110 protein-coding genes, 4 tRNA genes and 3 pseudogenes (1 of these 117 cut by a window edge) are annotated in these 111,679 nt (G+C 69.6%); 48 read left to right on the forward strand and 69 right to left on the reverse strand.

The window, feature by feature from the left end:
* Positions 1–75 precede the first annotated feature (75 nt).
* The 3 genes from ACRSBM_RS32130 to ACRSBM_RS32140 all read left to right on the forward strand — a co-directional run bounded on the left by ACRSBM_RS32130 (position 76) and on the right by ACRSBM_RS32140 (position 2,314).
* A complete protein-coding gene (locus ACRSBM_RS32130) occupies positions 76–1,458 on the forward strand; it encodes a carbohydrate-binding protein (protein ID WP_434449124.1) in 1,383 nt (460 codons plus the stop codon).
* 55 nt (positions 1,459–1,513) lie between these two features.
* Positions 1,514–1,585, forward strand: a tRNA-Val gene (locus ACRSBM_RS32135).
* 78 nt (positions 1,586–1,663) lie between these two features.
* Positions 1,664–2,314: a helix-turn-helix domain-containing protein gene (locus ACRSBM_RS32140; RefSeq protein ID WP_434449126.1), complete on the forward strand. Its 651-nt coding sequence runs from the start codon at positions 1,664–1,666 to the stop codon at positions 2,312–2,314.
* Here the strand turns inward: ACRSBM_RS32140 and ACRSBM_RS32145 are convergent.
* Positions 2,296–3,123 carry a hypothetical protein gene (locus ACRSBM_RS32145; protein ID WP_434449128.1) on the reverse strand — a complete coding sequence of 276 codons (828 nt, stop codon included), beginning with the start codon at positions 3,121–3,123 and terminating at the stop codon, positions 2,296–2,298. The genes ACRSBM_RS32140 and ACRSBM_RS32145 overlap by 19 nt on opposite strands.
* 147 nt (positions 3,124–3,270) lie before the next feature.
* On the opposite strand from ACRSBM_RS32145, the gene ACRSBM_RS32150 reads away from it, so the two are divergent.
* The 4 genes from ACRSBM_RS32150 to ACRSBM_RS32165 are packed head-to-tail and all read left to right on the forward strand — an operon-like array spanning position 3,271 to position 6,367.
* Positions 3,271–3,675, forward strand: a complete 405-nt coding sequence (locus tag ACRSBM_RS32150) for a hypothetical protein (protein WP_434449129.1) — start codon at positions 3,271–3,273, stop codon at positions 3,673–3,675.
* 15 nt (positions 3,676–3,690) lie between these two features.
* Positions 3,691–4,266, forward strand: a complete 576-nt coding sequence (locus ACRSBM_RS32155; RefSeq protein ID WP_434449131.1) for a DUF3558 domain-containing protein — start codon at positions 3,691–3,693, stop codon at positions 4,264–4,266.
* 4 nt (positions 4,267–4,270) lie between these two features.
* Complete coding sequence (locus ACRSBM_RS32160; protein WP_434449133.1) at positions 4,271–5,578, forward strand: PPE domain-containing protein; 1,308 nt, start codon at positions 4,271–4,273, stop codon at positions 5,576–5,578.
* A 9-nt stretch (positions 5,579–5,587) separates the two neighbouring features.
* Positions 5,588–6,367 (forward strand): ESX secretion-associated protein EspG, encoded by a 780-nt coding sequence (locus ACRSBM_RS32165; protein ID WP_434449135.1) that lies wholly within the window; start codon positions 5,588–5,590, stop codon positions 6,365–6,367.
* Positions 6,368–6,373: 6 nt separating this feature from the next.
* Here the strand turns inward: ACRSBM_RS32165 and ACRSBM_RS32170 are convergent, their stop codons facing one another.
* The 7 genes from ACRSBM_RS32170 to ACRSBM_RS32200 form a co-directional block, all read right to left on the reverse strand.
* Positions 6,374–7,534, reverse strand: a complete 1,161-nt coding sequence (locus ACRSBM_RS32170) for a lactate 2-monooxygenase (RefSeq protein WP_434449137.1) — start codon at positions 7,532–7,534, stop codon at positions 6,374–6,376.
* A 4-nt stretch (positions 7,535–7,538) separates the two neighbouring features.
* The gene (secD, locus tag ACRSBM_RS32175; RefSeq protein WP_434449139.1) at positions 7,539–9,671 is read right to left on the reverse strand and encodes a protein translocase subunit SecD; all 2,133 of its coding nucleotides are present in this window, start codon (positions 9,669–9,671) and stop codon (positions 7,539–7,541) included.
* Positions 9,672–9,751: 80 nt separating this feature from the next.
* Positions 9,752–10,078, reverse strand: a complete 327-nt coding sequence (locus tag ACRSBM_RS32180; RefSeq protein ID WP_434449142.1) for a hypothetical protein — start codon at positions 10,076–10,078, stop codon at positions 9,752–9,754.
* Entirely contained in the window at positions 10,078–11,028 is a 951-nt protein-coding gene (locus tag ACRSBM_RS32185; RefSeq protein WP_434449144.1) for a tetratricopeptide repeat protein, read from the reverse strand. The genes ACRSBM_RS32180 and ACRSBM_RS32185 overlap by 1 nt, the downstream gene beginning before the upstream one ends.
* A 45-nt stretch (positions 11,029–11,073) precedes the next feature.
* Entirely contained in the window at positions 11,074–12,501 is a 1,428-nt protein-coding gene (gene rox, locus ACRSBM_RS32190; RefSeq protein ID WP_434449147.1) for a rifampin monooxygenase, read from the reverse strand.
* A gap of 141 nt (positions 12,502–12,642) precedes the next feature.
* Positions 12,643–13,035: an NUDIX hydrolase gene (locus ACRSBM_RS32195; RefSeq protein ID WP_434449149.1), complete on the reverse strand. Its 393-nt coding sequence runs from the start codon at positions 13,033–13,035 to the stop codon at positions 12,643–12,645.
* A gap of 10 nt (positions 13,036–13,045) precedes the next feature.
* Entirely contained in the window at positions 13,046–13,627 is a 582-nt protein-coding gene (locus ACRSBM_RS32200) for an FMN-dependent NADH-azoreductase (RefSeq protein ID WP_434449152.1), read from the reverse strand.
* An 82-nt stretch (positions 13,628–13,709) separates the two neighbouring features.
* Between ACRSBM_RS32200 and ACRSBM_RS32205 the strand changes: the two genes are divergently transcribed.
* Positions 13,710–14,183: a MarR family winged helix-turn-helix transcriptional regulator gene (locus ACRSBM_RS32205; RefSeq protein WP_434449155.1), complete on the forward strand. Its 474-nt coding sequence runs from the start codon at positions 13,710–13,712 to the stop codon at positions 14,181–14,183.
* On the opposite strand, the gene ACRSBM_RS32210 is transcribed toward ACRSBM_RS32205, so the two are convergent.
* Positions 14,180–15,367, reverse strand: coding sequence for an NAD(P)/FAD-dependent oxidoreductase (locus ACRSBM_RS32210; RefSeq protein WP_434449157.1), 1,188 nt, complete (start codon positions 15,365–15,367; stop codon positions 14,180–14,182). The two genes, ACRSBM_RS32205 and ACRSBM_RS32210, sit on opposite strands and share 4 nt — an antisense overlap.
* 177 nt (positions 15,368–15,544) lie before the next feature.
* Between ACRSBM_RS32210 and ACRSBM_RS32215 the strand changes: the two genes are divergently transcribed.
* From ACRSBM_RS32215 to ACRSBM_RS32225, 3 genes are all read left to right on the forward strand, one after another.
* Complete coding sequence (locus ACRSBM_RS32215) at positions 15,545–15,745, forward strand: hypothetical protein (RefSeq protein WP_382446094.1); 201 nt, start codon at positions 15,545–15,547, stop codon at positions 15,743–15,745.
* A 53-nt stretch (positions 15,746–15,798) separates the two neighbouring features.
* Complete coding sequence (locus ACRSBM_RS32220) at positions 15,799–17,298, forward strand: AMP-binding protein (protein WP_434449160.1); 1,500 nt, start codon at positions 15,799–15,801, stop codon at positions 17,296–17,298.
* Between the two features lie 132 nt (positions 17,299–17,430).
* The gene (locus ACRSBM_RS32225) at positions 17,431–18,741 is read left to right on the forward strand and encodes a response regulator transcription factor (protein WP_434449163.1); all 1,311 of its coding nucleotides are present in this window, start codon (positions 17,431–17,433) and stop codon (positions 18,739–18,741) included.
* A 231-nt stretch (positions 18,742–18,972) separates the two neighbouring features.
* Here the strand turns inward: ACRSBM_RS32225 and ACRSBM_RS32230 are convergent, their stop codons facing one another.
* Complete coding sequence (locus ACRSBM_RS32230; protein ID WP_434449166.1) at positions 18,973–20,220, reverse strand: helix-turn-helix domain-containing protein; 1,248 nt, start codon at positions 20,218–20,220, stop codon at positions 18,973–18,975.
* Between the two features lie 20 nt (positions 20,221–20,240).
* On the opposite strand from ACRSBM_RS32230, the gene ACRSBM_RS32235 reads away from it, so the two are divergent.
* From ACRSBM_RS32235 to ACRSBM_RS32245, 3 genes are all read left to right on the forward strand, one after another.
* A complete protein-coding gene (locus ACRSBM_RS32235) occupies positions 20,241–20,375 on the forward strand; it encodes a hypothetical protein (RefSeq protein ID WP_434449169.1) in 135 nt (44 codons plus the stop codon).
* A 124-nt stretch (positions 20,376–20,499) separates the two neighbouring features.
* Positions 20,500–20,982, forward strand: a complete 483-nt coding sequence (locus tag ACRSBM_RS32240; RefSeq protein ID WP_434453302.1) for a PH domain-containing protein — start codon at positions 20,500–20,502, stop codon at positions 20,980–20,982.
* Entirely contained in the window at positions 20,979–22,520 is a 1,542-nt protein-coding gene (locus ACRSBM_RS32245) for a PH domain-containing protein (protein WP_434449171.1), read from the forward strand. The genes ACRSBM_RS32240 and ACRSBM_RS32245 overlap by 4 nt, the downstream gene beginning before the upstream one ends.
* Here the strand turns inward: ACRSBM_RS32245 and ACRSBM_RS32250 are convergent, their stop codons facing one another.
* Positions 22,521–23,456: a GlxA family transcriptional regulator gene (locus ACRSBM_RS32250; RefSeq protein WP_434449174.1), complete on the reverse strand. Its 936-nt coding sequence runs from the start codon at positions 23,454–23,456 to the stop codon at positions 22,521–22,523. It abuts the gene before it with no gap.
* Positions 23,457–23,527: 71 nt separating this feature from the next.
* On the opposite strand from ACRSBM_RS32250, the gene ACRSBM_RS32255 reads away from it, so the two are divergent.
* Positions 23,528–24,793, forward strand: a complete 1,266-nt coding sequence (locus tag ACRSBM_RS32255) for an MFS transporter (protein WP_434449176.1) — start codon at positions 23,528–23,530, stop codon at positions 24,791–24,793.
* On the opposite strand, the gene ACRSBM_RS32260 is transcribed toward ACRSBM_RS32255, so the two are convergent.
* Positions 24,725–26,242 carry a helicase HerA-like domain-containing protein gene (locus tag ACRSBM_RS32260; protein WP_434449179.1) on the reverse strand — a complete coding sequence of 506 codons (1,518 nt, stop codon included), beginning with the start codon at positions 26,240–26,242 and terminating at the stop codon, positions 24,725–24,727. The genes ACRSBM_RS32255 and ACRSBM_RS32260 overlap by 69 nt on opposite strands.
* Before the next feature lie 72 nt (positions 26,243–26,314).
* Between ACRSBM_RS32260 and orn the strand changes: the two genes are divergently transcribed.
* The 3 genes from orn to ACRSBM_RS32275 all read left to right on the forward strand — a co-directional run bounded on the left by orn (position 26,315) and on the right by ACRSBM_RS32275 (position 28,844).
* Positions 26,315–26,920 carry an oligoribonuclease gene (gene orn / locus ACRSBM_RS32265; RefSeq protein ID WP_434449182.1) on the forward strand — a complete coding sequence of 202 codons (606 nt, stop codon included), beginning with the start codon at positions 26,315–26,317 and terminating at the stop codon, positions 26,918–26,920.
* Positions 26,921–26,985: 65 nt separating this feature from the next.
* Positions 26,986–27,058 (forward strand) — tRNA-His (locus tag ACRSBM_RS32270).
* A gap of 160 nt (positions 27,059–27,218) precedes the next feature.
* On the forward strand, positions 27,219–28,844 hold the full coding sequence (locus ACRSBM_RS32275; protein WP_434449185.1) for an ABC-F family ATP-binding cassette domain-containing protein: 1,626 nt from the start codon (positions 27,219–27,221) through the stop codon (positions 28,842–28,844).
* A 4-nt stretch (positions 28,845–28,848) separates the two neighbouring features.
* Here ACRSBM_RS32275 and ACRSBM_RS32280 read toward each other — a convergent pair whose 3' ends face one another.
* Complete coding sequence (locus ACRSBM_RS32280; RefSeq protein ID WP_434449188.1) at positions 28,849–29,985, reverse strand: L,D-transpeptidase; 1,137 nt, start codon at positions 29,983–29,985, stop codon at positions 28,849–28,851.
* A 285-nt stretch (positions 29,986–30,270) separates the two neighbouring features.
* Between ACRSBM_RS32280 and ACRSBM_RS32285 the strand changes: the two genes are divergently transcribed.
* Positions 30,271–30,344, forward strand: a tRNA-Lys gene (locus ACRSBM_RS32285).
* Positions 30,345–30,724: 380 nt separating this feature from the next.
* Here ACRSBM_RS32285 and ACRSBM_RS32290 read toward each other — a convergent pair.
* The 3 genes from ACRSBM_RS32290 to ACRSBM_RS32300 all read right to left on the reverse strand — a co-directional run bounded on the left by ACRSBM_RS32290 (position 30,725) and on the right by ACRSBM_RS32300 (position 34,410).
* Complete coding sequence (locus ACRSBM_RS32290; protein WP_434449191.1) at positions 30,725–31,642, reverse strand: hypothetical protein; 918 nt, start codon at positions 31,640–31,642, stop codon at positions 30,725–30,727.
* A gap of 180 nt (positions 31,643–31,822) precedes the next feature.
* Positions 31,823–33,061 (reverse strand): MFS transporter, encoded by a 1,239-nt coding sequence (locus ACRSBM_RS32295; RefSeq protein WP_434449193.1) that lies wholly within the window; start codon positions 33,059–33,061, stop codon positions 31,823–31,825.
* Positions 33,058–34,410 (reverse strand): MBL fold metallo-hydrolase, encoded by a 1,353-nt coding sequence (locus ACRSBM_RS32300; RefSeq protein ID WP_434449196.1) that lies wholly within the window; start codon positions 34,408–34,410, stop codon positions 33,058–33,060. Before ACRSBM_RS32300 ends, ACRSBM_RS32295 begins: the two co-directional genes overlap by 4 nt.
* A 54-nt stretch (positions 34,411–34,464) precedes the next feature.
* Between ACRSBM_RS32300 and ACRSBM_RS32305 the strand changes: the two genes are divergently transcribed.
* The gene (locus tag ACRSBM_RS32305) at positions 34,465–35,118 is read left to right on the forward strand and encodes an ArsR/SmtB family transcription factor (RefSeq protein WP_434449199.1); all 654 of its coding nucleotides are present in this window, start codon (positions 34,465–34,467) and stop codon (positions 35,116–35,118) included.
* Positions 35,119–35,150: 32 nt separating this feature from the next.
* Entirely contained in the window at positions 35,151–36,371 is a 1,221-nt protein-coding gene (locus ACRSBM_RS32310; protein ID WP_434449202.1) for an MFS transporter, read from the forward strand.
* Here the strand turns inward: ACRSBM_RS32310 and ACRSBM_RS32315 are convergent.
* The 5 genes from ACRSBM_RS32315 to ACRSBM_RS32335 all read right to left on the reverse strand — a co-directional run bounded on the left by ACRSBM_RS32315 (position 36,361) and on the right by ACRSBM_RS32335 (position 43,414).
* Positions 36,361–36,984, reverse strand: a complete 624-nt coding sequence (locus tag ACRSBM_RS32315; RefSeq protein WP_434449205.1) for a class I SAM-dependent methyltransferase — start codon at positions 36,982–36,984, stop codon at positions 36,361–36,363. The two genes, ACRSBM_RS32310 and ACRSBM_RS32315, sit on opposite strands and share 11 nt — an antisense overlap.
* 121 nt (positions 36,985–37,105) lie before the next feature.
* Positions 37,106–38,191, reverse strand: a complete 1,086-nt coding sequence (locus tag ACRSBM_RS32320; RefSeq protein ID WP_434449208.1) for an NAD/NADP octopine/nopaline dehydrogenase family protein — start codon at positions 38,189–38,191, stop codon at positions 37,106–37,108.
* A 35-nt stretch (positions 38,192–38,226) separates the two neighbouring features.
* A complete protein-coding gene (locus ACRSBM_RS32325; protein ID WP_434449211.1) occupies positions 38,227–39,807 on the reverse strand; it encodes an AbgT family transporter in 1,581 nt (526 codons plus the stop codon).
* A 254-nt stretch (positions 39,808–40,061) separates the two neighbouring features.
* Positions 40,062–40,784, reverse strand: a complete 723-nt coding sequence (locus tag ACRSBM_RS32330; RefSeq protein WP_434449214.1) for a GntR family transcriptional regulator — start codon at positions 40,782–40,784, stop codon at positions 40,062–40,064.
* A 128-nt stretch (positions 40,785–40,912) separates the two neighbouring features.
* Positions 40,913–43,414: a tetratricopeptide repeat protein gene (locus tag ACRSBM_RS32335; RefSeq protein ID WP_434449216.1), complete on the reverse strand. Its 2,502-nt coding sequence runs from the start codon at positions 43,412–43,414 to the stop codon at positions 40,913–40,915.
* A 138-nt stretch (positions 43,415–43,552) separates the two neighbouring features.
* Between ACRSBM_RS32335 and ACRSBM_RS32340 the strand changes: the two genes are divergently transcribed.
* The 4 genes from ACRSBM_RS32340 to ACRSBM_RS32355 all read left to right on the forward strand — a co-directional run bounded on the left by ACRSBM_RS32340 (position 43,553) and on the right by ACRSBM_RS32355 (position 46,351).
* Complete coding sequence (locus tag ACRSBM_RS32340) at positions 43,553–43,993, forward strand: hypothetical protein (protein WP_434449218.1); 441 nt, start codon at positions 43,553–43,555, stop codon at positions 43,991–43,993.
* Positions 43,994–44,049: 56 nt separating this feature from the next.
* Positions 44,050–44,931, forward strand: a complete 882-nt coding sequence (locus ACRSBM_RS32345) for a hypothetical protein (protein ID WP_434449220.1) — start codon at positions 44,050–44,052, stop codon at positions 44,929–44,931.
* A gap of 29 nt (positions 44,932–44,960) precedes the next feature.
* Positions 44,961–46,151, forward strand: coding sequence for an amidohydrolase (locus ACRSBM_RS32350; protein WP_434449222.1), 1,191 nt, complete (start codon positions 44,961–44,963; stop codon positions 46,149–46,151).
* A gap of 126 nt (positions 46,152–46,277) precedes the next feature.
* A tRNA-Lys gene (locus tag ACRSBM_RS32355) sits at positions 46,278–46,351 on the forward strand.
* A 127-nt stretch (positions 46,352–46,478) separates the two neighbouring features.
* On the opposite strand, the gene ACRSBM_RS32360 is transcribed toward ACRSBM_RS32355, so the two are convergent.
* The 6 genes from ACRSBM_RS32360 to ACRSBM_RS32385 all read right to left on the reverse strand — a co-directional run bounded on the left by ACRSBM_RS32360 (position 46,479) and on the right by ACRSBM_RS32385 (position 54,883).
* A complete protein-coding gene (locus ACRSBM_RS32360) occupies positions 46,479–48,182 on the reverse strand; it encodes an IS110 family transposase (RefSeq protein WP_434449225.1) in 1,704 nt (567 codons plus the stop codon).
* A gap of 6 nt (positions 48,183–48,188) precedes the next feature.
* A complete protein-coding gene (locus ACRSBM_RS32365; protein ID WP_434449228.1) occupies positions 48,189–48,386 on the reverse strand; it encodes a hypothetical protein in 198 nt (65 codons plus the stop codon).
* A gap of 358 nt (positions 48,387–48,744) precedes the next feature.
* Positions 48,745–52,248: a S8 family serine peptidase gene (locus tag ACRSBM_RS32370; RefSeq protein ID WP_434449231.1), complete on the reverse strand. Its 3,504-nt coding sequence runs from the start codon at positions 52,246–52,248 to the stop codon at positions 48,745–48,747.
* Positions 52,249–52,418: 170 nt separating this feature from the next.
* Positions 52,419–53,618, reverse strand: coding sequence for a SpoIIE family protein phosphatase (locus tag ACRSBM_RS32375; RefSeq protein WP_434449234.1), 1,200 nt, complete (start codon positions 53,616–53,618; stop codon positions 52,419–52,421).
* Positions 53,615–54,367, reverse strand: coding sequence for an alpha/beta fold hydrolase (locus ACRSBM_RS32380; protein WP_434453305.1), 753 nt, complete (start codon positions 54,365–54,367; stop codon positions 53,615–53,617). Before ACRSBM_RS32380 ends, ACRSBM_RS32375 begins: the two co-directional genes overlap by 4 nt.
* Positions 54,368–54,733: 366 nt before the next feature.
* Entirely contained in the window at positions 54,734–54,883 is a 150-nt protein-coding gene (locus tag ACRSBM_RS32385; RefSeq protein WP_434449236.1) for a hypothetical protein, read from the reverse strand.
* Between the two features lie 780 nt (positions 54,884–55,663).
* Between ACRSBM_RS32385 and ACRSBM_RS32390 the strand changes: the two genes are divergently transcribed.
* The 3 genes and pseudogenes from ACRSBM_RS32390 to ACRSBM_RS32400 all read left to right on the forward strand — a co-directional run.
* Positions 55,664–56,521 carry a thermonuclease family protein gene (locus tag ACRSBM_RS32390; protein ID WP_434449238.1) on the forward strand — a complete coding sequence of 286 codons (858 nt, stop codon included), beginning with the start codon at positions 55,664–55,666 and terminating at the stop codon, positions 56,519–56,521.
* Positions 56,506–57,012 (forward strand): hypothetical protein, encoded by a 507-nt coding sequence (locus ACRSBM_RS32395; protein WP_434449240.1) that lies wholly within the window; start codon positions 56,506–56,508, stop codon positions 57,010–57,012. The genes ACRSBM_RS32390 and ACRSBM_RS32395 overlap by 16 nt, the downstream gene beginning before the upstream one ends.
* A gap of 38 nt (positions 57,013–57,050) precedes the next feature.
* Positions 57,051–57,524 (forward strand): annotated as a pseudogene (locus ACRSBM_RS32400) (ATP-binding protein); the annotation flags it as partial.
* On the opposite strand, the gene ACRSBM_RS32405 reads toward ACRSBM_RS32400, so the two are convergent.
* A complete protein-coding gene (locus ACRSBM_RS32405; RefSeq protein WP_434453542.1) occupies positions 57,423–58,202 on the reverse strand; it encodes a hypothetical protein in 780 nt (259 codons plus the stop codon). The pseudogene ACRSBM_RS32400 and the gene ACRSBM_RS32405 overlap by 102 nt on opposite strands.
* A gap of 34 nt (positions 58,203–58,236) precedes the next feature.
* On the opposite strand from ACRSBM_RS32405, the gene ACRSBM_RS32410 reads away from it, so the two are divergent.
* Positions 58,237–58,497, forward strand: a complete 261-nt coding sequence (locus ACRSBM_RS32410; protein ID WP_434453544.1) for a hypothetical protein — start codon at positions 58,237–58,239, stop codon at positions 58,495–58,497.
* Between the two features lie 268 nt (positions 58,498–58,765).
* Here the strand turns inward: ACRSBM_RS32410 and ACRSBM_RS32415 are convergent, their stop codons facing one another.
* The 4 genes from ACRSBM_RS32415 to ACRSBM_RS32430 form a co-directional block, all read right to left on the reverse strand.
* On the reverse strand, positions 58,766–58,981 hold the full coding sequence (locus ACRSBM_RS32415; RefSeq protein WP_434449243.1) for a hypothetical protein: 216 nt from the start codon (positions 58,979–58,981) through the stop codon (positions 58,766–58,768).
* Positions 58,982–59,250: 269 nt separating this feature from the next.
* On the reverse strand, positions 59,251–59,715 hold the full coding sequence (locus ACRSBM_RS32420) for an SRPBCC family protein (protein WP_434449245.1): 465 nt from the start codon (positions 59,713–59,715) through the stop codon (positions 59,251–59,253).
* A 198-nt stretch (positions 59,716–59,913) separates the two neighbouring features.
* Positions 59,914–60,405, reverse strand: coding sequence for an MSMEG_6728 family protein (locus tag ACRSBM_RS32425; protein WP_434449248.1), 492 nt, complete (start codon positions 60,403–60,405; stop codon positions 59,914–59,916).
* Positions 60,406–60,581: 176 nt separating this feature from the next.
* Complete coding sequence (locus tag ACRSBM_RS32430; protein ID WP_434449250.1) at positions 60,582–61,025, reverse strand: DUF4383 domain-containing protein; 444 nt, start codon at positions 61,023–61,025, stop codon at positions 60,582–60,584.
* 126 nt (positions 61,026–61,151) lie between these two features.
* On the opposite strand from ACRSBM_RS32430, the gene ACRSBM_RS32435 reads away from it, so the two are divergent.
* Complete coding sequence (locus ACRSBM_RS32435; protein ID WP_434449253.1) at positions 61,152–61,352, forward strand: hypothetical protein; 201 nt, start codon at positions 61,152–61,154, stop codon at positions 61,350–61,352.
* 87 nt (positions 61,353–61,439) lie between these two features.
* On the forward strand, positions 61,440–62,165 hold the full coding sequence (locus ACRSBM_RS32440; RefSeq protein ID WP_434449254.1) for a hypothetical protein: 726 nt from the start codon (positions 61,440–61,442) through the stop codon (positions 62,163–62,165).
* 161 nt (positions 62,166–62,326) lie between these two features.
* On the opposite strand, the gene ACRSBM_RS32445 is transcribed toward ACRSBM_RS32440, so the two are convergent.
* A complete protein-coding gene (locus tag ACRSBM_RS32445; RefSeq protein ID WP_434449257.1) occupies positions 62,327–62,596 on the reverse strand; it encodes a hypothetical protein in 270 nt (89 codons plus the stop codon).
* A gap of 143 nt (positions 62,597–62,739) precedes the next feature.
* Complete coding sequence (locus tag ACRSBM_RS32450; RefSeq protein WP_434449259.1) at positions 62,740–63,171, reverse strand: hypothetical protein; 432 nt, start codon at positions 63,169–63,171, stop codon at positions 62,740–62,742.
* Positions 63,172–64,241: 1,070 nt separating this feature from the next.
* Between ACRSBM_RS32450 and ACRSBM_RS32455 the strand changes: the two genes are divergently transcribed.
* Entirely contained in the window at positions 64,242–65,012 is a 771-nt protein-coding gene (locus ACRSBM_RS32455) for a twin-arginine translocation pathway signal protein (protein ID WP_434449260.1), read from the forward strand.
* A gap of 567 nt (positions 65,013–65,579) precedes the next feature.
* Here ACRSBM_RS32455 and ACRSBM_RS32460 read toward each other — a convergent pair.
* From ACRSBM_RS32460 to ACRSBM_RS32485, 6 genes are all read right to left on the reverse strand, one after another.
* Positions 65,580–65,939 (reverse strand): peptidase inhibitor family I36 protein, encoded by a 360-nt coding sequence (locus ACRSBM_RS32460; RefSeq protein WP_434449262.1) that lies wholly within the window; start codon positions 65,937–65,939, stop codon positions 65,580–65,582.
* Positions 65,940–66,027: 88 nt separating this feature from the next.
* Complete coding sequence (locus tag ACRSBM_RS32465; protein ID WP_434449264.1) at positions 66,028–66,834, reverse strand: SAM-dependent methyltransferase; 807 nt, start codon at positions 66,832–66,834, stop codon at positions 66,028–66,030.
* A 111-nt stretch (positions 66,835–66,945) separates the two neighbouring features.
* Entirely contained in the window at positions 66,946–68,151 is a 1,206-nt protein-coding gene (locus ACRSBM_RS32470; RefSeq protein WP_434453307.1) for an ABC transporter permease, read from the reverse strand.
* Positions 68,144–68,818 carry an ABC transporter ATP-binding protein gene (locus ACRSBM_RS32475; RefSeq protein ID WP_434449267.1) on the reverse strand — a complete coding sequence of 225 codons (675 nt, stop codon included), beginning with the start codon at positions 68,816–68,818 and terminating at the stop codon, positions 68,144–68,146. The genes ACRSBM_RS32470 and ACRSBM_RS32475 overlap by 8 nt, the downstream gene beginning before the upstream one ends.
* Positions 68,815–69,873, reverse strand: coding sequence for a peptidoglycan-binding protein (locus tag ACRSBM_RS32480; protein ID WP_434449270.1), 1,059 nt, complete (start codon positions 69,871–69,873; stop codon positions 68,815–68,817). The genes ACRSBM_RS32475 and ACRSBM_RS32480 overlap by 4 nt, the downstream gene beginning before the upstream one ends.
* Positions 69,870–70,391: a hypothetical protein gene (locus tag ACRSBM_RS32485; protein WP_434449272.1), complete on the reverse strand. Its 522-nt coding sequence runs from the start codon at positions 70,389–70,391 to the stop codon at positions 69,870–69,872. Before ACRSBM_RS32485 ends, ACRSBM_RS32480 begins: the two co-directional genes overlap by 4 nt.
* Before the next feature lie 120 nt (positions 70,392–70,511).
* Between ACRSBM_RS32485 and ACRSBM_RS32490 the strand changes: the two genes are divergently transcribed.
* Both ACRSBM_RS32490 and ACRSBM_RS32495 read left to right on the forward strand, forming a co-directional pair.
* Positions 70,512–71,162 carry a response regulator transcription factor gene (locus ACRSBM_RS32490; protein ID WP_434449275.1) on the forward strand — a complete coding sequence of 217 codons (651 nt, stop codon included), beginning with the start codon at positions 70,512–70,514 and terminating at the stop codon, positions 71,160–71,162.
* Complete coding sequence (locus tag ACRSBM_RS32495) at positions 71,159–72,370, forward strand: sensor histidine kinase (RefSeq protein ID WP_434449278.1); 1,212 nt, start codon at positions 71,159–71,161, stop codon at positions 72,368–72,370. Before ACRSBM_RS32490 ends, ACRSBM_RS32495 begins: the two co-directional genes overlap by 4 nt.
* A gap of 98 nt (positions 72,371–72,468) precedes the next feature.
* On the opposite strand, the gene ACRSBM_RS32500 is transcribed toward ACRSBM_RS32495, so the two are convergent.
* Positions 72,469–73,122, reverse strand: coding sequence for a fasciclin domain-containing protein (locus ACRSBM_RS32500; protein ID WP_434449281.1), 654 nt, complete (start codon positions 73,120–73,122; stop codon positions 72,469–72,471).
* Between the two features lie 188 nt (positions 73,123–73,310).
* Here ACRSBM_RS32500 and ACRSBM_RS32505 point away from each other — a divergent pair, with 188 nt between their 5' ends.
* The 5 genes from ACRSBM_RS32505 (at position 73,311) to ACRSBM_RS32525 (ending at position 78,479) form a co-directional block, all read left to right on the forward strand.
* Complete coding sequence (locus tag ACRSBM_RS32505; RefSeq protein ID WP_434449284.1) at positions 73,311–73,913, forward strand: sigma-70 family RNA polymerase sigma factor; 603 nt, start codon at positions 73,311–73,313, stop codon at positions 73,911–73,913.
* A complete protein-coding gene (locus ACRSBM_RS32510; RefSeq protein WP_434449287.1) occupies positions 73,910–74,632 on the forward strand; it encodes an anti-sigma factor in 723 nt (240 codons plus the stop codon). The genes ACRSBM_RS32505 and ACRSBM_RS32510 overlap by 4 nt, the downstream gene beginning before the upstream one ends.
* Positions 74,633–74,763: 131 nt before the next feature.
* A complete protein-coding gene (locus ACRSBM_RS32515) occupies positions 74,764–75,747 on the forward strand; it encodes a fatty acid desaturase family protein (protein WP_434449290.1) in 984 nt (327 codons plus the stop codon).
* A gap of 110 nt (positions 75,748–75,857) precedes the next feature.
* On the forward strand, positions 75,858–77,726 hold the full coding sequence (locus tag ACRSBM_RS32520) for a hypothetical protein (RefSeq protein ID WP_434449293.1): 1,869 nt from the start codon (positions 75,858–75,860) through the stop codon (positions 77,724–77,726).
* Between the two features lie 51 nt (positions 77,727–77,777).
* Positions 77,778–78,479, forward strand: coding sequence for an SDR family NAD(P)-dependent oxidoreductase (locus tag ACRSBM_RS32525; RefSeq protein WP_434449297.1), 702 nt, complete (start codon positions 77,778–77,780; stop codon positions 78,477–78,479).
* Positions 78,480–78,486: 7 nt separating this feature from the next.
* On the opposite strand, the gene ACRSBM_RS32530 is transcribed toward ACRSBM_RS32525, so the two are convergent.
* From ACRSBM_RS32530 to ACRSBM_RS32575, 10 genes and pseudogenes are all read right to left on the reverse strand, one after another.
* Complete coding sequence (locus ACRSBM_RS32530) at positions 78,487–79,683, reverse strand: cytochrome P450 (protein WP_434449300.1); 1,197 nt, start codon at positions 79,681–79,683, stop codon at positions 78,487–78,489.
* Positions 79,684–79,697: 14 nt separating this feature from the next.
* On the reverse strand, positions 79,698–80,480 hold the full coding sequence (locus ACRSBM_RS32535) for an ABC transporter permease (RefSeq protein WP_434449303.1): 783 nt from the start codon (positions 80,478–80,480) through the stop codon (positions 79,698–79,700).
* Complete coding sequence (locus ACRSBM_RS32540) at positions 80,477–81,412, reverse strand: ATP-binding cassette domain-containing protein (RefSeq protein WP_434449306.1); 936 nt, start codon at positions 81,410–81,412, stop codon at positions 80,477–80,479. Before ACRSBM_RS32540 ends, ACRSBM_RS32535 begins: the two co-directional genes overlap by 4 nt.
* A 10-nt stretch (positions 81,413–81,422) precedes the next feature.
* Positions 81,423–82,265 (reverse strand): DUF4097 family beta strand repeat-containing protein, encoded by an 843-nt coding sequence (locus ACRSBM_RS32545; RefSeq protein WP_434449309.1) that lies wholly within the window; start codon positions 82,263–82,265, stop codon positions 81,423–81,425.
* 69 nt (positions 82,266–82,334) lie between these two features.
* Positions 82,335–82,856 (reverse strand): ribbon-helix-helix protein, CopG family, encoded by a 522-nt coding sequence (locus ACRSBM_RS32550; protein ID WP_434449312.1) that lies wholly within the window; start codon positions 82,854–82,856, stop codon positions 82,335–82,337.
* Between the two features lie 101 nt (positions 82,857–82,957).
* Positions 82,958–83,743, reverse strand: a complete 786-nt coding sequence (locus ACRSBM_RS32555; protein ID WP_434449315.1) for a TIGR02452 family protein — start codon at positions 83,741–83,743, stop codon at positions 82,958–82,960.
* Positions 83,744–83,787: 44 nt separating this feature from the next.
* A complete protein-coding gene (locus tag ACRSBM_RS32560) occupies positions 83,788–84,774 on the reverse strand; it encodes a hypothetical protein (RefSeq protein ID WP_434449318.1) in 987 nt (328 codons plus the stop codon).
* Between the two features lie 55 nt (positions 84,775–84,829).
* Positions 84,830–85,285, reverse strand: a complete 456-nt coding sequence (locus ACRSBM_RS32565; protein WP_434449321.1) for a (2Fe-2S)-binding protein — start codon at positions 85,283–85,285, stop codon at positions 84,830–84,832.
* A 13-nt stretch (positions 85,286–85,298) separates the two neighbouring features.
* Entirely contained in the window at positions 85,299–87,512 is a 2,214-nt protein-coding gene (locus tag ACRSBM_RS32570) for a molybdopterin cofactor-binding domain-containing protein (protein WP_434449324.1), read from the reverse strand.
* Positions 87,513–87,583: 71 nt separating this feature from the next.
* Positions 87,584–89,175, reverse strand: a pseudogene (locus ACRSBM_RS32575) (ABC-F family ATP-binding cassette domain-containing protein).
* A gap of 246 nt (positions 89,176–89,421) precedes the next feature.
* Between ACRSBM_RS32575 and ACRSBM_RS32580 the strand changes: the two are divergent.
* Positions 89,422–90,486, forward strand: coding sequence for a sensor histidine kinase (locus ACRSBM_RS32580; protein ID WP_434449327.1), 1,065 nt, complete (start codon positions 89,422–89,424; stop codon positions 90,484–90,486).
* Between the two features lie 143 nt (positions 90,487–90,629).
* On the opposite strand, the gene ACRSBM_RS32585 is transcribed toward ACRSBM_RS32580, so the two are convergent.
* Genes ACRSBM_RS32585 through ACRSBM_RS32600 form a run of 4 tightly spaced genes read right to left on the reverse strand, consistent with a single transcriptional unit; the run spans position 90,630 to position 92,985 of the window.
* Positions 90,630–91,604: a LysR family transcriptional regulator gene (locus ACRSBM_RS32585; RefSeq protein ID WP_434449330.1), complete on the reverse strand. Its 975-nt coding sequence runs from the start codon at positions 91,602–91,604 to the stop codon at positions 90,630–90,632.
* Positions 91,605–91,634: 30 nt separating this feature from the next.
* Positions 91,635–92,414, reverse strand: coding sequence for a sensor domain-containing protein (locus ACRSBM_RS32590; RefSeq protein ID WP_434449333.1), 780 nt, complete (start codon positions 92,412–92,414; stop codon positions 91,635–91,637).
* The gene (locus ACRSBM_RS32595; RefSeq protein ID WP_434449336.1) at positions 92,411–92,644 is read right to left on the reverse strand and encodes a hypothetical protein; all 234 of its coding nucleotides are present in this window, start codon (positions 92,642–92,644) and stop codon (positions 92,411–92,413) included. Before ACRSBM_RS32595 ends, ACRSBM_RS32590 begins: the two co-directional genes overlap by 4 nt.
* Positions 92,641–92,985 carry an ArsR/SmtB family transcription factor gene (locus ACRSBM_RS32600; RefSeq protein ID WP_434449338.1) on the reverse strand — a complete coding sequence of 115 codons (345 nt, stop codon included), beginning with the start codon at positions 92,983–92,985 and terminating at the stop codon, positions 92,641–92,643. Before ACRSBM_RS32600 ends, ACRSBM_RS32595 begins: the two co-directional genes overlap by 4 nt.
* A gap of 89 nt (positions 92,986–93,074) precedes the next feature.
* Here ACRSBM_RS32600 and ACRSBM_RS32605 point away from each other — a divergent pair, with 89 nt between their 5' ends.
* From ACRSBM_RS32605 to sbnA, 4 genes are read left to right on the forward strand one after another with little or no spacing between them, the layout of a single operon-like run.
* Positions 93,075–94,448: an amidase family protein gene (locus ACRSBM_RS32605; RefSeq protein ID WP_434449341.1), complete on the forward strand. Its 1,374-nt coding sequence runs from the start codon at positions 93,075–93,077 to the stop codon at positions 94,446–94,448.
* Complete coding sequence (locus tag ACRSBM_RS32610; RefSeq protein ID WP_434449344.1) at positions 94,442–95,368, forward strand: TauD/TfdA family dioxygenase; 927 nt, start codon at positions 94,442–94,444, stop codon at positions 95,366–95,368. The genes ACRSBM_RS32605 and ACRSBM_RS32610 overlap by 7 nt, the downstream gene beginning before the upstream one ends.
* 18 nt (positions 95,369–95,386) lie before the next feature.
* Positions 95,387–96,406 (forward strand): 2,3-diaminopropionate biosynthesis protein SbnB, encoded by a 1,020-nt coding sequence (sbnB, locus tag ACRSBM_RS32615; RefSeq protein ID WP_434449347.1) that lies wholly within the window; start codon positions 95,387–95,389, stop codon positions 96,404–96,406.
* A gap of 7 nt (positions 96,407–96,413) precedes the next feature.
* Positions 96,414–97,349: a 2,3-diaminopropionate biosynthesis protein SbnA gene (sbnA, locus tag ACRSBM_RS32620; protein WP_434449350.1), complete on the forward strand. Its 936-nt coding sequence runs from the start codon at positions 96,414–96,416 to the stop codon at positions 97,347–97,349.
* A 56-nt stretch (positions 97,350–97,405) separates the two neighbouring features.
* Here the strand turns inward: sbnA and ACRSBM_RS32625 are convergent, their stop codons facing one another.
* Positions 97,406–98,881 carry an amino acid adenylation domain-containing protein gene (locus ACRSBM_RS32625; RefSeq protein ID WP_434449353.1) on the reverse strand — a complete coding sequence of 492 codons (1,476 nt, stop codon included), beginning with the start codon at positions 98,879–98,881 and terminating at the stop codon, positions 97,406–97,408.
* 109 nt (positions 98,882–98,990) lie between these two features.
* Between ACRSBM_RS32625 and ACRSBM_RS32630 the strand changes: the two genes are divergently transcribed.
* The 4 genes and pseudogenes from ACRSBM_RS32630 (at position 98,991) to ACRSBM_RS32645 (ending at position 101,493) form a co-directional block, all read left to right on the forward strand.
* Positions 98,991–99,896 carry a tryptophan 2,3-dioxygenase gene (locus ACRSBM_RS32630; RefSeq protein ID WP_434449356.1) on the forward strand — a complete coding sequence of 302 codons (906 nt, stop codon included), beginning with the start codon at positions 98,991–98,993 and terminating at the stop codon, positions 99,894–99,896.
* 14 nt (positions 99,897–99,910) lie between these two features.
* Positions 99,911–100,804, forward strand: a complete 894-nt coding sequence (locus ACRSBM_RS32635; RefSeq protein WP_434449359.1) for an alpha/beta hydrolase — start codon at positions 99,911–99,913, stop codon at positions 100,802–100,804.
* 88 nt (positions 100,805–100,892) lie between these two features.
* Positions 100,893–101,237, forward strand: a pseudogene (locus ACRSBM_RS32640) (FkbM family methyltransferase); the annotation flags it as partial.
* A gap of 37 nt (positions 101,238–101,274) precedes the next feature.
* Positions 101,275–101,493, forward strand: coding sequence for a hypothetical protein (locus ACRSBM_RS32645; RefSeq protein WP_434449362.1), 219 nt, complete (start codon positions 101,275–101,277; stop codon positions 101,491–101,493).
* A 4-nt stretch (positions 101,494–101,497) separates the two neighbouring features.
* Here ACRSBM_RS32645 and ACRSBM_RS32650 read toward each other — a convergent pair whose 3' ends face one another.
* From ACRSBM_RS32650 to ACRSBM_RS32710, 13 genes are all read right to left on the reverse strand, one after another.
* The gene (locus ACRSBM_RS32650; RefSeq protein WP_434449365.1) at positions 101,498–102,061 is read right to left on the reverse strand and encodes an AfsR/SARP family transcriptional regulator; all 564 of its coding nucleotides are present in this window, start codon (positions 102,059–102,061) and stop codon (positions 101,498–101,500) included.
* A 225-nt stretch (positions 102,062–102,286) separates the two neighbouring features.
* Positions 102,287–103,045 (reverse strand): AfsR/SARP family transcriptional regulator, encoded by a 759-nt coding sequence (locus ACRSBM_RS32655; protein ID WP_434449368.1) that lies wholly within the window; start codon positions 103,043–103,045, stop codon positions 102,287–102,289.
* 323 nt (positions 103,046–103,368) lie between these two features.
* Positions 103,369–104,529: an acyl-CoA dehydrogenase family protein gene (locus tag ACRSBM_RS32660; protein ID WP_434449371.1), complete on the reverse strand. Its 1,161-nt coding sequence runs from the start codon at positions 104,527–104,529 to the stop codon at positions 103,369–103,371.
* Positions 104,526–105,230, reverse strand: a complete 705-nt coding sequence (locus ACRSBM_RS32665; RefSeq protein WP_434449373.1) for a 2-hydroxychromene-2-carboxylate isomerase — start codon at positions 105,228–105,230, stop codon at positions 104,526–104,528. Before ACRSBM_RS32665 ends, ACRSBM_RS32660 begins: the two co-directional genes overlap by 4 nt.
* Positions 105,231–105,250: 20 nt before the next feature.
* Complete coding sequence (fabG, locus tag ACRSBM_RS32670; RefSeq protein WP_434449376.1) at positions 105,251–105,991, reverse strand: 3-oxoacyl-ACP reductase FabG; 741 nt, start codon at positions 105,989–105,991, stop codon at positions 105,251–105,253.
* Positions 105,988–106,485, reverse strand: a complete 498-nt coding sequence (locus ACRSBM_RS32675; RefSeq protein WP_434449379.1) for a 3-hydroxyacyl-ACP dehydratase FabZ family protein — start codon at positions 106,483–106,485, stop codon at positions 105,988–105,990. Before ACRSBM_RS32675 ends, fabG begins: the two co-directional genes overlap by 4 nt.
* Entirely contained in the window at positions 106,482–106,838 is a 357-nt protein-coding gene (locus ACRSBM_RS32680; protein WP_434449382.1) for a 3-hydroxyacyl-ACP dehydratase FabZ family protein, read from the reverse strand. The genes ACRSBM_RS32675 and ACRSBM_RS32680 overlap by 4 nt, the downstream gene beginning before the upstream one ends.
* Complete coding sequence (locus ACRSBM_RS32685; protein WP_434449385.1) at positions 106,835–107,971, reverse strand: beta-ketoacyl synthase N-terminal-like domain-containing protein; 1,137 nt, start codon at positions 107,969–107,971, stop codon at positions 106,835–106,837. The genes ACRSBM_RS32680 and ACRSBM_RS32685 overlap by 4 nt, the downstream gene beginning before the upstream one ends.
* Positions 107,968–108,924 carry a thioesterase family protein gene (locus tag ACRSBM_RS32690; RefSeq protein ID WP_434449388.1) on the reverse strand — a complete coding sequence of 319 codons (957 nt, stop codon included), beginning with the start codon at positions 108,922–108,924 and terminating at the stop codon, positions 107,968–107,970. Before ACRSBM_RS32690 ends, ACRSBM_RS32685 begins: the two co-directional genes overlap by 4 nt.
* A 1-nt stretch (position 108,925) precedes the next feature.
* On the reverse strand, positions 108,926–109,696 hold the full coding sequence (locus tag ACRSBM_RS32695) for an alpha/beta fold hydrolase (protein WP_434449391.1): 771 nt from the start codon (positions 109,694–109,696) through the stop codon (positions 108,926–108,928).
* The gene (locus ACRSBM_RS32700) at positions 109,696–110,922 is read right to left on the reverse strand and encodes a beta-ketoacyl-[acyl-carrier-protein] synthase family protein (protein WP_434449394.1); all 1,227 of its coding nucleotides are present in this window, start codon (positions 110,920–110,922) and stop codon (positions 109,696–109,698) included. Before ACRSBM_RS32700 ends, ACRSBM_RS32695 begins: the two co-directional genes overlap by 1 nt.
* Before the next feature lie 30 nt (positions 110,923–110,952).
* A complete protein-coding gene (locus ACRSBM_RS32705) occupies positions 110,953–111,225 on the reverse strand; it encodes an acyl carrier protein (protein WP_090008231.1) in 273 nt (90 codons plus the stop codon).
* A 163-nt stretch (positions 111,226–111,388) separates the two neighbouring features.
* Positions 111,389–111,679: the final stretch of an MMPL family transporter gene (locus ACRSBM_RS32710; RefSeq protein ID WP_434449398.1), read on the reverse strand. The gene runs 1,911 nt beyond the window's last position; the window shows 291 of its 2,202 coding nt (coding positions 1,912–2,202); its start codon lies off the right edge, out of view — the gene reads right to left on this strand; it ends in the stop codon at positions 111,389–111,391.

Here is a 111,679-nt window from a genome sequence, read left to right on the forward strand (position 1 = left end):
AACGGGCGCTTGTTCTTGCACCGTGAGAGCGCTCTCATAAATGGACTGCACCCGTGACGAGGAGGTCACTCGCGCATGAGGCAACGCCGCCGCATCCTCGCGGCCACGACAGCTCTTATTGCCGCGGTACCCCTGGCGATCGCCGCCATGTCCGCCAACGCTTCGATCCCACCCCCTGCCGCGGGATGGACGCAGGTGTGGGGTGACGACTTCAACGGCCCGAACGGATCGCTGCCGTCGAGCTCCAACTGGATCTTCGACCTCGGCCACGGCTACCCCGGTGGACCTGCCAACTGGGGAACGGGCGAGATCCAGAACTACACGAACAGCACGAACAACATCAAGCTCGACGGCTCCGGCAACCTGCGCATCACCGCGCTGAAGGACAGCGCGGGCAACTGGACGTCGTCGCGCATCGAGACGCAGCGCGCGAACTTCAAGCCGGCGCCGGGCGGCAAGCTCGCCATGGAAGGCCGCATCCAGATGCCGAACGTCACCGGTCAGGCGGCGTTGGGCTACTGGCCCGCGTTCTGGGCTCTGGGGTCGCCGTACCGCGGCAACTACTGGAACTGGCCGGGCATCGGCGAGTTCGACGTGATGGAGAACGTCAACGGCATCAACTCCGTGTGGGGCGTGCTGCACTGCGACGTCGCCCCCGGCGGTGCCTGCAACGAGTTCAGCGGCATCGGCAACTCGCGGGTGTGCCCTGGTGCGTCCTGCCAGTCCGCGTTCCACACCTACCGCTTCGAGTGGGACGACGCCGCGAAGACGTTCACCTGGTTCGTCGACGGCCAGTCGTACCACCGGGTCACGCAGGCACAGCTCGGCGCGGACGTCTGGAACCGCATGACCTCGCACGCCGGGTACTTCATGCTGCTCAACCTCGCGATCGGCGGCGCGTTCCCGAACGCGTTGAACAACAACCAGCCGACCCCTGTCGCGGCCACTCAGTCCGGGCACTCGATGGTCGTGGACTACGTGGCCGTCTACTCGACTGGCGGTGGCACCACCACTCCCCCGACGACCACCACGACGACGTCGAACCCCGGCGGTGGGGGTTCCGCGTACAACGAGATGCAGGCGGAGAGCGCTTCCGAGCGTTCCGGCGGCTCGGTCGGTTCCGGTGACGGCGGGTCCGGTGTGCACCAGATCGCGAACGGCGGCTACTTGAAGTTCTCCGGTGTCAACTTCGGCACCGGTCCGGCACGGCAGTTCTACGCCCGCGTGGCCTCCGGGGCCGGTGGCGGGGTGAGCGGGTTGGTCGAGGTGCGGCTCGGGTCGCGCACGGCGGCTCCCGTGGGCTCGTTCGCGGTGGGCAACACCGGGGGCTGGGACGCGTGGAGAACGATTCCGGCCAACATCTCGAACATCTCGGGCACCCACGACGTCTACATCACCTTCACGAGCGGGCAACCTGCGCCGTACGTGAGCGTGAACTGGGTGAAGTTCGGAACCTGACCCCCGCCCGAACGCCGGGGCCGGTGCGTCCGCTAAGATGTCATCCGCACGACACGGATGATTAGCTCAGCGGGAGAGCACTACCTTGACACGGTAGGGGTCACTGGTTCAATCCCAGTATCGTCCATGTGAAACGGGCCCGTCAGCGCTGCTGACGGGCCCGTTTCGTCGTCCTGGCCAGTTTGGCCGGGCGCGGGCTGGGACAATGGGCGCCGTGTACGCCGAACGTCCCGCTCCCGCGGGTCTGGCCTGTCTGTGGACGCGCACGGTGTCTTCCGAGACCGTGCAGCGCGTGGTGCCGGACGGCTGCACCGATCTGATGTGGACTCCCGCGACCGGCGCGTTGTCCGTCGCCGGGCCGGATGCTCAGGCCCAGCTCGCCGTCGTCGCTCCCGGGACCCTGTACGGCGTGCGGCTGCCGCCGGGGGCGTTCCCGTCGGTGTTCGGGGTGCCCGCGCACGCCGTGCGGGACCAGCGGGTGCCGTTGGCGGAGTTGGTGCCGTCCGCGCGGCTGACGTCGTTCTCGGAGATGGTGACGTTCTGCGCCTCGCGGGTGGTGGTCGATCCGGCGCTGGCGGCGACGGCGACGTTGCTGCGCACCGGTGACGTGGCGTCGGCGGCGTGGGAGATCGGGCTGAGCTCACGTCAGCTGCGGCGGCGGTGCCTCGACGCGTTCGGGTACCCGCCCAAGGTGCTGCAGCGGGTGCTGCGGTTCGACGCGGCGCTGCGCCTGGCGTGGGACGGGCTGCCGTTCGCTTCCGTCGCCTTCGAGGCCGGCTATGCGGACCAGGCGCACCTGGCCCGCGAGGTGCGGGCGCTGGCGGGCGTGCCGCTCGGTCAGCTGATCCGGCCGTAGCGGCGCAGGGTCAGCAGTGCGTCGACCGTGGCGATCGAGCGCCACTCGAAGGTGACGACCGGGGTGAAGGCGGGAAAGCCGAAGTTCCAGCCGCCGTCGTCCTGCTGGCCGCGTTCGAGTTCGTCGAGGTCTTCGGTGAGTTCGTCGTCGGTGAACCAACCGCGGGCGAGGCTGGTGGGTTTCTGCGCGTACAGGTGCGGTTCCAGGCCTTCACCCTCGGCGTAGCCCTCGGTGCTGGGCTTGAGGTGCTTGAGCTTCTCGGCGGCCAGTTCGGCGCGGGCCCGGTCGGGGACCTCGTCGAGGAACATCACCGCGCCTCGCAGCTCGTACGGGTGGGTTTCCTCCAGCTTCTCGATCTCCCGCCAGCAGTAGTCGGTGGCCTTGTCGAGCCACGGGTGGGTGACGTCGAGGGCGTGGAGTGCGGCGGCGATCTGGGAGGTCAGGAGGAGCCCGCCCTGGTCGTCGGCGGCGACCCACGGCGCCTTGGGGTGGTCCTTCGAGGTGGACAGGCCGAACGGCACCGAGCCGTCCGGGCAGGTGGTCTCGAGCCAGATCAGGATTGATTCGGCGGGTTCCGGGGCGTTGACCTCGCCGAACATCTGAAGGGCGCGCAGGGCGTGCAGCGGCTGGCTGGTGGGACCGCGGTGGTCGGGTTCGAGGCCGTAGCCGTAGCCGCCGTCGTCGTTGCGGTAGGCCAGCACTGCCCGGACCACCGCCTGGGCGCTGCCACCGTCGAAAGCGTGCTCGAACCAGCGTTGTTCCACCGTGCGGGCGTTGTGCCAGAGGAAGTTCCTCGCGCGATCGATCATGTGCCGAACCTATGCCGGTCGTCGGGCAAGGTCTTGAACGAATCGGCCATGTGACCTGATCAGCTGATTGGATCGGCTCCTAGGGGAACCGGTCCTATGCAAAAATCCTCTAACCGGGGTGTGGAGTTCTGAGGGGAGCTGGCTGAGATGCTGATGTTCGACGCACTCGTGCCCGTGAAGGCTGTCGGTGCGGCCATCGGAGCGGCAGGTGGAGCCGCGGCAGGTGCTGGCGCTGGCGGAGTCGCGAAGTTCAGCGTCGACCCCGACCAGGCGCAGAAGATGATCGACGGCCTCAAGCTGGCCATCGAGAAGCTGCTCGAGCTGCGGGAGAAAGGCGGCGAGATCGAGTTCGCGGGTGCCCCGGGGCCTGATCCGTACAGCGGCTTCGCGACCCTCGCCATGCGTAAGACCGCAGGTGGTGAGCCCGGCGGTTACCTGTGGGCGAACGAACAGGCCCAGAAGGCGCTGGAGCAGACCATCAAGAACATCGAGAAGGCCCTGGCCGAGTACAAGACGACCGACGAAGCGGCGCAGACCGCGATGAGGGGCTGACAGACCTTGAAGCGCATGACCGCTCTGCTGACCGCCGTGCTCGCCTTCGGTGCGCTGGCTGGGTGCACGAGCACCCAGACCGGCGGAAACCCCACGACGGCTCCTACGGCGGGCAGTGAACAGACGAGCAGCGAGCCCACCTCTGGCGAGTCGCCTTCAGGCCTCAGCATCGCGAAGTACGTGAGCAAGCCGTGCGACGTCCTCAAGCCCGATCAGGTGGCGACGCTCGGATCTGTCCGCGAAGGCGCGGTGAGCACCGGTGAACTCGGCCAGAAGTGCACCTATCGGGGTCAGGACTCGATCAAGAACTCGAGTTACATCATCCACGTGACCGAAGGCAAGGATTTCGAAGCCCAGGTCGAGGGTGTCAAGAAGAACAACGTCTTCATCGACAAGGAGATCGACGGTGTGCGGGTCATCTCCACCGATGGAACAAACGGAGAAATGTACTGCCTGACCTCGCTCCAGGTCTCGAAGACCGATTCGGTCACTGTGCAGTTCAGCAGCGCCGCGGACGAACGAGCGACCAAGAAGCCGTGCCCGGAAGCCGAGCGGGTCGCACAGCTGATCATCACAAACCTGAAGGGGTAGCGAGATGGCTGGGGATGAGCCAAACGTCGCGGGTTTCGCCTTTCTTCCCTTCGCGGGCGGCGAAACGATCTACAAGTGGTTCGAGAACGGCAGCGGACCGAGCCAGAGCACCGCGATCACAGCGCAGGCTTGGCGTGACCTCTCGAGCGGCCACGGCGACGTCGCCCGGCTGATCGAGAAGGCAGTGGCCGACTCCGGTGCCGCCTGGGAGGGTTCCGCGGCTGACGCTGCCCGCGGCGGGACGTCGCCGCTCGCGACCTGGGCCACCGTCACCGGCGAGTCGGCGACCCAGGCGGGCACGACCGCGGACACGGTCGGCGCCGCGTACGTCGACGCCAGGAACTCGATGTCCAAGCCGCCGACCGTTCCCGACAAGCCGTTCCTGAACGACTTCCGGCCGTGGGACACCGACTACGACAAGGCGCTCGAGCAGAACCAGCAGGTCAGCGAGCAGAACATCCGGGCGTTCAACCAGTACGCGGGCGCCGTCAACGCGAGCATGGACAACCAGCCGACGTTCATCGCGCCGACCGCGAACGAAGGGTCCATCGAGCAGCAGGGCGGCGACAAGCCCGGCATCGGCACCGTCGGGATGCAGAGCCAGCCGCCACCCAGCGTCGGCACGCCTCCCGGCAGTGGCGACCGCATCGGTGGCAGCGACGACACGAACACGTCCGGCTGGAAGCCGCCGACGGACAGCACGAACCCGTCCGGCGTCGACCCCAGGTTCCCGCCGCCGCCTCCCAACGACGACTGGCGCAACCGCGTGCCGCCGCCCGGAGGCGACCCGACCGTCCCGCCGGGCGGCAGGTGGGATCCCAACGACCCGCGCCGCCCCGGTGGTCCGCTCGACCCCAACAACCCGCGCAACCGTCCTGGCGGTCCCGGAAACCCCAACGGTCCCAACGGCCCCGGTCGTGGCATCGGCGGGCCCGGTGGTCCCGGCGGCGGTCGTGGTGGCGGCGGCGGTGGCATCGGTGGCGGCCCCGGTGGCGGTGGCCTCGGTGGTGCCGCGGCGGCTCGTGGCATCGGTGGTCCCGGTGGCATGGGCAGCAACTTCGGTGGCGCGGCCGGTGTCGGCGGTGACCAGGGCCGTGGCGGTGCCGGTGGCTTCGGGCCGGCTGGTGCCGGTGCGGCGGGTGCCGCGGGCCGTGGTGGTGCGGCGGGCATGGGTGCCGCCGGTATGGGTGCCGGTGCCGGCCGTGGTCAGGGCGAGGAGGACGCGGAGCACAAGGCCGCCTCGTACCTGCAGGAGACCGAGGACATCTTCGGCGACGGAACGATGGTTGCTCCGCCGGTCATCGGCGGATAAGGGGGAATCGTGCTGCGGAGCAGGGTCGCAATCCCTGTCACGGCGCTCTACCAGGCTTGGCAGGCCGCGGGTCTGCCGACGATGCACCGTGCGCTGCTCACTCAGGTCGAGTTCGACGAGGAACTTCTCGAGTCGGGCGACGTGAGCGAGCTCGAACGGCTGCAACGTGCGGCGTGGGCGCAGCTCGAGCAGTACGGGCTCGCGCGTGGCGGCCAGATCCACCAGGATCTGACCAACGCGCTGCGGCTCGTGGTCGAGGCCGGCGTGGAGTACTGGGCGTTCTTCAGCTTGAAGGACGGCCCTCAGCAGAGCGTGCTGGTCGTGACGAACGGCCAGGACGCGCTGAGGATCACGCTCACGCCGGACCAGCAGTTCGTGCTTGAACCGGTGCGCCCGGACGAGGCACCGCAGGCACTGGTCGGCGCGCTGCCGCCCACGCCGGCGGGCAAGGGCAGCCCGATCACGCTGCCCGAGGACGCGCTGCAGCAGAAACGGCAACCGTCCTATGAGGACACCGGCTCGTTCATGCAGCAGAGCAGGCCGACGAGCACTCCGAACGACCAGCTCGTCACACAGCTCAACGAGATCATGAGCCAGCCGCGGACCGGCGGTGGTCAGGTCTTCTCGGCCAGGCGCGACCATCTGGGCCGCAAGCAGCGCTGCCTCAACCCGCTGACGTTCATCGACACGCCGAGCGGGCGGTACCTCGCGGCCAAGAGCGAGGGCTGGCTGCGGGTGCAGCCGGCCGATTTCGGCACGCTGACGAGGATGACGGCGACGATGCCGTAGGAAATGTCAGGTGAACCGCAGCGCGTCCGGCCCCAGGTCGGCCGGGCTGCGGTGACCCGACAGCCCGAGCGTCAGGTCGAAGTCCGCGAGCAGGCTCCGCAGCACGTGCTTCACCCCGACCTGCCCGCCGTGTGCCAGCCCGTACGCGAAGGGCCGTCCCACCATCACGGCCTTCGCTCCCAGCGCCAGCGCCTTCACGATGTCCGCGCCGGTGCGGATGCCGGAGTCGAACAGCACGTCGACCTGCTCCCCCACCGCCTCGACGACGGACGGCAGCGCGTCCAGCGACCCCACCGCGCCGTCGACCTGCCGCCCGCCGTGGTTCGAGACGACGACACCGTCCATTCCGGACTCGACGGCCTTGCGCGCGTCGTCCGGGTGCTGGATTCCTTTGAGGACGATCGGACCGTCCCAGTGCTCGCGCAGGAACGCCAGCTGGTCCCACGACTTGTCGGTGCCGGTGAACAGCTGCACCCACCGCAGGATCGCCATCGGCAGGTCCTCCTCGGGCGACTTCTGCAGCCCAGCGCGGAAAACCGGGTCGCTGAACGGAATCGCCGTGCCCACGCCACGCAGGAACGGCAGGTACGCCTGGTCCAGGTCGTGCGGACGCCATGCCAAAGTCCACGTGTCGAGCGTGACGACCAGCGCCGTGTACCCGGCTTTCTTCGCCCGCTCCAGCAGCGACGCGCACACGTCGGGATCGTTCGGCCAGTAGAGCTGGTACCAGCGCGGCCCGTCGCCGGACGCCTCGGCGACCTCCTCGATGGTGTGCGAGGACGCCGTCGACAACACCATCGGCACCCCGAGCTCGGCCGCCGCCCGCGCGGTCGCCAGCTCGCCGTCCGGGTGCAGGATCGACTGCACACCGACGGGTGCGAGCATCACCGGCGCCGGCAGTTCCGTGCCCAGGACCGAAACCCCCAGATGCCGCTCGGTCGCGTCGGTCAGCATCCGCGGCACGATCCGCACGCGCTCGAACGCCTCCCGGTTCGCCCGCACGGTGGCGCCCGAGCCCGCGCCTCCCGCCACGTACCAGAACGGCCCCGGTCCGATCCTGTCGCGCGCGGACTGCTCCAGCGCGTCCGGATCGGTGGTGAACGGCGGCACGGCGCCGCCGAGCCCCTGCAGGTAGATCTCGTTCTGGTACGCGGCGAAGGAGGTCATGCGCCTACTTTGCTACGGATCGAGCGTCCCGAGGAAGAGCGCTTCGCGAAACCGCTCGGCGTGGCCAGCGCGACTCCAGCCAGATCGCGATCGGGGCGGCGGTGACCACTGTGGAGGCGGTACCGGCGACCAGGCCGATCAGCAGTGCCGTGGCGAAGTCGGCCAGCGAACCGTCGCCGAGCACGAGCAGTGCCGCCAGCACGAAGAGCACGCCGATGCCTGTGTTCACGGTGCGCGGCACGGTCTGCACGACCGCGTCCGACACGACGTCCGGGTAGGGCGCCTTGAACCGGGATCCGCGCAGCTCGCGCAGCCGGTCGAAGACGACGACCGAGTCGTTGACCGAGTAACCGATCACGGTCAGCAGGGCCGCGAGGAACACGCCGTCGGCCGTCTTGCCCATCCACGCGAACACGCCCACCAGCACCACCACGTCGCTGATCAGCGCGGCCACCGTGGCGAGGCCGAGCCTCCAGTCGAAGCGGATGGCCAGGTAGCCGAGCTGGGCGGCGACCGCGATCGCCAGGCCGATCACCGCGTTGCGGCGCAGTTCGGACGACAGCGACGGGCCGATCAGCTCGTTGCTCGACTGGCGGGCGCCGCCGTCCACGGCCGAGGAGACGACCTCGCCGATGCGGGACGACGTCGCGTCGTCGATCGGGCCGGTGCGCAGCGAGACCTCGTTGCCCGACGACGAGACGACCACGTCGGAGAAGCCGGCATCGGTGAGCGCGGTCCGAACACGTCCGGCGTCGACGGAACCGCCCGCGGTGAAGTCGAGCATCCGGCCGCCGGTGAACTCGACGCCGAGGTTCAGGCCGCGCACGAACAGCCCCGTGATCGCCACCAGCACCACCGCGGCGGCGGCGAGCAGCCAGCGGGACGGGCGGCGGTAGAGCACGGCGGACAGGCGCTGCCGCACCCAGCCCAGCGTGTGCAGGCCGCTCAGCCGGGGTCGCCGAGCGACGAACCGCGTGCCGAGGATCCACACCACGAGCACCCGCGAGAGCACCAGAGCGCTGAACATAGACGCCAGCACACCGATGGTCAGCGTGACGCCGAAGCCCCGCACCGGGCCGGTGGCCAGCCAGAACAGCAGGCCGGCGGCGAGCAACGTCGTCACGTTCGAGTCGGCGATCGCGCTCAACGCGCCGCGGAAGCCGCTCTCGGACGCGCGCCGCAGGTTGGGTTTGCGGGCGTACTCCTCGCGCGCTCGTTCGAAGATCAGGACGTTCGCGTCGACCGCCATGCCGATCGCCAGCACGAAGCCGGCCAGGCCCGGCAAGGTCAACGTCGCTCCCACCGCCAGCAACCCGGCGTAGGCGACACCCGCGTAGCCGACCAGTCCGACGACGGCCAGGAACCCGGCCAGCCGGTAGGTGAAGATCAGGAACAACGACGTCAGGGCGATGCCGATGATCGCCGCCATGGCGCTGGCCTCGATGGCCTCGGCACCGAGCGTCGCGCCGACGGTGCGCTGTTCGATCACCTCGACCGGCACGGGCAGCGCGCCGGAGCGGATGACCAGGGCGAGCTCCTTGGCCTCTGGCTGGGAGAACCGGCCGGTGATCGTGGTGGCACCGCCTGCCTGACCGGCGCCGCACGGCGTGTCGAGGCTGACCTCCGGCGACGAGATGGTCTCGCCGTCCAGCACGAACGCGATCTGGCGGCCGGGGGTACCGGACGGCTCGCAGGCCGCCTCGCCGGTGACCTTCTGCCACTTGCCGGGGGCGTCGCCCTGGAACTGGATGTTGACCACGAAACCCGTGCCCTGCGGGTTGCGCTGGGCGGTGGCGTCGGAGATGCCTTCGCCGGTCATCACGGTCTGGCCGTTGCGCTGCACGGTCAGCTGCGCGGTCCGGCCGAGGACCTTCACGGCCTCTTCCGGGTCCTGGACGCCGGGCAGTTCGACGACGATGCGGTTCTCGCCGGAGCGGGCGATCACCGGTTCGGCGACGCCGAGCTCGTCGACGCGGCGGCGCAGGATCTCCATGGACCGGTCGGCGGCGTCGGAGTCGCCCTTGGCCTCGAGGACGATCTGGGTTCCGCCCCGCAGGTCGAGGCCGAGGCGGGGATCGGAGGTGAGCAGCAGGAAAGCGGAGGCGACGAGGACCCCGAGCGCTATGAGACCGCGCACGAGGAGACCCCGTCGCGCGGTGTCGCGCGACATGGGTGAATAGGCCTTCCGGGAAGAAAGTGGTTGCTGAGAAACGGGTTTCAGCGACCGGAAGGCGGCGAGCGGTCCCGCTGCGGCGTCCAGCGGATGACGTCGGGCGTGCGGTGCGAGCGCTGGGCGAGGGCGACGGCGAACTGCGCCGGCAGCGCGGGTTTCGCGACCGGCGGCACGTCCATCGGCACCTGGGCCTGCGGCACCTGGGCTGCCTGGAGGTTGTGCGGTTTGGGCGCGGCGCCCGGCAGGTTCGCGACGTCGTGGCCGTGCCGGACGACGGACTCACCGGCGGGCGCGGCCGAGACGGGCGCGGCGACGACGAACAGCTGGCCGAGGAACAGCAGGAACGCGAGTGCGACCGCGTTGCGACGCATCACCGCCTCCTGCCTCCCCCGACGTAGACGAGCGCTCCCCCCACGACAGCGCACAACCAGGAAAGCACAAGTGGCTGCATCGTCGTAGCCCCGAGGAGCAACGCGACGGTCCACCCGGTCAGGATCAGCGCCGACGCGCCGAGCAGGGACACCGTCACGGCTAGCTTACGCAGGCTGAACAGCGGCTTGAGCGGTCGCAGCCGCAGCGCCACGACCAGGCAGCACAGCACCAGCGCGCCGGTGAAGAACGCCAGGTAGGGCGTCGGCCGCGGCATGCCGGCGATGAGGGCGAGTAAACCGCCGCCTACCAGCAGCAACGAGATGGTGCGCAACGCACGCCACACCTGCGCCTTGTTCAACCGCGGCGGCGCGGGCCTCGCGGAACGGCGCCGTTGCACGGTCGCGAGGTTCGCCCTGGAGTCCGCGTCGGACGGGTCGAGCTTGATCGCCGACCGGTAGGCGTGCTCGGCGGTGCCCCAGTCGCGCAGGCGCAGCGCCGCGTCGCCGAGCACCTGGAACGCCCGCGCCTCGGTCGGTGCGAGCTGGGAGGCGTGCAGAGCCGAGTCGAACGCCTCCACGGCGCCGTCCGGGGAGTCCGCGAGCACCTCGGCGAGCACGACGTAGCAGCGCCAGTCGCCGGGTTTGCGCCGCACGGACTCCCGCGCCGCGACCGCCGCCTCCTGGTGCCGGCCGAGGTCGCTCAGGGCGAGCGCCGCCAGCCGTTGCGGCCAGGCTGGCTCGCCGTCGAGCACCATCGCCCGCTTGGCCGAGTCGAGCGCCTGGTCCGCCTCACCGAGGTCGAGGTGGGCGGCGGCGAGCCGGCACCACGCCTCGGCGTGCCGGGGGTTCGCCGCCACGAGGGGCCGCAGCAGGTCGATGGCCTGCCGCGGTTTCCCCGAGGCGGTGAGCTCGGCTGCGCGGAGCAGCACGGCTGTCGTCGGCTCGGACACACAGCACAGTGTGACAAAGCGCTGCCGACCCTCGAATGGGTGACCTCAGCCGGAGGTGCCGAACCAGCGGGTCAGCTCCCGTTCCAGCTCCTGCTGGTCCTCGCCGGCCCACGCCACGTGCCCGTCCGGCCGCAGCAGCACCGCGGGCGCGTCCAGGTCCTCGCTGACGTCGACGACGTGGTCGACCCGGTCCGTCCAGCCGGCGGCCGACAACGACCCGGACTGGTCGAGCAGGATCCCGCGACCGGCGTGCATCTGCTCGTAGAGCCCGCCCCGCTTCAGGGCCAGGTCGCCGATCCGGCGTCCGACCAGGTCGTTCCCGGAACCGAGGTCGTACCGGATCGCCACCGCGATGATCTTCTCGATCAGGTACCGGTTGACCTCCTCGAACTGCACGAGCTCGGTGAGCAGCCGCCGCACCGACTGCGGTCCCGGCTCGACCTTCATCAGCTCGATCTGCGCGCGGGTGTTGTTGAGCACCTCCTCGGCCACCGGGTGGCGTTCGGCCTCATAGGTGTCGAGCAACCCCTCGGGCGCCCACCCGTGCACGGCCGCGGCGAGCTTCCAGCCCAGGTTGAACGCGTCCTGCACGCCGAGGTTGAGCCCCTGACCGCCGGTGGGCGGATGGATGTGCGCCGCGTCGCCCGCGAGGAACACCCGGCCGGACCGGTAGCGCTCCGCCTGCCGGGTGGCGTCGCCGAAGCGGGACATCCACCGCGGCGAGTGCACGCCGAAGTCGGTGCCGGCGATCTTGACGAGCTGCTCCTTGAAGTCGTCCAAGGACGGCATGACCGCCCGGTCCTCGTTCACGCCCTCCGCGGGCACGATGACGCGGTACGTCGCGGTGCCGCCGATCGGGCCGATGCCGAACCGCTTCTGGGTCTTGCGGACCTCCAGCATCAACGGCATCGCCTCCTCCCACGGGATGCCGATCTCCATCTCGCCCAGCAGCGTCTCCACCCGCGACGGCTCGCCGGGGAAGTCGATGCCGGCGAGCTTGCGCACGGTGCTGCGGCCGCCGTCGCACCCGACGAGGTAGCGCGTCCGCAACGAGGTGCCGCCGGCCAGGTCGACGGTCACGCCCTCCTCGTCCTGGCTGAAGGCGGTGACCGTGCTGCCGCGCCGGATCTCGGCACCGGCCGCGGCGGCGTGTTCAGTGAGCAGGCGCTCGATGTCCGGCTGCGGCAGGCCGAGGACGACCGGGTACTTCGTGTCCAGCCGCTCGGGCGCGGGCTTCTCGATCCCGGCGAAGAACCCGGAGAGCGGGTACGTCTGGCCCGCCTCCAGGAACCGGTCCGCGATGCCGCGCTGGTCGAGGACCTCGATGCTGCGCGCGTGCAGGCCGAGCGCACGAACGACCTTGGTCGGCTCCGTGTCCCGTTCCAGCACCACCACGCCCAGGCCGTGCAGCCGCAGTTCGCCGGCCAGCATCATGCCGGTCGGTCCGCCGCCGGCGATGATGACGTCGATCATGGAGTGGTCCCCGTTTCCCCAGGTGAATGACGTTGGCTGGGGAATGATGAAGCACACCCGGGGTCTTGTGGCAAGGCCCCGGGTGCGCTATATGTTGAAGTGGGAGGAGAGCAGCGCTCTCCTCTTCGTCGTTTCCGAGGGTCAGCGAAGAAGCCCTGCCTCGTTCAGGTGGGCGAAGATGATCCGGTCGACCGGGGAGATCCGGTCCGCGTCGGCGGTGGTGAGCCAGGCGAGCTCCTCGATCTCGGCCGACGCCACCGGTTCCCCGGCGAACGACGCGGTGTAGCAGGTCATCCGCACGGTCACCCCCGACGTGTGGCCGTGCGCCTGCGCCTCGAACGTCCCTGCGTACCGCGCCGAGGCCGCGTCGATCTCGACGGACAGCTCCTCGCGGATCTCGCGCACGAGCGTCTCGACGTCGGACTCTCCCGGCTCGCGCTTACCGCCGGGCAGGTAGTACGTGTCCTTGCCCGCCGACCGGGTGCCGAGCACACGGCCGTCCTTCAGATAGAGCCAAGCCACCTTGTCGATCACGCGACCGACATTAGGCGGAGGCGAGTTCCTTGACCACGCGGTGGGCGTCGGCCAGCGACTCGACCGCCAGCTCGCGGAACTGGTGCATCTGCGGCACCACGTCCGCCAGGGTCAGCTCGGCGTGCACGAACTCCAGGTTGTGGTCGAGCCCGACCATCGACAGCACGGCACGCAGGTACGGCTCCTGGAAGTCGAAGCCCTCGCGTGGCGTGCCCGGCTTGTACGAGCCGCCGCGCGCGGTCACGACGACGACGCGCTTGCCGCCCCAGGCGAACGTGCCGTCCTCGCGGGCGAAGTGCTCGGACGTCGCGACCTGGTCGATCCAGGCCTTCAACGTCGACGGGATCGAGAAGTTGTACATCGGCGCACCGATGAGGATCACGTCGGCGGCGTCGACCTCGGCGATCAGGTCGGCGGAAATGCCCTGGTCGGTGCCGTCCTTGTGCGGGATCGGCGCGGCATGCAGGTCCCGGTGGGCGTAGCCGCCGCCGGGGTTCGCGGCACGCCAGCTCTCGGCGAACGCGCCCGTGATCTCGCGGGTCACGGAGCCCTCGTAACGGATGCTCGAGTCGATGTGGAGCAGATTGGTCATACTCGGAACATACGAGCCCAGAACTTCCGAGTCAATATGTTCCGAGCCGAGAACATCTCGCACGGGATGTAGGATGGAACACATGGAGGAGCAGCCCGGTCTCATCGAGGCGTGCGTGGAGAAGTGGGACCTCAACTGGCTGCTGCACCGCGCCACCCAGCGGGTCGGCGCGGCATTCGCCGAGGAGATCGCGAAGTTCGGGATCTCGCTGCGCGGTCAGCTGGTGCTGCAGGCGCTCACGAACGAGGAGGCCCAGCGCACCCAGCTCAAGCTCGGCGCGATGCTCGGCCTGGACAAGACCACGCTGACCAGCGAGCTCGACAAGCTGGAGCGACTCGGCCTGGTCCTGCGCGTCCCCGACCCGAACGACCGGCGCGTGCGCACACCGGTGATCACCGACAAGGGCCGGGAGCTGCAGAAAGAGGCGGGTGACGCGCTCGCCGAGGTCGAACGCGCCTTCCACTCCCGCTTCACCGCCGATGAGATGGCGATCATCCTCAGGGCTTTGCAGGACCTCTCGCGCGGCGACGGTCCGATGCACGGCTCCTGCATCTAGGCGAGATCGCCCAGGTCCGCTTCCCTCAACTGTTCGGGCGTCACGGTCGCCTGCGCGTCGACCAGTGCCTTCAGCGCCGTGCCGTGCTCCCACACGTTGACGTTCATGGCCGCCCGAACCCGTCCGTCGCGCAGCCAGAACGCGATGAACCGCCGCGAGGCCACGTCACCGCGCACGACCAGTTCGTCGTCCGGGCCCGCCAAGCCGCGGTACTCCATGCCCAGGTCGTACTGGTCGGTGAAGAAGTACGGCGACTTCACGTACGGCTCGTCCAGCCCGATCAGCGCACCCGCCACGTGCGTGCCCTGGTCCTTCGCGTTCGCCCAGTGCTCGACGCGGACCCGGCGGCCGTAGCGCGGGTGCTCCTGCGCCGCGATGTCACCGGCGGCGAACACGTCCGGCGCGGACGTGCGCAACGTGGCGTCGACCGCCACGCCACCCCCGGCCAGGTCCAGCCCGGCGGCCTCGGCCAGTTCGAGCCGCGGCGACGCCCCCACGGCGAGCACCGTGACGTCCGGCAGCAGTTCGGTGCCGTCGTCCAGCCGCACGCCGGACGGCGAGAAGCCCGCCACGCCGGTGCCGAGCTTGAACTCGACGCCGTGCTCCTCGTGCAGGCCGCGGAACATGGCCCCCATCTCGCTGCCCAGCACGCGCACCAGCGGTTCGGCCAGCGGGTCGACCACCGTGACGCGGCAGCCGTGCGCGCGGGCGGCGGACGCCACCTCGCAGCCGATCCAGCCCGCGCCGACGATCACGACATGCCGGCCCTCGCGCAACGCCGACTTCAGCGCGATCGAGTCATCGAGCGTGCGCAGCACATGCCCTTGCGCGCCAGGCAGAACCCGCGGCCGCGATCCCGTCGCGAGCAACAACCGGTCGTAGGCGCGCACCGCCCCGTCGGAGTCCACGACCGAGTGATCGCCGGGCCGCAGCTCCAGCACGGACACCCCGAGCTGGAGATCGATCTCGTTGTCGGCGTAGAAGCCCGGTTCGTGCACCCACGCCGGTTCGGCGGCCTTGCCGAGCAGCACGTCCTTGGACAGCGCGGGAAGTTCGTACGGGCGGTGGCGTTCGGTGCCGAACATGATGATCTTGCCGCCGTAGCCGCGGTCGCGGAGCGCCGCCGCCGCGGAGGCACCGGCAAGACCGGTGCCCACGATCACGATCCGTTGCGGTTCCGCCATATTCACCCCTCCAGGTGACTTAATCTCGTCCCCACGTGCGACGCTAACCGCAGCCCGACACGGTCGCGCGACGAAGAAGCCCGATCCGCCGTAATGACTTTCGGCGACACGCGTCTCACGGATGCGAGCGCCGGAACCGCCGAGCCGGCGCGCCGAGTGAGCTGGAGGAACGAACCCGTGGGAGCAACAGAGGAGTGGCAGGTGAGCTGCCGCGACATCGCGTCGCGCCGACGGGACATGACGGTGTTCGTCAGCCAGGGGCACATCGTGATCACCGTGCCGCCGGGCGAAGCCGCCGTTCTGACACCACTGGAAGTCGGCCGGCTGCGAGCCGCACTGCGCGACGCCGTGGTGAGCGCCTCCAACACCGACATGTGACGGCCATCACAGCGTTACCTACTCACTAGTAGGTTGATGGCAGAGTGGGCCGCATGGTGACCCGCGTGCTGCTGACCCTGGTCAAAGCCGGAGTGATCCGGCCGCTGGGCCCGCGCGGGCTCGCCGGCACCGTGAGCGGGTACCTGCAGTGGGACATCACGCTCGCCTGGGGATACCAGACGGGCGCGGGACGGCACCCGGACCGCGCGGCGATCATCGACGACGACGGCGTGCTCACGTACGCGGAGGTGCACGAACGCACCAGCCGGCTCGCGCACGCCTTCCGCGCCAGGGAACGCGTCGGCCTGCTGTGCCGCAACAGCCGCGCCTTCGTCGAGACGATGACCGCGTGCACGAAGATCGGCGCCGACGCCGTCCTGCTCAACACCGGCCTCAGCGCGGGCCAGCTGGCCCAGGTCGCACAGGACCAGAAGATCGACCGGATCGTCGCCGACCGCGAGTTCGCCGGCGTGCTGCCCGACCTGCCCACGTTCTTCACCGACGAGCTGGAATCGCTCATCGCCAACGGCTCCTCGGCGGCACTCCCCCGCCGGCCCCCGCGCGGCCGGCTGATCATCCTCACCTCCGGCACCACCGGCACCCCGAAGGGCGCCCGGCGACCGGAACCCGCGAGCCTCGCCCCCGCCGCGGCACTGCTGTCGCGGATCCCGCTCCGGCACGGCGACGTCATCTCCATCACCTCCCCGCTCTTCCACGCCTGGGGCCTCGCCGCGTTCCAGCTCGGGCTCGTGCTCGGCGCGACCCTGGTGCTGCGCCGCAGGTTCGACCCCGCGCAGGCGTTGCAGGACGCCGGGAAGTGCACCGCGATGTTCGTGGTTCCCGTGATGCTGCAACGCATGCTGGAGCTCCCGCACCGGCCGAAGCTGCGGATCATCGCCTCCAGCGGCTCGTCCCTGCCGCCCCGCGTCGCCACCCGCACGCTCGAGGAGTTCGGCCCGGTCCTCTACAACCTCTACGGCTCAACGGAAGTGAGCTGGGCGAGCATCGCCACCCCCGAGGAGATGCGGCGAGAGCCAGGCACGGCGGGAAAGCCACCGCTCGGCACCCGTCTGGCCATTGTGGACGATCGCGGCGAACCGGTGGCGCCGGGCGAGACCGGACGGATCTTCGTCGGCAACGAGATGCTGTTCGACGGCTACACCAACGGCACCAGCAAGGAGTCGGTGAACGGCCTGATGTCGACCGGCGACCTCGGCTACCTCAAGGACGGCCTGCTGTTCGTGGCCGGGCGCGACGACGAGATGATCGTGTCGGGCGGCGAGAACGTCTACCCGCACGACGTCGAGGACCTCCTCTCGACCCTGGACGGCGTCACCGAGGTCGCGGTGCTCGGCGTGCCGGACGACGACTGGGGCCAGCGGCTCGCGGCCTACGTCGTCGGCTCCGAAACCCTGACGGCCGAACACGTCCGCGATCACGTGAAGGCGCATCTCGCGCGGTATTCCGTTCCCCGGGATGTTTTCTTCGTGAAGGAACTACCGCGCAACGCGGCCGGAAAAGTGTTGAAACGTCAATTGCGCGACCAGCGCTAGTGCTGCGTCAGTCAGCCTTTGCCCCGTATTCGGCGTTCAGACTGCCGCGAGGCGACCTGCTGAGCATCGAAGACGCGGCGAAGGCTGGCTGACGCAGCGCTAGTCTCGCCCTCGAGCTGAGGGGGCTTGACCATGACGGTTCCCGGCAGGACCGCGGATCCGCGGTCCAACGCCGTGCACAACCTGCGCGAGGCACGCATCGCCCTGGACGAGGGCAGGCCGGGCGAGGCGCTGGAGTTCGCGGAGAAGGCCGTGGCCGCGTTCACGTGGCTGGACGACGCGGAGGGCGTCGCCGAGGGCGTGCTGGCGCAGTCGGTGGCGCTCGGCAAGCGCGGCTTGTGGCCCAGTGCGCTCGACACCATCGACCGGGTGCAGGAGATCGCGGCGGCGAACCGCCACATCGGACTGCAGGCGCGGTGCAGCTTCTCCCGTGCCGTGGTGGAACTGCGGCTCGACTCGCGGGAGCGGAGCTTCAACTCCTTCGCGCGCGCGCTCGGCCTGGCGGAGCTCACCGGTGACAACGAGCTGATCGGCTCGGTGGTGTTCGAGCAGGCACGGGTGATGCGGACGCAGTACCACGAGCACTGCATGATCCGCACCGAGCAGAGCCGTTGCAGCCTCGACGGCGAGCCGTGCGTGCGCAAGCTCCGGCGCGCGGAAGCGTTGTGCGCGCAGGTGCGCGACCGGTGGAAGCAGGTCGGCGACCCGGTGCGGATGGCGATGGTGAACGTCCTGCTGACACACGTGCGCATCGATCTGGGTGAACTTGACCGCGCGCACCGCAGCTGGCAGCGCGCTGACCAGTTGCTTGCCGGAAGGAACCGCCCGGTGGCGCGGGCGGAGGCGTTGCTGGCGCGGGCGCGGCTGAGCGGGGCACGCGGGCGGTACGCCGACCAGATCGCCCAGCTGACCCAGGCCGCCGAACTGGCGATGAGCTGCCTGGCCCGGGAAGTCGCGGTGCACGCGCACCAGCAGTTGAGCGAGGCGCACGAACGGTCCGGCGATCTCGGACTGGCGTTGCGGCACGCGCGGCTGCAGTTGGAGCAATACCGGTTATGGGAACTGCAGGAGGGACGCGACCTTCTGCGGATGCGGGAGCACGACCTGTCGTCGCGACTCGTGGAACAGTTGGCGCACAGGCGTTTCGAACCCAAACGCGAGGACGCCGTAGTGCGTCTCCCGCAGCACGGCCGGCTGCACGAGACCGGCACCGCGGAGCACACGAACACCCGGATCGCCCGGGCCCTGCGCGCGGGGCTCACCAAACGCGGCATCGAGGTGCTGCGGCTCGTGGCGGCCGGAGCGAGCACGACGATGATCGCGGAGTCGCTCGGCCTGTCGCCCAAGACCGTGCAGAACCACCTCCAGCGGATCTACACGACCCTCGACGTCAACGGACGCGCCGCCGCCGTCGTCTGGTGGATGAACCTGACCGCGCGATAGGCATCTGCTGTCAAGCCGTTGACAACTGCGCCATCCAGACACGTTTCCCGTCGCCCGTTCGGCCGCTCACCGCTCACCGGGAACTGCCGGTTATCGGGTGTTCTACCCAGGTCCGCGAGGTGGAATTGGGTGATGTGACAGGTAACCGGTGTGTGTCATGCTCCGTTAACAAGGTGTCCGGTTCACGCGCGAGGGGCGGTCATGACGGGGCGACGCCGCCTGGTGCCGACGTTAGTGCTTGCGCAGCGCGATGCGGGCCACGTCGCGCCACAGCAGCGGGTCGACGCCCTCGGGGTTGATGTGCTCCAGCACCGCGGCCAGCGCCGCGCGCGCGTCGATGCCGCCGGCGGTGTCGACCTCGTCGGCCGCCCGCACGAGCAACAGGTGGCACCGCAGCTGTTGCTCGGCGTCGAGCTGTCCGGTCGCGAGCGCGTCCTCCGCGAGCTCGCGGGCCCGGTCGACTTCGCCGTGGCGCAACGCCAGTTCCGCCCGCAGCGCGCGGGCGTGCGCGGCCAGGCGGTCCTGCCGGCGCATCCCCGCGACCGTCTGCTCCACCGCGTCCAGCAACGCCGCCACGTCGTCGAGGTTCGCTCCCGGCGTGCGCAGCGCGATGACCGCGGCGGCCAGGCGGACGCGGCACCGGTACTCGGGATCGCCGTCGAAGTCGTCGAGCATCGCGACGGCCTCGCGGATACAGTGCGCGGCCTCCGTCCGGTCTCCCAGCCGATCCGCGACCTTGGCGCGCACCCACCACGTCGAGATGGCGAGCCGGTCCCGCCCGAGTTCGGGCAGCCGCACGGAAAGCTGGTCCACGATCTGCTCGGCGTCGGCCAGCCGCCCGGCTGCGGTCAGCTCCGCGCACAACGAGATGAGCGCGCGGGTGTGCACGCGACGCACCCGTTCGCCGTCACCGAGGGCCAGCTCGACGGCCTCGCTCGCGGCCTTCACGGATTCGGCCGTCCGGCCGAGGCGCCGCAACGAGGATGCGCGCAGGATCTCCACGAGCGCGTCCACCGCCGGACCGGGAGACCACGACTTGCGCAGCCTCGACCCCGCCAGCAGCACACCCTCGTGGTCGTGCTGCCGCGCGAGCATGGCGAGGCGCGTCCACCGCACGCACCAGCCGAACATCTCCTCGTCGGACCGCTTTCCCAGCGTTTCCAGCAGATCGACGGCCGTCACCAGGTCGCCGTCGTGGTAGGCGAGCAACGCCTCGCACCACGCCAGCGCCTCGTCCTGCATCGCGGTGCTGTCCTCGTCGACGACCAGCTCGGACTCCTCGACGCCGAGCACCTCGGCGAGCCTGCGCACGACGGCGGGGGAAGGGACCCGTTCGCCGGACTCGAGCCGCGACACGTAGCTCATGGAGACTCCGGGGCACGCGAGGTCCTTTTGCGACAAACCGCGTTGAAGGCGAACCGCCCGCAGCCGCGCCCCGAACCTCGTCAACGACTTCCTGCCCTCATCCACGGCCGCCACCTATCGAACGGAGCACCTCAATGAAGTTGAACACTATCGCCAGGACCATCGCCGCGGTGATCCTCAGTTTGGGGACACTCATGACGATGACCGGCGCGGCGTCGGCCGACGACAGGGACTCCACGTTCCTGCCGCCGTACTGCGTCCGGCCCTGATCGGTGTGACGGACCGGGGTGGTCCTGCCTCCCTCGCAAGCACGACCACCCCGCCCACCGACACACCAATTGACCTACCTGGCCCCACCGCCGGGTGCCCGTGAGGCACCCTTGAGGGGTGACTCTGCAACTGCGCACGCCTCGTCACCAGGTGAGTCGGAAGTCCGTCCTGCTGTGGACGATGCAGGCCGCCGTGTTCTGGCTCGTGCTCTTCGTGCCCCAGCTCGTCGTGTTCCTGCTGGTGGACGAGCCGCCGACGTGGGAGCTGGCGCTCATGATCGCCACGCTGGTCGTCGGGGTCGTGCACACCGCGGTCGAACCGAGCTGGCGCTACCGCGTCCACCGGTGGGAGACCACGCCGGACGCCGTGTACACGCTCTCCGGCTGGCTGAGCCAGGAGTGGAGGGTCGCACCGGTGTCGCGGATCCAGACGATCGACACCAAACGGGGGCCGTTCCAGCAGTTGCTCGGCCTGTCGACGGTCACGGTGACGACCGCGTCGGCCGCCGGTCCGGTGGAGATCGAGGGCCTGGAGCACGAGGTGGCGCAGCGGCTCGTGGTGGAGCTGACGAACACCACGCAGGCCACGCCGGGTGATGCCACGTGACCACCCCCGCGGGAGTACCGGCCGACCTGCCGGCCGCGCCCGAGTTCACCGAGCCCCTGGCGGAGTGGCACCGGCTGCACGTGCGCATGCTGGTCGTGCGGCCGCTCAACGAGGGCCTCGCGATGCTGGTGCCGATCCTCGTCCTGCTGTTCACCGGCAACGGCGAGAAGTGGCGGTTCATCGCCAGTGGCGTCACCGCCGCGGCGATCCTCGCGTTCAGCTACCTCATCTGGCGCACCACGAGGTACCGCATCACCGACGACCAGGTCGAGCTGCACACCGGGTTGCTGACGCGCAAGCAGTTGGCGGTGCCGCGCGATCGCATCAGGACGGTCGACCTCACCTCCAAGCCGGGGCACCGGATCTTCGGGCTCTCGGCGGTGCGGATCGGCACCGGGCAGCAGGACGTTCCCGGCACGGACGGCCTCACGCTCGACGCGGTGACGCAGCAGGAGGCCGAACGGCTGCGGGTCTTGTTGCTGCAGAAGGGAGTCGTGCCCAAGGCCGCTTCGGTCGAGGGCGAGCCCGACGCGGAACCGGTTGCGCTGCCGGAGTCCGAGGTCATCTCGCAGCTCGACCTGAAGTGGCTGAAGTTCGCGCCGCTGTCGTTGTCGGGCCTGGTCGCGATCGGTGCCGCGTTCGGCGTGCTGTCGAACTACGCCGACGACCTCGGCCTGCACCCGGTGCAGGACCTGTGGGAGTGGCTGTTCGAGAGCCCGAGTCTCACGCTGTTCGTGGTGTTTCTGGTCGTGCTGGCCGTGGTCGGCCTGGTGCTGTCGATCCCGCTCTACATCATCCAGTTCTGGAACTACCGGCTGACCCGCGAGCCGGACGGAACCCTGCGCGTGCAACGAGGTCTGCTCACCACCCGCTCGGTGTCGGTGGAGGAGCAACGTCTTCGCGGCGTCGACATCCAGGAACCACTGCTGGTGCGCGCGGGCAGGGGCGCCAAAGCCGTTGCGGTGACGACGGGTCTGGGGTCGAAGGGCGAGAGCAACCTGCTGCTGCCGCCCGCGCCGCTCTCAGTGGCGCACCAGGTTTCGCGGGACGTGCTGAAGGTCGACAGCGACCCGACCACGCGACAGCTCCGCAGGCACCCGTTCGCCGCGCTGCGCCGCAGCATGGTCCGGCACGTGGCGCCGTGGGTCGTCATCGCGGCCGGCCTCGCGATCTGGGCGCCGTCGTGGGCGTGGCCGATCCCGGTGGCGATCACCCCGTTCGCCGCGCTGGTCGGCTGGGACAACTACCGCTCGCTCGGCAACGCCCTCGACGACCGCTACCTGGTGACGCGCAACAACTCCCTGGTGCGCAGCACGGTGGCGTTGCAGCGCACCGGCATCATCGGCTGGCGCATCCGGCGGTCGTTCTTCCAGCGCCGCAGCGGGTTGATGACGATCGGCGCGACCACCGCGGCGGGCGCGGGCATCTACCACGTGACGGACGTCGGCGAGTCCGACGGGCTGGCGCTCGCCGACGAGGCGGTCCCGGACCTGCTGCGGCCGTTCCTGACCGGGGCGGAAGAGTCCACTGTGGAGTGATCAAGCCGAGCGGAACGTCTGGCGGTAGGCGCTCGGCGAGACGCCGATCGACGCCGCCATCTGCTGCCGCAGCGCCGCTCCCGTCCCGAACCCGGCGTGGTTCGCGACCTGGTCGATCGGCAGGTCGGTGGACTCCAGCAGGTGCCGGGCGCGGTCGACCCGCTGCCCGGTGAGCCACTGGCCGGGCGACATGCCGGTCTCGGCGCGGAACCGGCGGGTGAACGTGCGCACGCTCATCCGCACCTGTCCGGCCATCGCGGCGAGGTCGAGCGGCTCCTGGAGGCGTTCCAGGGCCCACTCGCGGGCGAGTGCGGTGGAGGTGCCTGGGTAGCTCGGCATGGGACGCTCTACGAACTGGGACTGGCCGCCCTGCCGCCACGCCGGGACGACGCAGTAGCGGGCGATCCAGTTCGCCACCTCGCTGCCGTGGTCGGACCTGATGACGTGCAGGCACAGGTCGATGCCCGCGGCGACGCCCGCCGACGTGAGGATGTCGCCGTCGTCGATGAACAGCACGTCCGGGTTCAGCCGCACCTCCGGGTAGAGCGCCCGGAACTGGTCGGTGGTGCCCCAGTGCGTGGTCGCGGGCCTGCCGTCGAGCAGCCCGGCGGCGGCGAGCACGAACGCGCCGGTGCAGATCGACATGATCCGCCGCGCCTTCGTCGTCGTGAGCGCCTCCCGCACGGCGGGTTCGAGCCGGCCTTCCCGCGCCGGCTGGTAGTGGGTGCCCGGCACGAGCACCGTGTCCGCGTCTTGGAGGACCTCCAAGCCGTGCTCGGGCGCGATGGTGAAGCCGCCGGTGGTGGGGATCGGGCGGCGGTCCGGCGAGCAGACGACGACCTCGTAGCGGTCCGCGAGCCGGGCGAACATGTGCGTCGCGGTGCCGATGTCGAACGCGACGGACTGTTCGAGCGCGAGAACGGCGATCCGGTGCATGGCCTGATTCTTTCACATGTTGGCCATCGGGCCACTGTTCGCTCGGTCGGCGATCACCGAACCTTGTCGGCGTGAGACTGCATTGGGCCTGGGTTGTCGCAGGTGTGTCGTTCATCGCCCTGGTGGGAGCCGCGTCGTTCCGCGCGGCGCCGAGCGCGTTGATCGAGCCGTTGCGGGCGGAGTTCGGCTGGACGACCGGCACGATCTCCCTCGCCATCTCGATCAACCTGTTGCTGTACGGGTTGACCGCGCCGTTCGCCGCCGCGCTGATGGACAGGTTCGGCGTCCGGGTCGTGGTGACCTGGGCGTTGACCATGGTCGCGATCGGCAGCGGCCTGACGGTGTTCATGACGGCGTCGTGGCAGCTCGTCCTGCTGTGGGGCGTCGTGGTCGGTCTCGGTACCGGCTCGATGGCGCTGGCGTTCGTCGCGACGATCACCGGCCGGTGGTTCGTCAAGCACCGCGGCCTGGTCACGGGCGTGCTGACGGCGGGTGGCGCGGCCGGTCAGCTGGTGTTCCTGCCGACGGTGGCGTGGCTGTCCGAGAGCTACGGCTGGCGGCCCGCGTCGCTGGTGATCTGCATCGCCGCGCTGGCCGTCGTGCCGCTGGCGGCGTTCTTCCTGCGCGAGTACCCGCGCGACGTCGGGCTGCTGCCGCTCGGCGCCTCCGAGGACACTCCCCCGCCACCGTCCGGAGGGGCTGCTCGTCGCGCCCTGAGCGCGTTGACCGCCGCGGCGAAGACTCGGCCGTTCTGGTTGCTGGCCGGTGGTTTCGCGATCTGCGGTGCGTCGACGAACGGTCTGGTGGGCACGCACTTCATCCCCGCCGCGCACGACCACGGCATGCCGACGACGACCGCCGCGGGGTTGCTGGCGCTGGTCGGCGTGTTCGACATCGTCGGCACGATCGCGTCCGGCTGGCTGACCGACCGCGTGGACTCGCGGTTGCTGCTGGCTGCCTACTACGCGCTGCGCGGACTCTCGCTGATGCTGCTGCCGCAACTGTTCGGCGCGTCGGCGCACCCGTCGATGCTGGTGTTCATCATCTTCTACGGCCTGGACTGGGTCGCGACCGTGCCGCCGACCGTGGCGTTGTGCCGCCAGTACTTCGGCATGTCCGGTCCCGTGGTGTTCGGCTGGGTGTTCGCCTCGCACCAGCTGGGCGCGGCGATCGCGGCGTCCGCGGCCGGGCTCACCCGCGACCACCTGGGCAGCTACGACCTCGCCTGGTACGTCGCGGGCGCCCTCTGCCTCGGCGCGGCCGTGCTGTCAGCGTCGCTTGCGCGAAGTCCCGAAGATGCCCCGCGTGATCTCGCGCGCCAGGGCACTGCCGGCTGACCGCAGGAACGACTTCACGGCGCTGTTGCCGAGCACCTTCTCGGCGAGCCCCGGTTCCTCCTTCTCCTGCCGCCGGGGAGGGGCTTCCGGGGCTTGTTCCTGTTGTGGTGGCGCGACTTTCCGCATCAGCTGCTCGTAGGCCGACTCGCGGTCGACGCTCTCGGCGTACTTGCCGTGGAGGTCGGAGCCTTGTGCCGCCTGCCTGATCGCGTCGTCGCCGATGGTGTCCATCAGCGACCGCGGTGCCCGCAGCCTGGTCCACGCGACCGGCGTCGGCGCGCCCTTCTCGCTCAGCACGGTGATGACCGCCTCGCCGATGCCGAGCGACGTGAGCGCCTTCTCCAGGTCGTAGTGCGGCGTGTTCGGATACGTCTTCACCGTGCGCGCCAACGCTTTCTGGTCGTCCGGCGTGAACGCGCGCAGTGCGTGCTGGACGCGCGCGCCGAGCTGCGACAGCACGTCGTTCGGGATGTCGGTCGGCAGCTGGGTGCAGAAGAAGACGCCGATCCCCTTGGACCGGATGAGCTTCACGGTCTGGGTGATCTGGTCGAGGAACGCCTTGGAGGCGTTCGAGAACAGCAGATGCGCCTCGTCGAAGAAGAAGACGAGCTTCGGCTTCTCGACGTCACCTTCCTCCGGCAGCGTTTCGAACAGCTCCGCGAGCAGCCACATCAGGAACGTGGAGAACAGCGCGGGGTTGCCCTGCAGCTCGGCCAGTTCCAGCAGGCTCACGACGCCCTTGCCGTCGCGCTGCCGCATCAGGTCGGCCGGGTCGAGCTCCGGTTCGCCGAAGAACCGGTCGCCGCCCTGCGCCTCCAGGTTCACCAGGGCCCGCAGGATGACGCCCGCGGTGGAGCTCGAGACGCCGCCGATGCCCTTGAGGTCCGCCTTGCCCTCGTCGCTGGTGAGGTGCTGGATGACGCTGCGCAGGTCCTTGGTGTCGAGCAGCGGGAGGCCCTTCGAGTCCGCCCAGTGGAAGATCAGTCCCAGGGTCGACTCCTGGGTGTCGTTCAGGCCCAGCACCTTCGCCAGCAGGATCGGCCCGAAGCTCGTGACCGTTGCCCGCAGGGGCACACCGATGCCGCCGGTGCCGATCGACAGGAACTGCGTCGGGTACGACCGCGGCCGCCAGTCGTCACCCGTGTCCTTGGCGCGGGCGTCGATCCGGTCGCCGTGCTCACCTTCTCGCGACAGACCGGACAAGTCGCCCTTCACGTCGGCCATCAGCACCGGCACGCCGTTGTCCGACAGCTGTTCGGCGAGCAGCTGCAACGTCTTCGTCTTGCCGGTTCCCGTCGCGCCCGCGACAAGTCCGTGCCGGTTGATCATGGACAACGGGATGCGGACGTGTGCGGCCGGCTCGACGGTCCCGCCGGCCAGCACGGCACCGAGTTCGATGGCCGCGCTCTCGGACGCGTACCCGGCGGCGATCTCAGCTTGAGCCGTCATGCACGAGGAGCGTAACCAGGTTGCTGCACGCCGCCACTCGAAGTTGACGCCCCGCGCAGTAATGTTCGGGGCGTGATGGATCGTCTGGTGTGGATCGACTGCGAGATGACCGGACTCGACCTGGGCAAGGACGCTCTGATCGAGATCGCGGCACTGGTCACGGACGCCGAGCTGAACGTGCTCGGCGACGGTGTGGACATTGTGATCCACGCGGATGACGAAGTGCTCGCCTCGATGCCGGAAGTCGTCATGCAGATGCACGCCAAGTCGGGCCTGACCGAGGAGGTGCGCGCGTCCGCGGTCACCCTGGAAGAGGCCGAGGCCGCCGTACTGGCCTACATCAAACAGTGGGTGCCCGACCCCCGCACGGCTCCCCTGGCGGGCAACTCGATCGCCACCGACCGCGGGTTCATCGCCCGTGACATGCCGGCGCTGGACGCCCACCTGCACTACCGCATGGTCGACGTGTCGTCGATCAAGGAGCTGTGCCGGCGCTGGTACCCGCGCATCTACTACGCGCAGCCGGGCAAGGGCCTCGCGCACCGGGCGCTCGCCGACATCGTCGAGTCGATCCGGGAGCTCGCGTACTACCGGCGCACGGCGTTCGTGCCGCAGCCGGGCCCGTCGACCGAACAGGCCCAGGCCGTGGCCGCTGACCTGCTGAAGAACGTCGACTGACCCCCGATTTCAATATCGGTAGCTCTCGTTGCTATGCTTTCCACGCCGGTCACGGACCGGTGATGGTGGGTGTAGCTCAGTCGGTAGAGCACTGGGTTGTGATCCCAGGTGTCGCGGGTTCAAGTCCCGTCACTCACCCGAGTAGCCGAGCTATATCTGCGGAAAGCGCAGATATGGCTCGGCTTCGGTGTTTTCTGGGGGCCGAGCCCCCAGACCCCGCGCCGGGGGCAAGCCCCGGACCCCCAGCCGGTGGCGCTCCGCGCCTACCTGCCTGTCCCCTGTGTCGCCGGAGATGGTCATGACCACGCTTGTTGCCAAGGATCTCGCCGCCGGTCATGGTGACCGCGTCCTCTTCTCCGGGCTGGACCTCGTGGTCGCTCCCGGTGACGTGATCGGCCTCGTCGGGGTGAACGGTGCCGGCAAGTCGACGCTGCTTCGGACGCTGGCGGGGCTCATCTCGCCCGAGCAGGGCAAGGTGTCATTGAACCCGCCGTCGGCGAACGTGGGGTTCCTGTCGCAGGAGCCCGAACGTCTGGAGGGTGAGACGGTCCGTGACTTCCTGGCCCGCCGGACCGGTGTCGCGGCCGCCCAGGCGGAGCTGGATCTCGCCACCGAGGCGTTGACCGCCGGCAACGACGAGGGCTACTCGGACGCGCTGGACCGCTGGCTCGCGCTGGGTGGCGCGGACCTGGAGGAACGGTCACTGGAGGTCGTCGCGGACATCGGGCTCACCGTGGGCCTCGACGCGTTGATGACCTCGCTGTCCGGTGGCCAGGCGGCACGGACGGGCATGGCGTCGTTGCTGCTGAGCCGCTACGACGTCTTCCTGCTCGACGAGCCGACCAACGACCTCGACCTCGACGGCCTGGAGCGGCTGGAGAAGTTCGTCACAGGGCTGCGCGCCGCCACTGTGCTCGTGTCGCACGACCGCGAGTTCCTGGCCCGCACGGTGACCAGCGTGCTGGAGCTCGACCTGCACCAGAACGCCGTGCGCCTGTTCGGCGGCGGCTACGAGTCGTACCTCGAAGAACGTGCCCGTGCCCGCCAGCACGCCCGTGAGGACTACGAGGAGTTCGCGGACACCAAGGCGTCGCTGGAGGCCCGTGGGCGCATGCAGCGCGCGTGGATGGAGAAGGGCGTGAAGAACGCCCGGCGCAAGGCGGGCGACAACGACAAGAACGCCCGCAAGTTCCGCGCCGACGCCACCGAGAAGCAGGCCTCGAAGGCCAGGCAGACCGACCGCATGATCGAACGGCTCGACGTCGTCGAGGAGCCCCGCAAGGAGTGGGAGCTGCGGTTGGAGATCGCCGCGGCCCCGCGTTCCGGTGCGGTCGTGGCGTCCTTGCGTGCGGCCGTGGTGCAGCGCGGTGGTTTCCGGCTCGGCCCGGTGGACCTGCAGATCGACTGGGCGGACCGGGTCGCGATCACCGGCGCGAACGGCGCGGGCAAGTCGACGTTGCTCGCGGCACTGCTCGGCAGGGCGGATCTGGCGTCCGGCTACGCGACCCTGGGCTCCGGCGTCGTGGTCGGCGAGGTGGACCAGGCACGCGGGTTGTTCCTGGGCGACCTGCCGCTGGTGGACGCGTTCCAGGAGGCCGTGCCGGAGATGAACCCGGCGGACGTGCGGACGTTGCTCGCGAAGTTCGGCCTGAAGGCGGCGCACGTGATGCGTCCGGCGGGATCGTTGTCACCGGGCGAGCGGACGCGGGCCGCCCTGGCCCTGCTGCAGGGACGCGGGGTCAACCTGCTGGTGCTCGACGAGCCGACGAACCACCTCGACCTGGCCGCGATCGAGCAGCTGGAGTCGGCGCTCGAGAACTACCCCGGCACGTTGCTCCTCGTGACGCACGACCGGCGGATGCTGGAGGCGGTGCGGGTGAACCGTCACCTGACCGTCGAGGCCGGTCAGGTGACGGTGTCCTGAGCCGTTAGCGGTTGCCCTGGACCCAGGTCGCCCACGGCACCTGCCAGTCACCGAAGCCGTCCCACGACTCGAGCGGCGGGCCACCGGAGTTGGTGACGATGACGACGTCGCCCTGCTTGCTGTTGTCGAACACCCATTTGGCGTTCTCGGGCGAGAGGTTGAGGCAGCCGTGGCTCACGTTGCGGCGGCCCTGGTCACCGATCGACCACGGCGCGCCGTGGAAGAAGATGCCGCTGTTGGACATGCGGTACGCCCAGTCGACCGGGGTCCGGTAGCCGCCGTTCTCCAGCGCGAGGCCGTACGTGGTCGAGTCCATGATCATGTGGGCGTGCTTCTCCATCAGCACGTACGTGCCGGTGGGCGTGGCGTCGGCCGGCTTGCCCATGGAGGTCGGCATGGTGCGCACGACCTGGCCGTTGACCTTGGTGATCACCTGGTGCGTCTGGCCGTCGGCCTCGTGGATGACCTCGTCACCCACCGTGGTGGTGATGACGCGGTCCTCCTGGCCGTAGATGCCGTTACCGACGTGCTTGCCGTAGACCTTGATGTTCATCGTGATCTTGGTGCCCGACTTCCAGAACTTCTCCGGACGCCAGTGCACCTCCTTCTTGTTGAACCAGTAGAAGGCACCCTCGACCTTGGGCTCGGTGGTGATCTCGAGCATCTTCTCGGCCGCGACCTTGTCGGCCACCGGCTCGTCGAAGTAGAAGGCGAGCGGCTGCCCGACACCGATCGTGGTGCCGTCCTGCGGGTTCGTCGACACGTAGGTGAGCGTGCGCGGCTTCACCGTGGTGAACGACGACTCCTTGGTCTGCGGCTTGCCGTCCTCACCGGTCGCCGTGGCGACCAGCTTGTAGGTCTTGGAGTAGCCGAGCGGCTCCGTGTTCGTCCACTGGGTCGACTCGGCGTTCATCTTGCCCTCGACGACCTTGCCCTCGGGGTTGGTCAGCTTGACGTCGGTCAGCTTCCCGTCCGCCGCCGTGGCGATGACCGGCAGACCGGGCGACACGTCGACCGCGCCGTTGTTCAGCGCCAGCGTCAGCGTGACGGGTTTCGGAGGCGGAGGAGGAGCACTGGACGACTCACCGCCGGCCCCACTCGCGCTGTCGCCGCCACCCCCCGCACAGCCTGCGATCAGCATCACAGCGATTCCCGCTGCGACCACCCCTCGACCGCGCCTGCCCCACATCCCCATCGACGCACTTCCGATCTGCTTGTCGCCACTACCGAGACTGCCTGCACGTACACGATTCGGCGTCCCCCGACTAGGTGACGACAGGTGGTGCCCCGAAGTTGCCCAAGTGGCCGGATCGTTACGTGGCCGATGCACCTCGAAACCCGTACTGACCAGCCGATTGGGAGCGCGCAGAGGCGCTGTGCTAACGTTCTTCCCGTCGGAATGAGCACGGCTCCGGCACACAAACAAGCGCCGCTAGCTCAGTTGGTTAGAGCAGCTGACTCTTAATCAGCGGGTCCGGGGTTCGAGTCCCTGGCGGCGTACTCCAGAGAAGCAGGTCAACTTTCGAGTTGACCTGCTTCTCTGCTTTTCGGGTACTCATCCGAATTTCTGCCTTTCATCGTTCTGGATCATCGGTTTGCGCGCCCGAGACATCCCTGGAAGTTGGGGAGCTCGCTCGGCCTGGTGAGCCCCAGGCGGTGGCTTCGTCGTAGGCGGTGCTGGTGGCGAGGAAGCTGTGAGATGCCCCTAAACCGATTGGCGACGTGCCTGCTTCGGAGTTCGACGCCTCAGCGCACCATGGCCTCCGGATCGGCGACCACAGAGTTCGGCGATCTGGGGACAACGACGCAAAGATCCATGTCAGGACGCACACCCGCACCCTGCCAAGGAACTCGCCGCGTGCCGCCCGGTTTACGGCCGGCTACCGAGCCTCCTGAGGGATCACCGTTCCTCGACTGCGGCGTTCTTCCAGTTCTCCTGCGAGCTGTGCGCTCACCGCGTCGGAGGTCGAACGAACGATCTCCAGTCCTTCACGCCAGGCGGGAGTATCACCGGCGAGGCGCAACAGATGGACCAGCGCACGTCTCCGGACCGATCGCTTGGAGTCGCGCAGCGCTGCGCGAAAAACCTTCCACGACCACAACTCCAGCTCACCCAGCAGCTCGATCGCCTGATATCGCACACTTGAACTCAAGTCCTGCACTGCGACTCGCTGTACGAGTTCAACGGTCGCGTCCGTGACGGCCGGAAGCGCTCCCAGTTCGTACAACGCCCGTGCTCGCTCGCTCTCTGCCAAAGAGTCGAGCAGTGTGCTCACAAGAACGGCTTCACCGCGAGGCGAACCGACTTGCAGGCTGCTGCCATCTTCCGTCAGCCAGGTCAGGTACCACTCGAGGAAGCCCGGCTCGCGCCTCATCCGGGGCGGCATTCCTACCGTCCGCTCGACCAGTCGCCCCGTCTCTGGACCGCTCAGCAACAGGGCCGTTTCGTCCGTGCCACCGTGGTCGGCGACACGGAGACCCTGATGCGTCCCATCGGGCAGCTCCACGCTGACCAGATTCGCGGGCAGCTCGACTGTTCGCCAGGTGCTGAGGCTGCAAAGACCGTAGCCCGGACCCATACCCCCATCGCCGACGCACATCAGGAACTGTTGGTACTCCACCGGCAGTTTCACACCGTTGACCTGCTCGAAGACCGCGAGGCGCGCCTCACTGAGCGGCTTGCCCAGACGCTCTCCTCGTGGGGCCCGGAGGAAGCTCGCGGGACGAAGAAGCGGTTCGGCGAGCAGCCGGCCGAGCGTCTTGTTGATTTCGTCGACAACGCTCGTGTTCTGGCTCACGCCTAACCGCCTTCCTCACGAAGAGCTTCTGGTAAGACGGGCACATCGCCCGCAGCGCATTCCAGATGGAGCCGCCCTGGGGCTCGATGTGACACAAATTTACCAACCACCGTGGTGGCCGGTTTCTTCAACAGTTGTAGTCGACATGGACCGGTCCATCGAGGAGTCCATTGGGGACGGTCACGTGCTGACCTTCCCGTTCGGGTGCGTTTCGTACATGCGCACGGCCACAACGAGTCCGGACAGAGCGGTGAGTGCGGCTACCACCCAGACCGCGGCGCGCAGGCCCCAGACGTCGGCGACGATGCCGCCGAGGAGCGCACCTACCGCGAAGCCGCCGTCGCGCCAGAGCCGGTAGACGCCGACGGCTCGCGCGCGCCAGGCCGGGTGTGCCACGTCGCCGATCACCGCGAGCAGGGTCGGGTAGACCATCGCGGTACCCGCGCCCAGCAGCACCGCCGCGGCGAGCCAGATCGTGAAGGTGTCCGCGAGCGCGACGAGGGCGAGTGCCGCGGCCTGGACGAGCATTCCGGCGGTGATGAGGTGTTTGCGGCCCCAGCGGTCCGAGAGTGGTCCGGTGATCAGCTGGCCCAGGCCCCACACGGCCGGGTAGACGGCGGCCAGGACGCCGATCCTGGCGATCGAGAGGCCGGCGGTGGCGAACAGGATCGGGAACAGGCCCCACGCCAGGCCGTCGTTGAGGTTGTTCACCATTCCGGCCTGGCTGGCCGCCGACAGCGCGGGTTCGCGCAGGCTGGTGCGCGTGAAGATCTCCCGGTCACGCGGTACCTGGTCGACGGGGGCCGGGTGTTGTGCCGCTTCGAGTCGTGCGTGGTCGCGGGTCTCCCGCACGGCGAACACCGTCAGGCCGAGGCCTATGACCACATAGGACAGTCCGAGGAGGAACGGTGCCGGGCGCAACCCGTGGCGGGCGGCCAGGTAGCCGGTGGCGAGCGCGGTGACCGCGACGGCGAGGTAACCGGCGGCTTCGTTGAGGCCCATCGCGAGGCCGCGGCAGGACGGGCCGGCCAGGTCGATCTTCATGATCACGGTGGTGGACCAGGTGAGGCCCTGGTTGATGCCGAGCAGCACGTTGGCCGCGACCACCCAGCCCCACGACGGTGCCCAGATCAGCATCAACGGCACCGGGATCGCGGCCAGCCAGCCTGCCAGCAGCACCGGGCGCCGGCCGAAGCGGTCGGACCAGGTGCCGGCGACGTAGTTGGTGGCGGCCTTGGTCAGGCCGAAGGCGACGACGTAGGTGAGCACGACGGTGTAGCCGGTCAGGCCGAACTCGTCCTCGGCCAGCAGCGGCAGCACCGCGCGTTCCTGCCCGAGCACGCCGCCGACCAGGGCGTTGACCGCGACGAGCAGGCTGAACTGGGCGAGGTTGGCGCGCAGGCCGAGCCGGTGGCTCATCCACCGCTCACCAGGCGTCCGCCGGTGGCGCCGGCCCAGTCGCCGGGGCCGCCCGTGTGCACGGCGACGTCGCGGTGTCCCGCCTGTTCGAGCAGGCTGGCGGCGCCCATGGCTCGTTCGCCGTGTCCGCACATGACCACGAGCGGCTCCCGCGGCACCTCGTCGAGGCGGCCGGGCAGGTCGCCGAGCTCGATGTGCTGTGCTCTCGGCAGGTGCCCGGAGGCGAACTCCGCGTCCTGCCGGACGTCCAGGACCGCTCCCCTCACCTGGTCCGGGCCCACCAACCTGGTTGCGGCGGCAGGGAGTTCCGCGGCGACCCAGGCGGTCATCCCGCCGGCGACCTCTCCCGCGAGGTCGAAGTAGCCGATCTTGGCGGCCTGCCAGGCGATCTCCGCCGGATCCTGATCGGCACCGCGCACCACGATCAGCGGCCGGTCGTGTGGCGCCAGCCAGCCGAGCCACGACGCGAACGCCGGCCGTAGCGGAAGCGAGAGCGCACCGGGCACGTGCGCGGCCGCGAAGTCGGCGAGCGGCCGTACGTCGATCAGACGCGCGCCGTCGGCCAGAAGCCGCCGGACCGCGGCGACCTCCAGCGACGGCAAGCCCGGTGTCCCCGCCACGACGCCCTGGCGGTTGATCTCAGCGAGGCGGCCGAAGTACGGCGGATAGCTGCCGAGCGACCCGAGCAGCTCCCTCACGAAGCTGTCCTCGTCGGGCGCGTGCAGCAACGGGTTCGTGGCCTTCTCCCGGCCGATCGTGCTGGTCCGGTCCGCGCCTGGCGGGGCGGAGCAGAACGATCCGGCGCCGTGCGTGGGCCAGACGGCCACGTCGTCGGGCAGCTCGGCGAGGCGTCGCAGTGACGCGTACTGGGCGCGGGCGAGTTCCTCGGTCCGCTCGGGCGCGACGAGGTCCGTGCGGGCGGCGGCACCGACGATCAGCGAGCCACCGGTGAACACCCCTAGCGGCCGATCGCCGTCGAGCAGCAGGAACGACAGGTGCTCGTCGGTGTGGCCAGGGGTGCCCAACGCGCGCAGACGCAGGCCACCGAGGTCGACCTCGTCGCCGTCGCGTAGCCCGCTGTGCGCGAACTCGCGGTGCCCGGCCGCGGACGCGAGCACGCGCGTACCCGCCGTCACGGACAGGCGGCGTGCGCCGGACAGGAAGTCGGCGTGCAGGTGGGTGTCGGCGGCGAACGCCACGCTCAGGCCGCGGCGCCGAACGGCCTGGTCGGTCGCCCTCAGATCGAGACTCACGTCCACCACCAGCGCCCGGCCGTCCCCCAGGTCGACCAGATACGCGGAGTTCCCCAGTCCCACGTCAACGAGCGGAAGCACCTCAGGCACAGTCATCGTCTCCTCTCACCGATCCATGTTCTACACTATTCCAAGGATGATTGGAGAACCATGGGTGACCGGGACGCGAAGACCGCGTTGTTCGACCAGTTCGCTCGCGTCGGCAAGGCACTGGCGAGCGGCAAGCGGCTGGAACTGCTCGATCTGCTCGCCCAGGGTGAGCGCACGGTCGACGCGCTCGCGAAGTCGGCGGAACTCGGGCTGACCACCGCGTCGGCGCATCTGCAGACCCTCAAGCAGGCCAACCTCGTGGCGACCCGCCGCGAGGGCACGAAGATCTTCTACCGGCTGGCGGGTGACGACGTCGCCGGGCTGTTCTCGTTGCTGCGCACCGTCGCGGACCACCGGCTGCCGGACGTGCGGACCGCGCGGGAGGCCTACCTCGGCGAGGACACGGAGGCGGTGAGCCGGGAGGACCTCCTCGAGCGCGTCCGATCGGGCCGCGCGACCGTGATCGACGTCCGTCCCGCCGAGGAGTTCGCCGCCGGCCACATCCCCGGCGCCGTGTCCATCCCGCTGGACGAGCTGGCGGACCGGCTGGCCGAACTCCCGGCCGACCAGGAGATCGTGGCGTACTGCCGCGGTTGCTACTGCGTGCTCGCCCACGAGGCCATCCGCCTGCTCACCGCGCAGCGACGAACCGCCCGGCGGCTCGCCGGCGGGATGCTCGAATGGCGGCTCGCCGAACTCCCCGTCGCGTTCTGAGATCCGGAACGGACCCCGGAACGGACCCCGGAATGGACACTGTGGACACCCTGATCACCCGTCATCCTGCCCAGCGACGCGTCCTGACCGTGCTCGTCGCCGCCCAGGTCCTCAGCGGCGCCGGGCTCTCGGCGGGCATCACCGTCGGCGCGCTGCTCGCCCAGGACATGCTCGGTGCCACCAGCGCGGCCGGCTTACCCGCGGCACTGTTCACCATCGGCTCCGCGCTCGCGGCCCTGCTGATCGCCCGCGTCTCCGGTCTGCGGGGTAGACGCGCCGGTCTCGCCGGTGGCTACCTCACCGGAGCGGTGGGCGCGCTCGGTGTCGTCATCGCCGCCGCCACCGGCAACGTCGTGCTGCTGTTCGTCGCGTTGTTCGTCTACGGCGCGGGCAGTTCCACCAACCTCCAGGCGCGCTACGCCGGTGCCGATCTGGCCGCCCCGCAACGCCGCGGCAGCGCGGTGAGCACGGTGCTCGTCGCCACGACCGCCGGCGCGGTGCTGGGCCCCAACCTCGTCACCCTGACCGGTGAGCTGGCGACCGGCTGGGGCATTCCCGCGCTCGCCGGACCGTTCATCCTCGCGGTGTTCGCGTACACGGCCGCCGCCATCGTGCTGTGGCTGATGTTGCGGCCCGATCCGCTCCTCACCGCCCACGCTCTGCCCGTGGACTCCGTGGCGAGCGGTGCTTCCCGCCACGACTCACGGCTGTTGCTGATCGGCACGACCACCATGGTCGTCATCCAACTGGTGATGATCGCGATCATGACCATGACCCCGGTGCACATGCGCCACCACGGTCACGACCTCGCGGCCACCGGGTTCGTCATCGCCGTGCACGTGGCCGGGATGTACCTGCCCTCCCCGATCAGCGGCTGGCTCGTCGACCGCGTCGGCAGGCTGCCCATGGTCGCCGCGTCCGGCGTCACCCTGCTCGCGGCCGGGCTGGTCGCCGGGTTCGCGCCCGCCGAGTCCACGTCGCTGCTCACCCTCGCGCTGGGACTGCTCGGGCTGGGCTGGAACCTCGGCCTGGTCAGCGGTACCGCGCTCATCACCGACGCCGTGCCGCTCGAAACCCGCGCCGCGACGCAGGGCCGCATCGACACCGCCATCGCCGTGGCCGGTGCCACCGGTGGCATGGCGTCGGGCTTCGTCGTCGCGTCCAGCAGCTATCCCGCGTTGTCGTTCGCGGGTGGCATCATCGCGCTCCTGCTGGTGCCACTGGTCGTCGTCCGGCCACGCGTCAGGGCTTGACGGCCGCCACCCGTTCGACCATGCCGAGCTTGAGCCTTTCCTGCCGCTGCACCACAAACCCGGCCTGTTCCACCAACGGCAACGGGCGACGCGTCTGGTAGTCACCGCACATCCGGACGCTCAGCTTCTCCAGCAGCGACTGTCCGAAGTGGACGATGCGGTGGTGGCTGCCGACGTGGTCGAGCAACAGCAGTTTCCCGCCAGGCTTGAGCACGCGGTGCATCTCCGCGATCGCCGCGCGCTCGTCGGGAACCCCGCACAGCCCGAGAGTGCACACCACCGTGTCGAACGAGGCGTCGGAAAACGGCAACGCCTGCGCGTCTCCCTCGCACAGCTCGACCTCACGGCCCAGCTCGGTGGCGCGGGCGCGGGCGATGGCCAGCATGGCCGGGCTGAGGTCGAGGCCGGTGAGCGTGACGCCCGCCGGGTAGTGCGGGAGGTTGAGGCCGGTGCCGACGGCGACCTCCAGGACCTTGCCGGTGGCCTGCGGGCACACCCATTCCCGGCCGCCCGCGAACTGGACGCGTTCGAAGAAGCCGATGTCGCGGTCGTAGCGCGGCGCGTAGCGGTTCCACACCTCGCGGAGACCGTCGGTGGTGAGTTTCTCGCTCATGGCGTCGTCCCTTCAGGCAGAAGTCCACGCGCGAGCCATCCTGCCAGCGTGACCGGCACGGCGGCGGGAACCCGGCGGCTCGGCTGGGATGTCCCGGCCGAGCGTCCGCCGGATCAGCCGGTCAGCCCACCACACCGTCGACGAAGGCCGCCCGGATCGAGTCGACGCCGGCGCCGGCCAGTCCCAGCGACTCCGCCGTCCTGCCGCCGGCGACGAAGTCCCGCCCGCACAGGATGCCGCTCAGGGCGATGAACGAGTCAGTCAACGGCATGGCCAGACCGATCTGGGCAGCGAGCGAACTCCAGGTGACCAGGCCGAACGGGACGTCCTCGGTGAAGTAGCGGTGCTCGACCGAGTCCGGCTCGGGAAAGGCCTGCCGCCCGTACGCCTGCGTGATCCGTTCGGCGAAGGTGCCCTCGGTGACGCCGTACGCGGTGGTGAGGACGTCCCAGAAGCTGGTGGGCCGCACGCCGAGTGCGTTCGCCAGGCTCAGGCGTTCGCGGTCGAGCGCGTCGATGACGCCGGCGATGCGGGGCGTGACCAGGGAGTGCAACGGGTGGAGGTCGGCGTCCTCGACCGTCTTGAAGTTCAGCACCGCCGGGGGCACGTGGTAGATGGGGTTGCAGTTGAGGAGCCCGACGGCCAGCGTGTCCCCTCCCGGCACGTACCGCTCGCCGAAGAAGTCCCGGAGGATCTCCAGGGCCTGGGGGGTGTCCGCACTGGGGACGACGGCCACGGGCACCGAGTGCTTGATCGCTCCGATGTAGACGTTGGCGGGCTCGCGCAGGCGGCAGGTGTAGAGGCTGGTCGGCGTTTCCGCGATGAGGCACGGCTTGCGGCCGGCGAGCGCGAACATGCGGGCGAGTTCGACCCCGCTGCCCAGCACCGCGGGCTGGAAGAGCGCGAGCTGGGAGGGTTCCAGCACGGCCGCCAGTTCCTCCGAGAGGTACGCGTGCGCGAACGCCGGTGCGGCGACGATGACCACCTGCGCGCCGTCGACGGCCTGCGACAGGTCGGTGGTGAGCAGCGACGGCTTGCCGTGGCCCACGACGTCACCGACCAGGTCGATGCCGCCGCCGTTGGCCCTGATCGGTTCGAGGTCGTGGCCCCACCTGTCGTAGAGCCGCGCGTCGTGGCCCTGCAGCGACAGGTGACCCGCGATGGCCTGGCCGACGTTGCCCGCGCCGATGATGGCGATACTACCCATGGGAAGAGCTCTCTTTTCTGTTCGTACGAACGGGATCACCTGACGGGCACGCCCGGTCCCAGCGGGATTCCGAGCGCGTACCACAGGGAGAAGAAGGCCGACCACGAGACGAGCACGGTGAGTCCGACGGGAACCGTGAAGGACAGCAGCGTGCCGACGCCGGCTCCCTTGCGGAACTGCTGGACGAATCCCAGTGCCAGCACGAAGTACGCGTTCATCGGCGTCGTGTTGGTGACCGAGTCGCCGATCGCGAAGGCGACCATCGCGGCCTGCGGGGCGAGCCCGACGTACATCGCCAGCGGCACCATCACGGGCGCGAGGATGGACCACATGGCCGAGCCACTGCTGATCATCATGTTGAGGCAGCTGATGGCCACGACGATCACGAGCAGGATGACGAGGTGGGGCGCGTCAAGGGACTTCAGGAGCTCGGCGCCCTCGACGGTGATCACGGAACCGATGCCGGTCCAGGTGAAGTAGGCGAGGAACTGCGCGACCACGAAGAAGAGAACGATCACCGGGGCGATGGACCGGACGCCGTCCGCCATCGCGGCCGGAACGGACGCCAGGGTGGGAATCGTGCCCACCTGCCTGCCGTACACGATTCCGAGGATGGTGAACAGCAGCGCGATGAACACGGCGATGTTCACGACGACCACGGACTTGACGATGCTGCCGCCCTCGCCGCGGAACGGCGATCCCGGCCACAGCAACGCGACCATCCCCAGGACGTAGACCACGAACACCGCGGCGGTCACCGCCAAAGCCCGCTTCTCGACGGCGGTCAGCGTGATCGCGTGCGGGGCGCCGACGTGCTCGCCCGCGTCACCGGTCCTGGCGTTGAAGACCCGGTCGGCGGCCGCGTCGTCCTCGGGATTCGGCGCGAACTCCGGTCGCTTCGCCAGGAACAGGTCGACGACGAGAGCGATGACGGCGGCGAGGACCACCGAGGACGCCGCGGTGAAGAAGTAGGTGGCGACCGGGGTGATGACGTACCCCGGATCGACGATGCGGGCGGCCGCCGTCGCGAGCGACGACCGGATGGCGTCGCTCGGTGTCACGAGCGGGCTGGCGTTGAACCCGATCGCCGTCGACGCGTACGCGACCATCAGGCCCAGCAACGGGTTCCGCCCGGCACTCCGGTAGGCCAGCGCGCCCAGCGGGATCATCACGATGTAGGCCGAGTCGCTCATGACGTGCGCGGTCATGGCGCTCAGGGCGATGGAGAAGGTCAGCCAGCGGGTCGGCAGACGACCGATGGTGACGCGCAGCAGAGCGGTGAGCAGACCGCTGCGCTCGGCGATGATGACGCCGAGCAGGACCACCACGACGACCGCCATGGGCGGGAACTTGGAGAAGTTGCCGAGCGCGGACGACACCGCGAACTCGGCTCCGGCCCAGGAGAACAGGTTCCGCACCGCCACGGAGTCGCCTGACGAGGGCAGCGTGACGGACACCTGGGCGTGGGCCAGCACGGCGCTCGTCACGCCGAGGACGGCGGCCAAGATCCAGAACAGCCAGAACGGGTGCGGCAGCTTGTTGCCCACTCGTTCGATGATGCTGAGCGCCCGGAACAACCGATTCATGGAGCCGTCGGCGACCGGTCTGCTGCTCACGGGTTGCGTCATCTCAGTGGCCTTTCGGGTCGATGCGCAGGAGCGGATCGGGAAATGGGCGAAGATCTGTTTCGAATCGGTCTTCGGCACGCCTGCATGACCCCGCGTGGATCGGGGTCGGGATCCGTTCTGGGAAACGAGTCCGGAAACTCGTCGAAATGATCGGCCGAGGCCGCGTACGCCTCGGAGCCCACGTCGTGGCGTCACGAGAGGCGGTGCGTCACCGTTTCGGTCGCACCGCGTGTGGGCGGGCCTTAGGAGCCCGGTGCGGGCTCGATGGTGTGCTCGAGGAAGAACTCGACGAGGTCGGGGCGCATGATGTCCCACTGCGCCTCGGCGAGCCTGCCGTCGGCCAGCCAGGTCAGCCGGCGCAGGCGGATCACCGCCTGCCCCTCGGGGACGCGCAGCCGTGCCGCGGTGGCGGCGTCGAGCGCGATCGGGTCGATGTAGATTCGGGACTTGGCCGCTGGAATGCCGATGCGGGCGAAGTAGTCGTGTGCCGTCAGGTGGCTGAGGTCCTCCTCTTGCAGTCGTGGTGCCAGGGCGAACGGGATGACGGAGTGCTCGACGGCGATCACCTGGTCGTCGACGTCGAACTTCAACCGCCGCAGTTGGTGCACGGGCGCGTCGTCGGCCACGCCCGGCATCTCCAGACCCGCGTCGCGGGCCTGGACCACCGTCGCCGACTCGACCACGTGCCTGCCCTGGATCTTGGGCCCTGGCAGCGCCGTGTTGACCAGGCGCAGCAGGTTCTCCTGCCGCGCTCCCTCGGTGACGAAGGTGCCCCGCCGCCGGTGCCGCTCCGCCAGCCCGGCCTGCGCCAGCTCGGTCAGCACGCGCTGCGCGGTCGCGCGACCGACCGAGTACAGCTGCTGGAGCTCGGCCTCGGTCGGAAGCCGGCTGCCGGAGGGAAGTGCGCCAGAACGGATCCGCTGCTCGAATTCGTTGCGGATTCGCAGGTACGCCGGGACTGCCATGCCGGGAAATGTAGCTCCGGCCAATTGACCGGTCAATAACCGTTTTTTGCGGTCAATTGACCACGTAACCGTGCGGTCTCCGACGGTCACCGCGCACTGACGTTCAAGAAATGGCGTCCGGCGGCGGGCTACCGGAGTTCGGCGAGGACCGAGCGGATCTCCTCCGCCTCGGGCGCCCCCAGGCTCGCGTAAAGCTCCGCCGCCTGCTCGTAGTGCTCGCGGGACCGCAGTGCCCGGCCCAGTCCCGCGTGGGCGCGCGCCTGCTGTTCGACGTCGCCGAGCTCGGTCGCGAGGCTCAGCGCCGCGGTGTGGTGGACGGCGGCGCCCGCGTCCGGGGTGGCCTCGCCCAGGCCGTTGAGCACGTACAGCTCGCCGGTCCGCTCGCCGGTGTCCCGGAACAGCGACAGCGCTCGGGTGTACTCCCGCACCGCGCGGTCGTGGTCGCCCTGACGCGTGAACAGCAGGCCGAGTCCCTGCACGCACCACGCCTCGCCGGCGACGCTGCCGCTGTGCCGGTAGAAGCCCAGGGTCCGGCTCAGGTGGCCGAGCGCGGAGTCGTAGCGGCCGAGCTCGATCTCGACCGACGCGAGGCCGTCGATCGCCCAGGCCTCGCCGTCGGCGTCACCCAGGCCGGCGAACAGCTTCTGGGCGAGCTGCAGGTGTTCGGCGGCCTCCAGGTTGAGGCCGAGGCGTTCCTCCACCGCGCCGAGGTTGACCAGGGTCGTCGCCTCCATCACCCGGTCGTCGACGTTCCGGCTCAGCTCCAGCGCCTCGCGGTAGCGGTCGGCGGCGTCGCGGAAGCGGCCGAGCCTCGTGTCGGTCACGCCGAGGTTGATCAACGTGCGCAGCTCGCTGTCGCGGTCGCCGGTGGTGTGCAGCAGGTCCGCGGCCTCCTTGAGGGCCTGGGCGGCCTCCTCCGCTCTGCCCAGCTCCAGCGAGGCCGCCGCCACGTTGTTGAGCACGCCCGCCAGCGACGCCGGATCGCCCAGTTCTCGTGCGGCGGTGAGCGCGTGGGTGTTCATCACCAGTGCGGTCCTCGAACGGCCGCTGTTGAGGTACCGGAACACCGTCATCGCCAGCCGCACGGCGTGCAGCGGATCGCCGACGGCGGCGGACGTGACGAGCACCGGGTGTTCCACGTCGAGCCACGCGAGCGCCGCGTCCGGGTCGGCGAACGCGGGCATCGGGGTCGTGACGGCGCCGACGCGCGGCCGGCGATGGGCGTCCGCCGGGTAGCGCAGGTCCATGGCGCGCGCGGCCGTCGCCAGGAGGTACTCGGACAACCGGGTGCGCGCGGCCTGCCGTGCCGACGGCGGGTCCTCGTCGGCCGCGCGTTCGGCGGCGTAGTCGCGCACCAGATCGTGGCTCGAGTACCGTCCCGCCGCGCGCTGCAGGAGGTGGTCGCGGCGCAGGTCCTCCAGCACCGCGCGGGTCGTCTCGAGGTCGAGGCCGGCCAGCGCCGCCGCGCCGTGCTCGTCGAACTCGCCGGTCGGGTGCAACGCCACCCGCCGCAGCATCCGGCGCCGGTCGTCGGGCAGGCGCTGGTAGGAGGCGTCGAGGGCGAGCAGGACGCCGTTGTCGAGCCGGTGCGACCGTTGCCGGTCGTCGAGGCGGTCGGCGTGGTCGGTGAGCGTCCAGCCGTCCACCGCCCGGATGTGACCGACGATGAGGCTCAGCGCGAGCGGCAGGAAACCGCAGCTCCTGGCGATGCGCGCGACCGCGTCCCGGTCGCTGCCCAGCGGCAGGTCACCGACCGCGTCCCGCACGAACGCCACCGCCTCCGCCGCGGTGAACACGGCGACCTCGATCCTGGTGGCCGGCAACCGGGTCAGGCTGCGTCTGCTCGTGATGATCGCGACGCTGCCCGGCGCCTCGGGCAGCAGCGGACGCACCTGCTCCTCGTCGGCGGCGTTGTCGAGCACCACCAGCGCGCCCGCGGCCCGTTCGCGGTAGGCGGCGACCAGTGCGGGCAGGTCGTGCGGCATCTCGGTGCCGGGCACGCCGAGCAGCCGCAGGAACCCGTCCAGCACCGCGCCCGGCGCCGCGGGGGGCTGGTCGGGGTCGAACCCGCGCAGGTCCACGAACAGGACCTGCGAATACGTGCCTTCCCGCGCCAGCAGCGCCGCCGCGCGCAGGGCGAGCCGGGTCTTGCCCACCCCGGCCATGCCTTCTAGGGCGGAGATCACGACCGCGCCGCCGGACGACGCCTCGCGCAGCACGGCGAGCTCGGCCTCCCGCCCGACAAAACCCGGTCCCTCGTCCGGCAGTTCGTCGTGCACCCGCACCTGGGCGGCCATCACGGTCTCGCCGGTCACCGCCCGCAGCGCCTGCCGCCACTGCGCCACGTAGCCCTGGTCGGCGTGCAGCGCCTGCACGATCCCGATGACCAGGTCCGCGTTGAGGCGCTTGCGGCCGGACCGGAAGCAGTCGACGACCGTCGTCTTGCGCGCCATCTCGGACTCGGGCCGCCCGCCGCGCGCCCAGTCGGCGTTGATCCTCGCCGTGATCCGCTCGTAGGAGGGGCCACCGGCCCACACCTTCAGCAGTCGCAGCCGTTCCACCAGGTCGTCGAGGGTGACGGCCTGACCGGGGTCCGGCAGCCCGGCCGGTGCGGAAGTGGAACGTGCCATGGGCCTCCAACCTAGCGGGGAGCGCGTACGGCCGTTCGGATTCGGTCGGATTCCACTCCGCGGCGCGGCCGGCCCGGCAGCGTCTGTCCCGCCGGAGGGGCGCGGGTCGCCTCTCCAGACCAAGAGGGGACGCAACACATGAAGAAGATCGCATCGGTGCTGGCCGCGGTGGGGGTCGCCGCGGTGACGCTCGTGGTGTCGGAGGGCGCGGCGAACGCGGCCTGTACGTACGACAACGCCTGTATGTACTCCGCCGCGAACTACACGGGCCTCAAGCGCGACGACGGCTCCAGCAGGCCGAACTGGGGCGCGGTCACGTATGCCGGCTCGAGCATCGCGCTGTACCGGGGTGACGGCTCCCAGCAGAACGTCAGCTCCATGGAGAACCGGGACGAGAACTCGTACATCGCCGTCCACTACAACTCGAACTACCGCGGCCCGTGCTTCCGCATCCGGCCGAACGGACGCGTGGCGAACTTCCAGAACATCCCGCTGTCCGGCGGTGGCGACGCCAACGACCGGATGAACTCGCACAAGTTCAACCCGACCACCTGCCAGACCGGCACCATCTACGGCTGACCGGCAGCGGCGGCCCCGTCACCGGCGGGGCCGCCGCCTCATCTCGGGGGACTTCCGTGAAACGAGCACACGCACTCTTGCTGGTCGCCGCCGCCGTGGCCGGGGTGGCCGGCACCATCGCCCTGACCGGCGAGGACCACCCGTCCAGCGCGGCACCTCAGGTGGCCGAGGTGCGGCCGGTGCGCTCGGCGAAGGACATCGTCCTGCCGCTCGACCGCTACCAGCACTCGCCCGCCGACCTGACCACGATCGACCGGGCGGCCGCCGAGCTGGCACGGCGGTGCCTGCGCGAGTTCGGCCAGACGTGGGCGGCGCCCGACCCGGTCCCGGTCCCGGAGAGCACGGGCTCCACCCGCTACGGCGTCATGGACCTCGCCGAGGTGTCCCGGCTGGGCTACCACCCGCCCGAGAGCGACGAACCGGAGCCCCAGGAGGGCCCGGAGCCGTCACCCGAAGCGAAGATGATCTACACGGGCAAGGGCATGACGTCCATCGGCGGCAAGCAGATCCCGGACGGCGGCTGCCTCGGCAAGGCGCGCCGCGAACTGGAACGGGGCGTGCCCGCGGCGATCCCCGCCGCCGAACTCGTCCAGCTCGACCAGACGACGTTCGAACAGGCGCAACAGGACGACCGGATGCGGCAGGCGATGGCGAGCTGGCGCGGGTGCATGGCCGAGTCCGGCTTCGACTACACCGACGTCTGGGCCGCGAACAACGACGTCCGGTGGGAGTCCGACACCCCGGCCCAGGTCGAGATCGACACGGCCAAGGCCGACGTCACCTGCCGCGAGCGCACCAGGCTGGCCGACACCTGGCTGGCGGTGGAGACGGCGTACCAGCGCCGGGCGATCGAGGAGCGGGCCGCGGGGTTCGAGGCGCTCGACCGGGGCAAGAAGATCCGCCTGGACAACGCGGCCAAGGTGCTCGCGTCCGGCTGACCTTCTGGCGGTGGTGGCAGGATCGGGCCATGACCGACCTGCACGCGCTCTACCGCGACCTGCACCAGCACCCCGAACTGTCCCTGCGGGAGTTCCGCACGGCCGGAGTGCTGGCGGAAGCGTTGCGGCCGTTGGGCTACGAGGTCACGACCGAGGTCGGCGGCACCGGCGTGGTGGGCGTGCTGCGCAACGGCGACGGCCCGGTCGTGATGCTCCGGGCCGACATCGACGCGCTGCCCGTGCGGGAGGCGACGGGCCTGCCGTACGAGTCGACCGCCCGCGCCACCAACGCCCAGGGCGAGGAGGTGCCGGTCGCCCACGCGTGCGGGCACGACATGCACGCCACGTGCCTGATCGGGGCGGCTGCTCGGCTGACGCAGACCCGCGAGGAGTGGAAGGGCACACTCCTCGTGGTCTTCCAGCCCGCCGAGGAACTGGGCTGTGGCGCGCGCAACATGATCTCCGACGGTTTGTTCGACCGGTTCGGCAAACCGGAGGTCGTGCTGGCCCAGCACGTCACGCCGCTGCCCGCCGGGATGATCGCGCACGGCAGCGGTCCGGTGATGGCGGCGTCCGACTCGGTGCACGTCACGTTGTTCGGGCGGGGCGGGCACGGGTCCTCGCCGGAGACCGCCATCGACCCGGTGCTGATGGCGGCACATGTCGTCGTGCGGCTGCAGGGCATCGTCGCGCGCGAGATAGCGCCCAGCGAACGTGCGGTTGTCACGGTGGGACGGTTGCAGGCCGGCACCAAGGAGAACGTCATCCCCGAGACCGCCGAGCTCGGAATCAACATCCGGGCGTTCGACGACCACATCCGCGGCATCCTCCGCGGCTCCATCGAACGGATCGTCCGCGCGGAGGCGCAGGCGTCCGGAGCTCCGCGCGAGCCCGAGTTCGACTGTTACGACGGCATGCCGGTGCTGGTGTCCGATCCGGACGCGACCACGAGGACGATGGCCGCGTTCGCCGGGCACTTCGGACAGGAGAACCTGATTCCCGGCGCGGTGGTCAACGCCAGCGAGGACGTGGGCGACTTCGGCGCGGCGGCCGGGATCCCGACGGTGTTCTGGTTCCTCGGCGGCACCGACTTCAGCGCCCGCGCACCCGGCGCGGCCGTGGCGATGAACCACTCCCCCGAGTTCGCGCCGGACATCGAGCCGACGCTGACGACCGGAGTGGACGCGCTGGTCGTCGCCGCACGGACGTGGCTCGGCTGACGGGTGGCTTGGGCCTGCGGCGTGCGCCGTGACGAGTCCATCGGGTGACCCCGCGTGGAAACCCGTTGGAACCCCTGTGCTAACGTTCTTCACGTCGGAACGAGCACTGCTCCGGCACACAAACAGGCGCCGCTAGCTCAGTTGGTTAGAGCAGCTGACTCTTAATCAGCGGGTCCGGGGTTCGAGTCCCTGGCGGCGTACTCCAGAGAAGCAGGTAGAGATTCGTCTCTACCTGCTTCTTTGCTTTTCCCGTGTCCATCCGAATTCTCCGTTTCATCGTTGTGGATCATGGTTTGCGAGCCCGAGGACATCCCTGGGATTAAGGGATCACGCCGCAGCGGCGTGGTGGGCCCAGGCAGTGGTCTCGTCGTAGATGGTTCGGCTGGCGAGGCAGCCGTGGAGAATGCCGACGAGGCGGTTGGCGAGGTGGCGCAGGGCGGCGTCGTGTGGCACGCCGCGGGCGCGTTGACGGTGGTAGCAGGCACGTGCGCCGGGTGAGGTACTCAGTGCGCTCATCGCTTGGCGCATGAGTGAGTCGACCAGTCTGGTGTTGCGCACGTACCGGCAGTTGACGGTGGTTTTGCGGCCGGAGGCGATGGTGACCGGGCTGGTGCCGGCGTAGTCATTGCGGGCTTTCGCGCCGGCATAGCGGGTGCGGTCGTCGCCGAACTCGCCGAGCGCCCTGGCGCTCAGGGTCTCGCCCATGCCTGGCTGGGACAGGTAGATCTCCGCGTCCGCGTGCTTGCGCAAGCGTTTGACCATCTCGTTCTCGACGGTGGTGATCTCCGCGACGAGCACGGCGATCACCGCCACCAGCGACTTCACCGTCACGGCGTACGCGCGCTGCAGAGCCGCTGGCACGCGCAACTGCTCGGAGTGCAGAGCCTCGTGAATCGTCTCCGCTCGCTCTTCGATCTTTCGCCTGCCTGCACGCTGGAGCGCCGCGACAATCTGCTCCCGCGGAAGCTTGGCCGCGGCGTCTGGGTCCGAAGCGCGCTTGAGCAACTCGAGCACGTCGGCGGCGGCAAGGTCCTCGCCGAACGCGACCAGCGCGGCCGGGTAGAAATCCCGCAGTTGCGCCCGCAGCCGGGCGACCTGGCGCTGACGATCCCAGATCAACGTCTGATGCGTGCGAGCAAGCGACTTGATCGCCTCAGACAAGTCGCTGTCACCTGCTACAGGACGTAACTGGTGGGAGCCGGTCCGCACCATGTCCGCCAACGCATGCGCGTCCGCAGCATCGCTCTTCGCACCCGGCAAGACAAACCACTCGCGAAACCGGCCGGTTTGACGCGGGTTGACCGCGAACACCCGATACTCCGCCGCGACGAGCGCTGTCACCCACGGGCCTCGATCAGCCTCGATGTCGAATCCGGATCGGCGCTGCGAGATCGCAGCGGTGAAATCGGACAGCGGCGACTTCATGACCCCGCACTCCTCGTAGTGCACGGGCACGGTGGTGCGCGGCGCGAGCGTCTCGATCAGGTCAGCGCCCTGTCCGCCGTCCATGGTGAGCAGCACACCGAGCACCTTGGTGCCGCCGGGGTGCACGACCGCGAGGTCGATGCCGTCGAAGCGGTCGCGGATCTGGCGCAGCGCGGGATGCACCAGGGTGTCGCCGCTGAGGTAGATCCGGAGCGGCGACACCCGCCGCCTCGCGGTACTCGAGCATCGTGCCCATGACGGGAGGAGCCAGGCGCTCAGCGGCCCGAGCGCGTGCTTGCCCGGCAGCGAGGTGACCGTCAGCTTCGCCGCCCCGCTGGACAACGTCACGGTCTCCCACGTGCGCAACGGCGCGGCTTCGCGGAACCCCCCTGCGGTGCGGGCGCTGGCCGCGTGCGGAGTGGTGAGCACCGGCAGGTCGCGCGCGAGCTCCCGGCTCGCCACCCGGTCGAAGTGGTCGCCGTGCAGGTGGGACAGCAGCACGGCGTCCAGCTCGGGCAGATCGGTGATCTCGATCGGACTACGCTCAGCTGCTACGGGGCTGCTGCGACACCCCGGCGGGAAGGACTTCCACCTCCCTTGGTTCACGCCGCTTCACGGCGCACCAGCACCTCGTGGCGCACCCCCACTTCCGGCCCAGCCGATCGACAACACCGGCCCGACCGCAGCAAACGCAGCCTTCCCGTAGTCACCTGCCAGCAGCGGCTTCACAACGTTGAGCGCCAACGTCACGACGCTCACGAAGAGCGTGAACCGCGCCAGCCACCAGCCCTGCATCTGCTCTGCCGACAAGAGACTGAACTCCCGGACCGGCTGGGAACTGACCTCGACAGGACGCGGTCCGTGTGTCCTCGGTGGACACTTATGCAGGCGACAGCGTGGATGCGGCGGGTCTCACCGGGGCGCAGGACTGCACTGCGGGAAGAGCCCACAATACCGGTGTTGTTACTGGACCGGAGATTGGTCACGTGGCCCGACCGCGGGTGATACCGACGGCGGACAGCTGATCGGTCTGCGATCGGCGCGAGTCGCTTGCCTTGGCGTCAGCCAGTTGCGCAGCGGACGACTACGGCCGCCACCGGTGTCCGTTGGTGCAGCGGCGAACCGCGGCGGGCGAAGTCGTTGGTACGCCCGCCCGCCGCGGAACTGCTCAGCGGAACTGCGCCCGCACCGAATTCCTCGCCACCTCGAGATCGCTGTCGACGAGGCGGGCGACGATCGTCCGGCTTCCTCGGCCGTAGGCGGAGGTGTCGAACGTGAACCGCCAGTCGGTCAGGCCCTCCGCACGATTCCACCTGTCCGGCGCAGGTGTCTGGTTGCGCTCGACGACCTGCCACTCCACGCGCGCTCTGGCGGTCACGATGAACTCGCTGACAGCCACCGCGGACGCGGTGCGGTCCATCGCGGCCCGCGCGTACACGGTGTGCTTGCCCGGTGCCAGGGCGCCGAGCGGCGCGGTCCACGTGCCCGACTGGCCGTCCAGCGTCGCCGTGACCGGCGAGCTGAAGTCCGGGTCGTCCACCGAGATCTCGACGCGCCGCTGGACCGGATGGTCACCAGCGCCGGTGGGATTGGTGTCCGGGGCGGGGAAGGCGTAGCCGCCGCCGGCGACCACCTTCGTCCCTTCGGTCACCGACGAGCCTGCCGCGGGCTCGGTGATCGTCACGCCGAACTCCATACCGGTGGGCGGGAGTGCGGCTGGGCTGACACGGATCTTCGACGCGTGCGCGCCTTCGAAGCCGAACGCCCACGATCGCGCACCCAGCAACTGGACCTGGACCGTGAGCTGTTCCCCGGTGAAAGCATGCCTTGTTGTCTGGAACGAGAACACGTACTTCGTCCAGCACGCCTCCCCAAGTGCGGCGCACACCGCTCCGCCCGGTCCGCTGCCCACCACCGGCTGGATCGGTCCGACGCCGGAGCCGATCTCGCGGTCGGTCGCCATCAGCACACCGGTCGGCCGGATCGCGGACGGGGTCTCACCCGCCAGGTGCAGTTCGACCTCCACCCTGGAACCCTTCGGCAACGGTGCCGCCAACGGACCGGTCGACGGGAAGATTCCCAGCGGCCGGTAGGCTGCGGCCACGCTGGTCACCCTGGACTCGAAACACGGTTCCAGGTCGCCGGGCCGATCCACGTCGTCCAGGTACTGCTCGTTGTCGGTGGTGCCACATGCCGGGCCCGGCTCCGCGACGTTGTCCCTGCGGTGCAGGAAGAACGTCAGCGGATTGTCGTTGCCCAACGCCTGCACGGGCGCCGAGGGTGCCACCTTCCGCAGCGCGGCCAACGCGCCCTCCACAGTGGACACCTCGGCCTTGGTGATCGCGGTGCCGGTCGCGGCCGTGTCGGACTTGCCGTCACCGTCGCGGTCATAACCGCCGTACACCGAGTCCCGCACGGCTCGATCGAGCGCGAAGAACTCGTCCTCGAACGAGCGCTCCGGCATGGTGGACCGGCCCAGCAGCACCTCCACCGCGCGCCGCGCGCTTTCCGGCGTGGCCGCGCCGTAGCCCTCGAACAGGACGTTCGACTCCCCCGCGTACGGCGCGGTGAGCGGGTACGGGAACGCCGACGGCGCGTTCTTGGTGTTGAGCGGGAAGGCGTTCTTCAGCACCGCCTCGCGCAACTCCGCGCGGGTCAGTTTGCCGTCGGAGAGCTGGTCGCTGTTCGCCACGGGCAAGCCCTGTGCGACGACCTGGCCCGGCTTCTGGCCGGCCTGGCCGTCTCCGACGGCGCGCCGAACCTCGGTCAGCACGGTGCCGAAAACGCCCGCGGTGTACGGGGTCGCGGCGGATGTGCCGCCGAAGGCGCACTGTCCGACGGTGCCGGTGCGGCACGCCGACGGCAGGTTGCCGTCACCCCACGACGACAGGTGTACGGGAATGCCGTCGCCGACGACTGCGCGCTGGTTGTCCCGGCGCAGGGCGCCCACCGTGATGTTCCAGTCCGGGCCGGACTGGTCCGAGCCGTAGGTGCTGACCGGCACGTCGAAGGCGTTGCCGACACCGTTGCCCGCGGCGAACAGCGTGGTCTGCCCGCGCTCGGCCGCCGCCTTGGTCTCCTGGTTCGGCCCGACGACCGGGCCCAGGGGCAGACCGCCGACGTAGCCGAAGCTGTTGGAGCTGACGTCCACCCATGGCAGCGCCGCGGCGGGCGCCTCGTCCAGCGCTTCCACCACCACGAGCAGACACGTCGGGCAGTAGCCGTAGCGGTTGCCGACCGAGACCGACGCGGAGCCGCTGCCGTGGCCGTTGTCGTCGAGGATCGGATGCGGGTCGTCGCCGGAGGTGACCCCCGTCGAGCCGCCCGCGTCCAGCGCGCCGATGATCTTGGTTCCGGGGATCCAGTGCATCTTGCCCGGTTTGACCGTGGTGTTGCCGTCCCACAGCGGCTTGTCCTCGGCCGGAAGGTATCCCTTGCCGTGGGTGATCGGGAGACTCGTGGCGTCGGCCGGATAGCCGGGGATGTACTCGGCGGGGTGCCGGGTGAAGTTCCTGGTCAGCGCCAGCACGTCCGGATCGGGATAGGTGTCCGCGGAGAACTCCAGGTGGTAGGGGTTGATGCCGGTGTCGTTGATCGCGACGACGGTGATCGGGGTGGTCTGCTGCGGCAGCCGTGCCGGGTCGGCGACGACGACCGACGTGGTCTGCCTGCGCTCCAGTCCTGCCCCGTCGACGGCCTTGACCGTGACCAGGCGCCTCCCTTCGGGGAGCGTGAGCTTCGGCTCAACGCCCTGGACGTCCAGCACGCCGTCGGAGTCGGTGTCCCATCCGGTCGTCACCGGTTGGGTGCCACCGGAGACCGTGGCGCGGACCTGCTGCTCCTGACCGATCGAGAACATGTACGGACCACCCGCCGACACCGCGGGCCGCGGGTCGCGCTGCTGCGCACCGGTCACCACCACGGTCACCGTGTCGGCGACGGAGGCGAACTTGTCGACGACGACCGTCCATTGGCCGGCGTCGATCCGGCCTGCCACGCCCGTGCTCTCGCTCGTTCCGGGCACACCGCCACCGCTGCCGGCCCGCTGGCTGCCATCGGGACCGAGCAGGCGGAGGTCGTAGTCGTTGACGCCAGCCGTCCACGACACGGTGACCTGAAGATCGGTGAGGTCTACCGGCGCTGCGAAGGGGAACTCGAGCGAGTCACTGCTGAGCGCGCCAGGAGTGACATCCTCCGCAGTCGTGTCGAGCAGCGTGAGGCTCTTGGTCGACCGGATCGCGACCTTGACGGTGTCGGTGGCGGTGACACCGTTCGAATCGGAGACCTTCAGCGACACCTCGTGGTCACCCTCGGGCAGGCCGGTGGTGTCGAGCTGGGCGGTCGGCGCGTCACCACCCTCCACGGTCCCGGAGGCCGCGGCCCACTGGAACGTGTACGGAGCCGCGCCGCCGTAGCCGGAACCGAGAAGCGTCGCCTTCTCCCCAGGAGCGACCAGCGGTGTGTCACCGGCGTCGGCCACCAACCCACGCGGCTGGGGCGTGCCGCCGCCGAGCGACGCCCTGCCCGCGACCTCGACGCGGCCGGACAACGGCCCGTCGACTACACCGTCCCACACCCCTTGGCCGTTCACGGTCGTGATCGTGAGTGAGCCGGCAGCCGCTGCCGCCGGCACGCCTGAGGCCACCAACGCCATCAGGACCAGAGGGACCATCACAGCCGATCTCGATCTCAAAGCCGCCTCCTCCGCATCATGTGCGGACCTGTAACGACTGACACGGAGTAGCGGTTACGCCCGATAGGCTTATGACTATTTAGTGTGAAAAGCGGGGCGTCGGAAACTCACAGTCAGAGGTAGGCAGAAACCTCACCCATTCGGGTCGCTCAACGGGGCCCGAAAGCGAGTACGGCTATGTCATCCGACTGCCCGTCGCTCCACTCGCGGACCACCGCGGTCGCTGTGGCGACGACCGTCGCCGCATCGGAGCCGGTCGACGTCGCCACGGTTTCGATTAGCTGTTCCTCACCGAACTGTGTCCCGTCCGCGCGACGTGCCTCGGTCAGACCGTCCGTGTAGAGCATCAGGACATCGCCCTTGCCCAGAACCGTGGTCGCGGCGACGAACCGCGCACGCGGCAGGATGCCGACGAGTTGCCCTCCTGGCGTCCGCACCTGCTCGACCTCTCCGGTGGCGCGGATCACCAGCGGGGGCGGGTGCCCGCCGCTCGCGAGGATGATCCGGAACCCGTCTGCTTCACGCTCGAGCAGTCCGAAGACAACCGTGCAGAACCGCGTGGTCGGCTGGTACTCCTGCAACAGCACTTCGTTCAAGGTGGTGAGCACGCCGAGCACGTCGGTGTCGTGGACGGCGGCGGCGCGGATGGTGTAGCGGGTGAGCGACGTCAGCACCGCAGCCTCGGGTCCCTTGCCGCACACGTCACCGAGGAAGAACCCCCACCGCTGGGTCCCGATCGGGAACAGATCGTAGAAGTCACCGCCGATCTCGTCGCGCGAAGCGGCGTGGTAGGCCGCTGCGACGTCCAGGCCCCGCACCTTCGGCAGCACCGGTGGCAACAACGTGCGTTGCAGTGTCGTGTTCAGTCGCTGCAGGCGTTCCCGGTCGCGCTCGGCCTCCCTGCGTGCGCGAAGAAGTTCTTGTTCGTAAGCACGACGTTCCTGCGCGTCGAACACCGTGACCCGGACGAACGCGGGACGCCCCTCCGACGTCGTCTTGACCGTCGCGGTCACGAGTACCGGCAGACGCCGGCCGTCCGCTGCGACCACGTCGAAGGCGATTTCGCGCGCGCAGCCGTGCATCCGCAGCATCGGGGCGTAGTGCGTCTCGTGATAGAGCTTTCCACCCGCGGTGAGCAGATCGGTGAAGTGCTTGCTTCCGACGAGTTCTTCGCGTTTGTACCCCAACCAGCTCGACAGCGTGGCGTTGACTCGAATGATCCGACCGTCCACCAAGGTCGACAGGTAGCCGCACGGCGCGTCGTCGTAGAGGTCTTCGACGCTGTCCTCCGGAAACGCGTCGAAGTACGCGGTCGCCTCCCCCGAATCGTCGTGGCCGGTCACCGTCATGGCCTCTGCGACTGTGCCGCCAGAAAGCCGTCGATCGCCGCGACGGTCGCCTCCGGCGCGCTCAGGTGCGGGCAGTGCCCCGTCGCGTCCAGGACCATCAGTTCGCTGTCCGGGATCGCACGGTGCACGAACTCTCCCACCTCCTGAGCGGCGATGACATCGTCGCGGCACTGCAGCACGAGGGTCGGAACGGTGATGTTCGGAAGGTCGGCACGGTTGTCGGACAGGAAGGTGACACGTGCGAAGTGCCGCGCGATGTCGGGATCGGTGCGGCAGAAGCTCTCCACGAGCTCGTTCCCGAGCTCCGGCCGGTCCGGGTTGCCCATGATCGCCGGAGCCATCGCGGCCGACCAGCCGAGGTAGTTGCTGTCGAGCGAGTCCAGCAGCTCATCGATGTCGGCTGCGCTGAACCCGCCGCGGTAGCCGTCGTCGTCGACGTACCGCGGCGACGGTCCCACCATGACAAGACTCGAGAACCGCTCCGGTTCCTCGAGCACAGCGAGCGCGCCGATCATCGCGCTCACCGAATGCCCGACGAACACCACGTCCCGCAGGTCCAGGTCGGCGCAGATCTCCAGGACGTCGGCGGCGTATCCACGCAGCGTGGCGTACCGGTCCGGCCGCCACGCCGTCAGGTCCGAACGCCCAGCTCCGACGTGGTCGAACAGCACGATCATGTGGCTGTCCGCGAACGCGGGGACCACCGTCCGCCACATGTTCTGATCACAGCCGAAGCCGTGCGCGAACATTATCGGGCGGCCGTCGCGTCGACCGGTGACCACCACGTGGTTCCTGCTGCGTACATCCACAACTACGGAGTATCACATCGGCAACGCGCAGGCTCATACCCGCACGAAGCGGACGCCTGTCAGCCGAACCCCAACCCTTGCGAAAGAACTGGGACCACATCGCAGTGCCTCCGTCATCGCCCAGCAGTCCTGTGCCGAGCAGTCCGGTGTCGCACGCCTCGACAGACGGCTCCCCGGTCGGCACCGACGGGGTCGGCCATCGCCGGGGCTGCGGCAAGGCACACGACCGCGGCAACAGCGAGGAAGGTGACGATGCGATGACGCACGAGACCTGATCATGAAGTGGAGGAAGAGGTGCAATCGTCGTCATCGAGTCCATTCCGATTGGAATTTCCCCTGGAAGACCTCCTCCTCCAGTCCGGAAGCCGCCTTGGCCACGAGCTGCATCCCGCTGCGATCCACCAGCAGGACGGTGGCGGTGTCGACCGCGAGCAGCTGACGGGCGCGTTCGACCAATACCTCCAGAAGTTTGTCGAGGTCGAGCCCATGAGCGTCCCGTCCGTCACGGCGCCGAGGACACGCATGCGGATTGACGAACCCCGGGCCTCACCCGTCCAGCTCCGTCCGCGCCAACCACGTCCATAACATTACTTCGCGCAACCGTCAAGCACTACGAATGGCGCCAACCGATACTGAGCCGGCCTTGGTCAGACCGGCTTCAACGAGCCCCGAATGCCTGCCTCGCGGCGACGCCCGCCTGCCCACGGCGCGCAGCGCAATGCCGATGCGATGCTTCACCGGCCCAGGGGTGATGACGACGTTGTCCGCCGCCAGTGGTCGGTCAGGTGGCCATGGCCAGGTTGCGCATCTGGGCGACGCCTCAGGTGGCGTTGCAGACGCCGCCGTGTTCGAGGCAGTGCTCCAAGTCCCTCGGTCATTCGTTCACCTCGTTGCCGACATCGATCCCAGATGGATTCTGAAGTGTGGACGAAAGCAACCGGCAGAAGGCCGAGTGAACTACGAGATGGTGAACGCGGAATGCACATCCGGTGCACAGTGGCCCTGGCCACGGTGCCACCTGCAGCAGTGGCGGCCTCAGTGAAGTCCGGCAGCTTTCGCTCGACGCGCTCAAAACCCACACACCCGGACGAGGCATCGTCGTTCGCTTGGAGCAGCGAGTTGATCCGATCGGCGGGTGAGGGCTGAGGCGGTTTGCTGCCAAACTGCCAGCGGCCGAGCACACCAAGATCGACGCGTCGCCGCCGGACCGTTGATCGACAGTTTGAGGAAGAAAGAGTGCCCCAACTCAACGATCCGGGAGCGTTGCGGCGCTTCTGGTGGCAGAGCACACCCGGCGGGCGTGTGGGCATCGCGTGTTCGAGCGTGGTGCTGAGCCTGGTCGTGACAGGTTTCGCAGTAGCAGACACGACGACGTCCACACAGCAGAAAGTCGTCCGGTCCACGCCGAGCGCCACGCCGAGACCCGGTGATTCTCAGGTCGTCGTGCAGGCGGTGTCCGCGGTGGATCTCTTCAACGGTCTCGACGCGACAACCAGCGAGCTTGTCCGGGTGCGTGTCACGGGCATCCGGTCGACCGGGCCCTGCTGGGCGCATGACGAGCTCGCCTTCGCGCGCACCACGCTCGACGGCAAGCAGGTCCGGCTCCTCGTGGACGGCGGCGGCGCACGCGATCCGGAGGGACGGCTGCTGGTGAAGGTGCAGCTGCCGGCCGGACAGGACTACGCGGAGACTGCCGTGGCAGCCGGAGCGGCTGTGCCGGACTCCGGATCGGACACGCTCCTCACCGCGGCCCAGTCCGAGGCCCGGCAGCACCGGCGCGGCGTGTGGGAGAGCACGTGCGTGCCCAGCACGCCCAGCGCTTCCGATAGCAGCCAACCATCACCACCGCCGTCCTCCGCCGGCGAGAAGACAACGGAGTCCGGCACGACCACGACGCAGCCCGCGCCACCGGTCGAGGTACCGCCACAGCCGACGGTCACCACGACACCCCAGCAGCAGCCACCGGACGATGTCCAGCGAGGCGTGGAGATGGGCGCGCCGTGTTCGCCTGAAGGGGCGCGCGGACTCACGGCCAAGGGACAGGACGTCACGTGCCAGCGCAAGGGAGAGGACCTGCGATGGATGAAGCCGTGAACGTCGACCTGTTCGGCAACCCGAAGCCGGCCGAGGTCGTGGAGAAACCCTCTGCGCGGGGACTGCTCGACGACGGACTCGTCCGCACCACGGGCTGGCTTCAGCTCGGTACGCACGCGGTCAGTTCCGAGGCCTTTTGCGCGCTGGTTTTCTTGTTGCACGGCCTGGTGATCGCGATCGCGCTGGTGCCGGCGAACCCGGTCCTCGCCGGGCTGATCGTGCTGGCCGCGCCGCCGTGCGGCTGGGCGTTGTGGCGCCTCGTCACCACACGGCTGCTGCCCGCGTCGAGAACACGCGGCACCGGCACGGTCGAAGCGCGCCTGCTGGTCCCAGGTGGCTGGGTGCGTGTCCACGGATCGATCGGACCGGCCGGGAAAGTCACCTCGACCACGTCCGGCGGTGACGAAGAGGTGACCGTCTGGTTCGCCGGTGGACTGTGGAGAGTCTGGCCCGTCGATCACCAGGTGCACGTCGTCGAAGTGGTCGACTGAGCTCGGTGCCGCGTGCACACCAGCAGGGAGGCTGAAAGGTGCGTTCGTCGTGGCGGAGTCGCACGACGCTGGTCGGCAGGGAACAGGAGCTGAGCGAACTCTGCGCCGGGCTGCGGGCGGTCGAAGCCGGTGGCGGCGACGCGGTGCTGGTGGAGGGGCCGGCGGGCATCGGGAAATCGCGGTTGCTCGTCGAGCTCTGCGATCTGGCGCGGCGCGACGGTTTCCACGTTCTCATCGCGCGTGCTTCCGCGGCGGAGCGCACCTTCGCCTTCGGCGTGGCGAGCCAGCTTCTCGAACCGCCGCTGTTGTCCTTGCCACCTGCACGGCGCGACGAGTTGCTCGCCGGATCCGCCGCGCTCGCATCCCAGGTGCTGAACCTGACCGCGCTCGGCGAGGAACGTGCCGGACAGTCACTGGACACGTACGCGGCACTGCACGCGCTGTACCGGCTGGTGGCCGCACTTTCTGGGGGTCAGCCGGTGCTCGTCGCCGTGGACGACGTCGAGCAGGCCGACGCGCCGTCGCTGCGCTGGCTGGCGTATCTGTTGCGGCGGCCCGGTTCTGTCCGGGTCACGATGGTGATGACGCGGTGCGCGGGCACCGAGTCGGCTCATCCGGAGCTGCTGGCCGAGGTGACCACTGCGCTGCGGCGCATGTCGCTGCGCGGCCTCGGCCCGGGCGACTGCGCGCGACTGATCGGCGACACGTTCTCCGGCGAGGTCAGCGAGGAGTTCGTCGCGGCCTGCCGGACGGCGACGGGAGGCAATCCCTTCCTGTTGAACGAGTTGGTCCGCGAGCTTGTGGCACTGGACATCTCGCCGACCGGCGCTGCGACAGCGGAGGTGCGCTCCTTCGGGCCCAGGGAGGTCGCGACGGCGGTGCTCACGCGGCTGCGCGAACAAGGGGTGTCTCTCGTGCCGTTGGCCGGTGTGGTCGCCGCACTCGGTCAGGCAGAACCCGAACTGGCCGCCGCGGCATCCGGACTGGAACTGTCCGAAGTGGTCGCGGGCGCGGACGTGTTGGTGCGGATCGGCGTCTTCCGCCCCGGACCGCAGCTGGCCTTCGCTCACTCCATCGTCCGGTCCGCCGTCGAACAGGACCCCGGTGCCGTTGATCACGAGAGGGTGCACGCCCGTGCCGCTCAGTTCCGGCACCGAAGACGGGCGCCCGCGGAACAGGTCGCCTCCCATGTCCTGCGCAGTCCCGCTCTCGCCGACGGGGTGGGTGATCGACGTGCTCGCCGAAGCCGCCCGCTGCGCGGTGACACGCGACGCACCGGAGATCGCGGTGAGCTATCTGCAGCGAGCGCTGCGCCACCAGTTGCCAGAGGCGACGCACGTCCAGCTGCTCCTTCAGCTGGGCATGACCGAAATGCAGGTCGACTCCCGAGCGGCGGTCGACCACCTCGGAGAGGCTCACCGGCGCGCCGCAGACCCGGCGACCGAGGCGCACATCGCCATGGTGCTGGCACAAGAACTCGGCTAACAGGAACGGTACGGCGAAGCGCTGCACATCCTGGACCGCGCCGCCGCCGCGGTCGCGCCGGTCGACCCGGAGCTCGCCCAACGGGTCGAGCTGCACGTCCTGTGCCTGACGATCGACGAGCGCTACACCGAGGCGAACGTCTCCACCCGGCTCGCCGCCCTGCGCAGACGAGATGGCCTCTCACCTTCAACCACGCGGTTCATCGCGGCGATAACGGCGTTCGCGAGTGTCCTGGGCGACCGGACGATCGAGGAGGCCCGTGAACCGGTCATGTTGGTTCTGGCAGTTGCGCACCCACGCCGAGTCGATTCCTGCCGTACTCGACCACGCGGAACCCGCCCGCGTCGTACGCGATGTACGCGATCTTGCTGTCGCCGGTGTCCATCGCGACCTCGTGCACCGACAGGTCATCGAGCCCGCGCGCACAAGCCGGACCCTGCGCCTCCGGGATCGTGCAGGTGTCGGCAGAACCTGCCCCGCCCATGCCTCGGGCACTACTCCCGCCCGGTCACCGGCCTGCTTCTGGGTGCAGGCCGGGCTGGCCACCACGGCACCGACCCCGCCGAGTTCGTCGGCGCCGCGGTGGCGCTCTACTTGCTGTCCAACATCCCGCCACGGGCCGGCCGCGGTGATCCCGGCCGTCATCCCGTTGGGTTTCTGCTGCGGGTTCGACCGTCGAAGACCGGGCAGTGAAGGCGTACCAAACGCACCCCACAGCCGGCCGCCTGTGGCCCGGCGGCCGGTCGGAGACTTTCAGGAGCCGGGGCGGTCGACCTCTCCGCGCCACGCGCCGGTCTCGTGACCACCGCGTGACTCGATGAACTCCTTGAACCTGTTCATGTCACCTTTGACGCGCTGGTCCAGCAAACCGAACTTGTCGGCGACGTTCTCGGCGAACCCGCTGGGGTCGATGTCCATCTGCGCCGTGACCCGGGTGCGGGTGTCGTCCAAGCGGTGGAAGGTGATGACCCCGGCGTGCTGAGGCCCGTCCTCCGATCGCCAGGCGATGCGCTCGTCGGGGTTCTGCTCGGTGATCCTGGCGTCGAACTCGCGTGTCGTACCCGCAACCTTGATCTTCCAATGGACGTGGGTGTCGTCGAGCTGCCGGATTTCTTCGACACCTTCCATGAATTTCGGGAAGGACTCGAACTGGGTCCACTGGTTGTAGGCCGTCGTCACGTCCACGTCCACGTCCACGGACTCGGTAATCGTGCTCATGGTCGTCGGGCTCCTTCTGCCGGGGTGGGCGGTACACCATCTCCCACGGATTACCCGGCGAATCGAGAGAAAAACAGGAAGGATCGAGTGCGGCTTCGTGAACCTGCCAGTGGTCGACCCCGAACGGTGACGTTCGGGTCCCGCGCAACTCGAGAGTTCACGCGAAGTGGGACTCGCCTAAGACTTGGGGTACCGCAGTCAGCGGACCCAGACGATCGGTTCTCTGCGTGGACGATCCGAGGACGGCCAGACGTAGGGCAGATCATCGGGCACATCCGGGAAGTGTGGGCGGTAGTGCTCGGGGGCCTTGCGCACGAGCGCAGACTGGTGACTGCGGTGGAAGTCGCGGTCACCGAGCCACGGTGGAAGATCACCCGCATCGGCCAGCTCGAGCTGGGTGTGTACGAGTTCGAGTCCTGTCGCCTGCCGGAGGTCCTGCCGCAGGGTGGACCGGCAGGTGTCCTTCCGGCCCCTCGCACTCCAGACCGCACAGATCTCCAGTCCGTAACGGACGAGCGCCTCCTCGTAGCCCGCCCACATCGCCGCCGCCGGGTGATGACGCCACCCGTACCCGAACACCGTGAGCGCCCGGAGCACCTGGATCGCCTCTACCCGCTGCTTGCCGAGCCGCAGCGGGTCCAAGACCGTGGCCGTCTCACGGAAGTCGGGGTGGGGAAGGAAGGTCTGCACGGTCTTCCCCGCCACATCCGGCTGACGGGCGGACAGCGGTCGGTGAGGGGCGACCGGCCACACCGGACCGAACGGCCCGTGCTGTACCGGAGAGCGAGCGTCGCCGTGACTCTGGCGGCCTCCTGCTGGCGCGTACGCTTGAGCTCGTCATTCGCAGGTTCCGCGCTGACACCCTGTCACGCCGTCGTCGCTCGCCGCTGAGCACGTCGCAGTGCCACCCCAAGGCCTGTCATCACGACGGCCAAGAACAGGTGAAGCCAGTTGTCCGCAGCGTTCAGCGGTACGAAGTTCGCGGCGCTGTCGTGGTCGACCAGCAGGCCGTAAAGCCACAGGACCGCGTAGACCACTCCGCCGCCGATGAGGAACGCGCTCGCGCCCGCCACTGTGCGCGCCATCATCAAGCCGACGATGCCGAACAGCAGGTGCACGATGTTGTGGAGGATCGACACGTGGAACACTCCGAGCAACATGGCCGTCGACTCGTGGCCGGCGAAGGTCATGCCGTCGTAGTTCGTCGTCAGGCCTGGAATGAAACCGGCGATCCCCACCACCAGGAACACCACCGCCACCACCATGGCCGCGGTCTGGACGGGCTGCCTATGAGCCACCGTCTTTGCCATCGACTCTCCTTAAGATCGGCCGGGCGTCGGGTTCGCCTGCCGTGTAAGGCGGACTACCCCACCGCCCAGGCGTTCATTCCGCCGTATTCCTCCGGATGAACGAGCCGTCGCGGGGCACCCGTCGGTATGACCGTGGATCGGGGACGCACCGAACACCCGGAGGAACCCGCCGAGGGCGGCCGTGAGAAAGGTGAGGAGACCGAGGTGCGCGTACGGGAGGAGCAGCAGAACGAGCGGCCGGAACAGCGACGGTGCACCGCGGACGGATCCGTCGCGAGGTTCGGCTTCCACGCACCGGGTACGCCGAAAGCCATGCGGGAGGACTGAGTCGCCGGCGCGCTCGGCCGCCGACTTGCGATGCGGTTCGGCTCATCCTGTTGGGAAACCTGGTGCTGTCCGACGGAAGGAGTTCGTGTGACCGGTCTAGCACGCGCTGTCGCCAAGCTGGTGGGGCTGGGCGCCACCATGCGAGGCAACCGGCTGTTCCATCCGCGAGGCGTCGTGTTCCGTGCCGCGTTCACCGTCACCGAGACCCAGCGCCACGGGGTGCCGCTGCTGGACGAACCGGGCGACCACTCGGCACTGGTGCGCCTGTCCAAGGCGACCTCGACACCTTGTGGACTTCCAGATGTGCTCGGTCTGGCCATCCGGATCGACGACGCCGGCGGCGAAGGCATCCCCTTGGACCTAGCGCTGGCCACGACCGGCAGCCGACCCGGCCTCCGCCACCTCCTGACGCCCCGCGCCGATTTCGCGACGACCTACACGTCACTGCTGCCCTACCTGGTCGGTGCCCGGCGTCGCCTGGTGGCCGCCGTCTGCGCTGACCCCGCCCGCCACATCGGGGCCGATCTGGCCGAGCTGCCCGGCGCGGTCGCCGCCGCGCCGCTGGATTTCCGGATCATGGTGGCTGAGCTGACCGGACCTTGGCAGCAAGTCGCCACCCTGCGTGTCACCGGCCCTTGCCTTGACGACCACGACCCTCGCTTCGACGTCACCACTCACCGGCTCGACCGCTTCCAGCCACACGGCTGGCTCAACCAGCTCCGTGGCCCGGCTTACCGCGCCTCCCAACGCGCTTCGCGGAAATCGGGCAGGGCAGCCGGACACGAGAGGAGCGGTACCGATGCGGAGGCGTGAACGCCGGCCAGTAAGCGGAACCGGCCTTGCCAACCTCACGACTCGACCACTCGAACATCGAGCGCGAAGCCGGCATGGACGTCGGTGACGCAGGTACCCCCACGTCCTCGTATGCGGCCCGCTCCAGGAGGTTGTCCTGACAGGCGACGACGTGGGTGTACCTATCGCCGAAAGGTCCCCTCCAACACCTTCAGGTAGAAGGCCGAAAGGCTCGGGCGCCCGGTGCACACGGTGACCTTGGATGAACCTGCGCCGGCGAGCTCAGCCCGAAGCACGGTGACCAACTCTCGAGCGCGTTCCATGCTGATCTTGAGTTCCGTGCGCAGCGTGTCCGCCGCGATCGGCCGCTTGTGCACTGCCCAGTGCCGAGCGTCAGCCAGCCGGGCGAGACCAAGCACTTCGTGTCCTCGCTCGGCCGCGTCCTCCTTCACGTCCAACACATCGAGCGCGGGACATCGGCCTCAGCTCCTGCCGTGCGAGCGACTTGCGCGACCGACTGCAGCATGCCCGGCCCACCTCCGCCCAGCCGATCAGCAACACCGGCTCGGCCGCGTCGATCGCCGCCTTCCCGTAGTCACCAGACAGCAGCGGCTCCGCGATGTTGAGCGCCAACGTCACGACGCTCACGAAGAGCGTGAACCGTCGTAGTGGCCGCAGTCCCCTCCTCGGGCGCGCCGTGCAGCGCGGGGTACCTCGTCGCGAGCAGCGAGCCCAGGATCGACAAGTCGGCGGCCGGCGCGGTCAGCGGAGCGACCCAGACAGGAACACCAAGCCGCAGAGCGAGGCTGAGCACGTTGCCGAAGCCGAACAGGAACGTCAGGCCGACCACCGCGGCCATGATCACCGTGACCGCCCGCTCGACATCGTGAACGACCCCGGAAGCGGTGCCCGCGGGGCCCGAGCCGCGCCCGAGATCCCCGACCTGCAACGACTCGGGGTGACACGACGCGACAGGAGTACCCGATGCATTCTGACTCTTACGTGCAGAAACGGCACTCACCGACATCACCCGACACCACCGTCGAGGGCAACCCGAGGACTCTTGATCAGCGGGTCGGGGTTCGAGTCCCTGGCGGCGTACTCCGGAGAAGCAGGTAGAGATTCGTCTCTACCTGTTTCTTTGCTTTTCGGGTGCTCATCCGAATCGTTCCTTTCTGCGCTGTGGATCATGGTTGGTGCGCCCGAGATGAGCCCGAGACGCGGATGATCTTCGATCGCCGGACGTTGTCTCGCGGGCGACCTGCGGCAGCACGCCGGCGTTGGTGTCCGCGGTGATGGTGAGGAGTGCCGCAGCATGCTGGGCACGACCTTCATGTTCGCTCCCGAGGCAAGCGCGAAGGTCGCGGCGGGGTGCAGGGGTGAGCCGTCCAGCTCGGTGAACATGAGGCCGAGATCGACCCACGCGTCTCCGGCTGCCTCTCGTTCGCGCCGCTGCCTGGACCGGTGAGCGAACAGCTCCAGGACGGTCCCGCAGTCGAGCCTCGGTCCACACGAGCGGCTTGGGTCGCACCTCAGGAGGAAGCTCGACCTGATGTGCGCGGGGTCGTGCTCATCCACCCCAACCGGGAGGGCACCGCCAACGTCCTCCAGGGCCGATGGCGTGGGTGCGCGGTCCGGGGCCCGCACGCCCGACGCGGTGGAACTGCACCGCCGGCTGCCGAGGTGGTAGAGGCGTCCGACCAGGTCCAGGTTCGCGAACCCGGTCAGCTACTCGTCGACAGCCGCGTACTGCCCGGAGACGCCGATCTGCGCGCGCAACCCGCGGGTGTCCCGCGACCACGCCGGACCCCGCGACAGTCGCCGTGCCGCCGTCCGGAGGTAATAGCGTGATGAAGACAAGAACTGGGAACGGCCCGGACCACGTGAATTGCCTCATGCGCAACGCTTACGGGTTCCGGTAATCGGCCCATCAGTTCCACGAATAGTGATTCGTGATGGCAGCAGACGGGTGAATCTTCTCGACAGCGAATCTGGCGGTCTTGGACAGTTCCTTTGTGCGAGGTTCCCCTGCAGCCACTCACCACGTGCATTCCGTTCCCACCACGCACAGCGAACGGTATGCCCGAAAGGAACTCCATGCACGACGACGATGAGCCGGTAGGCCGTGTACTCGGCCGGCGGCAGGCGCTGATTCTGCTCGGCGCCGCAGGCGCGACGCTCACGGTCGCGGGATCTCCCGCGGCCGGCGCCACCCAAACCGCCGGCGGCCCCGAGGTCTGCGCACCGGCGCTGAACTGCGTGGTCAAGCCGGAGCAGATGGAAGGTCCTTACTTCGTCGACAGGATGCTCAACCGGTCCGACATCCGAACCGACCCGGCCACCGGTCAGCCGTCGGCCGGAACGGCGCTGACGCTCAACTTCACCGTCCAGGCGGTCCGCCCAGGACAGTGCACCCCGCTACCCAACGCCATAGTGGACATCTGGCAGTGCGACGCGTTCGGGCTTTACTCGGACATCCCGTCACAGGGAAGTTCCGGCCGCCGTTTCCTGCGCGGCTACCAGAACACCAATACGGATGGGAAGGCCCAGTTCATCACCATCCTGCCCGGCTGGTACACCGGCAGGACACTCCACATCCACATCAAGATCCGGACGATCGGCACCAACGGCCGTCCGTACGAGTTCACGTCCCAGCTGTACTTCACAACCGCGTTCGGCGCGGCCTACCTCCGGACCCAGCCGTACGCGCGCAAAGGCCCCGCGGACACCACCAACAACAGGGACTCCATCTACCTGAGAGGTGGTGCCCAGATGCTGCTGAACCCAACCAGCACCGGGGCCGGCTACAGCGCGGACTTCGCGATCGGTCTCGACCTGTCCAACACCCAGGTCGGCCGGCCCGACTGATCGGGACGTTCGCTCAGTGACCGGCGCCGCAGCGGAAAACCGCTGCGGCGCCGTTCGTTCAGCCGTTGTGCTGAGCGGTGACGGCCTCCGTCGTGCTTAACGTGCCGGATCAGCGGGTCCGGGGTTCGAGTCCCTGGCGGAGTACTCCGTCTCCGCGTGGATCACGCCTGGCCGCGGCGCGGACCGTGCCCATCGCCCCGACCGGCCAGTCCTGGCTGGAACGCCAGTGGGGCCGGTCGACGGGTCGCCGGGCAGTCACTGGAGCCGGCTGAACCTCACCATGCCGAACGGTGACGCGGTGGCCGTCTGGGACGCCGTCGGCGCTACCGGCGAGACGCACGCCTGGGCAGAGGTACCCGACCCGGTGGATCGTCAGCATCCCGGCGCTGAAGACCCGTCTCACGGTGCAGGTCACCGGTAGCCCGGGGCAGGAGATCGTTCTCGGCGGCAACGGACGCCTGACGGCCACCGCCGCCTTCGAAGGCACCTACCGCGGCGCCAAGGTCACCGGTAGGAACTTCGCCGAGATAGGCGGCGGAACTGCACTAAAACGCGACAACCACGACCTTAGTTGTGCACGATGCAGTTCGGGTTCTTTTCTCCAACCCGATACGACGTGATCGCGTCGTTCAGCAGCGGCTCGATGGCCGCATCCGACGATCCCGGCGCAAAGGCGATGCAATAAGGAACACAACTGGCGCCTGGAGTGCAGGTGTATTGGAACTGATAATTGGAGTGTTCGTACACCGTCACCCAGGAGCTGGTCCGGTTCCAGACCGATGTCGCCCTGTCGTTGAACCAGCTGCCGACGTTGGAAACCGATCCGGGGGTCGAGTGGAACATCCCTCCATAACTGGAGTGCTCCCACATGCAGAAATGCCCGGAAGGGCACTGACTGTAGTGGGCGCTTGCCGATGGAGTCTTCACTCACCCGCCATGGACGCTCGCGCAAATACCTTTGCCCTTACGCGCGCCATTTCCGCGGCCCGGAGAGCCGGACGCGCCCGGCGAGTGGTCAGCGCTTGCGACCGACAGCGGCCAGCCCGCTGAACCGCTCCGGGTGGTCGTCGACGTCGTCGAGTGACGCGGGCCGCCACAGCGGCAGGAACACCACTCCTGGGTCGACCAGGTCGAAGTCGGCCAGCAGGTCGGCGACCTGCGGCTTGGAGCGCATGGTCATCGGAGTCGGGGTGCGGCGGTAGAGATCTTGGTGCGAGCCGGCTTTCTCGGGTTGCCCGTCCTGGCTGGCGTGCGAGACGGCCAGGAAGCTGCCGGGTGCCATCGCGTCGCGGTATCCGGCGATGATGGCGGCCGGGTCGTCGCTGTCGGGTACGAAGTGCAGCACCGCGACCATCATGACCGCGACCGGCTCGTCGAAGTTCAGCAACGAGCGCACCTCGGTGCTGCCGAGGACCTGGTCCGGGCTGCGCAGGTCGGCGTGCACCACCGCGGTCTGGTTGTCGTCGCCGAGGATGCTGCGGCTGTAGGCGACGGCGACCGGGTCGATGTCCACGTAGACGACCCGCGCGTCGGGGGCCGCGTCGCGGGCGACCTCGTGGACGTTGCCCACCGTCGGGATGCCCGAGCCGAGGTCGAGGAACTGCCGTACGCCCGCGTCGACGCAGAACCGGACGGCGCGGCGCAGGAAGGCCCGGTTGGCCTGCATGATCAGCGGCAGGTCCGGCCACATCGCGATCGCGTGCTCGGCCATCTCGCGGTCCGCGGCGAAGTTGTGGGCGCCGCCCAGGTAGTAGTCGTACACCCTGGCCGCGCTGGGACGGGTCAGGTCGACTTCCGCCGCCGCCACCGGTTCGTACGCCACGCTCGCCTCACCCGGGAGTCGTCTCGTTGATCCGCTGAGCCGGATCAGTCCTCCAGGTGACGCTACCGCCGATGCCGCGCACGTACGACACACAGGCGACCAGCCGGTGTGTCACGGTGTGGCCAGTGCTTCGGTCGGTGACATGCGGCTGGCCCGCATCGCCGGGTACAGCCCGGCGACCACGCCGATGACCATCGTCGCGGCGACGCCGTCGGCGGACGCCCACGCCGGCACGACGGACGGCCAGTCCTGGTAGGACGCGTAGATGACGGTGACCACGACACCGAGCAGTACGCCGCCCAGGCCTCCCAACGCGGACAACAGCAGGGACTCCGCGATGAACTGGACGCGCACCTGTCCGCGCGTCGCGCCGAGCGACCGCCGCAGCCCGATCTCCGCGCGCCGTTCCAGGACGGAGATCACCATCGTGTTGGCCACGCCCACACCGCCGACCAGCAACGCGACCGCGCCCAGCCCGAGCAGCAGCCCGTTCAGCGTCTGGTCGGTCGCCTGCTTGGCGGCCAGCGCGTCGGACGGGCGGGAGACCGAGACCTCGTTGGGGTTCTCCGGGTTCGCTGTCGCGGCGAGAACGGACTGCACCGCCTCGACGGCGTGCTCATCCGCTCGCGTGTAGACAGTCGTGGCGTAGCCGTCGAACTTCAGCGACTGCTCGGCGACCGGCCAGCCGATCAGCGCGGCCGTGTCCAGTTCGGGTGCCAGCGGTACGGCGGCCAGCACGCCGACCACGGTGAACCACCGCTCGCCGAGGTGGACCTGCTGTTGCGGGCCGGCCGCGTCGACGCCGAGCCGTTCGGCGGCCTTCTGCCCGAGGACGACCGCGGGATAGCGGCCGTTGGCCTCGTTGAGGAAAGCGCCGCTGACGACCGTGCCGCCCACGGTGTCCAGGAGGTTCGTCCGTGCCGCCAGCACGGCGATCCCGCCGGACTGCGCGTCGGGGACGTGGTCGTTGCGGTACACCTTGGCGCCCATCACCTTCCCGGTCGCCGAGGTGGAGGTCACCGGCTCGATCCGGTCGATCATCGCGATGGCGTCGTCCGGCAGGTGGCTCTGCTCCCCGAACAGCGACTGGCCCGGGCCGACGGTGAGCAGGTTCGTGCCCAGCGCCGCGAGCTGCCGGTCCAGGTTCTCGCGGCTGGAGGTGGAGATGCCGACGACCGCGATCATCGCCGCGATCCCGATCGCGATGCCCAGCGCCGACAGGAAGACCCGCAGCGGCCGGGCACGCAGGCCCGCTCCCCCGACCCTGAGCACGTCGCGGACGCTCAGCCGCGCGGGACGCAGCCGGTGGTCAGGCATGGCGATCACCGATGATCCGCCCGTCCCGCATGTCCACCTGGCGCGGCAGACCGGCCGCGATGTCCCGGTCGTGGGTGATGACGACGACCGTCGTGCCCGTCTCGTTCAGCTCGCGCAGCAACGCGATCACGCCCGCCCCTGACTGGGTGTCGAGGTTCCCGGTCGGCTCGTCCGCCAGCAGCAACGCGGGTTCCCCGACGACCGCGCGGGCGATCGCGACGCGCTGCCGTTCGCCGCCGGACATCTCGTGCGGCCGGTGGTCCACCCGGTGCGCCAGGCCGACCCTCTCCAGCGCGGCCTTCGCCCGGCTTCTCCGTTCGCGCAGGTTCGTTCCGGTGTAGAGCAGGCCGTCGGCGACGTTGTCCACTGCGGACACACCGCTGGCGAGGTGGAACTGCTGGAACACGAAACCCAGCACACGGGCGCGCAGCGCGGACAGTTCGCGGTCTGTCAGGGTGCGCACGTCGTGGTCGTCCACGTGCACGCTGCCTGAACTCGGCAGGTCCAGCGTGCCGATCATGTTGAGCATCGTCGACTTCCCCGAGCCGGACGGCCCGACGATTCCCACGAACTCCCCGCGGGAGATGGACACGCTCACGTTGTCCAGCGCGGTCACGTCACCGGAGTACACCCTGCTGACCCCGCGCAGCTCGACGACCGGGGTCACTTCGGCACCCCCACGACGACTCCCTCGCTGATCCCGGAGCCCTTGACCTCCACCTTGCCGTCGGCGAACATGCCCGTCTCCACGGCGACGTACCTGCTGCCGGATCCCTCGACGACCTGCACGCCATAACCACCTTCGGCCAGCGCCACCAGCGCGCCGACGGGGACCGCGAGCACGTTCTCGCGCTTGCCCGACACCAGGGTGACGTCGACCGGCGCCGAGTCGAGCCGGCCCGCCGCCGCCTGATCCGCCAGCTCCACCACGACCTCGATCGTGCTCGTGGTGGAGCTGCCCTGCTCGGCGGGCGCTGCCGTCGCGACGCTGCCGACCGACGCCACCGTCGCGGGCACGGTCTTGCCATCGGGCAGCGTGACGGTCGCCGAAGTCCCTTGGCCGACAAGGTGTTGCTTGGCCACGTCCAGGTCGACCGTGACCGTCTTCGTCGTCGCGGTGTAGGTGAGGATCTGGCCGTTGGCCGGTGCGCCGACCTGTGCCTTCAGCTCGGCGACGCGCACCTCGCCCGGCACGACCACGACGTCGGAACGCTGCACCGTCCCGTTCTGCGGCTTGCCGAGATCCTTCTGCCACTGCCTGACCGCGGTCGCGGTGGCCCAGGTGAACTCGTTGTCGACCGTGAATCCCTTGTACCCCAGCGCGTGCAGGTTCTCCTCGAACTGCTCGACGTCGTTGCCCTCGACGCCGGGCTGCAACGTCCGATACGGCGGGATGGTCCCGTGGAGCGCGGGAACCGGCCGGTCGTCGACCGAGAGCGCGATCTTGCCGCGGGTGAGCACCTCGCCGGGCGCGGGCAGCCAGGTCACGGTTCCCTCACCGGTCCGCAGCAACGGGTTCGGCGTGCCGTGTCCCAGGGTTCCGGCCACCTTCTCGGTGCTGGTCAGCGTGCTCGACGTGACCTTGGCCGTGCCTGGCGGCCGTGTACCGGCCGGTGGCGGCGCCGGATCCGTTCCGCCGAGCCCGAAGGCTGCCACGCCTCCAGCCCCGGCCACGACGACCACGGCTCCCAGGCCGACGGCCAGGCGTGCGGTTCGTTTCACCGGCCGCGTCCTTCCGGCATCTTGTCCCGGCACGCCTCTATCGCCTTCTGGAACGCCGGGCTGTTCCGGTCGATGGTCAGCATCTCGCCCATGCCGAGGTTCGGGCTGTTGGGATCCGGGTCGGGCACGTCGACCCCGTTGTCCCGCAGGCATTGCGTGAGCTGACGCAGCTGGTCGACCAACTCCGGGTCGGCGGCGCTCAGGTCCTTGCCGCCGGGCAGCACCGACTGGCAGGCCTCCATGGCCTTCTGGAACGCCGGGCTCGCGGGATCGATCTCGGACCTGTCCCAGTCGCCGAACCCGTCCGGGCCCGGATCGGGCACGTTGATGCCGTTGTCGCGCATGCACTTGGCGAACTTCTGGTTCTGCTCCTCGGTGGTGCCCGCCTGGGACGTGCTGGTCGACGGCGAGCCGGTGCCGTCCCCGCCCGCGGACGCGATGCCCTCGTTCGGATCCGGCTCACTGCCGCACGCCCCGAGGAGCACGAGCAAGGTGAGTACCGCCACGGTTCGTCGCATGGCCCTGTTCTCCCTCCGATGTGGACACGCCACAGTCGAGCAGGACGGCGATAACCACGGCGTAACTCGCTGAGCGGAGTTAACGGCGGCGTTATGGCCACCTCGCCGATGATGGGAACCATGCGAATACTGGTGGTCGAGGACGAACCGATCCTCGCCGACGCGATCGCCGAGTGGCTGCGGCGGGAGACGTTCGCGGTGGACGTCGTGCACCGCGGCGACGAGGCGCTGGACCGGCTCGCCGTGAACGACTACGACGTGCTCGTGCTGGACCGCGACATCCCGGTGGTCCACGGCGACGAGGTGTGCCGCTCGGTCACGGGTGGCCCGACCCGGATCCTGATGCTCACCGCCGCCTCGGGCGTCCGTGACCGCGTGGCGGGACTGGGTCTCGGTGCCGACGACTACCTGCCGAAGCCGTTCGCGTTCGTCGAGCTGTCCGCGCGGGTGCACGCGCTGCTCAGGAGAGCCAGGCCCGCCGTGCCGCCGGTGCTGGAGCGAGCCGGGCTGACGATCGATCCCGGCAGACGCCGAGCCGGCCGCGACGGTCAGCCGATCTCGTTGACCAACAAGGAGTTCGCGTTGCTGACCGAGCTCGTCCGTGCCGACGGCGCGGTGGTGTCCACCGAGCAGCTGCTGGAAAAGGTGTGGGACGAGCACATCGACCCGTTCACCAACGTCGTGCGGGTGACCATGATGAAACTGCGCCGCAAGCTCGGTGACCCGCCGGTCGTGGAGACGGTCGCGGGCGTGGGGTACCGGATCCGATGAACCGCCTGCTGCCGCGCAACTGGACGATCCGCGGCCGGCTGACCGCCCTGTACGGCTCGCTGTTCTTCGCGGGTGGCGCGGTCCTGCTGACCCTGACCTACGTGCTGGTCTGGCAGATCCTCGACCGCACCAAGCTCGGCGCGCCCGACTCCGACGCGATTCGCCTCGCGCTGACCCGGTTCGGCCTGCTGCCGGACAGGGACCAGAGGACCGAGGAGGTCGCCCAGCTGGCGGCCACCCTGCAGGCGGCGCAGGAGCAGCAGCGCCAGGAGATCCTCAACTCGCTGGTCACCAAGGGCGCGTTCACCCTGGCCGTGGTCGGGCTGGTCGCGGCACTGCTCGGGTGGCTGCTGGCGCGGCGCGCGCTGCAGCCCGTGCACAAGATCACCGAGACCGCGAACCGCATCGCCTCCTCGGGCGCGAGCCGTGGCCTGCACGAACGCATCGCGCACACCGGGCCTCGCGACGAGATCACCGAGCTCGCCCGGACGTTCAACGCGATGCTGGAACGCCTCGACCACGCGTTCGGCGGGCAGCAACGCTTCATCGCCAACGCGTCCCACGAGCTGCGCACCCCGCTCGCGGTGAAACGCGCACTGATCGAGATCACCGTCACCCGCCCGGAGACGTCGAAGGACGCCGTGCGGCTCGGCGAGTCGCTGCTGGAGATCAACTCGCGGCACGAACGGCTCATCGACGGCCTGCTGACCCTGGCCGACAGCGAGAACGAGCTGGTCGAGCGCACGCCGCTCGACCTGTCCGACGTCACCGGGCACGTCATCGGGCAGCTCGAACGCGCCGCCGGGGCTGCCGCGGTCCGGATGGAACCGGCGGCTCTCGCACCGGCGCCCGTGCTCGGTGACGCGGTCATGCTCGAACGACTGATCCAGAACCTGACCGAGAACGCCATCCGGCACAACGCTCCCGACGGCTGGGTCAGCGTGCGGACCGGCTCGGACAACGGCTGGAGCACCGTCACCGTCAGCAACTCCGGACCCGTCGTACGACCCTACGAGGTCGACCTGCTCTTCCAGCCCTTCCGCCGCCTCGACCGGGAACGCACGGCGGGTGAACGCGGATTCGGCCTCGGCCTGTCGATCGCCCGCGCGATCAGCCGCTCCCACCAGGGCGACATCGTGGCCGTGCCCCGGCCGCAGGGAGGCCTCGACGTGACGCTCAGGCTGCGACAAGCCCCAGCCGGCCCATAACGGCCGAAAACCCAAACGCACCCACGCCCGCAGGTCGCGGAGGTGGGTGCGCGGGTACCACGCGTGGCGCCGTCGGAGAACCGGCTGGAACGCGCGGGTCAGGCGGGCATCAGCACCGAGTCGATCAGGTAGACGGTGGCGTTGGCGGTGTGCACGCCGCCGCAGATCACGTTGGCGTCGTTGACCTTCAGCGCGTCGCCGGAGCCGGTGACCTTGACGGTGCCGGTCTGGACGGTCTTCTGCTCGCCGGTGATCTTGTCGGGCGAGATCTGGCCGGGGACCACGTGGTAGGTCAGGATCTTGGTGAGCAGCGCGTCGTCGGTCTTGAGCTTCTCGATCGTGGCGGCGTCGATCTTCGCGAACGCCGAGTCGACCGGCGCGAAGACGGTGAACTCGCTGCCGTTGAGCGTCGAGACGAGGTCGACCTTCGGGTTGAGCTTGCCGGACACGGCGCTGACCAGCGTCGTGAGCAGCGGGTTGTTGCTCGCCGCGACGGCGACCGGGTCGGCGGCCATGCCCGACACGGAACCGGAGCCGGAGGGAACCTGCTTGGCGTAGTCGGCACAGCCGGGGCCGACGAGGTCGCGGGCCGGGTCGGCCATCGCGGCCGACGAGGTCGTCGCCGTGGAGGTGGGAGCGGCGCTGGACGAGGTGCCGGTGCCGGCCATGTCACTCGAGCCGCAGGCAGCGCCGAAGAGGGCGAGCGAGACGGCGCCGGCGGCCAGGACGGTGCTGCGGACGGTCTTGTTCATGACAGGACATCTCCAAGGGGTGGTCGAGCAGTTGCTGACCGTGATTCGGCACGCCCTGGAGAACGGATGGGTGCGGTTATGAACCCGTTACCCGCCGCGGCTGACCGGAATGTGACGGCACATTCACCACCGATCCAACGCGGCCCCTGGCACGAACAACAGAGGACGAGGCGAGGAGAGGACCCACGATGCCGAACCGTGAGCGGTCGTTGCAGGGCGTTCCGTCCGACGCCGCCCGCCCGGCCGAGCCGACGCCCGACGACCTGCTGGCGCTGGTGGCACGAGGCGACGAGGCCGCGTTCGAGCGGTTGTACGACCTGATGTCCGGCGTGGTGTTCGGGCTGATCAGGCGCGTGCTGCGGGACCAGGCGCAGTCGGAAGAGGTGTTCCAGGAGGTGATGCTCGAGGTGTGGCGGACGGCGACCAGGTTCGATCCCGGCCGAGGCAGCGCCAACACCTGGATCCTCACGCTGACGCACCGCCGTGCCGTCGACCGGGTCCGGTCCGCGCAGGCCGCGGTGCACCGCGAGGACCGCGCGGCCCGCCTCGACCCGGCCAGGCCGTTCGACGAGGTGAGCGAGCAGGTCAACGGCCGGCTCGAACAACGCCAGGTACGCCGGTGCCTGAGCTTCCTGACCGAGCTGCAACGCGAGTCCGTGCTGCTCGCCTACTACCAGGGCTACTCCTATCCGGAGGTCGCGAGCCTGCTGAGCATCCCGCTCGGCACGGTCAAGACCAGGATGCGCGACGGCCTGATCAGACTGCGCGACTGCATGGGGGTGACCGGATGAGGACCACATCCGCTGATCTGCACACGCTCACCGGTGCCTACTCGGTGAACGCGTTGTCGGAGGTCGAACGGGCCGCCTTCGAGGCACACCTGGTCCGCTGCGAGAGCTGCGGTGTCGAGGTCGCCGAGCTCACGGCCACCGCTGCGCGTCTCGGTGCGGCGGTGGAGTTCGCACCACCCGCCCACCTGCGGGCCCGCGTGCTCTCGGCCGCGGCCGAGACACGCCAGGTCTCTCCCCACGCGGTACGGATGCCGCGGAGCACGAGCCGCACGCGCTGGGCGGGAGGCCTCCTCGCGGCGGCCTGCCTGGTCGCGGCGTTCTTCGTGACGGTCGAGTACACGCAGTCCAGCCAGGAACGGCAGCTCGCCCAGCTCTCGAGCGAGTACGGCCGGTTCTCCGACCTGCTGTCCACGCCGGACGCGAGACTCATCAGCGGCACCCTCCCGAACGGCACCAGCGGCACCGTGGTCGTGTCGGCCGGCCGCGACGAACTGCTGTTCCTCACCAGGAACCTGCCGGAGGCGCCCGACGGCAGGACCTACCAGCTCTGGGTCGTCGGCCCGGACGGCCCGCGCTCGGCCGGACTGCTCGACTCGCCTGCGGCGCCGGTGCTGGCCTCGGGGTTGTCCGGCGCGCAGAAGGTCGCTCTCACCATCGAGCCACGAGGAGGGTCGGCGAAACCCACCACGGACCCCTTGATGGCGATGTCACTCACATGACCCGCGGTCCCTCGCGGAGCTCCCCGGAACGGTCCTGGCGCGGCACGACGGTGTCACGCCGACGTGTGTGGTTCGCGCCGACTTCATCACGCGTGCGTGGAGATGTGGACGGCATCTGGCATTCTGCGCAAATGGTGCTTCGGCAGGCGAGCGACTTCGCCCAGTTGTCAGCCCTGGTCAAACAGGCCGGGCTGCTCGAACGACGACGCGGGTACTACTACGTCCGCATCGCCGTGAACCTCGCCCTGTACGCCGGGGCCTGGGTGGCGTTCGCGCTGGTGGGCGACTCGTGGTGGCAACTCGCGGTGGCGGCTGTGCTGGCGGTGATGACCACGCAGCTCGCGTTCATCGGGCACGACGCCGGGCACAAGCAGATCTTCAGCACGCGGAAGTGGAACGAGATCGCCGGTTACGTCCACGGCGGACTGACCGGTGTGAGCTACGACTGGTGGAACGGCAAGCACAACCGGCACCACGCCAACCCGAACCACGAGGACGAGGACCCGGACGTCGACATCTCGGTCCTCGCGTTCACGCAACGGCAGGGCGAGACCAAGCGCGGTCTGCTGCGGTGGATCGCCTCGCACCAGGCGGTGTTGTTCTTCCCGTTGCTCCTGCTCGAAGGCTTCGCGCTGCACTGGCACTCGATCCGGCACTCCGGCCGCGAGCGGTTCCTGATGATCGCGAACGTCGTGGTGTACCTCGGCGTGGTGTTCTGGGTGCTCTCCCCCGTGTACGCCGTCGCGTTCATCCTCGTGCACCAGGGCCTGTGGGGCCTCTACATGGGGTGTTCGTTCGCCCCGAACCACAAGGGCATGCCGGTGCTGTCCGCCGGGCACTCGCTCGACTTCCTCCGCAAGCAGGTGCTGACCTCGCGCAACATCCGTGGCGGCTGGTTCGTGGACGTCCTGCTGGGCGGGCTGAACTACCAGATCGAGCACCACCTGTTCCCGAGCATGCCCCGGCCCGCGCTGCGGCACGCGCAGGTGATCGTGAGCGAGTTCTGCACCCAGCGCGGGATCTCCTACGCGCAGTGCGGGCTGTTCCGCTCGTACGGTTACGTGCTGGAGCACCTGCACGAGGTGGCGGCTCCGCTGCGAAAAGCCGCGGTCTGATCCACTAGTGCTGCACTAATGTCCGAAAGCGGACAAAGCCTCTCCGAAACGCTCCCCCGCCCCTGCCGCGCTGGTTTCCTCGGTCGAAGACCGAACTGGGGGAACCACACATGCGCAAACGTCTCTTCGGCGTGTTCGCGGCAGGTGCGGCACTGACGCTCGTCGTCAGCGGCCAGTCCACCGCCGAGCCCGCCGCCGCACCGGCCCAGCCCGATCCGATGCTGGCCATCCAGCCGGCCGAGGCCCAGGTCGACTGGGCCGCCGTGCACCGCAACCGGGAGGCCCGCAAGCAGTCCCGTGCGACCGCCCGGACCGCCGGCGCTCCGTTGACCTACACCGAGAAGGAGACCGGCCAGGGCGCCAACGACACGCCGGCCGGCGCCGAGCACGTGGCCGGGTTCGGCACCGGCAGGGGCAAGAACGCGAAGCTCGCGCTCACCGGTGACCTCGCGGGCGACCCGACGATCCCCGCCGTCCCGCCGTTCGCCGAGACCGACGACGCGATCCCGCTGGCCGGCGACACGGGCGTGCCGGCGCGCGGCAGGGCTCTGAAGACCACCGGGACGATCGGTGACGGTCCGCACGGCAGCGCGGGCGACGGCACCGGGGACCACGACTTCCACAAGCTCTCCGGCGGCACGACCGGCATGCGGGCCACCGTCGAGACGCACACGCCGTCCGGTGGCCTGGACACGTTCCTCGCCGCCTTCGACGCGGCCGGCGGGCTCATCGGCCAGAACGACAACCTCGCCGGCGACACCGACAGCAGGCTGCAGGTGTTCGTCCCCGCCGGAACCGACGTCTACGTCATGGTCGCCGGAGCGGGCCCCGGCTCGATCCCCGCCGATCCGATGAAGCCCGGCACCGGCAAGCGGGTCACCACCGAGGGCCCGTACGAGGTGACCATCGCGACCGGCGACGGCCAGGTGGACAGGGACTTCTTCTCCGTCGACCTCAGGGCGGGCGACGTGCTGGGCGCCTCGGCGGCGGGCCGGGCGACCAGGGTGATGGTCCACGACCCGGCCGGGCGTGAGGTCTTCGGTTCGTCGCAGGACTTCAGCTTCGTGTTCTCCGAGCACTCGCCGCTGCCCGCCGGTGGCAACGCCGTGGCGGACTTCGTGGCACCGCGCGACGGCCGCTACACCGTCGGCGTCGAGAACGGTCAGGGCCGCTACGACGTCACCGTCGAGGCCTACCGACCCGGCTCGGAGCTCAACCCGCGTCCCGAGGTGCTGACGATCTTCCTCGACTTCGACGGCGCGCGGGTCAACACCCGGATCTTCGCGATCGACCCGGCCTCGGCGGGCAACCGGAACCTGTCCGCGCTGAAGACGTTCCTGCCCGGCTGGGGCCTCGCCGCCCCCGACGAGAACGCGGTGATCGACGCCGTGGTCGCGTCGGTGAAGGAGAGCATCGAGCACGACCTCGCCGCCAAGGGCACCAACAGGCGGTTCGCCGTGCGCGTCCTCAACAGCCGCGACCACGCCGACCCGTGGGGCCGGCCGAACGTCAGCAGGGTCGTCATCGGTGGCTCGATCGCCGAGTCCGGCATCTCGACCGTCGGCATCGCCCAGTCGATCGACGCGGGCAACTTCGGCAAGGAGGAGACCGCGCTGGTGCTGCTGGACGTGCTCAGCCTGCCCGCCGGCCAGTCACGCACCTCGCTGAACACCTACATCACCCCGGCCAGCGACAAGACCACGTTCATCGGCAGGGCGATCGGCAACATCACCGCCCACGAGGCGGGGCACATGTCGGGCAGCTGGCACCAGGACCAGTTCAACGCGGTCAACAGCCTCATGGACCAGGGCGGCAACCCGGCGGGCATGTTCGGCGTCGGGCCGGACGGCGTCGGTGGCACGGCGGACGACGAGGACGTCGACTTCCACGAGGACGTGCTCAACCCGAACGAGGGCTTCACCGGCATCGAGGACTCCCTCAACCGCACCGCGTGGGCCTACACCCGAGGCAGCAACTGACGGTCCGATTCCCGCCAGAACTCACGTGAGGATTCCGCCAGGCTGATCGGCATGGGATCACTTGCAGGGAAAGCGGCTCTCGTCACCGGCGGGAGCCGCGGCATCGGGGCCGCGGTGGCCGAGAAGCTCACCGCACTGGGTGCGCGGGTCGCGGTCACCTACCAGAACACCAAGCCGGACAACGGTTTCGCGATCCAGGCGGACAGTGCCGATCCGGACGCCGTGGTGGCCGCGGTCGAACAGACCGCGGTCCACTTCGGACGGCTCGACGTGCTCGTCAACAACGCCGGGGTGTTCCAGGTGGGGCCGCTGGCGGAGCTGGGCCGGGAAGAGTTCGACCACACGATGGCCGTGAACGTGCGCGCGCCGTTTCTCGCGGCGCGCGCAGCGGCACAGCACATGCGTGAGGGCGGCCGGATCATCAGCATTGGCAGCAATGTGGCCGTGTACGCGCCGTTTCCCGGCTTCGCCCTGTATTCGGCGAGCAAAACGGCGTTGATCGGGATGACGAAGGGTCTCGCCCGCGAGCTGGGCCCGCTGGGCATCACCGCGAACATCGTGAATCCCGGTCCCACCGACACCGACATGAACCCGGCCGACGGGCCGATGGCGGAGACGATCCGCGGGCTGACCGCGTTGGGACGCTACGGAAAACCGGCGGAGATCGCCGAGGTGGTGGCGGCGTTGGCGGGTGAGGCCGGTGCGTACGTCACCGGCGCCAGCATCAACGCTGACGGTGGTTTCACCGTCTGACGGGCAGTTACGCCCAGGTGACCGGCAGGGCGTGCACGCCGTAGATGTTCATGTCCGTCCTGAGCTTCACCTCGCCGGCGGGAACGGCGAGTTCCAGCGACGGGAAGCGGCGCAGCAGTCCCTCGAACCCGGCGCGCATCTCGATGCGGGCCAGCTGCTGACCGAGGCACTGGTGCACGCCGTGGCCGAACGCCAGGTGGCCACGAGCGTTGCGGTGCACGTCCAACGTGCCGGCGTCGTCGTAGCGCTCCGGGTCGTGGTTGCCCGCCAGCAGCGACAGGATGACCGTCGAACCTTCCCGGATCGTCTCCCCGAAGAACTCGATGTCCTCTGCGGCGTAACGGAAGAAGATGTCCGTGACGGTCAGGTAGCGCAGCAGTTCCTCGACGGCGTCGGGCACCAGTTCCGGCGCTGATCGCAGCGCTGCCATCTGCTCCGGGTGCTCGAGCAGCGCGAACGTGCCCAGTGCCAGCATGTTCGCGGTGGTCTCGTGGCCCGCGAGCAGCAGCAGGAACGCCATGCCGGTCAGTTCCTCGATGCTGAGGTCCTCGTCGCGGGCCAGGTCGGACAGCAGGTCGTCACCGGGTTCCGCGCGCTTGCCCGTGATGAGCCCGGCCAGGTAGGTGTTGATCGCGACGTACGCGGCGATCTTGTCGTCGAGGGCGACGTCCCGTTCCATGAACTTGGAGGAGTTCGACTGGAACGTCTCGCGGTCCGCGTAGGGAACGCCGAGCATCTCGCAGATCACCAGTGACGGCACCGGAAGCGCGAACTCGCGCACCAGGTCGACCGGCGGGGTGAGCTTCGCCAGCTCGTCCAGCTGCCGTTCGGTGATCTCGATGATGCCGTCCTCCAGTGCCTTCATCCGCCTGACGGTGAAGGCTCCGGTGAGCTTGCGCCGCAACCGGGTGTGGTCCGGCGGGTCCATGCTGAGGAACACGCCCGGTTCCTGCGGGGACGGCTCGGTCTGCTCCGGCATGCCGGGCGTCGGGTACGGCATGTGCAGGATGCCGAGGTCCTGCCGCGAGCTGAACCTGGTGTCCGCCAGGGCTTGCCGGACCACCTCGTAGCCGGTGACGAGCCAGCCCTCGTGACCGTCGGCGAAGAGCATCGGGCTGACCGGGCGGGTGGAGCGCAGCGAGGTGATCTGACTGGGCGGGTCGAACGGACTGACGTCGCGTTCCGTGGGAAGGCCGTGCTGCATGACAGGAATCTCCTTCAGCGAGTTGATTCGCGGTTGAAGAGCTTCTTGGACCACAGGTAGCCGCCGAACCCGATGACGAGGCACCAGGCGAAGGCGATGTAGCCGCTGTTGCCGATCGGCGTGCCCATCAGCAGGCCGCGCAGGGCGTCGATGAACGGGGTGAACGGCTGGTACTCGGCGAACCAGCGCAGCACCGTGGGCATGGAGTCCGTCGGCACGAAACCGTTGCCGAAGAACGGAAGCAGGATCAGCGGCAGGCCGACGTTGCTCGACGACTCGACCGACTTGCTCGCGAGGCCGAGCGCGGCGGAGAACCAGATGAGCGCGAACGCCATGGCCACCAGCAGGCCGGCCAGCACGGGCCAGTCGAGCGCGCTCGCCTGGGGACGGAAACCGATCACGACCGCGACGCCGAAGACGAACGTCATGGCGAGGAGCGTCTGGACCAGGCTGCCGATCACGTGTCCGGTGAGGACGGACACGCGGGCGATCGCCATGGTGCGGAAGCGGTCGACGATGCCCTCGGTCATGTCCATCGCGATCGAGATGCTCGTGCCCTGCACCGCGGAGGTGATCGCCATCAGGACGATCGTCGGCGTGACGAAGCTGAGGTACTCCGCGCGCCCGCCGGCCGGCCCGCCGAGCCCGGCGCCGAGCGTGCCGCCGAAGACGTAGACGAACAGCAGCAGGAAGACGACCGGCATGATCAGGAGCTGGAACGTCATCGACGGGTAGCGGATCATCCGCTTCAGGTTGCGGCGCACCATCGTCGCCGAGTCGGTCAGTACGTAGGTCATGGCTGGGTCACCTTGTCCCTGGTGCCGGTGAGGGCGAGGAAGACGTCGTCGAGGTCGGGCGTGTGCGTGCTGAGCGAGTCGACGAGGACCGAGTTCTCGTCGAGCCGGTCGAGCAACGCCTTGAGCGCGCTGACGCTGCCGTCGCTCGGCACGCGCAGGGCGAGCGCCTCGCCGTCGCGGGACGCGCCGCGGACGATCCGGGTGGCGGCTTCGAGGTGCCGGGGATCGGTGAACCGCAACAGGACGTGGCCGCCGGGGATGCGGCGCTTGAGCTCGTCCGCGGTGCCCTCGGCGACGATCCGGCCGTGGTCCAGCACCGCGATCCGGTCGGCGAGCTCGTCCGCCTCCTCCAGGTACTGGGTGGTGAGGAAGATCGTGACGCCGCTCGCGACGAGCTCCCGCACGATCTGCCACATGGTGCGGCGGCTGCGCGGGTCGAGTCCGGTGGTCGGCTCGTCCAGGAAGATCACCTGGGGCGACCCGACGAGCGTCATGGCGAGGTCGAGCCGGCGCCGCATGCCGCCGGAGTAGGTCGAAGCCGACTTGCCGGCAGCGTCGACCAGGTCGAACTGCTCCAGCAACTGCTCGACCCTGCGCCTGCCGTCGGCCTTGGCGAGGTGGTGCAGGTCGGCCATCAGCTTCAGGTTCTCCCGGCCCGTCATCAGGTTGTCGACGGCGGAGAACTGGCCCGTGACCCCGATGGCGGCGCGGACGGCGCCGGGATCTCCCGTCACGTCGTGGCCGGCGACGGACGCGCTGCCGCCGCCCGCGCGGATCAGCGTGGAGAGGATCTTGACGGTGGTGGTCTTGCCGGCGCCGTTCGCACCGAGCAACGAGAAGACGGTGCCGCGCTCGACGTTCAGGCCGACGCCCTTGAGCACTTCGTTGTCGCCGTAGGACCGGCGCAGGCCGGTCGCCTTGATCGCGTACATGGAGTTCCCCTCAGGCACGGCGGACGGTGATGTCGCCGAAGGACGTGTAGGCGGTGACCTTGACGGTCTCCGTGGAGTTGCCGGGGCCGTCGCTGCCCTCGAGCGCGCTGTTCACGCGGCCGAACCCGGTGTTGACGTCGAGCCACGCGGCGGTGCCCTGGGCGATCCCGATCTCGATGCCGCCCATCGCGGTGTTCAGCGTGGCGGTGTCGCGCACGACCTCGCCGATGATGATCGATCCCATGGCACTGCTGGCTTCCAGCAACGCGCCGACGCGCTCAGCGGCGATGTCGCCGTTGGCCGCGCGGACCCGCAGCGCGCCCTCGACCGTGCCGATCTCGGTGTTGCCGTTGGAGTTCTTGACGGTGAGCGACCCGTCGACCGACCCGACGCGGACGTGCCCGCTGCCGGTCTTGACGTCGGCGTTGCCCGAGACCGCTCCGACGTGGACCTCGCCTACGCCGGTGTCCGCCTTCAACGGTCCGGTGCGGTCGAGGCGGATGGTCCCCGCCGACATGTCGACCGAGGTCTCCCCCAGGACCCCGGTGGTGCGGGTGCTGCCCGCCGTCACGTCGAGGTCCACCTTCGACCTGGCCGGAAGCTCGATCACCACGTCGACCGACCTGGTCTTCCTGGAGAAGTCGAAGGTCCGCTTCACCCCGCGGACCGTCAGCACGCCGTCGGCGTAGTCGACGCGGGTCTTCCGCGCGGCCTCGACGTCGGAGTTGTCGGACGGGTCGGACGGCCGCACGTCGACCACCGTGTCGGCGCGGTCGCTCGCGACGACCTGAACGAAGCCCGCGTAGATGTCGAGCTGTACGGAAATCGGTTGTGGGGTCTCGAATTTTGGCATGGCTGTCCCCTCAGAAGGTGTCGGTGGAACATCCCCGCAGGCCGGGGCGAAGTGGAGAAGGCGCTGGAACTAACGCACCCAGCCGACGAAACGCTGGGCGGCGGGGATGCCCGTCAGCGTTTCGGTGGCGGTGTCGCGCTTCGGGTTCAGCTGCGCCGACGCGGCACGCACGAGCCACGCGTTGACCGAACGGCCCTCCTTGGCCGCGGCCTCGTCGATCGCGGCCTTGAGCGGTTCGGGCAGGCGGACGTTGATGCGCACGGTGGTGCCGTCGTCGAAGCCGGCCGCCACGTCCTCGGCGGGCGGCGCGGCGACGGGTTCCGGCGCGACGGCGGCCGGCTGCTCGACCGGCCGGCGCGCCACGACGAACTTCGGATCACGGCCCCGCAGCTGCACCTGCACCGAGTCCGGCGCCAGGTCCGCGGTGATCTCGTCGGCGGCGGCGGAGAGCGCCTCGAGCAGCGCCAGCCGGATCGCCGACTCCATCGTCACGGTCAGCCGCTCGACCAGCGCGCTCGCTTCCTCACCGCCGGTCTCGACGGCGGCGAGCAGCTCGCGACCGAGCGAAGCCACATACGGGGTCAGATCCATGGCACCACTATGGCACACGGTGGCACCACCGGCAAGAGGATCTGGCTCAGAGTGGTGCCATCATGGCTCACCGCAGGTCAGAGGCCTGATGATCTCCGCTGTCAGCCGAGGGCGTCGGCGAAGGCGGCCAGCGTCGGCGTTCCCCGCTGCCGGTCCAGCACGGCGAAGACGACGTGGTCGAAGAAGCGGTTGTCCCGCAGCGCGACCCGGAAGACCTCCGCGACGGTGGCCGGGTCGTTGCCGAAGACGCCGCAGCCCCAGGCGCCCAGCACGAGCCGGCGGTGGCCGTGCGACGCGGCGACGTGCAGCACGCGGATGGCACGCCGCAGCAACGCGACGGGGATGCCCTCGGCGCGTTCGGGCTGGCCGCGCAGGATCGCCGACCGGTTCGGCGCCGCGGCGGTGAGGAACGAGACCTCGTATGGCTGCGGCAGCAGGGTGCCCTTGTCGTCCTTGAACACCGGTACGCGCGGTGAATAGATCACGCGATCGGTGTAGGTGAGGTCCTCGTTCGCGCGGTGATGGGCGTAGAAGTCGCCGGCGGCACGCAGGCAGGGATAGAGCGCCGACGCACGGGCGATGCTCTCCTCCTGCGCCTGCGCGCCGTTGAGGAACCCTCCGCCGGGATTGCGCGCGGACGCGAAGACCAGGCAGGCGAGGTCGCCACCGAGCCGGCGCGCCGCCTCCAAAGTGGACTCGTTGGTGACGTCGATCCGCACGCCCTCAGTCTCCGACGGCAGTGACAGCACCTCGTCCGGCAGGTGCAGCCGGGTTCCCGCCACAGCCGGAGCCACGGCGATGGAGACCTCGCCCGCGCCGCTGGAGTAGGAACCGCGCTCCGAGATGGCGACGGTGTCGTGGGCGATCGCGCGCAACCTGCTGCTCATGGTGCCCACAAGTCTGGCGGTCGTTCTGTTGCGCGCCAAGCGGTTTAAATCCGGCCGTAGACCTCGGCCACCGCGCCGAACGCGGCCTTGGGCTCCCAGGTGCCGTCCTCGTAGACCTTGACCACGCCGAAACTCGCGATGTCGAGGTCACGACCAGGATCGTCCGGCCGGTGCGGGTAGTTGCCGAGCGCGAACAGGTAGACGAACGCCGCGTCGACCCCCTCCGCCTCGAAGGTCTCCAGCACCTCGCGCAGGTACGTGGCCTGCTCGGCCTCGTCGCGGACGTGGCCGTCCTTCACCCGCACCGGCAGACCGGCGTCGTCGTAGTCGACGATCTCCATGCTGCGCGGCGCCACGGCCCCCGAACCGCGCCAGGGGGCCGTGCCGAAACCGGTGATGGCGACCGGTTTTCCCTGCGCCACAACGTTTCTGATGCTCGCCGCGTACACGTCGGCGACCTCGGCCGAGCGGATCAGCTCGAACGACTTGATGTCGAACAGGTCCCAGTCGGGGTTCTCGAACGGGATGCAGGCGTAGGTGAGCTTGCCACGGAAGTGCTTCCGCACCACAGCAACGGCCTCGGCGAGGAACCCGTTGAGGCAAGCACTGGCCTCGGCCATCCGCTGCGGCTGCCCCAGGAGTTGGGACAGCCGCTGCGCGACGCCGTCGCCGGGCAGGAAGCCCGGGTTCATGATGCTGAGCTCGACGCCCGTCACGAACACGACCTCGGCACCTCCCAGCCGGATCCGCTCGGCCCGCCGCGCACAGTCCCCGAACAGCTCGAGGATCTCGGACGGGGCCAGCTCCAGCGGGTACGGCGAGAACCAGATCTCCAGACCCAGGTCGGCGGCGATCTCCGCCGCCTGGTCGAGGCGTTCCGGATCACCGCCGACGAGGTGGACGGCGTTGCAGTGCAGGTCGTCCCTGATGGCGGTGAGGTCCCGCCTGACCGCGTCGAGGTCGAACTTCTCCAGCGAGATATCTCCGTGGCGCACGAAACCGGTGTCGTACGCGATGCCTTTGGCGCGCATGACACCGAGACTAGAAGAATTGTGTGCGTGCACGCAAGTTTGCGTGCACGCACACTCACATCTTGGCTGCCGCCGCCTTGATCGCCTGCCGGATGCGGAAGTAGGTGCCGCACCGGCAGACGTTCGCGATCCGGTCGATGTCCTCGTCCGAGATCTCCTTCTTCGTCCGGAGCAAAGCCGCCGCGGCCATGATCTGACCGGGCTGGCAGTAGCCGCACTGGGCGACGTCCTGCTCCAGCCACGCCTCCTGGACCGGGTGCAGGTCGTCACCGGACGCCAGCCCCTCGATCGTGGTCACCTCCTGCCCGGCGCAGTCCGCGACCGGCGTGACGCACGGCTGGATCTCCGCGCCGTTGAGGTGGGACGTGCAGGCCCGGCAGACGCCGATGCCGCAGCCGTACTTCGGGCCGCGCACGCCGAGCTTGTCGCGCAGCACCCAGAGCAGTGCCATGTCGGCGGGAGCCTCGACGGTGACCGGCTTCCCGTTGACGATCAGGGTGTAGGTAGGCACAGGGGACGCTCCTTCAGCGCGGGAACGGCTCGAAGTCGACCGGGAAGATGATCGGGAAGCTGCGCGGCACCACACCGGTGGCGCGCGCGTAGGCGTTGGCGATCGCGCCGACCGCCGCCGGTACGCCGAGCTCGCCCGCCCCGCCCGGTTCGCCGTTCGCCGGCATCACGAAGATCCGCACGTCCGTCGGCGCGTCCTTCTGCCGCGCGTAGTGGAACTGGGAGTACGAGCCCTCCAGCGGCAGGCCCTTGTCGATGTGCAGGCCGGCGCGCAGCGTGGTGGAGATCGCGTCGGTCAGGCCGCCGAGCATCTGCGCCTGCAGGCCGCGCGGGTTGATCACCCTGCCGACGTCGACCGCGATCACCGCCCTCACCACGCGCGGGTTCCGCGGGTCGCGGGCGTCGATCTCGACCAGGCAGGCCGTGCACGACCTGTACTCGTCGTGGAACCCGATGCCCTGGGCGAACCCCTTCGGCATCGCGCGGCCCCACCCGCCCTCCGCGGCGACCTTGTCCAGCACCGCGCGCTGCCGGGCGTCCTTGAGGTGCTCGCGGCGGAACGCGACAGGGTCCTTGCCCATCCTGGCCGCCAGCCGGTCGACCAGGATCTCCTCCGCGCCACGGGTGTTCGCGGAGTAGACCGACCGCCACGAGCCGGTGTGCATGCGCAGCGGCACCTCGTTGAGCAGCGAGGTCACCACGCCGAAGTTGTACGGCACCTTGCACGTCGTGAGGAACACCGTCTGCGCGAACGAGAGGTTGCCCCCGACCGGCAGCGACGCGGCGGTGGCGGTGAGGATCTCGCCGAGGCCGTGCCGGAAGTCGGTCTCCACGGACGCCACGCGGTGCTCGAACGTCAGCACGTTGCCGAGCCCGAACGTCGCCCGCAGCTTGTGGTGGCTGGCGGCGCGAGCCCGGCCGTGCCGCATGTCGTCGACGCGGCTCCACATGAGCTTCACCGGCCGCCGCAAGGCCTTGGAGATCTGCGCGGCCTCCATCGCGGCGTCGAAGAAGAGCCTGCGCCCGAACGAACCGCCGCCCTGCACCACGTGCACCTTGACCGCGGACTCGGGCAGTCCGATGGCCGCGGCGATCCTCTGCTGCGCCACGATCGGCGACTTCAGCCCAGCCCAGATCTCGGCCCGGTCGTCGCGGACGTCCGCGATCGCCGAGTTCGTCTCCATCGGCGCGTGGCTGACGAACGCGAAGTCGAACTCCATGTCCACGTGCTGGGTCAGCAGCGGCGGGACGGCGAACGGCAGTGCGGCGGCCCGGAGCTTCTCGCGGATCTCCTTGTCCGACAACGCGTCGACCGTGCCGGGGTTCCAGGTGACCTTCAGCGCGTCCCGTGCGGCCATGGCCTGGCCGAACGTCTCGGCCACCACCGCGACACCCGTGGGCACGACGCCGATCGCGAGCACGCCGGGCATCGCCTTCGCCGCCGCCGAGTCGACCGACCGCACCGAGCCGTTGATCGTCGGCGGGCGGCGCACGACCGTGGGCATCGCGCCCGGCACGTCGTGGTCGAGCGTGTACTTGAACTGCCCGGTGACCATGGCACGGGCGTCGATGCGCGACTGCGGCGTGCCGACGAGCCGGTGTTCCGACACGGGTTTCGGTTGCGCCGCGAACACCCCGGTCAGCTGCGCGGCCGCCGAGGTCAGCAACCCGTAGGCGACGGACCGGCCGTCGGGCAGGACCACGGCACCGTCTCGGGTGGACAGCCGTTCGACCGCGACGCCCTCCTGCTTCGACGCCGCGGCGAGCAGCCTGGCCCGTGCGGCCGCCGCCGCCTGACGGACCGGGCCGTACACCGACCGCATCGTGTTCGACCCGCCCGTGAGCTGGTTCATCAGCAGCTCGGGCCGCGCGTCGGCGAGCGTGACGCGCACCTGGTCGAGCGGCAGGTCGAGCTCCTCCGCGACGAGCATCGCGCAGGCCGTGGTGATGCCCTGGCCGACCTCGGCACGGGGCAGGTCGAGGGTGACGACGCCGTTTTCGCCGACGCTGAGCACGGCGAGCGCGCCCGCGGTCGGGGTTCCGGCCAGGATGAGGATCTCGCCGAGATCCAGGATCTCGGCCGGTTGCGGCAGGGTCGGGAGGACGGCCTCGGCCGTGCCGGGCACCGCGACGGTGAGCACCGGCGCGGCGACCAGGAACGTGAGGAACTGCCGGCGACGCACCGGGACCCGGGCTTCGGGGACCGGGACTTCGTTGTCACAGGTCATGCACTCGTCAACGACATCCGGCGCACGCGGATACGACCGTCAGCCGAACGGGCGCACAACCGAACGGCTGATCACCGCAACCGCGGCTCTGCCAGGGACGATCCGCCGTACCTGAGACGATCGGCAGCAGCCAGTGCGAGCTCCCCTCCCCGCCACCTCCGGCGCAGCGACCGGTCGTGCGACGCCACGACGACCGCGCCGGGGTAGCCGGCGAGCGCGGCCTCCAGTTCCTCCACCAGCGCGAGCGACAGGTGGTTCGTCGGCTCGTCCAGCAGCAGCACGTCGGACTCCGCCGCCAGAAGCCTTGCCAGGGCGAGCCTCCTGCGTTGCCCGATCGACAACGCGCCGACCGGGACGGCGAAGTCCTCCGCACGGAACAGACCCAATGCCTCCAGCTCTTCCGCGCTGCCACCGAAAGCGTCCAGCACTGTCTTCTTCGGTTCGCGCACAACGGTTTCCTGCGGCAGGTAGCCGACGGCACCGGTGCGGCTGACCGTACCCCGGTCCGGGTGGAGCCTGCCGGCCAGCACGTCGAGCAACGTCGACTTGCCGGCGCCGTTCGGGCCGGTCACCAGCAACCGTTGTCCTGCTCTGACCGTGAAATCTCCGACGCACATCCGTTGGCCGACACTGACGTCCCGCACTTCGAGGACGACGCCCTCGCGCACGGCCGCGTCGAGAGGAGCGTTGAGGCGCAACGGTTCCGGCGGCTTCGGCACCGGTGCGGCACGCAGCCGCTCCAGCCGTTCGGACGCGCTGCGCACCCGCGTCCTGATCGACGCCTGCACGCGGCGGCCGTCGCCGTTGTACTTGCACTTGTTGTGGTCCGGGATCGCGCGTCCCGGCGCGACGCGGTGTGCCGTCGTGCCGCGCCACTCGGTCCAGTGCCCGATCTCGCCGACCCACTCCGCGTAGGCCTGCTCCCACCGCTGCCGCGCCGCCCGCTTTTCGGCGACGTAGCCCGCGTAACCGTTGCCGTAGCGGGTGACGGACCGGTTCTCGACCTCGACGACCGCCGTGGTCACCCGTTCCAGCAGGAGCCGGTCGTGCGTCACCACGACCAGCGTGCCGCGGTGCCGCCGCAACCTGTTCTCCAGCCAGGCGAGCGCCTGGTCGTCGAGGTGGTTGGTGGGCTCGTCGAGCAGCAGCAGTTCCGGTTGCGCCGACAGCACACCGGCGAGCGCCAGCCTCGCCCGTTGCCCGCCGGACAACGTGCCGAGCGGCCTGTCCGCGCTCACGTCCACACCGAGCGCCGACAGGGCGGCCCGACCCGTGCGTCCGCCGAGTAGCCGTCGCGCAGCTCGAAGGCGATGAGCAGCTCACCGAACTCCTCGAGCCTCTCCTGTGCGGCCGCGGCGGCGATCTGCTGCTCCAGCAGGCGAATGTCGGCCAGCGCGGCGTCGATCGCGTCACCGGCCGTCGCCTCCGCGGGCAGGTCGAGCACCTGCGCGAGGTACCCGACGCCCTCGGCGACCACGGTGACCTCGCCGTCGTCCGGCACGTCCTGCCCGGCGACGAGCCGCAGCAACGTCGACTTGCCGGAGCCGTTCTCCCCGACCACACCGAGCTTCTCGCCCGGCCGGACCGTCAGCGAGACGTCGTCGAGCACCCGCCGGTGGCCGTACTTCTTCGTGATCTTCCTGAGCGTCAACTGACCTGACAAAGCAAAACTCCCCACAGCCGGAAACCAATCTGGGACGCGGTGGTGGAGTCAGAAGATCATGAGGTCAAGGCTCCCATACACTGTACGAGAGGCGCAACCGGATATCGCCCGAAGCAGGAAAGCGCAGCCAACGGACGCACGTGTCCGGCAGGCGGAATCACCACGGGTCGCCACCTGCGAAAGTAGGGTCAACGCCCTGCTCAAGTAGGTGATCCGGGGCACAAAGCCCGCAGTATCGTCACCCAGGTGACACGGGCCGGAGATCTGGCGCTGGTGCTGCTCGTGGCAGCGCTGGGCATGTGGCGCGAGTTCGTGCCGCCCGCTCCGTCCCACCTCGTCGCCGGCTCACCGACGTTCTACGTCAGCATTCACCTGCTGTCGGCGTTGGCGCTCTGCTGGCGGCGCACGCACCCCGTCACGTCGAGCTCGGCAATCGCTTTCCTCACCCTGCTCACCCCGACCTACGCCTCGGTCGTGTCCGCGTACTCCGTCGCCCGCACCACGAGGCACCACTGGCTCGTGCTCGTGCACGCCGCCGCCTGGCTGGCCGGCGCGGCGGTGTGGACGGTGCCGGACGGCCTCACCGGCCCCGGCCTGATCGTGATCGCCGGTCTGGCGGGCCTGTACCTCGGCGAGCGGGGCAGGCTCGTGCGGGCGCTCGCCGAACGGGAACGTGAGCTGCTGGCCGAGCAGGCCCGCGCCGACGAACGCACCCGGCTCGCCGCCGAGATGCACGACGTCGTCACCCACCGGCTGAACCTGATGGTGCTGCACGCCGGTGCGTTGCGGGTCGCCGCGAAGGACGACGACGTGCGCGCGGCCGCCGAGGAACTGCGCACCGCGGGCCTCCAGGCACTGGCCGAGCTGCGCGACCTCGTCGGCGTGCTGCGCTCCGGTCGCACCCCGCGCATCCCGGACGTGCTGCCCGACCGGCTCTCCCGGCTCGTCGCCGACTCCACCGCGACCGGGCTGGAGGTCACCCTGACCGAGCACGGCGACGCGGACACCATCTCCCCCGCCGTGCGCCGCACGATGTACCGGGTGGTGCAGGAATCGCTGACGAACGTGCACAAGCACGCTCCCGGCGCCCTCACCGAGATCACCATCCACTGTGGACCGAGCAGCGTCCGCGCGGTCATCCGCAACACCAGGCCGTCGTCCACCCCGGACGAAGCGCTGACCGGGTCCGGCAGCGGGCTGCTCGGCCTGCGCGGCCGCGTGGAGATGGTCGGCGGCACCCTCACCGCGGGCCCGACCGACGACGGCGGCTTCCAGGTCGACGCCGTCCTGCCCGCGTTCGTGCCGACCTGACGCGTTGCGATTCGCACAGGCCGGTCAGTTCATCGCCGGCGCGACTCTCCGCCGCGCCACCAGCCGCGACTGATGCACGTCCATGCTCACGCCAATCCACGCCATGTCGTGGATCACCCCATCGAGATCACCGGGAACGTCCGCTACTTCGGCTCGGCCGTCCTCAGATAGCGCGCGAAACCGGGAAAGTCGTGCGCGTTCTCCACCATGAACGACCAGTACCGCGGCGTCGCCCTGGCCCGGTCGTAGTGGTACTCCCGGATGGTCTCGACGAGCCGGCGCAACGTCTGCGGATGCACGGAACCCCTGCGCCACGTCAGGGCGAACTCGATGACCGGCGCATCGGCGATCCCGACGACGCCCACGTCGGCACCGATCCCGCCCGGCGCCACGAGGCACGCGGCCCCGGCGTCGCGGACCCAGCTCATCGCCTCCGCGTGCCCGCAGACGTAGTGCAGCACCACGGGGCTGTGCTCCTTGAGCTGGTTGAACAGCCACTGCTCCACCGGGTGGAACCAGTCGCCTGCGGAGCGGCGCACCCAGGTCAGCTTCGCCAGGTCGGCCAGCGTCGCCGTGTCGCGCAACGTGAGCGGGTGCCCGGACGGCAGGGCGAGCCATACGGGTTCGCGCGTCACACCCTTCGACGCCAGCACGGGTTCGGACATCCGCGCGTGCGCCGCCCCTTTCAGGACAGGCACCAGCGCGGCGGTCAGCGTGCCGCCGTACACCGCCTCGACCGAGGCGTGCGGACTCATGGTCGCGGTCTGGATCCGCAGATCCGACAACGACTTCTGCAGCGCCTCGTGCAGTGCCGTGGGTGTCCATTCCGCATTGCCGAACCGGAGCACGTTCGAGTTGCCGGCCAACGCCTCCGCCAGCACGTCGTCGGCGTGCAGCACCAGGCGCGCGAGCTTCGGGATCAGGCGCTGGCCGAACAACGTCGGCGTGATACCGGTTTTCGACCGCACGAACAGGTCTCCACCCAGCGTCCGCTCAATTCTGCGCAACAACGCGCTGACACTCGGCTGTGGCAGGTTCAGCATCCCTGCGGCCTTGGAAATGCTGCCCGCCTGCACCAACGTCGTCACCACGCGCGCATGACGAACTTCGATCTCCATTCCGTACCCCCCACGGACGAAAGTACCGGCTCACCGGCCTTTCTTGTTCGAGAACGACTTGGGCGCCGGCCAAGGCGCGAGCGGGCCTGGTTCGGTCAGCACCCGCCTGGCCCGCTCGAGCGGGTCGATCCGCGGTCCGAGCAACGACCGGGTGACGCCGGCGTGCAGACGGGCGGCGAACACCACCACGTAGGCGGCGCCGAGAGTGAGCACGGCGAACGCCGCCGCGACGAGCAGGGCCGTCGGCAGGTCGCCGACGAAGATCCCGATCCCTCGGGGAGCGTCGGCTCCCGAGGGGAAGTACCCGAGCTTGATGCCGTGGTCGAACTGCCCGTCGTGCCACGTCCTGGGCGAGGCCCAGTACCACAGCGGAACTGTCACACCGAACAGACAGCTCAGCCACACGAGTGCCGCCACGAAGTCCAGCAGCACCAGCGGCACGTACATCAGCACCAGGTAGCCGCAGTCCCGCAGCGTCGCGGGATCCGTCCATCTGACCCTGATCTGGGCGAAGAGCCCGGGCTCCTCGACGGTCCGGTAGCCGGCGGTGACGATGTCGCCGAACAGCTCCGCACGTTTGCGTTCGACCTCCGCGCACCCGCGCACCACCAGCGCGGCGCCGGCGAGCAGCGGGATGCCGAACGTCAGCAGGCTCAGCGCGTAGGTGGTGGCCAGCACCGAGAACGCGACCACGAACAACGCCGTGCCCACGACGACGTAGCTCAGCAAGTACCCGGTCGCGAGCCACGGGGCGGACGAGAACACCAGCCGCAGCGGGTTGCGCGGCAACCCGCTGCCGAAACCGCTCACCCAACGCTCCGCAGCAGGTCTTCGACGGCGGTCAGCCTCGCCCTGATCTCGTCCAGCTCCTGCCGCAACGCCTCCTGGTTGGCCACCGCCTGCTCGGCGAGCTTGCGGAACTCGGCCATGGCCACCGCGTCGGAACGGTGTCGCTGCAACTGGAAGTACGAGACCACGCTCGCTGCGATGCCGCCGACCGTGATCAGGACGATGGCGATGGTGACAACGGCGCCGGTCATGTAGAGGTCTCCTTCGTTTTTCCGAGCACCGAGAGGATCAGGTCGACGTCCAGGCGAAGCTCGAACGGCGCCAGCTCGAAGTACTTCATGGCCTTGCCATCGGACGACAGCTCCAGGTTGCCCACCACGAGCCCGGCCTTCTCCAGCCGTTCGAGGTGCATGTAGAGGAGTGGACGGGACAGCTCCAGCCGGCGGGCGAGTTCGCTGACGTGCACCCGGCCCGTGGCCAGTTCCCCGATGATGCGCAGGCGCTGCTCGTGCCCGAAGGCGGCAAGCAACGCCAGCAGTTCTTCGCTGGTCAGGGCTTCCCCCTCCGGCCGTGGCTCGATCCTGTCAGACAAAACTTACAGGTGGAAGTCCGCCGTTGCAACGCGGGCACGGTCAGCGCGCTGTCAGAGCGAGGTCAGATCGAGCCGCAACCCTGGGACACATGACGACACGCGCGCTGCCGTCCGTCGTGGATCTTCACGAACGGCTCCGCACGGGCGCCATCACGAGCGTCGAGCTGACGCGACGCTGCCTCGACCGGATCGAGGCGGCGAACCCGGCCCTGAACGCGGTTCTCGCGCTCGACGACACGGCACTCGCCCAGGCCGCCGAGTCCGACCGCAGACGGGCCGCCGGTCACGCCCGCGGCCCGCTCGACGGGATTCCCCTGCTGGTCAAGGACAACATCGACACCCGAGGCTTCGCGACCACCGCCGGGTCTCGCCTGCTCGCGGGCGCACCGCCCGCTCGCGACGCCGAGATCGTCGCCAGGGCACGCGCCGCCGGGACAGTGCTGCTCGGCAAGACGAACCTGTCCGAGTGGGCCAACTTCCGGTCGTCCGAGGCGACGGAGGGGTGGTCCGGGGCAGGCGGCCAGACCCGTCACCCGCTCCGGCCCAGCCACAGCCCGTGGGGCTCGTCGTCCGGCTCGGCCGTGGCGGTGGCCACCGCGATGGCTCCGCTCGCGCTCGGTACCGAGACCGACGGGTCGATCGTCGGACCCGCCGGGGTGTGCGGCGTCGCCGGCGTCAAACCGGAGACCGGCCTGCTGCCATCGGCCGGGATCGTCCCCGTCTCGGCGGCGCTGGACGTGGCCGGGGTGCTCGCCGGTCGCCTGGCCGACGCCGTGACGTGCCTGGAGGTGCTGGCAGGCCGTGACTTCGGCGGCACGGCTGACCTCGCCGGGGCCAGGTTCGGCCTCTGGCGCGTTCCCGGCATGCCGTCCGAAGTGGACGCTGTGCTCGACGACGCCGGGAAGCGGCTGCGCGCGACGATCGTTCCCGTCGAGCTGGCCATACCGAGGTCGTTGTCCGCCAATGCGATCCGAGCGCTGTTCGCCGAGTTCCGGCCGAGTGTCGAGAACTACCTCAGGACACGGGACGGCGTACCGTCCACTCTGGCCGGGCTGATCGCGGCCAACCGGGCCGATCCCGTCGAGCTGAGCCTCTTCGGCCAGGATCTCTTCGAGCAGACCGCGTCGGTGTCCGGCACGGCCCGGACCGCCGCGGAGACCAGGGCTCAGGTCCGGGCCCAGGCGCGCGAACTGATCCGCACCACGTTGCGGGACCACGGAATCCTGGCCGTGCTCGCACCGTCCAACCAGCCCGCCTGGCCGATCGACCACGCGAACGGCGACCCGTTCCCCCGCACCAGCTCGACCCCCGCCGCGCTGGCCGGGTACCCGAACGTCTCGGTGCCCGCCGGTGACGTGGCCGGGCTCCCGATCGGCCTGTCCGTGTTCGGACCGGCCACGTCGGCGGAACTGCTGCCGCTGGCCCTCGCCCTGGAGCAGGAACTGAAGGAGCGACCATGCTGATCGAGAAGCACACCCGGGGCGGCACGACGATGGCCGTCGTGAGCGTGCGGTCAGGTGACGACCTCTTCGAGCGCACCGGCGAACACCTCGCCCGCGACGGCGTCGTGCTGCTGCGCGGACTCGGCATCGACGGCAGCGAACGGTTCCACGAGGCGGTGTCCGCGTTCGGCGGCTCGCTGATCAACAGCTACCGCGGCGGCAACACGCCCCGCACCACCGTCTCCGAGGGAGTGTTCACCTCCACCGAGTACCCGGCGCGGTACGAGATCACGTTGCACAACGAGATGTCGTACGCCCACCGGTGGCCGAGCCGGCTGTTCTTCTCCTGCGTCGACGCCGCCGACACCGGTGGTGCCACCCCGGTCTGCGACGGCGCGGCGTTGCTCGCGGAACTTTCCCCGGACGTGCGCGAGAGGTTCGAGACGCGGGGCGTGCTCTACCGCACGCATCTGCACGGCGGCGCGGGCCTCGGCAAGTCGTGGCAGCAGACCTTCGAGACGAGCGACCCCGCGACCGTCGAGGAGTTTCTGCGTTCCTCCGGTGCCGAGTTCTCGTGGACGGCGGGTGGTGCGCTGAGGGTGACCCAGCGCCGCCCTGCCGTCCGCCGGCACCCGGACACCGGCGCGGAGGTCTGGTTCAACCAGGCCGACCAGTGGCACCCCTCGAACCTGCCGGAGGACGAGGCGGAACTGCTGCTGTCCGTGGTGGACGACGAAGCGGACCTGCCGCACTCGGTGGCGTACGGGGACGGCAGCCCGATCCCGGCGGCGGACCTCGACGAGGTCCGGAGAGCCCAGCGGGCCGGCAAGCTCGCGATGCCGTGGCACGAAGGTGACCTGATGGTCGTGGACAACATGCGCGTGCTGCACGGGCGCGAGCCCTTCACCGGGTCACGACGTGTCCTGGTCTCGATGACCTGAGAAGGAGCGGCGACAGAGATGACGGTCCCCGAGTTCGTGGTGATCCCCGGCACACAGGTACGGGATGCCCTGGCAGGCAAGGAGAAACAGGTCGTCGACCTGGTGGAGCAGGCCTACCGGGTGCACGGTGACGGCCACACCGTCAACCCTGCGTCGTACTTCCTGCGCTTCCCGGACCGGCCGTCGGCCCGGATCATCGCGCTGCCCGCGTCGATCGGCGGCACCACGGCCGTCGACGGGATCAAGTGGGTGTCGAGCTTCCCGGAGAACATCGCGTCGGGGCTGCCCCGCGCGTCCGCCGTGCTGTTGCTCAACGATCCCGCGACGGGTTATCCCTTCGCGTGCCTGGAGGGCTCGATCATCAGTGCCGCCCGGACCGCGGCGTCCGCGGCGCTGGCGGCCGACGTGCTCACCAGGGGCCACGACCGGCCGCGCAGGCTCGGCATCACCGGCACCGGGCTGATCGCCAGGTACGCGCACACCTACCTGGCGGGCACCGGGTGGACGTTCGACGAGATCGGGCTGTACGACCTCGATCCCGCCCAGGCAGCGGGTTTCCGCGGGTACCTGGAGCGGTCCGGCCACGACGGGCGGATCGTCGTGCACGACAACCCCGAGTCGCTCACCCGGTCGTCCGACCTGATCGTCTACGCGACCGTGGCCGCCACCCCGCATGTCACCGACCCGTCCTGGTTCGCCCACGCGCCACTGGTGCTGCACCTGTCCCTACGCGACCTGGCTCCAGAGGTCGTGCTCGAGTCCGCCAACGTGGTCGACGACATCGACCACTGCCTGCGCGCGAACACGTCCGTGCACCTGGCCGAACAGCTCACCGGCGACCGGTCGTTCGTGTCCGGCACGCTGTACGACGTGCTGACCGGCGCGCTGACGCCTCAGCGCGGGCGAACGCTCGTGTTCTCCCCGTTCGGCCTCGGGGTACTGGACCTCGCGGTCGGCAGGCACGTGCACGACGAGGTGACCAGGGCCGGCACGGCGCTGCCGGTCGAGGGCTTCTTCGCCGAACTGAACCGCCACTGAGGCTCCGGTGCCGATCATCGTCAGTCCACAGGACTTCAACGTCGCCGACCTGTTCGTGGACCTGCGCCCGGACGTACCGCTCTACCTCAAGTGCGAGGGCTTCAACTTCGCCGGCTCGGTGAAGCTCAAGGCGGCGGTCGAGATGGTGACCGCCGCCGAGCGGGCCGGTGATCTGCGTCCCGGCACCCGGCTGGTGGAGAGCTCGTCGGGCAACCTGGGCATCGCGCTCAGCATGGTCGCGCGCAGCAACGGGTTCTCGTTCACCTGCGTCACCGACGTCCGCTGCAACACGGCCTCGGTGCGGCTGATGCGAGCGCTCGGCGCCGAGGTGCACGTGGTCGGCGAGCCGCATCCGGAGCGCGGTTTCCTCGGCGCCCGGCTCGACCACATCGCCAGGCTCTGCGCAGGGCATCCGGAGTTCCTGTGGCTCAACCAGTACGCGAACGAGGCGAACTGGCTGGCCCATCACCAGACCACCGGGCCGGAGATCATCAAGAGCTTTCCCGAGATCGACGTGCTGTTCGTGGGGGCCGGCACGACCGGCACGTTGATGGGATGTGCGCGCTATCTGCGCGAGGCGCGTCCGTCGACCCGCGTCGTGGCGATCGAGACGGAGGGCTCGGTGGCGTTCGGCGGCCCCCCGGCCACCCGCCTGATCCCCGGCATGGGCACCGGGATCCGGCCGCCGTTGCTCGACGAGTCACTGGTGGACGACGTCGTGCACGTGTCCGAAGTGGACACTGTGCGGACCTGCCGTTCACTGGCCGAACGCGGGTTCCTGTTCGGTGGTTCCACCGGCACGGTCGTCAGTGGAGCCGGGAAGTGGCTGCGGCGGCACGGTGGCCGCGCGCTCACCGCCGTGGCGGTGGCTCCGGACTTCGGCGAGCGCTACCTGGACACCGTCTACGACGACAGCTGGGTCGCCGAGCACTACAGCCCTTAGCTTGGTCTGTATCGAAGTCCGGCCCGCGACAGCCGGGCCAGACTTCGGTAGAGGGCCTAGCCGAAGGCGAGCGACCGGGTCGCGCGGACGTCGCACTTGCCGTTGCCGGTGAGGACGAGCCGCGGCACCACATACACCTCGTCGGGCACGACCGCCTCGGGCAGAACACTCCGCAGCGCGGTACGGACCGCACGTGCCAGCGCGAAGCCGTCCGCGCTCGGGTCGGCGGGCACGACGAACGCCTCGACCTCGTCGATCAGGCCATGCACCACGTCGAACGCCACCCCGGCCACACCGGGCACCGCGAGCACGTGGTGCCGCAGCTCCCCGAGCTCGATCCGGTGCCCGCTGATCTTCAACTGGTCGTCCCGCCGGCCCAGGTAGCGCAACGTCCGCGGGCCCACCATCTCCACGATGTCACCGGTCCGGTAAGCCCGGCCACCCAGCTCGGGTGTGTCGAGAAAGCGGTCGCTCGTCAGGCCGAGGTACCCCGCGGCCACCGGCCGGCCGGCGATGACCAGTTCTCCTTCCCTGACCGGACGCAGTTCGTCGTCGACGACGTGGGCGACGGTGTTCCACGCGGGGGACCCGATCGGGACGGTCGGCAGTCCGGGGACGCGGTCGGCGGCGAACTCGTAGGCGCAGCAACCGATCGTGGTCTCGGTGGGCCCGTAGTGGTTGACCAGCCGCACCCCGCGCAGGCGGTCGCCGAGCGCGGTGAGCAGGGCGGCGTCGAGCGCCTCCCCGCCGAACATCAGCAGCCGGGTGAGCGCCCGGTAGTCCGGTGGGGATGCCAGCTGCTCCAGAAACCGCGCGTGCGACGGCGTGAGCTTCAGGAAGGAGTACCGCTCCGGGCGGCCGAAGAGCGTGGCGGTGTCCCACATGCCGCTGGCCACGACGACCCGGTCGCCCTGAGCCAGCGGCACCCAGAGCGAGGTGAACGCGAGGTCGAAGCCGAGACTCGCGAACAGTGGGCTGCCCGTGCCGTCCCGGCCTGCCAGCGATCCGCACCACCCCACGTAGTTCACCAGCGAACCGTGCTCGATCAGCACCCCCTTGGGAGTGCCCGTCGAACCCGAGGTGAACACGACATAGGCGATGTCGTCCACGCGCGGCAGGTCGCGCTCCGGCGTGCGCACCAGCTTCGGCACGTCCGCGAGGTCGACCGCGCCCGCCACCGGGCCGTCCGCCACGACAGCGGCCGGTTTCGCCTGTGCCAGCACCGCTTTGACGCGCTCGGCCGGGTGCTTGGGATCGATCGGCACGTACGCCGCGCGCAGCGCCATGATGGCCACCGCGGCGGCGATGGTGTCCGGTGTCCGGTTCGCCCACAGCACCACCCGGTCGCCCGGCTCCACCCCGCTCTCACCGAGCGCGGCCGCGATCTCCAGCACGCGCTGCCACAGCTCGCGATAGGTCCAGCCGCCACCGGCGTGCTCGATCGCCACGGTGGCCGGTCTGGTTTCGGCGTGACCCCGGATGAGGTGCACCACGGAGTCGTTCAGAAGCGGACGGCTCTCCCCCAGGATCACGCCCCCAGCATCGGCCGTGCCGCTGACACCGGTCTGACAGCCCGCTGACGGCCGTGCGCTGTCAGCAGGAGATCAGAGCCGTGTCAGGTCCAGCCTCCAGAATCGGTTCGTGACTGTCGAGCGGACCACGTACGAGCCTCGCGCCTATACCCCGCTGACCGAGAGCGAACGCCGCGCCAGGGCCGAGCAGACGGGCGGCGAGCCCGCGCTCGACTTCAGCGTCGGGCGCACGAGCGCGGACACCACGCCATACATCGACTACCACAACGTCGACGTGCTCCTCAGTCTGCAACACCCGCGCACGCGGGAGCCGGCGGAGCTGACCTTCTACACCGTGGGACAGGTCCAGGAGCTGCTGTTCAAGCTCCTCTTCACGGACATCAACCGCGTGCGCGACCTGCTGTTCGACGACCTGCTCGACGAGGCGCTGTGGCAGCTGCGCCGGGTCGAGCGGACCCAGCGGCTGCTGGCGGCGAGCTGGGACCCGGTCAGCGCGATCACCGCGTCCGAGTTCGCGGGTTTCCGCAACGAGCTGGGCGTGGCGTCCGGGCTGCAGTCGTACATGTACCGGCAGCTCGAGTTCGCGCTCGGGCACAAGTCGCCCCGCATGGCCGAGGCGCACAACGCCGTGGCGTGGGTGCACGAGCAGGTCGATGCCGCGCTGAGGGCGCCGAGCGTGTACGACGCCGCGCTCGCGGTGCTGCGCAGGCGGGGCGCGCCGATTCCGGAGCGCCCCGACTACGCCCAGCCGTACGAACCGGATCCCGCGGCCGAGGAGGCCTGGGCCGGGATCTATCGCGAGCCGAAGCGCGACCATCGGCTGTACCTGCTCGCCGAGGCGCTGTCCGAGGTGGGCTATCTGCACTCGCGCTGGCGCTCGACACATCTGCTCGTGGTCGAGCGAATCCTCGGGCACAAGCCGGGTACGGGTGGTACCGACGGCGTCGACTGGCTGCGGCGGGTGTCCGAGCACCGGTTCTTCCCCGAGTTGCTGGCCGCGCGTTCCACCCTCTGACCAAAGGGCTTTCCGTGGCGTTGTACCGCGACTACGACCAGGCCGAGCTCGACCGGCAGTACTCACCGAGCTCCCTCGTGCCCGATCTGCGGCTGTTCCTCGACGGCTACGCGAGGACCAGTGAGGCGGCGCGGACGGAGCTCCCGGTGCGGTCGGGGTTGCGCTACGGCCCGGCGGCGAGGGAGACGCTCGACTTCTTCCCCGCGAACCGCGCCGGCGCGCCGCTGCTCGTGTTCGTGCACGGCGGGTTCTGGCAGGAGCTGAGCAAGGAGGACTCGGCGTTCCCCGCACGGGACCTGGTGCCCGCGGGGGTCGCGTTCGCCGCCCTCGGCTACGGCCTGGCACCCGAGCACCGGCTCGGCGACATCGTCACGCAGGTCGCCCGCGGTCTCTCGTGGCTCACCGGCCACGCCACCAGGCTCGGGGCCGGCCGCGTGCACGTGGCCGGCCACTGCGCCGGCGCACACCTCGTCGTCGCGGCGCTGTGCCGGGAAGAGCTGCCGCTCGCGAGCGCGATCCTGCTCAGCGGTGTGTACGACCTCGAACCGCTGCGGCTCACCTACGTCAACGAACCGCTCGGGCTCGACGCGGCGGAAGCCGCTCGGCTGAGCCCGATCCGGCACCTGCCCGACCGGCTGCCGCCATTGGTCGTCGCCCGGGGCGGGGCGGAGACCCAGGAGTTCGCGCGACAGCACGACGAGTTCGTCGCCGCCGCCGCGGCTCGCACGCCGCGGCTCGACGAGCTTGTCATCGGCCACCGCAACCACTTCGACATCCCACACGACCTCGGTGACCCGGCCACCGCGCTCGGGGCCACCGTGGCCGGCCTGCTGGAGGGGACGCACGATGCCGATCGACCCTGGCGAGGTGGCCGGAGTCAACCGCCACGAGACCGAGTACCTCTATGACGAGATAGTCGTCCGGCGCGCGTACCTTCCTCCTGGCATGGAGCTGCCGCCGGGGTCGGTAGTGCTCGACGTCGGCGCGAACATCGGGATGTACTCGCTGTTCGCCCGCTCGGAATGCCCCACCGCGTCGATCTACGCGTTCGAGCCCTTGCCTCCGTTGCTCGAGAAGCTGCGCGCCAACGTCTCGGCGCATGACGTGACCGTGCTGCCGTACGGACTCTCCGACGCCGACCGCGAGGTGTCGTTCGTCTACTACCCCGGCTACTCCACGATGTCCACGCAGTATGCCGACACGGCACTGGAGAAGCGGTACATCCGGGATCGGCTGTCCGAAGTGGACTATGACTCGGAGCTGCTCGGCGAGCTGCTCGACTTCCGCTTCCGCGAGCAGACCTTCGGCTGCCGGGTGCGCCGGCTGTCCGGCGTGATCGACGAACTGGGACTGTCCCGCGTCGACATGGTGAAGATCGATGCAGCGGGCGGAGCTGGACGTGTTGCGCGGCATCGAGGAGCGGCACTGGCCGGTGCTGCGCCGGCTCGCGCTGGAGGTGCACGACGAGGCAGGAACACCGACGGCGGGGCGGCTCGCTCCGACGACCGGGATGTTGCGGGGCAAGGGGTTCGACGTCACTGTGCGGGAGGACCCCGGTGGCCGCCACACGGTCTTCGCGGTGCGGCGGCCCGCCTGACCTGTCAGCGCAACGACGGCACCGGCCTGGAGCCGGCTCCGGGCCACACCAGGTCAGGTGTGCCGGTGAGGATCGCCTGGTGCACCTCGCGCAGCAACGCTCCAGGGTCTATCCCGAACTCCTCGGCGAGCACCCGCCTGCCCTCGTCGAACACGGTGAGCGCGTCGGCCTGCCGGTCGCACCGGTACAGCACCGTCATGAGCTGGGCACGGAACCGTTCGCGCAACGGGTGCTGCGCGACCAGCTGGGCCAGTTCCGGCAGGATCTCGGCGTCCCTGCCGAGCGCGAGGTCGGCGTCCAGCCGCCGTTCGAGCACGGAGAGCCTGTCCTCCTCGAGCCGCGGACCCGCCGAGCTGGCCAGGTACTCGGACACCCCGGCGAGCGCGGGACCGCGCCACAGGTGCAGCGCCGCCCGGTACCGCTTCGCCGCCTCCTCGTACCGGCCGGAGAACAACGCCGTCCTGCCGAGCTCCACCTCGTTCTGGAACTCGGCGAAGTCGAAGTACGCGGTGCCGATGTCGAGCAGGTAGCCGGGAGACCTCCGGACGATGGCCGATCTGCTGCCCACGATCTTTCGTAAACGTGAGACGTAGGTGTGGATCTGTGCGTAGGATGTCGCGGGCGGATGCGGACCCCATAAGACGTCCGCCATCTGCTCATCTGAAATCAGTTTGTCGCCGGAAAGCAGCAGGGCAGCGAGCACGGTGCGTGGTTTGACCCCGGCACGGGTCAACTCCGCGTCACCCCCGCGCACTTCGACCGGACCCAAGATACGAAATTCCACGAGATCCACCTACCCGAGAACCTTGTCCTGGACGAGAATCGCCTCATACAGCTGCCGCATGCCGCGTCCGGGTTCAAGCCCCATTTCGCTGGCCAGCCGCTTTCGGGTGTGATGAAACACGTCGAGCGCCTCGGTCTGCCTGCCGTCGCGGTACAGAGCGATCATCAGTTGTTCACTCAACCGCTCGCGTTCCGGATATTGCGCGGTCAGTAAGTTGAGCTCGGGGACCACCCCACGCTGGTCGCCGTTGGCGAGCTTGGCCGTGATCAGGTCCTCGCGGGCGCTGAGACGCCTCTCGTTCAGATGAGTGGCCTCCATGCGGCATCGCGCACCGTCGCAGACGTCCAGCAGCGCCGGCCCACGCCACAGTCGCAGCGCCTCTTCCAGCAGCTCAATGGCCATCGCCGGGTGCCGTTGCACCTTGCCGGCCCCACGTTCGGCCAGGTCCAGGAACCGGTAGCCGTCCACGCAGTTCTTCGGCACGTCGAGCAGGTAGCCGCCGCTCACCGTGCGCAGCACCTCGTCGCCCTTGCGCCCGGTGACCGACTCGAGCAGTTTGCGCAGGCGGGTGATGTTCGCGTGCAACGCGTTGCGCGCGTTGCCCAGCGGTTTGCCGGACCAGAGCTCGTCGACCAGCTGTGCCGCGGGCAACGGCACCCCCGGCGGCAGGGCTAGCAGGGCCAGTACGGTGCGCACTCGCGCCGAAGCAATTTCACGTTCCTGTCCTCCCCGGGTGACTGCCAACGAACCGAGAATTCGAATCTCCATTTCGCGACACCTCTTCACACCTCAGCGCGGAACCATTGATCACATGATCGGCCGGGCGCACTCCCTCGATTCAGCAGTGACCACAGTTCCGACCCCCATTGATTGCCCCACCCCCGCAGAGCTGTCGCGGGCCCGGCTCCAGGACGGCACGGGCAAATACGACCTTGTTCACACTATACGGAAGTAACAGCCGGTGTCGAATACCACAGGCAACTAGGCGACATACCACGGTGGTATGACCCGACCGAAGGATGGCGAATGAGGATGAATGACGCAGTACCACCACGCCTGGCGAGCAGGACTGACTGATTGATCGACTATGACTACAGTGACGCCGCGATAATCTCTTTCATGATCTCGCTGGTGCCACCGAAGATGCGCGAGACCCTGGCATCGGCCCACGCCCTCGCGACCGGCTGGCCGGCGAGATAGCCGTAACCCCCGAAGAGCTGCAGGCATCGGTCGACGACCTCGCACAGCGTCTCCGAAGCGTGCAGCTTCGCCATCGCCGCGTCTGTCATGGAAAGCTCGCCGGCGAGCGCGCGTTCGACGCATCCGTCCACCAGCGCCCTGCTCGCGGCGGCCGCGGTCGCACAGCCGGCGAGGACGAACTGGGTGTTCTGGAACTTCATCAGCCTGCGCCCGAAAGCGGTGCGCTGCCGGCAGTGCCGCACGGTCTCCTCGATCGCGGCCTCCATCGCCGCCACCGACGTCACCGCCAGCAGCAGCCGTTCCCTGGAGACCAGCGGCAGCAGCTGCCGCAGACCACGCCCCTCGGCACCACCGAGCACGTTGCCCGCCGGGACACGCGTGTCGTCGAAGGTGAACTCGCCGGTGTCCTGGCCGTGCCTGCCGATCTTGTCCAGCACCGGCCCGCGGTGACAGCCCGCGAGCCCGTCGGTCTCGACGACCACCAGGGACATCCGGCGCTGCCGCTCCTCCGGCGCGGACGTGACGACGAACGTGACCACCAAGTTCGCCTGGCCGCCGTTGGTGACGAACGTCTTGGTGCCCTTGATCAGGTAGTCCTCGCCGTCCCGGCACGCACGGGTGGTGATGGCCTGCAGGTCGGAGCCGGCACCGGGCTCGGTGACCGCGAGCGCGCCGACCAGCTCGCCCGTGACGAGCCGCGGGAGCCAGCGCCGCTGCTGCTCCTCTGTCCCGTGCAGGAGCACGTACTGCGTGACGATCCCGTGCGCGCTCAGTCCCCACGACGTGTCGCCGACGCGCGCCTGTTCCTCCGCGAGCACGGCGTCGTGCGCCAGCGTGCCGCCCGCCCCGCCGTACTCCTTGGGAACGCTCAGGCCCAGCAGCCCGCGCCGGCCTGCCTCCGTCCACAGTGTCCGGTCGACCTGCCGTTCGGCCCGCCACCGCAGCTGGTGCGGCAGCACCTCGGCGGTGAAGAAGTCACGTGCCAGGTCGCGCACCGTGGCGAGGCCGGGATCCGCGGTCTCCCACCGCGGCCCCGGCCGTCGCCCGCTCATCCGCAGCCGCCCGCGTGCCCGTCGTCAGGGCCAGGGCCCATCCCGACGGCCGCCGTCACGACCTCGGGCTCCGCCTGCGCCGGTGCCTGCCTCGCCCGGACGTGGCCGGCGAACGCCTCCAGCCGGTCGAGACCCCAGAACCGGGTGAACCCCTGCACGAAGAACGGCACACCGAACGCGCCGTGCCGGAAGGCCTCCGCCATCGAGACCGCGCCCTCGCCGCGCAGTTCGCCGTCGTCGGCAGCGTTGGCGACGGCGACCGAGTCGAGCTCCAGCAACGCACCGATCTCGCCGATGGTGGCGCGGTCGCAGATGTCGCGGCCCTGCTCCCACCGAGCCCGGTAGACCGCATCGATGTAGGCCAGGCCCTTGCCGTGCCGCCGCGCGTACAGGTACCCGAGGTGCGGCACCTCCCACACCGGGTCCCTGTCGACCGGCCAGGTGACCTCGATGCCGCGTTCCCTCGCCAGCCGCGCCACGTCCTGCAGGATGTAGAAGTGCTTGGCGCGCGTCATCTCCGCGTACGGCAGCTCGGCCCCCTGCGCGCGGATGAGCCCGGCACTGTGCTCGTCCGGTTCGTAGTACGGACGCCACTCGATCGTCTCCGCGACGTCGCGGAACCGGCTCATCAGCTCCCGGTACGCGAGCCAGGAGTACGGGCTGCGCAACGAGAAGTAGAACCTGGGCGTTTTCCTGCTCATGCCATTCCCCTCCGGTGGCGTCAGATCACCAGGCCGCCGTCGACGCCGAACACCTGGCCGGTGACGTAGGAGGCGCGGTCCGACACGAGGAACGACACCAGGTCCGCCACCTCCTCCGGCCTGCCGAACCGGCCGAGCGGGATGCGCCCGGCGAGCCCTTCGGTCGCCCTGGCCGGCAACCCGGCGGTCATGTCGGTCTCGATGAACCCCGGCGCGACCACGTTGGCACGGATGCCGCGCGGGCCGGACTCCTTGGCGAGCGCCTTGGTGAACCCGATGATCCCGGCCTTCGAGGCCGAGTAGTTGGTCTGCGTGCCGTTGCCGTGCACACCGGCCACCGAGGACATCGTGACCACGGTGCCGGCGCGGCGCTTGACCATCGCGAAGATCGCGGCCGAGCACACGTTGAACACACCGTCGAGGTTCACCCGCAGCACCGAGTTCCAGTCCTTTTCGGACAGCAGCACGAGCGGGTTGTCCCTGACGATCCCGGCGCAGGTGACCACGGCGTGGATCGGGCCGAGCTCCGCCTCGGTGTCGCGCACGAACCGTTTGCTCTCCTCGTACTCGGCCACGTCGACCTGCCGGGTCAGCACCGAGGCGCCAGACCCGGCCGCTTCCTTCGCGACGAGCTCCGCCGCGGAGACGTTGGAGCGGTAGCAGAACGCGACGTCCCAGCCGTCCTCGGCCAGGCGCGTCACGACCCCGCGCCCGATCCCCCGCGAGCCACCGGTCACCAGTGCGACCCGGCGCGCGGTCACCGCGGCGCTCCGGCAACGGCTGGTCGCGGCGCCAGCACGCTGGAGTCCCGCAACGCCGCGGTGAACTGTGCCACCTCCAGCACCTTGCGCCCGCCGACGTAGGAGGCGCCGCCGACCACGGCCGCGTCGTCGACCAGGCGGTGGATCTCCGCGCGGTGCTCCAGCACGTCGCCGGGGAACACCGGCCCGCCGAGCTCGACGCCCTTGATGCCCGCGGCCAGCTCGACCTTGCCGGCCAGCACGTCAGGGTTGGGCTGGTCCCAGCAGATGAGCAGCACTGCCGCCTGCGCCCAGGACTCCAGCAGCAGGCTGATCGGGTAGGCGTAGTCCTCCTCGGCGGCGTCGTCGCCGAGGTGCCGGTAGCAGGGTTCGGCGACGGTCACCGCCTTGTGCGCCACCAACGTCCGGCCGACCTCCACCGCGGACACCCGGTCCACCAGGAGGATCGGGTAGCGGTGCGGAATAAGCCGTTTGATCCGTGCGACGCCGTTCATCGCACACCTCCCGTGGCATAGCGCAACCGGATCTGGGCGACGGTCCGCTCCCCCACCGACGCCGTGGCGGCGCAGCGCAGCACACCGTCCTCCTCGGACAGTTCGGCGGCGAGGTCCACGGTGTCGCCGCCGTAGACAGGTGCCGCGAACCGGACCCGCTCCAGCGCCACCGGACGACGCACGCCCCTGGTAGCCCTGACCAGCGAGTGGACGTACTCGACCAGGTAGAGGCCGGGCAGGATCGGAAAGCCGGGGTAGTGCCCCTCCAGCACGGGGTGGGCGGGATCGATGTCGACCGCCGCGCGCACCACCGGGCCGTCCGCTCCCACGACCCGGACGTCCCACCCGCTCACGACGAACCTCCGCAGCCACCGAGCACCAGGCAACCGGTCATGCCGTCACGACCGATCGTGGTGACCACCGCCGCCTCGTCGCGGGCGAGCGGTTTGCGGCCGGCCGCCGCCAGCACGGCGGCGATCTGGAACCCGGCCGAGGCCGCCGACGCGTCACCGATCAGGTGCCGGCTCCGGATCCACTCCGGTGCCGACGCCCCGAACTCCCCGGTCAGCACGTCGTTCTCCACCGGGGCCGCGCCCGCACCCGCGGGTGCGACCACGCGCACCTGCTCCGGACCGACCCCGGCATGCCGCAACGCGGCCCGGACGCAGTCCCGCAGCGCGGCACCGGCGTCACCGTCGGCACCGAACGCTGTGAACCGGGTGGCGAGCAGCCTGACCAGAGGCGTGCGGCCCGACCGTTCCGCGTCGGCCGCGGACTCCAGCAGGAAGAACGCACTGCCCTCGCCGAGCGCGGACATGCCGTCGCCGCCCGCCCTGCCCGCATGCCACTCCAGCCATGCCCGCTGAGCCGAGTACTCCTCCGCCACACCGCACAGCGCGCGGTCGCAGTGACCACCGCGCACGAGCCTGGCCGCGTAGCTCAGCGTCAGCAGTGCGGTGAGCCAGTCACCGGAGATGGTGGTGTTCGGCCCCTTGATGGTGTGCCAGATCGCGCTCTGGCCCGCTGCCTTGTTCATCACCGTGTTGGGGAACTTGGCGGGGTCGACGTGGTACGGCTTGTCCCCGGTGAGCGAGTCACGCGTGGTGTCCATGATGGACTGGACGCTGGCCCACCCGGTGCCGAGCACGAGCGCGGCGCGTTCCGGGTCGGCGACGAGGTCCTCGCGGCACTGGTCGACCAGGCCGCCCGCCGCGGTCACCGCGAGTGCGGTGAGCCGGTCCATCAGGCGGGTTCCCTTGTTGCCCAGGTACTTCGCGGCGCTGAAGTCGGGCACCAGACCCACCAGCTCGTAGGGCACGTCGAACTGCGACCTGTCCACACCGGAGATCGCGCTGCGGCCGGACAGGACACCGTCGGCGAACGGGTCGTTGCCCACACCGTACGGCGACACGACGAACCACTTGGACAGCACCAGTTCCGCGGTACGCGTCCCGTCGCGATCGACGAGCGCGGCCTGGGCTGTCATGATGTCGCTCCGTCACCGAGCAACGCGCCGTGCAGCCTGTCGTCGAAGTCGACCTGGCTCCAGTCCCGCCGGTTCTCGATCACCGCGTAACCGTGGGTGATGGTGCCGGTGGCGGTCTTGTGCAGCATGCCGTCGCGGCGCACGTAACAGTCCATCCTGGCGGTGTAGGTCAGCCGCTTGAACACGTTCTCCACGGTGAAGACGGTGTGGATCTCCTCCTCCATGCCGACCTCATCCAGCATCGTGATGCTGGAGCTCGGCACGACCGGGATCCAGTTCTGCTCGCGCAGCAGGGTGTGGATGGAGACACCGCGGTCGGCGAGGAAGAGGTCGACCGCCTCCTCCATCAGCCGCAGGTAGCCCGACATCTGCAGGCGCTCGGTGAAGTGGCAGTACGGGTAGGGCACCCGCCACGACCAGCCGAACGCGTTGCGGTGCTCGGTGAGCCGCGCGATCACGTCGTCACCGCTCGCCGCGACGGGCTCCTGAGGGGTGCCGATGCGATCCACGACCAGTGCGGCCAGTTCGGCGGGCACCGGCTCGGCGGGAAAGCCGCGCACGTCCTGCCGCAACGTCACGCCGACCTTGGCGGTCACCGTCCGCACCGGCTTGACCCGGTCGGCGACCATCTCCACGACGAACCTCAGCTCCTGGCCGGGACCTTCGGCCGGGCGCACGGTGGCGACCGCGACGTCGTCGATGTGGTATGCGGTCCACATCCTGGTGTCGATCTCGGTGATGTCGGTGCAGATCCCGTACCGCTCATAGAGCTCGCCGGCCGGGAGCCCGCGCTGCCGCAGGTGGTCGAGAACGGCCTCCTCCACGAGGTAGTTGACGTGTTTGAAGCCGATCCACGTGCAGATGTTGGAACCCTCGTAGCGGGGCCTCAGCACCACGCGGGTCGAGTCGTCCCGCGGCAGCGTGCCGGCGGGAGCGTTTTGGGTGGAAGTCACGTCAACTCCTGGCTCGGGTGGTCGGCAGCATGGCCGCGTCGAAGAAGTCGGAAACGGCACGGGCGAAGAACTCTGGCTGTTCCAGCATCGGGAAGTGACCGCACTGCTCGATCAGCTCGAACCTGCCGTCGGGCAGGCCGTCCGCCAGCGCCCGGCCGTCGGAGGGATCGGCCGCGATGTCGGAGTCACCGGTCAGCACGAGCTGGGGCGCGGTGACGCCGGAGAGGTCGAGGAACGGTGTCCGCAGGTAGGACTCGAAGAACCGCATCCAGCCGTACGGCCCGACCTGGTCCCGGATGCTGACCGCCAGCGCCATCCGCTGCCGTTCCGCGTACCTGGACGCCTCGCCGACGCGCAGCGCCTCGGCGAAGATCCGGTGGAAGTCGTTGAGGTAGTGCGAGATCGTGTGCCACGTGAAGTCCCTGGGGCGCGGCCGGTAGAACGCGCTCACCAGGACCGAGGGGCGTGGTGCGAGCTTGCCGGTGCAGTACGCCTCCAGCAGCAGCGCCGCCGAGAACGAGTGCGCGACGACGGCGTCGAATCCTGGCTGGGCCTCCACCGCGCACACCACCGGCTCGATCTGGTCGCCGATATGGCTCCAGTCGCCGCTGTCTATGCCGTGCCACGGGAGCTCGACCTCCCACAGCTCGGCCGTCGGCGGCATCCTGTCCACGAGCGAGTCCCAGACCGTGGTCTTGCAGCCGAGTCCGTGCAGCAGCAGCACCCGCGCCGCACCCTCCGATGTGGACGGACGGCGGAGCAGCGGAACCATCACCCACCCGCTTCGCACCGGCCGAGCACGGTGACGGCGTTGTTCCCGCCGAACGCGAGCGAGTTGTTCTGCACCACGTTCACCTCGGCGTAGCGGACCTCGTTGGGAACGCAGTCCACGTCACACTCGGGGTCGGTCTCCCGATGGTTGATCGTCGGCGGGATGAAGCCCTCGGTGATGGCCAGCGCGCACGCCGCCGCACCGAGAGCGCTCGCCGCGCCCATCGCGTGGCCGAGCATGCTCTTGATCGACACGGTGGGCGGCGGGGTACCCGCGAACGCCTGCCGGATGGCGCCGACCTCAGTCATGTCGTTGGCCCTGGTACCGGTGCCGTGCGCGGAGATGAAGTCGATGTCCTCAGGCTTCACGCCGGCGTTGTGCAGCGCCAGCTCCATGCACCGCGCGAGCGTGTTCTGGTCCGGGTGCACTGGGCTGAGCGCGTCGCAGTTGAGCCCGTACCCGAGCACCTCGGCGTAGATGCGCGCGCCGCGGGCGAGTGCCGACTCCAGGCTCTCCATCAGCAGGATGCCCGCGCCCTCGCCGACGAGGATGCCCTTGCGGTGCCGGTCGAACGGCTGGCACACCTCGGGCGCCATCGCGCCGAGCCGATAGAACCCGGCGTAGGTCTTGCGGCACAACGCGTCCACGCCACCGGCCAGCACCACGTCGGCGTCGCCGGCGCGAATCGCGTCGATACCGTGCCCGATCGCGTAGTTGCCGGCCGCGCACGCCGTCGGGATGGTGACCGGCTCGACGTCGGTGAGCGCGAGCTCGCGCACGATGCTGGTGGCCAGGCGCGAAGCCGGCGAGCGGCGGGCGAGCAGCTCGTCGAGGTGCTCCGGTCCGTCACGAAGCTGGTCGACGGCCAGCTGGTCGAGGTCCCGCGACTCGCCGTCGGTCGTGCCGACGGAGACGAGGCAGCGGCGTCCGCGCAGCTCGTCGAACGGCAGCCCCGCGTCGCCGACCGCCATGCGTGCGGCCGCGGCGGCGAACTGGCTGGTGCGGCCCATGGTCGAGGGGTCGGTGCCGACCACCCACTCGCCGGCCGTGAAGTTGGTGATCTCGCAGCCGTTGGCGTGGGCGTACCCCTCGGTCTCGAACGAGGTGATCGGCTTGACGCCGCTGCGGCCGGACCGCAGACCCTCCGAGAACTCCCTGGCGCCGATGCCGATGCTGGAGACGATACCGAGACCTGTGATCACGACCTTGCGTCGTGCGTCGTCCATTGTGTCCCCTCTCCGGTTACCTGGAGCGGGTCACTTCGCCGCCGACGCTTCCTGGACCACCGCGACGACACCGTCCAGGTTGACCATGCGGGCCAGCTCGCTCTGGTCGATGTCGACGCCGAAGACCCGCTCGAGAGAGGAAAGGATCTCGATGGCGCCCATGGAGTCGGCCTCGTGGTCCTCCTTGAACAGGCTGGTGCCTGTCATCTCACCCGGTTCGATCTCCAGGATCTCGCAGACGATCGCCTTGATCTTCTCGCGCACGCCTTCGTCCACATTGGATGTCTGGTTCGTGGTGGTCATGGCAGCCCCCTGATGTGCGATGTGCCGGACGGGGGCCAACTTTGTCAGCGGGGCTTATACGATTCCTATACCCCCAGTGCGGCACTGGGCGCCGGGCGCGGTGCCCCATGGATCGGGGGTGTGACCCTGGGGCACCGCTCGCTTCCGATCCGGCGTTCCTGGTTCACCGGATCGGCTGGTTCACCACCGTCTGGTCCGTCGCGCCGGAGGTCTGCGGCCCGCCCGTGACCGCCGGCCACGGACGGGACGGCCACCAGCTCGACCGGCCGAGCAGGGCGAGGATCGCGGGCAGGATCAGGATCCGCACGATCACCGCGTCCAGGAGCACGCCGACCGCGAGCGCGAAGCCCGTCTGCTTCATCTCCAGCAGGTGCAGGAACATGAACGCCACGAACACCGACACCATGACCACGGCCGCGCTCGTGACGACGCTCGCCGACGTGACGATGCCCCG

It is taken from the genome of Lentzea xerophila (assembly GCF_051094245.1).
In the GTDB taxonomy this organism is placed as follows: domain Bacteria; phylum Actinomycetota; class Actinomycetes; order Mycobacteriales; family Pseudonocardiaceae; genus Lentzea; species Lentzea xerophila.

Coding starts and splice junctions, on each gene's coding strand:
- ACRSBM_RS32130 (WP_434449124.1), top strand. CDS start 76: ATGAGGCAACGCCGCCGCATCCTCGCGGCCACGACAGCTCTTATTGCC.
- ACRSBM_RS32140 (WP_434449126.1), top strand. CDS start 1,664: ATGGGCGCCGTGTACGCCGAACGTCCCGCTCCCGCGGGTCTGGCCTGT.
- ACRSBM_RS32145 (WP_434449128.1), bottom strand. CDS start 3,123: ATGATCGATCGCGCGAGGAACTTCCTCTGGCACAACGCCCGCACGGTG.
- ACRSBM_RS32150 (WP_434449129.1), top strand. CDS start 3,271: ATGCTGATGTTCGACGCACTCGTGCCCGTGAAGGCTGTCGGTGCGGCC.
- ACRSBM_RS32155 (WP_434449131.1), top strand. CDS start 3,691: ATGACCGCTCTGCTGACCGCCGTGCTCGCCTTCGGTGCGCTGGCTGGG.
- ACRSBM_RS32160 (WP_434449133.1), top strand. CDS start 4,271: ATGGCTGGGGATGAGCCAAACGTCGCGGGTTTCGCCTTTCTTCCCTTC.
- ACRSBM_RS32170 (WP_434449137.1), bottom strand. CDS start 7,534: ATGACCTCCTTCGCCGCGTACCAGAACGAGATCTACCTGCAGGGGCTC.
- ACRSBM_RS32180 (WP_434449142.1), bottom strand. CDS start 10,078: ATGCGTCGCAACGCGGTCGCACTCGCGTTCCTGCTGTTCCTCGGCCAG.
- rox (WP_434449147.1), bottom strand. CDS start 12,501: ATGATCGACGTCATCATCGCCGGCGGCGGACCGACCGGCATGATGCTG.
- ACRSBM_RS32200 (WP_434449152.1), bottom strand. CDS start 13,627: ATGACCAATCTGCTCCACATCGACTCGAGCATCCGTTACGAGGGCTCC.
- ACRSBM_RS32205 (WP_434449155.1), top strand. CDS start 13,710: ATGGAGGAGCAGCCCGGTCTCATCGAGGCGTGCGTGGAGAAGTGGGAC.
- ACRSBM_RS32210 (WP_434449157.1), bottom strand. CDS start 15,367: ATGGCGGAACCGCAACGGATCGTGATCGTGGGCACCGGTCTTGCCGGT.
- ACRSBM_RS32220 (WP_434449160.1), top strand. CDS start 15,799: ATGGTGACCCGCGTGCTGCTGACCCTGGTCAAAGCCGGAGTGATCCGG.
- ACRSBM_RS32225 (WP_434449163.1), top strand. CDS start 17,431: ATGACGGTTCCCGGCAGGACCGCGGATCCGCGGTCCAACGCCGTGCAC.
- ACRSBM_RS32235 (WP_434449169.1), top strand. CDS start 20,241: ATGAAGTTGAACACTATCGCCAGGACCATCGCCGCGGTGATCCTCAGT.
- ACRSBM_RS32250 (WP_434449174.1), bottom strand. CDS start 23,456: ATGCACCGGATCGCCGTTCTCGCGCTCGAACAGTCCGTCGCGTTCGAC.
- ACRSBM_RS32260 (WP_434449179.1), bottom strand. CDS start 26,242: ATGACGGCTCAAGCTGAGATCGCCGCCGGGTACGCGTCCGAGAGCGCG.
- ACRSBM_RS32275 (WP_434449185.1), top strand. CDS start 27,219: ATGACCACGCTTGTTGCCAAGGATCTCGCCGCCGGTCATGGTGACCGC.
- ACRSBM_RS32280 (WP_434449188.1), bottom strand. CDS start 29,985: ATGCTGATCGCAGGCTGTGCGGGGGGTGGCGGCGACAGCGCGAGTGGG.
- ACRSBM_RS32295 (WP_434449193.1), bottom strand. CDS start 33,061: ATGAGCCACCGGCTCGGCCTGCGCGCCAACCTCGCCCAGTTCAGCCTG.
- ACRSBM_RS32300 (WP_434449196.1), bottom strand. CDS start 34,410: ATGACTGTGCCTGAGGTGCTTCCGCTCGTTGACGTGGGACTGGGGAAC.
- ACRSBM_RS32305 (WP_434449199.1), top strand. CDS start 34,465: ATGGGTGACCGGGACGCGAAGACCGCGTTGTTCGACCAGTTCGCTCGC.
- ACRSBM_RS32310 (WP_434449202.1), top strand. CDS start 35,151: ATGGACACTGTGGACACCCTGATCACCCGTCATCCTGCCCAGCGACGC.
- ACRSBM_RS32315 (WP_434449205.1), bottom strand. CDS start 36,984: ATGAGCGAGAAACTCACCACCGACGGTCTCCGCGAGGTGTGGAACCGC.
- ACRSBM_RS32320 (WP_434449208.1), bottom strand. CDS start 38,191: ATGGGTAGTATCGCCATCATCGGCGCGGGCAACGTCGGCCAGGCCATC.
- ACRSBM_RS32330 (WP_434449214.1), bottom strand. CDS start 40,784: ATGGCAGTCCCGGCGTACCTGCGAATCCGCAACGAATTCGAGCAGCGG.
- ACRSBM_RS32335 (WP_434449216.1), bottom strand. CDS start 43,414: ATGGCACGTTCCACTTCCGCACCGGCCGGGCTGCCGGACCCCGGTCAG.
- ACRSBM_RS32340 (WP_434449218.1), top strand. CDS start 43,553: ATGAAGAAGATCGCATCGGTGCTGGCCGCGGTGGGGGTCGCCGCGGTG.
- ACRSBM_RS32350 (WP_434449222.1), top strand. CDS start 44,961: ATGACCGACCTGCACGCGCTCTACCGCGACCTGCACCAGCACCCCGAA.
- ACRSBM_RS32370 (WP_434449231.1), bottom strand. CDS start 52,248: ATGGTCCCTCTGGTCCTGATGGCGTTGGTGGCCTCAGGCGTGCCGGCG.
- ACRSBM_RS32375 (WP_434449234.1), bottom strand. CDS start 53,618: ATGACGGTGACCGGCCACGACGATTCGGGGGAGGCGACCGCGTACTTC.
- ACRSBM_RS32380 (WP_434453305.1), bottom strand. CDS start 54,367: ATGTTCGCGCACGGCTTCGGCTGTGATCAGAACATGTGGCGGACGGTG.
- ACRSBM_RS32395 (WP_434449240.1), top strand. CDS start 56,506: ATGGATGAAGCCGTGAACGTCGACCTGTTCGGCAACCCGAAGCCGGCC.
- ACRSBM_RS32405 (WP_434453542.1), bottom strand. CDS start 58,202: ATGGGAGGCGACCTGTTCCGCGGGCGCCCGTCTTCGGTGCCGGAACTG.
- ACRSBM_RS32415 (WP_434449243.1), bottom strand. CDS start 58,981: ATGGGCGGGGCAGGTTCTGCCGACACCTGCACGATCCCGGAGGCGCAG.
- ACRSBM_RS32420 (WP_434449245.1), bottom strand. CDS start 59,715: ATGAGCACGATTACCGAGTCCGTGGACGTGGACGTGGACGTGACGACG.
- ACRSBM_RS32430 (WP_434449250.1), bottom strand. CDS start 61,025: ATGGCAAAGACGGTGGCTCATAGGCAGCCCGTCCAGACCGCGGCCATG.
- ACRSBM_RS32435 (WP_434449253.1), top strand. CDS start 61,152: ATGACCGTGGATCGGGGACGCACCGAACACCCGGAGGAACCCGCCGAG.
- ACRSBM_RS32450 (WP_434449259.1), bottom strand. CDS start 63,171: ATGTCGGTGAGTGCCGTTTCTGCACGTAAGAGTCAGAATGCATCGGGT.
- ACRSBM_RS32455 (WP_434449260.1), top strand. CDS start 64,242: ATGCACGACGACGATGAGCCGGTAGGCCGTGTACTCGGCCGGCGGCAG.
- ACRSBM_RS32470 (WP_434453307.1), bottom strand. CDS start 68,151: ATGCCTGACCACCGGCTGCGTCCCGCGCGGCTGAGCGTCCGCGACGTG.
- ACRSBM_RS32485 (WP_434449272.1), bottom strand. CDS start 70,391: ATGCGACGAACCGTGGCGGTACTCACCTTGCTCGTGCTCCTCGGGGCG.
- ACRSBM_RS32490 (WP_434449275.1), top strand. CDS start 70,512: ATGCGAATACTGGTGGTCGAGGACGAACCGATCCTCGCCGACGCGATC.
- ACRSBM_RS32495 (WP_434449278.1), top strand. CDS start 71,159: ATGAACCGCCTGCTGCCGCGCAACTGGACGATCCGCGGCCGGCTGACC.
- ACRSBM_RS32500 (WP_434449281.1), bottom strand. CDS start 73,122: ATGAACAAGACCGTCCGCAGCACCGTCCTGGCCGCCGGCGCCGTCTCG.
- ACRSBM_RS32505 (WP_434449284.1), top strand. CDS start 73,311: ATGCCGAACCGTGAGCGGTCGTTGCAGGGCGTTCCGTCCGACGCCGCC.
- ACRSBM_RS32510 (WP_434449287.1), top strand. CDS start 73,910: ATGAGGACCACATCCGCTGATCTGCACACGCTCACCGGTGCCTACTCG.
- ACRSBM_RS32515 (WP_434449290.1), top strand. CDS start 74,764: ATGGTGCTTCGGCAGGCGAGCGACTTCGCCCAGTTGTCAGCCCTGGTC.
- ACRSBM_RS32520 (WP_434449293.1), top strand. CDS start 75,858: ATGCGCAAACGTCTCTTCGGCGTGTTCGCGGCAGGTGCGGCACTGACG.
- ACRSBM_RS32525 (WP_434449297.1), top strand. CDS start 77,778: ATGGGATCACTTGCAGGGAAAGCGGCTCTCGTCACCGGCGGGAGCCGC.
- ACRSBM_RS32530 (WP_434449300.1), bottom strand. CDS start 79,683: ATGCAGCACGGCCTTCCCACGGAACGCGACGTCAGTCCGTTCGACCCG.
- ACRSBM_RS32535 (WP_434449303.1), bottom strand. CDS start 80,480: ATGACCTACGTACTGACCGACTCGGCGACGATGGTGCGCCGCAACCTG.
- ACRSBM_RS32540 (WP_434449306.1), bottom strand. CDS start 81,412: ATGTACGCGATCAAGGCGACCGGCCTGCGCCGGTCCTACGGCGACAAC.
- ACRSBM_RS32545 (WP_434449309.1), bottom strand. CDS start 82,265: ATGCCAAAATTCGAGACCCCACAACCGATTTCCGTACAGCTCGACATC.
- ACRSBM_RS32550 (WP_434449312.1), bottom strand. CDS start 82,856: ATGGATCTGACCCCGTATGTGGCTTCGCTCGGTCGCGAGCTGCTCGCC.
- ACRSBM_RS32555 (WP_434449315.1), bottom strand. CDS start 83,743: ATGAGCAGCAGGTTGCGCGCGATCGCCCACGACACCGTCGCCATCTCG.
- ACRSBM_RS32560 (WP_434449318.1), bottom strand. CDS start 84,774: ATGCGCGCCAAAGGCATCGCGTACGACACCGGTTTCGTGCGCCACGGA.
- ACRSBM_RS32570 (WP_434449324.1), bottom strand. CDS start 87,512: ATGACCTGTGACAACGAAGTCCCGGTCCCCGAAGCCCGGGTCCCGGTG.
- ACRSBM_RS32585 (WP_434449330.1), bottom strand. CDS start 91,604: ATGGAGATCGAAGTTCGTCATGCGCGCGTGGTGACGACGTTGGTGCAG.
- ACRSBM_RS32595 (WP_434449336.1), bottom strand. CDS start 92,644: ATGACCGGCGCCGTTGTCACCATCGCCATCGTCCTGATCACGGTCGGC.
- ACRSBM_RS32605 (WP_434449341.1), top strand. CDS start 93,075: ATGACGACACGCGCGCTGCCGTCCGTCGTGGATCTTCACGAACGGCTC.
- ACRSBM_RS32610 (WP_434449344.1), top strand. CDS start 94,442: ATGCTGATCGAGAAGCACACCCGGGGCGGCACGACGATGGCCGTCGTG.
- sbnB (WP_434449347.1), top strand. CDS start 95,387: ATGACGGTCCCCGAGTTCGTGGTGATCCCCGGCACACAGGTACGGGAT.
- ACRSBM_RS32645 (WP_434449362.1), top strand. CDS start 101,275: ATGCAGCGGGCGGAGCTGGACGTGTTGCGCGGCATCGAGGAGCGGCAC.
- ACRSBM_RS32655 (WP_434449368.1), bottom strand. CDS start 103,045: ATGGAGATTCGAATTCTCGGTTCGTTGGCAGTCACCCGGGGAGGACAG.
- ACRSBM_RS32660 (WP_434449371.1), bottom strand. CDS start 104,529: ATGAGCGGGCGACGGCCGGGGCCGCGGTGGGAGACCGCGGATCCCGGC.
- ACRSBM_RS32665 (WP_434449373.1), bottom strand. CDS start 105,230: ATGAGCAGGAAAACGCCCAGGTTCTACTTCTCGTTGCGCAGCCCGTAC.
- ACRSBM_RS32675 (WP_434449379.1), bottom strand. CDS start 106,485: ATGAACGGCGTCGCACGGATCAAACGGCTTATTCCGCACCGCTACCCG.
- ACRSBM_RS32685 (WP_434449385.1), bottom strand. CDS start 107,971: ATGACAGCCCAGGCCGCGCTCGTCGATCGCGACGGGACGCGTACCGCG.
- ACRSBM_RS32695 (WP_434449391.1), bottom strand. CDS start 109,696: ATGGTTCCGCTGCTCCGCCGTCCGTCCACATCGGAGGGTGCGGCGCGG.
- ACRSBM_RS32700 (WP_434449394.1), bottom strand. CDS start 110,922: ATGGACGACGCACGACGCAAGGTCGTGATCACAGGTCTCGGTATCGTC.
- ACRSBM_RS32705 (WP_090008231.1), bottom strand. CDS start 111,225: ATGACCACCACGAACCAGACATCCAATGTGGACGAAGGCGTGCGCGAG.